Here is a 115,343-nt window from a genome sequence, read left to right on the forward strand (position 1 = left end):
ACCCTGCCAGTGTGGGCGATGTTTATCGGTTGGGTCGCGTTCTTTAGCCGTGGCCTGACCTTACGCGACGGCCTGGTGAACCTCGGCTGTGTGCTGATGGGCATCGCCTTCGGCATGGGTGCGGCGCTGAGCATCGGCGCCCTGACGCCCACGTTGGGCCTGTTTGCCCTGCCGGTCGTGGTGCTTGTCGTGGCAATGGTCGTAGTGTCGCTGCGTGCCACCCGGACGATGAACAACCTCGTCGCTTACTTTCTCGGCCTGATCGCCTACTTCGCCTCGCACCTGGAACCCTCCCTGGAAAGCTTCGTTGAACTGGGCGGCGCCGGCACCCTCGGTTCCTTCGCCGGCTGGTTGTCCCACGTCGCGCAACAACGCCTTCCTCGTCGCGCCTGAAACCACCCTCACTGTGCAGAGATCAACGCCATGAAATCCGTCATTCTGATTACCGGTGCCTCCAGCGGTTTTGGTGCACTGACCGCCCGCTCGCTCGCCGACGCTGGCCACACCGTCTACGCCAGCATGCGTGAAACCCTGGGCCGCAACGCACCACAGGTGACTGAAGTGCAGCGCTACGCCGACCAGCATCAGGTCGACTTGCGCAGCGTCGAACTGGACGTTGCGTCCACCGAATCGGTCGAGGCCGGTGTCGCAAAAATTATCGAGGATTGCGGTCAGCTGGACGTGATCATCCACAACGCCGGACACATGTCGTTCGGGCCCGCCGAGGCCTTTACTCCGGAGCAGTTTGCCCAGCTCTACGACATCAACGTGCTGAGCACCCAGCGGGTCAACCGCGCAGCACTGCCGCACCTGCGCAAGCAAGGCCAAGGCCTGGTGATGTGGGTGTCCTCCAGCAGCGCTCGCGGCGGTACTCCGCCGTATCTGGCGCCGTACTTTGCGGCGAAGGCAGCCATGGATTCACTGGCGGTGTCCTACGCCAGTGAGTTGGCACGCTGGGGCGTGGAAACCTCGATTATCGTGCCGGGTGCCTTCACCAAGGGCACCAACCATTTCGTGCACTCCGGCTCGCCCGCCGATCAGGCCCGTGCCGCCGAATACAACGAAGGCCCGTACGCCGGGGTACCGGATCAGGCACTCAAAGGTCTGGCCGCGCTGGAACCGGCAGACGCAGATGTGGGCGAGGTGGCCGAGGCTATCGTCGAGATCGTCGGCATGCCCTTCGGCACTCGCCCGTTCCGCCACCATATCGACCCGTCGCAGGACGGCGCGGAAATCGTCAACGCCATGGCCGATCGGGTACGCGCCGAGATGTTCCGCCGCATCGATCTGGAAGACCTGCTGAAACCGACACTGCGCTAATGCCTGCTCTGCCACCGATCGTTCCCATGCTCTGCGTGGGAACGATCATTGATGACCCGTGCCTCGGAGCTCCCCATGCGCCAGAACCCGACCTTGCTTATTCTCGCCCTTGCGCCGTTCTATCGCCTCGGTGAACCCATTTCCTACGCCCTGTTACGCGCCACGTACGGTGTGATCATGGTGACCCACGGCTTGCCCAAACTGCTGGGTCAGTCGCACGGTTCGATGGCCGATCCGATGGCCGCGTCGATCAACCTGATCCAGAACGTCCTGCACCTGCCGATGCCGGGCCTGATTGGCCTGCTGGTGGCGCTGCTGGAAGGTGTCGGCGGATTGCTGCTGGCTCTGGGACTGGGCACGCGCCTGCTGGCGGCGATGATGGGTATCCAGATGCTGACGATCGCCAGTATTCTCGGACCTACGTGGCCCTGGATCGACCGTGGCATCGAATACCCGGTGCTGATGGCGTTTCTGTCGCTGTACATCCTGTTTCGCGGAGCAGGACGCTACTCACTCGACCACACTTTAGGTCGAGAACTCTGAAAGTTGCGGTCGCGAGGACGTCGCCATGCACACCACCATCATCATCTTCTTCGGCCTGATTCTGCTGACCCTGATGCTCTACATCGGCGAGCGCATCGGCTTCAGTCGCCAGACGATGGCCTACAGCTTCGCCGCGCTGTGGCTCGCGTTGACGGTGATTAATGGTGCAGTGGGCGTCGTGCATGCCGGCCAGCCGATGGGGGCGGAACTGGTGATCGGCAGTATGGTTTTCGGCGTGCCAGTAGCGGCGATGGTGGTGTACATGGTGCTGAGCGCCGAGTCCTGATCGGACCCGACGCTCAGCCTGCCATCAACGCACCAGATGCAGGAACTGCATGTGTCGTTCGTACTGGTCGAGGATGTCGTTGATGATCTGTTCCTTGGTGTAGCCGACCAGATCGTAGTCCTGACTGCCCTCGCTCAAATGCACTTCGGCACGGTAGTAGCGGCGGTTGTTGAGTTGTTTGGAACCCATGCCGCCCCGCGCGAAGGATGGCGTGAAGTAGCCACGCATCTGCACTTGATAGATGAACGGGTGCTGTTCGCCGTGACCGATTTCCAGGCTGACGTTGTCATGCGCCGGATCCGGCTGAGTGACCACGTTCAGGCCTTTCTCGACGAACACCGCCGTCACTTCTTCAATCGCCGGGCGCACCGTTGATTCCATGAAGCGGTACACCTCGTCGCGCGACGGGAAGTGCACTGCCTGGCTCAGACGCTGACGCCAACCGCCGGTGCCACGCCGCGAACCGGAAACCGGTGCCAGCGAATGCAGCTGCGCGATCTGCTTCTGCGATTCCAGATAGAACGCTTTATGCAGTCCCCACATCATCAACAGCAGAATCAGCGAGAACGGCAGCGAGGTCAGCACCACCGCTGATTTCAGCGCATCGATACTGCCGGAGAACAGCAACGCACTGGTGATCAGCGCAGTCATCGCGCCCCAGAACACCCGCAGCCATTTCGGCCCGTCTTCATCCGGATTGCCGCCCTTGGCCGACAAGGTCGAGAGCACCACGGTGCCGGAGTCGGCGGACGTGACGAAGAACACGAAGCTGATGAACACCGTCACCGCGATGACGGTTTTACTCCACGGGTAGGTTTCCAGCAGCAGATACAGGGTCATCGACGGGTTTTCAATCGCCGACATACCCATCGCCGACATGCCGTGATTGAGCACCTGATCGATGGCGCTGTTGCCGAAAATCGACATCCACGCCAGGGTGAAACCCAGCGGAATCAACAGCACGCCGAAGACGAATTCGCGGATGGTACGGCCACGGGAAATCCGCGCGATGAACAGTCCTACGAACGGCGACCAGGCAATCCACCAGGCCCAGTAGAACACCGTCCAACCACCGAGCCAGTCGCTCGGTTTGTCGTAGGCGTAGAGGTCGAAACTCTTCATCGGCAACGCGCCGAGGTAGTCGCCGACGTTCTGGATCAGGGTGTTGAGCAGGTGCTGAGTCGGGCCTGCAAACAGCACGAACAGCAGCAGCGCGCAGGCCAGCAGCATGTTGATGTCGGACATCACCCGCACGCCTTTATCGACGCCGGCCACAGCCACCAGAATCGCTGCGCCCATCATCAGCGTGATCAGGCCGACCTGAATCCATTGCGTATGGGCGATGCCGAACAGGTAGTCGAGACCGGAGTTGAGGTGCAACACACCAAAGCCCATGTCCGCACCGAGGCCAAACACCGTGGCGATAATGCCGAAGCCATCCACCGCGTAACCGATCGGGCCGTTGATGCGCTTGCCGATCAGTGGATACAACGCCGAACGCAGGGCCAGCGGCAGATTATGCCGGTACGCAAAGTACGCCAGCGCCATGCCGACGAAAGCGAACACGCCCCAGCCATGCAGGCCCCAATGCAGAAACAGAATCTGCATCGCCTGGCGCGCGGCATCCGCAGTGCCCGCCTCGCCTTGAGGAGGCTGGAGCATATGCGTCAGCGGCTCGGAGACGCAGAAGAAGAACAGCGTGATGCTGATCCCGGCGGCGAACAGCATGCCGGCCCAGGACAGGTAACTGAACTCGGGCTCGTCGTGGTCGGCACCGAGTTTTATCTTGCCGTAGCCTGATAACGCGGTGACCACCACGAAGACCAGATACAACGTCATCGCGAGCATGTAGTACCAGCCGACCGTATTGGCCGCCCAGTTTTGCGCTTCCAGCAGCCAGGCACCGGCCTGCTCCGGGATGGCGATGACCACCAGGCCAAACAGCAGAATCACCGTCGCAGCGAAGTAGAAAACCGGCGGATTCATCCGCACCAGACCGCTGGCGGGAGTAGACGATGCACTCATGAACCGTGCACCTCGAGGGGTTGAAACGTGGCTGAAATAATCGGACTCAGCAAAGGCAAGCCTCCTGTTGTGAGCGGGCAGCGAGCTACCGGTTTAACTTGAATGAACGTTCAAGTTAAACATGGATAGTACGCTAAGGACTAATCGCAGGGCTGGGCGGTACTGTTTGTACGCTAGCTCAAGGTTGGGTATGACGCGGGATTGGAGGGAATCGTTCACTGGGAAAATTAAAAGCAGAAGCACCCTCACCCTAACCCTCCCGAAACGTCGGACCGCCCGGAGGGAGAGGGGACTGATTGGGAGATGCTTCAGAGCACCATCGACCTGATAGTGCTTTGCTGAATCCATAATCAACTGGATTTTTCAGGTCGATGTATGACGCCAGACACCTCGGTCGGCCCCCTCTCCCTCCGGGCGGTCCGACGTTTCGGGAGGGCTGGGGTGAGGGTAGCTTTTGGCTGCCTTACTTCTGCGTCCCGTCATCATGCTGCAAATTCGCCTGGGTCAGATTGCACCCGGCCGGCACGCTCCGGGTCAGCCAGACATTGCCGCCAATCGTCGAGCCCTTGCCAATCGTGATGCGCCCCAGAATCGTCGCCCCGGCGTAGATCACCACATCATCCTCGACAATCGGATGCCGCGGATGGCCCTTCTGCAACTGCCCGTCTTCATCCGCTGGAAAGCGCTTGGCGCCTAACGTCACCGCCTGATAAATCCGCACGCGCTCGCCGATGATCGCGGTCTCGCCGATCACCACACCCGTCCCGTGGTCGATGAAAAAACTACCGGCGATCTGTGCCCCCGGATGAATGTCGATGCCGGTCGCCGAATGCGCGATTTCCGAACTGATGCGCGCCAGCAGCGGCAGCCCCGCGCGGTACAAATGATGCGCCAGCCGATGGTGGATCACCGCCAGAATCCCCGGATAGCACAGCAGCACTTCATCCACGCTGCGCGCCGCCGGATCGCCGTGATAGGCCGCCAGCACATCGCTGTCGAGCAGACTGCGCAGTTGCGGTAACGCCAGGGCGAAATCCTGAATGATGCGGATTGCCTGCGCCTCGACTTCGGTATCGACCTGCGCACTGTGCCGGGCAACGTAGCGCAGCTCCAGCCGCGCCTGTGTCAGCAGCGCATTCAACGCCACATCAAGGGTGTGGCCGACGTAGAAATCTTCGCTTTCCTCACGCAAATCCACCGGCCCCAAACGCATTGGAAACAGTGCGCCACACAGCGCTTCAAGAATCTCCGCCATCGCCGCACGGGACGGCAACTCGCGTCCGCCCTGCTCGCCCGAAGCGCGGCCATTCTCTGCGCGCCACTGATCGCGCGCGGTACGCAGTTGGCTGACGATGGTCTGCAATTGCCAATGACTGGAACGCTCGCTCACGGTAAAGACTCCTCACGGGCGGCCGGACTGTCTGGCCGCGTCAACGGCGACTACTTTACGACAGGGCTACAGGCGCGAATTAAGAACCGATAGTGCTGGACTCAGTAGATTTGGCTATAAGCGATTGGCGGTTGATCCGGCAAATCGGCGTGCCTATAGTCCCGACATCTCTCTTTGCCAGTACGGGCTCATGATCAAACAACAGCTGCAACGCTTCACTCGTCTCGACCTGCTCGGCCAACCGACTGCCCTGGAAAAACTCGAACGCCTGTCCACCTGGCTCGGTCGCGACGTGTACCTGAAACGCGATGACCTGACGCCGCTGGCCATGGGCGGCAACAAGCTGCGCAAACTCGAATACCTCGCTGCCGACGCCCTCGCCCAAGGCGCCGACACGCTGATCACCGCTGGCGCGCTGCAATCGAACCACGTGCGCCAGACCGCGGCGATTGCCGCGAAACTCGGTCTGAGCTGTGTGGCGTTGCTGGAAAATCCGCTGGGCACCGACGACAGCAATTACACCGGCAACGGCAACCGCCTGCTGCTGGATCTGTTCGACACCAAGGTCGAGCTGGTGGAAAACCTCGACAACGCCGACGAGCAACTGGCCGCCCTCGCCGCACGCTTGCGCAACAGTGGCAAGAAGCCGTATCTGGTGCCGATTGGCGGTTCGAATGCGCTCGGCGCTCTGGGATATGTGCGTGCTGGTCTGGAACTGGCCGAGCAGATCAAGGACACCGGTCTGCAGTTTTCTGCCGTGGTGCTGGCCTCGGGCAGCGCCGGTACTCACAGTGGTCTGGCACTGGCCTTGAGCGAAGCGCTGCCGCAACTGCCGGTGATTGGCGTGACGGTTTCGCGCAACGAAGAAGATCAGCGTCCGAAAGTCCAGGGGCTCGCCGAACGCACTGCCGAGCTACTGGGCATCGAACTGCCGGAGAGTTTCAAGGTCGAGTTGTGGGACGACTATTTCGGGCCGCGCTACGGGGAGCCGAATGCCGGAACCCTGGCAGCGGTGAAGTTGCTGGCGAGTCAGGAAGGCGTGCTGCTTGATCCGGTGTACACCGGCAAGGCCATGGCCGGATTGCTCGACGGAATTGGTCGCGGACGCTTCGATGAAGGCCCGATCATCTTCCTGCACACCGGCGGCGCCCCGGCGTTGTTCGCGTACAAGGACTACTTGTAAGCACAGCACTCGCATAGCGCTAAAAAGCATAACAAATGGAAAATTCATTATTTTCAATTCTAAACAAACGATCTTATAGTCTCGCCGCAGGCGAATTTCGCGGGAGACGCATAAGCTGCTTTAAGGCAGGATAGCGCTGTCGTTGAACTCCCGGATTTGCCAACTTTCCTTAAGCGTCTTCCATAAGAAAACACAGGGGCTTGTCATGAATTTTTCCGCACTACGTCGAAATCTGCTGGTAGGTTCGCTGGGCCTGGCGCTGGGCGCCGGTCTGCTCGGGCAAGCGGTTGCCGGTGAGCAACTGAAAACCATCCAGGACAAAGGCGTGATCAACGTCGGTCTGGAAGGCACTTATCCACCGTTCAGCTTCGTCGATGCCGACGGCAAACTGTCGGGGTTCGAAGTTGAACTCGCCGAAGCGCTGGCGAAGAAGCTCGGTGTGAAAGCCAAGATTCAGCCAACCAAGTGGGACGGCATCCTCGCTGCTCTGGAATCCAAGCGTCTGGACCTGGTGGTCAATCAGGTGACCATCTCCGAGGAGCGCAAGAAGAAGTATGACTTCTCCGCGCCGTACACCGTTTCCGGGATTCAGGCACTGGTGCTGAAGGACAAGGAAGCTGCGCTGAACATCAAGACCGCCGCTGACCTGGCCGGCAAGAAAGTCGGCGTGGGTCTGGGCACCAACTACGAACAGTGGGTCCGCGCCAACGTGCCGGGTGCTGACGTGCGTACCTATGACGATGATCCGACCAAGTTCGCCGACCTGAACAACGGCCGTACCGACGCGATTCTGATCGACCGTCTGGCCGCACTTGAGTACGCCAAAAAAGCCCCGAAAACCGTAGCCGCCGGCCAAGCGTTTTCGCGTCAGGAATCCGGGATTGCCCTGCGTAAAGGTGAGCCGGAACTGCTGGCGGCCCTGAACAAAGCGCTCGATGAGCTGCGTGCCGACGGTACGCTGAAAAAGCTTTCGGAAAAATACTTCAGCGCTGACGTCACTCAATAATGGAAGAAGCTTTCCAACTCGCACTGGACTCCGCGCCCTTCCTGCTGAAGGGCGCGTATTACACGGTGATCCTCAGTCTCGGCGGCATGTTCTTCGGCTTGCTGCTGGGCTTTGGCCTGGCGTTGATGCGCCTGTCGCGCTTCAAATCGGTCAGTTGGCTGGCACGCATCTACGTGTCGTTCTTTCGCGGCACGCCGTTGCTGGTGCAACTGTTCGTGATCTATTACGGCTTGCCGCAAATGGGTCTGGAACTCGACCCGCTGCCGGCAGCCCTGATCGGTTTCTCGTTGAACATGGCCGCTTACGCTTGTGAAATCCTGCGTTCCGCGATCAGCTCGATCGAGCGCGGTCAGTGGGAAGCCGCTGCGAGTATCGGCATGACCCGCGCGCAGACTTTGCGCCGGGCCATCCTGCCGCAAGCCATGCGCACGGCGTTGCCGCCGCTGGGCAACAGCTTCATTTCACTGGTCAAGGACACTGCGCTGGCCGCCACCATTCAGGTGCCGGAACTGTTCCGCCAGGCACAGCTGATTACCGCACGGACTTTCGAAGTCTTCACCATGTATCTTGCCGCCGCGCTGATCTACTGGGTTCTGGCTACAGTGCTTTCGCACTTCCAGAACAAGTTGGAAGAGCGGGTCAATCGGCACGACCAGGAGTCCTGACCCCATGATTGTCGTGGAAAAACTGACAAAGCAGTTCAAGGGTCAAGTCGTGCTCAACGGCATCGATCTTGAAGTGAAAGAAGGCGAGGTCGTGGCGATCATCGGCCCCAGCGGTTCGGGCAAGACCACGTTCCTGCGCTGCCTGAATTTCCTCGAAGAACCGAGCAGCGGCCGGATCAAGGTCGGCAAGATCGAGATCGATACCAGCCGCCCGTTGAACCAGCAGCAAAGCCTGGTGCGCAACCTGCGCCAGCACGTGGGTTTCGTGTTCCAGAACTTCAACCTGTTCCCCCATCGCACCGCGCTGGAAAACGTCATCGAAGGCCCGATTGTGGTCAAGAAGATGCCCCGCGACACAGCCATTGCCCTGGGCAAGAAGCTGATGGCCAAGGTTGGGCTGGCGGGCAAGGAAGACGCCTATCCCCGACGGCTTTCCGGTGGTCAGCAACAGCGCGTGGCGATTGCCCGGGCGCTGGCGATGGAGCCGGAAGTGATCCTGTTCGATGAACCGACCTCGGCGCTCGATCCGGAACTGGTCGGCGAAGTACTGGCGACCATCCGTGGCCTGGCGGAAGAAAACCGCACCATGGTCATCGTCACTCACGAGATGGCTTTCGCTCGTGATGTGGCCAACCGTGTGGTGTTTTTCGACAAGGGTGTAATCGTCGAGCAAGGTGACGCGAAAGAGTTGTTTGCCAATCCGAAAGAAGAACGCACGCGACAGTTTCTCAGCAAATTCAGAAGTCACGCCTGACAACTTAAGCATCAAACTTCCAAGGATGGAAGTTACATCCGCCCCGCCTTACCTTCCTTTTAAACATCAATCTAAATTAGCGATCCATGCGGTACATATATATGTCCTGCAACAGATCTGTCACGCCTAAAATCTGTCAATACCCTAAGGCAAAGGTGGGCAGAGACATTCGCCGCGACCACCTGAAACCGCCGATATACGTGGCCGTCTTCGCAAAACAGGCTAGGCACAGTGCTTATTCAGCGTAGGAGCTTTCTGATTAACTTGTAATTCAAGGATTAAGTAAGCGTCTCTATTGACACTTCTCAAGGCGAACTTTTATCTAGTCACCCACCGGCACCCCGTATTGCAAACAAGCACTGTCAAAGTTCAACAACTGTTGATTATTTTATTGCCCGGTAATACACGACTTTTGTTCTTTCAGAAACGGACTTCTTTGCAATGCTTCAAGGAGAGAAAGCATGACTCGCACTTCGCACACCGCGCTGCTGGCAGCGCCCAGCCTGACGCTGGCGCAAAAAACCGGCATCAACCTGGCCGCTGCCGCTCATTTGCTGATCGACGTGGCGCCGTACCCTGGAATGGACGCAGGAGATCTGATCGAACTGTTCTGGGACGGCTGCTACGTGGCTTCGCGGGTGTTGGTCGACGAAGAGCTCGGTGCGCCAATCAGCATGCGGGTGCCAGAGAGTTTTATTGCCAGCGGTTTTTCGACCATTCATTACCGGGTCATGCAGGTCGGCCAAGGCCCGGCGTTGTCGGCGACCACCCGGATCGAGGTCAAGCTCGACTGCCCCGGCGGCCAGCCTTCGCCGCTGTGCGGTGACGAAAACCAGCAACTGGCGCCGGTAACTCTGCCCGAGACCATTCGCCGTCAGGGCGTAAATCCGAACCAGATCAAACGCGGCGTGCCGCTGACCATCGAGCCGTATCTGAACATGGCTGAAGACGATGCAATCACGCTGCGCTGGGGCGACGTGCGCATGGACCTGGCGCGGATCACGGCCGACGATATCGGCCGGCCGATCCAGGTCTGGGTGCCGCCGGCAATCATTGTCGAAGGCGGCGAAGATCTGCGGCTGGACGTGACCTATTGCATCCTCGACCGGGTCGGTAACAACTCGCGCTGGGCACCACCGCGCACGCTGAAAATCGGATGTGTGAATCCCTATCTCAAAGTCCCGCTCAAACAAATCCCCAAAGCCGCTGAGTCCCGCCTGGACTAAATCCAATTCCCTGTGCTCCACCACAGGGAATTGCTGCATGTCTGCAAAAGTTGTTAACCAACCAGAACACTCACCCTTCTATACATATTCCTAAAAGTTAGTTTATTTAATATTTATACGCGATTAGGGTATATGCACCGGACCACCGGACATTCTTTCTTTCGTCGCACATCGCGGCGTTTTTCATGAGATGTGAGGTAGGTATGGTCCGGAACACAATCACCCCAGTGCAGATCGCCAGGGCATTGCGTGCAGCCAAGGAGCGGCACTGATGTCCAGTCTGGCAGACGCAAACGTCCAGTCTGATCTGGACATCGCCCCACTGTTGTTGCCCGCGCAAGTGCTGCGCAACGACGCCCAAGCCATCAAGGCCGCCCATGACCTGGCGCAAGTCGCCCGCGTGCAGGCGGCCAAACGCGACCGTCAGCGCAAGTTGCCGTGGTCAGAAATCGAGCAGTTCACCCGCAGCGGTCTGGGCAGCATTGCCATCCCGCGCGAGTACGGCGGCCCGCAGGTTTCGTACGTTACGCTGGCCGAGGTTTTCGCGATCATTTCCGCGGCCGATCCCGCGCTTGGGCAGATTCCGCAAAACCAGTTCGGCATTCTCAATCTGGTACTCGGCTGCGCCACCGAAGCGCAGAAAAAACAGCTGTTCCAGAGTGTTCTGGAAGGCTGGCGCGTCGGTAATGCAGGTCCCGAACGCGGCACCAAAGACACACTGGAATTGAAAGCGCGGATCACTGCCGACGGCGATGATTACGTGATCAACGGCCAGAAGTTCTATTCCACCGGCGCGCTCTTTGCCCACTGGGTTGCGGTCAAGGCGCTGAACGATGACGGCAAGCAAGTGCTGGCCTTCGTCCGTCGCGGTACGCCGGGCCTGCGCATCGTGGATGACTGGTCGGGCTTCGGTCAGCGCACCACCGCCAGCGGGACGATCCTGCTGAACAACGTGCGAGTCGATGCCGGCCTGGTTGTGGATAACTGGAAGATCAACGAAAAACCCAACACCCAAGGCGCCGTTTCGCAGCTGATTCAAGCGGCGATTGACGCCGGGATCGCCCGTGGCGCCATCGACGACGCCATCGAATTCGTCAAAACCCGCGCGCGGCCGTGGATCGACGCCAAGGTCGAGCGCGCCAGCGATGACCTCTACGTGATCGCCGACATCGGCAAACTGAAAATCGAACTGCACGCCGCCGAAGCGCTGTTGCGCAAGGCCGGGCAAGTGCTTGATCAGGTCCAAGCCGTACCACTCACTGCCGATTCTGCCGCCCGCGCCTCGATTGCCGTGGCCGAAGCCAAAGTGCTCACCACCGAAATCTCGCTGCTGGCCAGTGAAAAACTTTTCGAGCTGGCCGGCAGCCGCGCGACCCTCGCCGAATTCAACCTCGACCGGCACTGGCGCAACGCCCGCGTGCACACCCTGCACGACCCGGTGCGCTGGAAGTACCACGCGGTCGGCGCCTATCGCCTCAACGGCAAATTGCCGGCCCGTCACTCCTGGATCTGACGACCAGAACTTTTGACCAGATCTCTGGAGAACCCTATGACCTTTTCCCATCCCGTCGCGATCATCACCAGCGACGTACAAGCCCTGATCGTCGCCAGCGACCTGGCCGAAGATTTCCAGCGCGACAGCAACCTGCGCGACCGCGAGCGCCGCTTGCCGCTGCCGGAACTCGATGTGTTCTCACGCTCCGGCCTGTGGGGCATCAGCGTGCCCAAGGAGTACGGCGGCGCTGGCGTATCCAACGTCACGCTGGCCAAAGTCATCGCCCTGATCGCTCGGGCCGACGGCTCGCTCGGGCAGATTCCGCAGAACCATTTCTACGCCCTCGAAGTGCTGCGGGTGAACGGCAGCCACGAGCAAAAACAACGCCTGTACGCCGAAGTTCTCGCCGGCCAGCGCTTCGGCAATGCACTGGCGGAACTGGGCACCAAAACCGCCCACGACCGCGTCACCAGCCTGACTCGCGACGGCGATGGTTATCGCATCAACGGCCGCAAGTTCTACGCGACCGGCGCGATTTATGCGCAGCGCATTCCGACTTCGGTGGTCGATGAAAATGGCGTGCAGCAATTGGCATTCGTGCCGCGTGACAGCAAAGGCCTGACCGTGATCGACGACTGGAGCGGCTTCGGCCAGCGCACCACCGGCAGCGGCTCGGTGGCGTTCGAAGACGTGTACGTTGCCGCCGAAGACGTGATCCCGTTCCAGAGCGCTTTCGAGCGTCCGACCACCGTCGGCCCGCTGGCGCAGATTCTTCACGCGGCGATCGACACCGGCATCGCCCGCGCCGCCTATGAGGACGCGCTGCACTTCGTGCGCAGCAAGACGCGGCCGTGGATCGATTCGGGTAACGACAAAGCCACCGAAGACCCGTTAACCCTGAAAAGCTTCGGCCACTTGAGCATTCGTTTGCACGCCACCGAAGCCTTGCTCGAACGTGCTGGGGAATTCCTCGATGCGGCGCAGGCAGAGACCAATGCCGAGACTGTCGCAGCAGCTTCCATCGCGGTCGCCGAAGCGCGCGCAATCAGCACCGAAATCTCGCTGGCCGCCGGCAGCACGCTGTTCGAACTCGCCGGCAGCCAGGCAACCCTGATCGAGCACGGCCTCGATCGCCACTGGCGCAACGCACGGGTGCACACCCTGCACGACCCGGTGCGCTGGAAATATCACGCGGTCGGCAATTACTACCTCAACGATGAAAACCCGCCACTGCGGGGGACTATCTGATGAGCAAGGCGAAGAAAAAGATCCTGCTGAATGCGTTCAACATGAACTGCATCGGCCACATCAATCACGGGTTGTGGACGCATCCACGGGATAACTCGACCCAGTACAAAACCATCGAATACTGGACCGAGCTCGCGCAACTGCTGGAGCGCGGGCTGTTCGACGGTTTGTTCATTGCCGACATCGTCGGCGTGTACGACGTCTATCAGAACTCGGTGGATGTGCCGCTGAAAGAGTCGATCCAGTTGCCGGTCAACGACCCGCTGTTGCTGGTCTCGGCGATGGCCGCCGTGACCAAAAATCTCGGCTTCGGCCTGACCGCCAATCTCACTTACGAACCGCCGTATCTGTTCGCCCGGCGCATGTCGACTCTTGATCATCTGAGCCGTGGCCGCGTCGGCTGGAACATCGTCACCGGCTACCTGGACAGCGCCGCCAAAGCCATGGGCCTGCGCGAGCAAGTCGAACATGACCGTCGTTACGACCAGGCCGACGAGTACCTCGAAGTGCTCTACAAACTCTGGGAAGGCAGCTGGGAAAACGGCGCGGTGCTCAACGATCCGCAGCAGCGTATCTACGCCCAACCGGAGAAAGTGCACAAGGTCGAACACCAGGGCGAGTTCTATCAGGTCGAGGGTTATCACCTGTGCGAACCGTCGCCACAACGCACGCCGGTACTGTTTCAGGCCGGCAGTTCCGATCGCGGTTTGCTGTTCGCCGGACGACACGCCGAGTGCGTGTTCATCAGCGGCCAGAACAAGCCATCCACCAAGGTGCAAGTGGACAAGGTGCGCGCCAGCGCCGTCGAGGCCGGGCGCAACCCTGAGGACATCAAGGTGTTCATGGGCCTGAATGTGATCGTCGGCGCGACCGAGGAAGCCGCCTGGGCCAAGCATGCCGAATACCTGAGCTACGCCAGTGCCGAAGCCGGTGTGGCGCATTTCTCGGCGTCTACGGGCATCGATTTCTCCGAATACGCAATCGACGAACCGATCCAGTACGTGAAGAGCAACGCCATTCAGTCGGCGACCAAGAATCTGCAAAACAACGACTGGACCCGGCGCAAGTTACTCGAACAACACGCTCTCGGTGGCCGCTACATCACTGTGGTCGGCTCGCCGCAGCAAGTCGCCGATGAACTGGAATCGTGGATCGCCGAAACCGGCCTCGACGGCTTCAACCTGACCCGCATCGTCACCCCGGAAAGCTACGTGGATTTCATCGAACTGGTGATCCCCGAGCTGCAACGCCGTGGGTCGTACAAGACCGCGTATGACAGCGGCAGCCTGCGCGAGAAGCTGTTTCACGGGGAAGCGCATTTGCCCGAGCAACACGCTGGATCGGCATTCCGCCGCTGAAAGCATCGCTGGCAAGCCAGCTCCCACAGGGATATGTGGCGTTCACAGAACACTGTGGGAGCTGGCTTGCCAGCGATGAGGCCCGACCCGACAACACAAATTTCATGCACTGACTGGAAAATCACTATGACCAAGAAACGCCTGTCCCACCCAGTCAAAGCACTGGCCCTGGCCCTCGGCCTGTTCAGCTCGGCAGTATTCGCCGCTGACGCACCTCTGAAAATCGGTACCACCGCGGCCTTCGCGATTCCGCTGGAAGCCGCGGTCGAAGAGGCCAACAAGCAAGGCCTGAAAGTCGAGCTGGTGGAGTTCACCGACTGGATCGCACCCAACGTCAGCCTTGCCGCCGGCGACATCGACGTCAATTACTTCCAGCACATCCCGTTCCTGGAAAACGCCAAAGCCGCCGCCGGTTTTGATCTGGTGCCATTCGCGCCGGGGATCATCAACAACGTCGGCCTGTACTCGAAGAAATACAAAAGCTTCGACGAGTTACCGCAAGGCGCGAGCGTGGCCATCGCCAACGATCCGATCAACAGCGGCCGCGGTCTGCAACTGTTGGCCAAGGCCGGCCTGATCACGCTGAAACCGGGCGTTGGCTACAAGGCCACCGAAGACGACATCGTCGCCAACCCGAAGAAGATCAAGATCCTGCAAGTCGAAGCCGTGCAACTGGTGCGCGCCTACGATGACGCCGATCTGGTGCAGGGCTACCCGGCCTATATTCGCTTGGCGAAGACTTTCGATGCCGGTTCGGCGCTGCTGTTCGACGGTCTCGATCACAAGGAATACGTGATCCAGTTCGTGATCCAGCCGAAGAGCAAAACCGATCCGCGGCTGATCAAATTCGTCGACATTTACCAACACTCCCCGGCCGTGCGCGCTGCGCTGGATAAAGCTCACGGCAAGCTGTATCAGGCCGGTTGGGAAAGCTAAATGACCGCTGCCATTCAACGGCGACCGGAGATTCCGGAGCCAACTGCACTCGCCGAGCGCACCGAACTGCACCCCGAACTGAACCGCGCCCATGTACGCTTCATCGGTCTGGGGAAAACCTATGAAGGTCGGCAAGGCCCGGTCGCGGCGCTGCACGGCATTGATCTGGCGATCCAGCGCGGTGAAGTGTTCGGCATCATCGGCCGCAGCGGCGCCGGCAAATCGTCGCTGATTCGCACCATCAATCGTCTGGAACAACCGACTTCGGGCCGGGTGTTGATCGATCAAGTGGACATCGGCGAGTTCGACGAGGATCGCCTGGTCGCCCTGCGCCGAAGGATCGGCATGATCTTTCAGCACTTCAACCTGATGTCGGCCAAAACCGTGTGGCAGAACGTCGAATTGCCGCTAAAAGTTGCCGGTGTCCCCAAGGAACAGCGCGAGAAAAAAGTCCGCGAACTGCTGGAACTGGTGGGTCTTGAAGCCAAGCACAAAGCCTATCCGGCGCAGCTCTCCGGCGGACAGAAACAGCGCGTCGGCATCGCCCGCGCGCTGGTGCATGACCCGGACATTCTGCTGTGCGACGAAGCGACTTCTGCGCTCGATCCGGAAACCACCCAGTCGATCCTCGGCCTGTTGCGCGAGATCAACAAACGTCTGGGTCTGACCATCGTTTTGATCACCCACGAAATGGCCGTCATTCGCGAAATCTGCGACCGCGTGGTGGTGTTGGAGCATGGCCGCGTGGTCGAGCAAGGCCCGGTGTGGGAAGTGTTCGGCAACCCGCAACACGCAGTCAGCCAGACCTTGCTCGCACCGTTGCAACACGCGCTGTCGGACGAATTGCAAAGCCGCTTGCACGCGCAAGCGCCGGCGTCAGACGCAGCGGTGGTGCTGCGTTTGCAATTCACCGGCAGCATTGCCGACGAGCCGGATCTTGCAGCGTTGTTTACTGCACTCGGCGGGCGGGTGAAATTGCTTCAGGGCGGCGTCGAACGGATTCAGGGCCATGCGCTCGGGCAGTTGCTGTTGGCGGTGGCCGGCTCAGCGTTGACCGCGGACGAATTGCGCCAGCGCGCCGCGCATTGGGCGCAACGGGTGGAGGTGTTGGGCTATGTGGTTTGATCGCTTGCTGCTAGGTTTCATCGACACGTTTTTGATGGTCGGCGTTTCGTCGCTGATCGCGTTGCTGGTGGGGATACCGATGGCGGTAATTCTGGTCACCAGCGACAAGGGCGGAATATATCAGGCGCCGGTTTTGAACCGTGCACTGGGCGCGTTCGTGAACCTGTTTCGCTCGATTCCGTTCCTGATTCTGATGGTCGCGCTGATTCCGTTCACCCGGTTGATCGTCGGCACCACTTACGGTGTGTGGGCGGCAGTCGTGCCGCTGACCATCGCCGCCACGCCGTTCTTTGCGCGGATTGCCGAAGTCAGTTTGCGCGAGGTCGATCACGGTTTGATCGAAGCCGCACAAGCCATGGGCTGCCGGCGCTGGCACATCGTCTGGCATGTGCTGCTGCCCGAGGCGTTGCCGGGGATTGTCGGCGGTTTCACCATCACGCTGGTAACCATGATCAACTCCTCGGCCATGGCCGGGGCGATCGGTGCCGGCGGGTTGGGCGACATCGCTTATCGCTACGGTTATCAGCGCTTCGACAGCCAGATCATGTTGACCGTGATTGTGTTGCTGGTGGCGCTGGTGGCAGTCATTCAATTGGGTGGAGATCGACTGGCGCGAGGGCTGAACAAGCGCTGAGTCCCGTTGCATGGCGTATATTCGGCAAATCCCATTGCCTGCGCAGCCCCGACCATGAAACAGACCCCCACCGATCTTGAGCAGATCACCTCCACTACCCTCGGCCATTACAACTCGGTGGCCGAGGATTTTCGTGAAGGCACCCGCGATCATGATGTCAGCCAGAATATCGACGCGTTGCTGCGGCATATTCAGGCTGAAGCACCGTTGAGCATTCTGGATTTCGGCTGCGGGCCGGGGCGGGATTTGCAGACGTTTACGCGGATGGGGCATGTAGCGGTCGGTCTGGACGGCTCGGAAAAACTCGCACAAATGGCGCGTGATGACAGCGGCTGCGAAGTCTGGCAGCAGGATTTTCTCAAGCTTGATCTACCCGCTGAGCGCTTTGACGGGATCTTCGCCAATGCCGTGCTGTTTCATGTGCCGTTGCAGGAATTGCCTCGGGTGCTGCAGCAACTGCACGGCACATTGAAGCCGGGTGGTGTGTTGTTCAGTTCCAACCCGCGCGGAGATAACCGCGAAGGGTGGAACGGGCCGCGGTACGGCTCGTATCACGATCTTGAGGCGTGGCGGGTGTTACTGACGGCTGCAGGGTTCACTGAACTCGAACATTACTTCCGGCCAGCCGGGTTACCGCGCGCACAGCAGCCCTGGCTGGCCAGCGTCTGGCGCAAAAGCTGACGTTCAGGGTCTAGCGCCAACCTGGAATTGCTTCACCGTGCCGTCGGGCGAGCGCACCGTTATGCTTTGCCCGGGCAAGGTCTGCCCCTGAACTTCGCGCACCCGCACATCAAAATTTGCCAATAAACGCGTGCCATCTGCAAAAGAGGTCTGCTGCACGAGTCGATCCTCGCTCAGCCATTCGAAACCGCTAAGCGCCTGGGTCGCCAGGCGCTCATGCAGCGGTCGGAAAAAAGCATCCTGACGGGCGATCAGCGGCAATCGCTGTTGCAACGTGTCGGCGCTCAAATGGTAGAGCGGCGGTACGTTGTACAGCAGTTGCGTCAGTTCATTCTCGGCCCGCACGTTGCTCAATTTCAGACTGTCGAACAGCCAGTGATGGGTGGTGATGACCGAGCCATGGAATACCGCCTGATACAGCGGCAAACGACTCGCCGGGTCAAAGTGGACACGTCGGAAGGCTTCTTTGATTGGCACCGATTTGAAGAACACCTCAGGCTGTTCAGGCGGATACCACTTGCCGACATAGTATTTGGACCGGGTGTCCTTGCTCATATCGACGTCGCCCCAACCAATCACCGGCGTCTGCATCCCATGCGCGAACACCACGCCTTGCGCGGTGGTCGCATTGCCGTCCTCCGAACCGCTGGGCAGTTGCAGCACTTGATTGATCCAGCGTGAAGCCTCGACATTACCTTGGGCATTCTGCGCCTGGGTCATCGTCGCCTCGGGACGGTAGCTGTCGAACAACATGCCGGTAGCATAGGCGTCGAGAAACCAGCTGTTGAAACCGGCGGCGTCGCGAATCGCAGGGACGCGTTTCTCCAGCAACGGGCGCACACAACGTGGGTCGGTGTAGTGCCCCGACTGCTGGAAACCGCTTTTCATCTGGCCGTTGCTCAGCACGATTGCGCATTCGAGATGCGCCTTGTCGCCCAGATGCGCGGTGGTCCAGTCAGGATTTTCGCTACGCCCTAGCGCGGTTTCATACGAGTCATATGGCGCGACCAGATACCCCGCCGTCACGCCTGCGCGCACCGCTTGCGGATGCCAGAGTCCACCCTCCCAGCCCTCGCCCAACCCCAGCCACAAGCGTGATAGCCCGGCACTCTGCAATTGCCTGACCGTATCCAGCGACAAAGTATTGCCCCAGCGCTCGGGATCGGGGGTCAGCGCGTCAGACAGATCGGTTTGCACCTGCGTCCGCACCTGGGCATAACCGTTAACCAGCGCCTGCATGTCCGGCACCGCTTGGGCTTGCCAGGTCTTGCGCGCCAGCGTATTCAACGCGCCATTGAGACCGCGCATCAGCACAGTTTTCTGGTAGGCATTCAACGCCATCGTGCTGGCCACAACCTGCAATGCTTCACGATCCATCCCCGCGCGTAGCTGACTGGCCAGCGCGTCTTGGGCGCGCAACTTGCCGAGCAAAATCGGCCAACTGCGCACGTCCTTGCTGCCAAGCAAGTCATTGCCCCACAGATAAACATGACTGGCACCCAAGAGCTTTTTCGCCTCAGGGGTTTTCTCGAATTTGTTGCTCAGGGTTTCGTAGCGGCCCTGATCGATCAGCCATTGCCGGTAGCGTTTTGCACCGGCCAACGGATCGGCTTCCCCGAGAAACAGGCTGAAGATCAGTGGCGTCGAAGGCTGGAGTGAAGCGAATTGATGCCGGGCGCGCAACGCCAGCGTCTGGTCCTCAGCGCTGAACAGAATCTGATTGTTGTAGGGATTGGTCATCAGCCAGTTCAGCGTGAAGCTGCCATGATCGACACCCCACAGCGGCAGGCTCAGATCCTGAGTGGTATTGAATGCGCCCTGCCCCAACAGAAATTCCTGCCACAGCGGATCCCCGCGCGGCACGTAATGCCCCTCGGCCAGCGGCCAGATCAGGCCTTTGCCCATGGCGCTCGCAGGTTGACGCAGAAACTCCAGCTCGGCCGGATCACGCGCAGTGATCGAAAACGCCAGATCACGCTGATCAAGACTGACGCTCAGCGTCCAGGCGCCATCGTCCCATTGCCAATCGGCCCGCGTGGAAGTCGTGGTGAGCTGGCTGACCTTGTGCGCGGCAACGCCAGCAGACGCCTGTAGCGTTTGCGCCTGTGCGGGAGTGACACGAATCGCCAGGGTTGCCGGGTCGAGTTCGACCCGCCATAACGGGTTTTCCAGCACGGTGTTGGCCGAGGCCCAGGGCGATAGCAACAAAGCGAAGCCGAGCACGGCACAGCGCAAGCCGAGATGGAGGAGCTGCATGGGGATGTCCCTTCTGCGTCAAAGCAAGGGAGGGTAAAGCAGGCGGAGCGGGATGTCGGTCAGCAAGATGTTGGAGAATTGTAGAAACTATCGCTGGCAGGCCAGCTCCCACAGCAGGGGTATATTTGCCTGTAGGAATTGGCCTGCCAACGCACCATCACGCCGCGTCTTTTTTCGGCTCGCGAATTTTGTACCAAGCCACGTAAAGCGCCGGCAAAAACAGCAGCGTCAACAGCGTCGCGATAATAATCCCGCCAATCATCGCGTACGCCATCGGCCCCCAGAACACTTCCCGGGCAATCGGGATCATGCCCAGACTCGCTGCCGCCGCCGTCAGCAGGATCGGCCGGCGTCGATGCTCCGTGGCTTTCGCCACCGCATCCCAAGGCTCAAGGCCTTCTTTCTCCAGTTCCTCGATCTGCGTCACCAGAATCACCGAGTTGCGGATGATGATGCCGATCAACGCGAGGATCCCGAGGATCGCCACAAAGCCCATCGGCGTACCGGTCGGGATCAGCGCCAGCACCACGCCGATCAGCCCCAGCGGCGCGACACTGGCGACCAGAAACAGCTTCTGCACGCTGTGCAACTGGATCATCAGGAAGGTCGCCATCAGGAACAGCATCAACGGCACAACCTTGGCAATCGGCCCTTGGGCCTTGCCGCTTTCCTCCACCGTACCGCCAGTAGCGACCTTGTAGCCCACCGGCAAACCGGCGGCGAATTGATCGATGGTCGGTTTCAATTGCTTGACCAGATCGGTCGGCTGAATCTCGTCACGCACTGCGGCTTTGATGGTGATGGTCGGTTTGCGGTCGCGGCGCCACACCAGTGGCTGTTCCAGCTCATAACGCACGGTGGCGAAGGCCAGCAGCGGAATCGAAGTGCCGCTTGGCGTGACGATTTGCAGGTTCTGCAAAGTCTCTGGAGTGCCGCGCTCGGCGTCCTCGGCACGCCCGACCACGTTGATCAGATAGATGTCGTCATCGACCTGAGTCACCGGCGAACCGACAACGATGCTGTTCATCAGATTGGCCACGTCTTCCGACGACAAGCCCAGTTGCCGCGCCTTGTCCTGGGCGATGTCGATGCGCAGGACTTTGCCCGGCTCGTTCCAGTCGTAAATGATCTCGCCAATGTGCGAATTTTTGTCCAGCTCAGTGGCCAGTTCGATCGCATGTTTGCGCACCTGATCGATGTCCTTTCCGCTAACCCGGTACTGGATCGGACGCCCGACTGGCGGGCCCATTTCCAGCGCTTGCACGTAACTGCCGATGCCGACGAAGTCCTTGCGCAGGCGCTCGCGCAGCTTCTGGCTCAGCGCTTCGCGGGATTCGAAATCCTTGCTCACAATCACCAGTTGCGCGTAGTACGGGTTCTGCAGTTGCTGGTCGAGCGGCAGGTAGAAACGGATCGCGCCTTCGCCGATGTAAGTGCTCCAACGGACGATGTCCGGGTCACCCTTGAGGGTGGCCTCGAGCTTGTCCACAGCCTTGCGCGTTTCCGCCATCGAGGCGTTTTGCGGCAGGTTCAGGTCGACGAGAATTTCCGGCCGGTCCGACGAAGGGAAAAACTGGTTCTGCACAAACTGCATGGAAAACACCGACGCCGCAAACAACGCAACGGTGATGCCGATTGCCCACCAACGGTTGCGCATGGCCCAGAGCATGCCGTAGTTGAAGGCACGGCCGACGCGTCCTGGTTCTGCGTTATGCGGCTTCACCTTGGCGCTGAGAATATGCACGCCGATCACCGGCGCGAACAGCACCGCGACAATCCACGACACCAGCATCGCCACCGCGATCACCGCAAACAGCGTGAAGGTGTACTCGCCGGCCGAACTGGCGTTGAGGCCAATCGGCACAAAACCGGCGACCGTCACCAGGGTACCGGTGAGCATCGGGAATGCGGTCGAGGTGTAGGCGAAGGTCGCGGCTTGTTCCTTGGTCTCGCCCATCTCCAGCCGGGTGACCATCATCTCCACGGTGATCATGGCGTCGTCCACCAGCAGGCCGAGGGCGATGATCAGTGCGCCGAGGGAAATCCGCTGCATGGTGATGCCGCTGTATTCCATGAAGACGAAGACCATCGCCAGCACTAGCGGAATCGAGCACGCCACCACCAGACCGGCGCGCACACCGAGGCTGATGAAGCTCACCACCAACACGATGATCACCGCTTCGAACAGCGCGCTGGTGAAGCCGCCGACGGCTTTTTCCACCACGTCGGCCTGATCGGAAACCGTGTGCACGCCCACGCCGACCGGCAGGTCAGCGGTCAGCTGGTCCATGCGCTGGTGCAGCGCCTTGCCGAATTCCTGGATGTTGCCGCCCTTCTTCATCGCGATAGCGAGGCCAATCGCCGGTTTGCCATCGAAACGGAATTCGGGGGTTGCCGGGTCAACGTAACCGCGACTGATGTTGGCGATATCCGCCAGACGATAGAAGCGGTCATTCAGGCGCAGGTTGACGTCGGCCAGGTCTTTCTCCGAAGCGAACTGCCCGGAAGTGCGCACGGAAATGCGCTCCGGCCCGGCTTCAATCACACCGGCCGGCGTCACCGCGTTCTGCGATTGCAGGCTCTGCACCACCTGGCGCTGATCAATGCCGAGTGCCGCGAGTTTGCGCGTGGAGAAGTTCAGGTAGAGGACTTCGTCCTGCTCGCCGACCATCTCGACCTTGCCCAGCCCCGGCACTTCACGGATCTCGGCCCGTACTTGTTCGACGTAATCGCGCAACTGGCGCATCGACAAACCGTCGGCGGTGAAGGCATACACCGAACCGAACACATCACCGAACTCGTCGTTGAACCCCGGCCCTTGCAGGCCTTTGGGGAAATCGCCGCGAATGTCGTTGATCTTCTTGCGCACCTGGTACCAGATGTCCGGAATGTCCTTGGCGCTGGTGGTATCGCGCAGGTACACGAACACCGTGGATTCACCGGGCCTCGTGTAGCTTTTCACGTAGTCGAGGGAATCGAGTTCCTCGAGTTTTTTCTCGATGCGGTCGGTGACCTGCTTGAGGGTTTCTTCCTGCGTTGCACCGGGCCAGCGTGTCTGGATAACCATGGTCTTGATGGTGAACGAGGGGTCTTCCTCACGCCCGAGGTTCATGTAAGAGAACACGCCCATCAGCAGCGCGACGAACATCAGGTACCACACGAACGACTGATGCTTGAGAGCCCACTCGGATAAGTTGAAAGGCCCTTTCATCGTGGACTGTCCTCGTCGATTTTAACTTTCTGCCCCGGTTTGAGGCTGTTCACTCCCGCCGTCACCACGCGCTCACCGGCCTGCACTCCGCCGGCCAGCACCACCGTGCTGTCAGTGCGGCTGATCAGGCTCACATCGCGTGGCGATACGGTTTGTGCCTGCGAATCGATGACCCAGATGCGTGTCTTGCCGTCGACCTCCTGCACCACGCTCGCCGGCAATTCCAGACGCGGCTTGATTGCCGAGCTGAGGGTGACGCTGATCGCGGTGCCGAGGCGAAAGCCCTGCGGCGTGTCGGCCAGTGTCAGACGCGCGCGGCGCGTGCGCGTTGCACTTTGTGCCTGCGGTTCGATTTCGCGGATGGTCGCTGTGGTGTTGATGCTCGGGTCGAGTTGCGCGGCCACCGAGAACACCACATCCGCCGGCAGTTGATCGACCAGCGTGTCCGGCAGATCGATCACCGCTTCCTTGATGTCCGGTTGCGCCAGTGTCACCACTTGCTGGCCGGCGGTGACCACTTGCCCGGCCTCGGCATTCCACGCGGTGACCACGGCTTTGTGGTCAGTGCGCAGTTGCACGTAATCGAGCTGATCCTTGGCCTGACTCAGCGCCGCCTTGGCTTGATCGAGCGAAGCCTGGGTGGTTTTCAGATCGGTCTGCGCGATATCGAGTTGCGCCTGAGCGCCGACGCCACGGTCGAACAATTGCTGCTGGCGACGAGCGTTGGCCTGAGCATTAATGTACTGCGCTTGAATGCGCGCCAGATCGCCTTGGGCGGCGCGTAACTGGTTCTGCTGATCGGTCGGGTCGAGGGTCGCGAGCAAGGCGCCCTTCTCGACCTCGGCGCCGACATCGACATTACGGCTGGCGATGCGACCCGGCACACGGAAACCGACATTGCTTTCGTAACGCGCCTGAATGCTCCCGGCGAATCGTCCGAGGTCTTCTTGATTGAGGGTTTTGACTTCCACCGACAGCACCGGACGCGCCGGCTCCGGTGGCGCTTCCTTTTCCGAGCAAGCGCCGAGCGCCAGTAACGCGGACAACAGCAGCTGGCGCTTCATGGCTGGGCTTCCACTTGCAGATCCTTGTAGGTGTTTTCAGCGATCTCGACTTTCATCCCCGGATGCAGCAGTTGACCGCCGGCAATGATCACTTTGTCGCCAGCCTTCAAGCCGTCGCTGACGATGACTTTGCCGGTGAGGTAACGGCCAACGGTGACCGTGTGCAATTGCGCCTTGCCCTCGCCGTCGATGATCCACACCGCCGGGTCGCTGAGGTTTTTCGTCAGCGCCGACCACGGCAATTCGACGGCGGATTTGCCCGCAGTTTTCGCTGTGGCGCTGACCACCGAACCGAGCTGCATGCCGTCCGGCAAGGCATCGAGGGTGACTTTGACTTGCACGGTGCCGGTCTGCGCCGACACGGCGGGAGTGATTTCGCGCACGGTGCCGGTGGTTTTGATTTTCGGGTTGTCGAGCAGGCTGACCTCGATCGAACGATCCGATGGCGGCCCGGACAATAGTGATTCGTAGATGTTGAACACCGCGTCACGACCGCCGTCGCGCGCCAGGCTGTAGATCGGCACGGTGGCTTGCACGACTTGCCCGACTTCAGCCTGACGCGCGGTGATGATGCCCGGCGCATCGGCGACCAGCGCCGTGTAGCTCAGCTGTTCGCGGGCATTGGCCAGTTGCGCCTGCGCAGCGGTAAGCGCGCTCTGACTGCTGCGCAATGCGGCTTGCGCGGAGTCGTATTCGGATTGGCTGGTGTAGCCCTTGGGCAGAAGTTTTTGCTGACGCACGAACGCCGCCGCAGTCTGTTTGACCCGCGCCTGCTCGGCCAGCACCTGGGCATTGGCGGAATCGACGTTGGTCTGCAAATCTTTCGGATCGAGTTTGGCCAGCACTTGCTTGGCGGTGACGCGGTCGCCGACATCGACCATGCGCTGAATGATCTTGCCACTGACGCGGAACGACAAATCGGTCTGCACCCGCGCCTGCACGTCACCGGTCAGGGTCACCGAAGCGGCGTAATCCGCCGGTTTGACCTCTTGCACGAACACGCGCGGCAGGTCCTTTTCGGCCTGCTTCTTTTCGCCACAGGCGCTCAGCAGCACGAGCAGACTCAGTATCACCACTGTTTTCAAACCGGGACTCGCCATGCAGACTCCTTTGCGTTTGTACGAACGTGCAAGTGACGATACGACTGTGAGCTTAGAACAGGGTTCCGCCTTCGCCTGCGCGATACCTGCATTTACCCGCGCAGGCGTATCCTGACGCAGATTCGGGGTACCAGAGAAGGACTTTCATGCTCAAAACCCTCGCGGTGGCCAATTACCGCTCGATCAACAAATTGGTGATTCCGCTTGGCCGCCTGAACCTGATCACCGGCCCCAACGGCAGCGGCAAATCCAACCTGTACCGCGCGCTGCGCCTACTCGCCGAAACCGCACAGGGTGGTGTCGTGAATGCGCTGGCTCGCGAGGGTGGGCTGGACTCCACATTCTGGGCCGGGCCGGAAAACATTAGCCGACGCATGCGCAATGGTGAAGTGCCGATTGAATCGACCGTGCGCCAAGGCGTGAAGCGCCTGCGACTGGGATTTGCCGGGGAAGATTTCAGCTATGCGATTGCGCTTGGCGTGCCTGAGCCGAGCCGTTCGTTCTTTGCCCTCGACCCGGAAATCAAAAAAGAATGCATCTGGGCCGGGCCACTGTATCGTCCGGCCAGTCTGCTGGTAGAACGCGCCGGGCCAATGATCCGCACGCGCGACGGGCGCAGTTGGGATGTATTGGCGCAGCACACGCCGACCTTCGACAGTCTGTTTGATCAAGTCGGCAGCCTGCGCAGCTCGCCGGAAGTGTTCCAGATGCGCGAGTTCATCCGGCGCTGGCGCTTCTACGATCACTTTCGCAGCGACGCCGACGCTCCGGTGCGCCAGCCGCAACTGGGCACGCGCACGCCGGTGCTGCATCACGATGGCCGCGACCTGGCGGCAGCGTTGCAGACGATCATTGAAATCGGCGATCCCGAGGCGTTGCAAACAGCGATCAGTGACGCTTTTCCCGGAGCACGACTGCATATCGAACCGCAGGCCGGCGGACGTTTTGCCATCGAGTTTTATCAGGAAGGATTGCTGCGGCCATTGTCGGCGGCGGAGTTGTCGGATGGCACGCTGCGTTATCTGCTGCTGATCGCGGCGCTGCTGACGCCACGGCCACCGTCGCTGATGGTGCTGAACGAGCCGGAAACCAGTCTGCACCCGGATCTGCTGCCGGCGTTGGCGCGGCTGATTATTCGGGCGTCAGAGGAGTGTCAGGTTTGGGTGGTGTCGCATGCTCGGCGGTTGATTTCGGCGTTGCAGGAGGATGAGGAATGCAATTGCATCGTGCTGGAGAAGACGCTGGGGCAGACCGGGATTGTCGGGCAGCGGATGCTCGATGAGCCGGCGTGGAATTGGCCTGATTAAGTGTGTCAGCGAGTCAAAAGCCCCTCACCCTAGCCCTCCCGAAACGTCGGACCGCCCAGAGGGAGAGGGGACTGATTGGGGGATGCTCAGGAATTACACCGACCTGAAAGTGCCTCTGTGAATCCATAATCGACTCAGTATTTCAGGTCGATGTACAACGCGAGACACCTCGGTCGGCTCCCTCTCCCTTGGGAGAGGGCTGGGGTGAGGGGCAGGCCTCACCACCGAATCAACAGGCAATCACCTCACCCCTGCCACTTCCCACCCTCGACAATCACGCTCTCAGGTCTGGTGTCATCGCTCAGCTCTTTACGCACGTATTGGTCATACAGCTTGAGCAGGTATTTCTCCTCACCCAACTTGGCCAACTCAGCATTCACCCAGTCACGCAGTTCGATATTGCCCTTCTTCACCGCCGGGGCAATCGGTGCTTCGGCGCCGAGTTTTTCATCCAGCACGCGGTAGCCCGGGTTCTGTTTGGCCCAGCTGAACAGCACCAGATTGTCCTGCGCGTAAGCATCGCCACGACCGTTGGCCAGGGCTTGCAGCGACTCGGAGTTTTTCTCGAATTTCAGCAGTTTCCAGTCAGGGTGATTCTTGGTCAGCCAGATGTCGGCAGTGGTGCCGGTGGTGACGATGGTGGTGCGGCTCGCCAGATCATCGAGCTTCTTCACGTCGCTGCCCTGCGGCACCAGCGCCTGCACCGCGACTTTGAGGTTCGGATTGGTGAATTCCACTGCTTCCTTGCGCTCCGGGGTGACGGTCATGTTGGCCAGGATCAGGTCAACCTTGTCGCTTTGCAGGAACGGAATGCGGCTCGCCGGCTCCACCGCGACGAATTCGACCTTGTTCTCGTCGCCGAGCAGATCCTTGGCGAAACGACGGCCGATGTCGGTATCGAAACCGACATAGCGGCCAGTTTCATTGACGAAGCCGAATGGCGGTTTGTCGGTGAATACGCCGACGATCAATTTGTCGCGCGCTTTGATCTTGTCCAGATAGCTGGCAGGCGCGCTACTTTCGCTGGCGACTTTCGGCTTGGCCGGTTCGTCGGTCTTGTTGCAACCGGCCAGCAGCGCGAGGCTCAGCAGTGGCAGTACGAATAATGCTTTGGCAGTTTTCATGGCAGTTCCAGTTCCTTGGTTCGAGTCGTTTTGGGCAGTGCTGCGACGTAGGAGAATTTCTCCAGGAACTGCTGCGCGCGTGCGGTTTGCGGGTTCGTAAAGAAAAGCTCGGGCGGATTCTGTTCAAGGATGCGCCCGGCATCCATGAACACGATGCGATCGGCCACCGCGCGGGCGAAGGCCATTTCGTGGGTGACGATCAACAGGGTCATGCCTTCGCGGGCCAGACCCTGAATCACTTCAAGCACCTCCTTGACCATCTCCGGATCGAGGGCGGCGGTGACTTCATCAAACAGCATGACCCGAGGGTTCATGCACAACGAACGGACGATGGCGATGCGTTGCTGCTGACCACCGGAAAGCTGGCGTGGAAAAGCATCGCGCTTGTCCGCCAGGCCCATGCGGTCGAGCAGCGCTTCGGCTTGTTGCTGCGCTTCGCGGCGTTGGCGTTTCTGTACTTTCAGCGGGCCGAGCAACAGGTTGTCGAGCACGCTCATGTGCGGGAACAGGTGATAACTCTGGAACACCATGCCGATCTGCTGGCGGATGTCGCGCCAGTCGGTGTCCTTGTCGAGCAGCTCACGGCCGGCAAATTTCAGCGAACCGCTGTGCGCCACTTCGAGACCGTTGAGGCAGCGCAGCAGCGTGCTTTTGCCGCAACCGCTGGGGCCGAGAATGACGATGACTTCGCCGGATTTGACGCGCAGGTCGATGCCGTTGAGCACCTGCTGCTCGCCGAAGAATTTGTTGAACCCGTGAAACTCGATCAATGCGCTCATGCTTGTGTCCAGCCCCGCTCGAGCACGCGCGAGGCAGCCGAAAGCGGGTAGCAGATAAAAAAGAAAAACAGAAACAGCACGCCGTAGATCAGCACCGATTCGTAAGTGCGCTCAATGATCTGCTGGCCGACCTTGATCACATCGACCACGCCAATCAGCACCGCCAGCGAACTGGTCTTGATGATCCGCGTGTAGACGTTGATGGTTGGCGGTGTCATGCGTTTCAGCGCTTGCGGCAGCAGCACGTAGCCGAACAATTGCGGCGCGCTCAGACCAATCGACAGCCCCGCCTCACGCTGCCCGCGCGGCAACGAATGCAACGCACCGCGCCCCACTTCGCCAACCTCGCTCGCGCCCCACAACGACAGCACCAGCACTGCGCACCAGAAACTCGGCAAGCTCACGCCAAAGAAAATCGGCAAACCGAAGAACAACAAGTACAACCAGACCAGCACCGGAATCGCCCGGAACAGCTCCAGATAAATCCGCAGAATCACGTTCAGCCACGTCACGTTCAACGTGCGCAGGACACCGTAGAGCACGCCGCCAACGGTGCTGATGGCGATGCTCAGAAATGAGATCGACAAGGTCTGCCCGGCACCTTTGGCCAGTTGCGGCAACGACACCCACAGCAGCTCAAGACCCGAACTGGCCATGCTGGATCCTCCGTTCCAGTCGGCTGAGCAGCAGCGACAGCGGCAAGAACAACAGCACGCAAATCAGCGTCAGCACGGCGAGCATTTCGTAGGTTTTGTAATACAGCGCGATGTAGCTTTTGGTGGTGTAGAGGATTTCCGGCACTGCCACCGCCGAAACGATGGTGGTTTCCTTGAGCAGGAAAATGAAATTGGCGAACAGCGACGGCAGGCTGAGGATCCCCGCTTGCGGCAGGATCACGTAGCGCAGCAACTGGCCGTGGGACAAACCGATGGAGCGCCCGGATTCGAGCTGCGCCTGCGGCACGGCATCGACCCCGGCGCGCAGCACTTCGGTGAGATAGGCGCCGCCGAGGAAGGTCATGGTGATGATCGCAGCCGCGTAACCGGAGACTTTGATCCCCAGCGCCGGCAAGGCGAAGTACACGAAGAACAGCTGGATCAGCAGCGGCGTGTTACGCGCCAGCTCCACATACAGGCCGACCAGTCTTTGCAGGTACGGCGTGCGGAACACCAGAATCGTCGCGTTGAGCAACGCCACCAGCATTGAGGTGCCGATAGCGATCAAACCGACCTGCAGCGTCACGCCCACGGCTTTGAGAAACGCCGGCAGGGTGCTGAGGATAAATGCGTAATCGAAGGTCATGAAACTTCCTGACGCCGCTGGGTAAGCGGCGGTGGCGCAGTCCATGGACAGCGGATGACTGTCCGGCAGGAAGCGACTTTATAGGTATAAAAACCAGAATTTAAATACCGTTAAAGCATATTGATATCACTCAAAAAACTATCCCGTGGGTTTGCCGGAAAGGAATAAGAAGGCTATTTTCCCTTTCGCTGTAGGAAGGGTCTTTTTTCGGGAAAGCCCTCCAAGGACGAACAGCTTTTGGCCAGACTCCCCGGCCAAACCATCACAAGGAAGAGAACATGGCTGACGTAAAAGTGCCGCAGCGGCTGGATCCGCAGGACATCGTGAAATTGCTGGTGGCTTTGCGCCGGGCGTTGAAGACCACGGCGTAAACCAAAAGCCCCTCACCCCAGCCCTCTCCCGGTGGGAGAGGGGGCCGACCGAGATGTCTCGCGGCATACATCGACCTGAGAAAACGAGTCGATTATGGATTGCACAAGGCAGGACTCTGAACGACTGAGTCGATTATGGATTCGGCAAAGCAGGATCAGGTCGGCGTATATCTGAAGCATCCCCCAATCAGTCTCCTCTCCCCACGGGAGAGGGTTAGGGTGAGGGGCTTTTAAGGCATACAAAAACGCCGATGACTATCACTAGCCATCGGCGTTTTCACACCTGAAGGGGGTGTTTCAAAGCGTCAGATCAGAACGCCGGCAATACCGCGCCGTTGTACTTCTTCTCGATGAACGCTTTCACTTCCGGGCTGGTCAGGGCTTTGGCCAGTTTCTGGATCGCGTCGCTGTTCTTGTTGTCCTCACGGGCCACCAGGAAGTTCACGTACGGCGAATCCGCGCCTTCGATCACCAGCGCATCCTTGGTCGGATTCAGACCCGCTTCCAGCGCGTAGTTGGTGTTGATCATGTCCAGATCAACCTCCTTCAGAACGCGTGGCAGCAGAGCCGATTCAAGCTCCTTGAACTTGAAGTTGTGCGGGTTCTTGGCGATGTCTTTCGGCGTAGCCAAAGCGTTTTTCGGGTCTTTCAGCTCGATCAGGCCAGCCTTCTGCAACAGGATCAGGGCACGGCCGCTGTTGCTGCCTTCGTTCGGGATCGCGATGGTCGCGCCGTCTGGCAGTTCGGCCAGGGTTTTGTACTTGCTCGAGTAGCCACCGAACGGTTCAACGTGAACGCCTTGGACCGTCACCAGGTACTTGGCTTTGTCGTCCTTGTACTTGCCCTGGTTGAAGCTGTTCAGGTACGGCAGGGTCTGGAAGTAGTTGGCGTCCAGACGCTTCTCGCCAACCTGTACGTTAGGCTGCACGTAGTCGGTGAAGACTTTGATTTCCAGATCCACGCCTTCTTTGGCGAGGGTCGGTTTGATCAGCTCAAGAATTTCAGCGTGTGGGACCGGCGTCGCGGCAACCACCAGTTTTTCACCAGCATTGGCCAGCGAAGCAGTCAGAGCAGCCGCCAATGCGGTAAACAACAGAACCTTTTTCATGCAGTGTCCTTATCGAAAATCACGGTCGTCATCGACGACGGCATTAATACGTGTGCCAGCGATGTGCTACTGCTGGCGTGAGTCGGACAATACCGGGATTTTTTATTCCCGGACAATAACGATTATTCACCTTCATATGCATTTTGTTCATATGCAGGCGTTAGACCAGTCCGCTGTTCTTCAATAGTTGTTTAAGCGCGGTCTGGTCGGCATTGGAGCCACTGTCGAGGATCTGTCTGATCTGATTTTCGATCTGCGTCAGCACCGGCGGCAGGTTCAGATGCTCGGGCAGGATCTCGTCGCCAGTGCTCACCAGCAGCGCAAAGTGAATGACGTTTTCCAGCTCGCGGGTATTGCCCGGCCAACTGTGTTGCTCAAGTACATGCTGCGCCGCCTCGCTGATCAGCGGCACCGGCAGATCCAGACGCTGGCTGTAAATGCCGAGAAAATACTCGGCCAGCGACAGAATATCGCCAACCCGCTCGCGCAATGCCGGCAGTTCCAGATGACCTTCGCTGAGATAGTGATAAAGCCGCTCATGGAATTTCCCCGCCGCCACCGCTTGCGCCAGATCGATGCTGGTCGCCGCCACCAGGCGCACGTCCACCGGACTCGGCTGATGCGCGCCGACGCGGGTGACTTCGTGATTCTCCAGCGCGCAAAGCAATTTGATCTGAATCGGCAGCGGCAGGTCGCCGATTTCATCCAGGTACAAGGTGCCGCCATTGGCTGAGCCAAACCATCCGGCGCGACTGCTGGCCGAACCGCTGTAACTGCCGGCGGCATAGCCGAAGAGTTCGGCGTCGGCGTAGGTCGGGCTGATTGCGCCGCAATTCACCGAGACAAACAGACCACTGCGATCGCTGGCGCGGTGGATATGCCGAGCGAGCAATTCTTTACCGGTGCCAGTCTCACCGCGAATCAACACCGAAATCGAACGCGGAGCCAGATTTTCCAGCTCTTCGCGCAATTGCCGAGAACGTGGATCGACGAACACCAGCGCCTTGGCACGGATGCTCAGGGGACTTTTTTCCGCATCGGGAAAGGTCAGCAACGGCTGACCGAAGGTTTCAAGACTCATGGCAGACTCCCGCCCAAAACCGCCGGGAGACGGGGGCGATTGTTAGATAAAAAAGAAAGGCTTCAAGCGCGACGCCGGGCGTGGTGTTCCAGGCGATTTTGCAGGCGATACAGATAGGCAAAACCCTGCTCCCAGCGCTGATGCCCGGACTTCACATTGATGTGCCCGGCACCGGCGAGAATCCCCGCCTCGGCGCCCCAGTTGCGCGCCAGCTCCAGCGCGCGCGGCGCACTGACGGCGGCGTCGTTGTCGGAACTCACGACCTGGCTCGGAAACGGCAAAAGGTCAGTTGGAATCGGTGCGAAATTACGCAATGCCGGCGCGCAGGCCGGACGTTCGACATCTGCCGGCGCGACCAGCAACGCACCGCGTACCTGACGCAGGTAATGCAACGGCGCAGTCGCCGCCCAATGCGCGACGGTGACGCAGCCGAGGCTGTGGGCGATCAGGATCACTGGCGTGCTGTCGGCGGCAATCGCCTCGGCCAGCGCGGCGACCCAGTCTTCGCGACGCGGGGTCAGCCAGTCGGCCTGCTCCACGCGCGCACTGTTGGGCAGGCTGTTCTGCCAATGGGTTTGCCAATGATCTTCTGGCGATCCTTGCCAGCCCGGCACAATCAGATAGCGGATTGATTCGTTGCGCATGGGGGTGCACTCCTGCGTCGTGTCTGTTACTGGAGGAGTATAGGGAGGGGATTTATATTCGTTAAGGAATAAGAAGCTATTTATTAAGACCTGAAAAGCATATTGGATTTGGATATGACTTGAGATCGCTACCCCCTCACCCCAGCCCTCCCGAAACGTCGGACCGCCCCCAAGGGGGCGAGGGGAAAGGGAGCCAATCTCCATGCCTTTCAAACCCTGAGTTCGACTCGATATTTAGCGTCGACGTATAGCGAACAAACACCTCGGTCGGTCCCCTCTCCCTTTGGGAGAGGGCTAGGGTGAGGGGCTCTTCTCAAGCCAAGCACAAAAAAAAGGGCCGCACCCTGCCAAGGAGACGGCCCCGGAAAACTTGAAAAACCCTTACCGCGCAGTAATCACCGACAACTTGGTAATCCCCGCCCGCTCGATCGACGCCATGGCTCGCGCCACTTCGCCGTAATTCACTCCGTCATCCGCCTGCAATTGCACGCGTACTTCCGGGTCTTTGGCCTTGGCCGATTTAAGGTTGAACTCCAGCAGATCCGGCTGGATTTCATCCTTGTTGATAAACAGTTTGCCGGCGCCGTCGATGCTCACCACCAGCGGGTCTTTCTGCTCGACCGGCGCCACCGCTTCGGTCTTCGGCAAGTTGATCGGTATCGCATTGGTCAGCAGTGGCGCGGTGACGATAAACACCACCAGCAGCACCAGCATCACGTCCACCAGCGGTGTTACGTTGATCTCGCTCAGCACCTCATCGCTGTCTTGCGTGGAGAAGGCCATATCAGGACGCCTCCTTCACTTTCGCTGTGTTGCCCTGCGCCGCGACTTTGTTTGCCGTGGGGTGAATCAACACGCGGAACGCGCTCTTCTGCGCCAGGCTGTAGAAGTCGTGGGCAAAATCGTCGAGATCCGCCGCGGTCAATTTCAGTCGCCGCAAAAAGTAGTTGTAAACCAGCACCGCCGGTACCGCGACCGCGATCCCCACACCCGTGGCGACCAGTGCTGCACCAATCGGGCCGGCGACGGTTTCCAGACTTGCCGAGCCTGCTGCGCTGATGCCCTTCAACGCTTCCATGATTCCCCACACCGTGCCGAACAAACCAATGAACGGCGAGGTACTGCCAATACTCGCGACCACCGCCAGACCGGTTTCCAGCGAACGCCGCTCGCGGACGATCTGCTGCCGCAAGGCACGTTCCAGACGATCCTGATGGTTGATCGCATGGCTCAGATCCGCTGCCTGCGGCGCCTCGCCCACCTGAATCGCCGCGTAACCGGCCTGCGCCACCCGGGCCGCAGCGCCGGGCTGGGTTTCACTCAACTCGGCGGCGGAGTCGAGACTCGACGCCGCCCAGAAGCGTTTATGGAACTTGCGATCCTGCGCTTTCAATCGACCGAACTGCACGGCCTTGAGCAGAGCCAGGCCCCAAGTGGCGACGGAAAAAACCACCAGCAGCCAGATCACCGCGCTTTCGATGGATTCCAGTGGAGATGCCAGTAACGTCATGATGTGTTCCCTCGTGTAAACGTTTAGCGCGAATTAGGTTTCGGTTTAATGAATCTTGAAATCGATGGGTACGCTGACCCAGCCGTCCTGGGCGACATCACCCTGCTTGGCCGGGACGAAACTCCAACGCTTCACGGCGTCCTGTGCCGCGTCGTCGAGTTGTTGCCGGCCGCTGCTTTTCTGAATCTGGATCTCACCCGGTTTGCCGTTGGCCAATACGTGCACCCGTAACAACACCGTGCCTTCCCAACCGCGACGCTGGGCCAGCGACGGATATTCCGGCGCCGGGTTTTTCAGGTAAGCGGCATTGGCCGAGGCCGAGGCCGGGGTTACCGGTGCCGGCGCTGGTGGTGCAGCAGGCGCAGGCGCGGCGACGGGTGCTGTCGGTTGTGGCGGTGCCGGGGGTTGTTCAACCGCCTTCGGTGCCGGTTTTGGAAGCGGTTTGGCCACCGGCTTCGGTTTTGGCTTGGGGATCGGTTTCGGTGGCGGCGGCTTCACCGCGAGCTCGTCTTCAACCGGCGGCGGCGGTTCAACCACCGGCGGTGCTGGCGGTGCCGGGCGCGAAAACTCGATGGTCATTGGAGGAATTTCCGGCGGCACAATCGGCAAGGCTGGCGTTGGATGCTGGTTGATCCAGTAGATCACCGCGCCATGCACCACCAGCGCCAGCACGCCGAGCAGAATCGTTTCGCGGCGGCTCAGAATTCCCTTGGGCGCGCGCTGCAAACGCAGCTGCCCCAACGGCACGCGATGGGGCCGGCCGAGATCGACCAACTCACCATTCGGCGCCTGGCGCCACAGCACCTCCTGTGCACTGGCGGCGGTCTGGACATTGCCCATTGATTAACTCCCTGCGGTCTCTTTGCGGTCTCTTTGCAAAAGCTGTCGATTGCGCCGCTATTGAATCCCCCACGGCGCCATCGATGGGTCAAATCATTGGGCTTGACGCTTATCTCCGAAAGTAATCTTTCATGTTATGGATAGAAGTTTATGGAATATGAAAAACGGTCAAACTCGCCAACGCCACGGCCCATAAGGCCTACAGCGATGCGAGTAAAGCGGCATGCTTTTGCGGCATTGAAAATATTCGCGCAAGGCATCGGATAAAAAGCTGACCCGGTATCCGGGGACAACTGATACGAAGTAGATAATTGATTGAATTTTTAATTACGCAAATAAAAAGGCCGATGCGTTGGATGCACCGGCCTTTATTTATTTCAGCGGCATTACTGTTTGACGAATTCTCCTGCGAGACCTACTACATCACCGTCAAAGTTGGTACGCGAGCCGACTGCACGCACTTTCGAGTAATTGTGATCCGGTGAGAACAGGGTCCAGGACTGATAGCCAGTGCCGTCATTCAGAGCCGAAAAAGTGATGATCGTAGGCTGACCGGTACTGTTCTGGAAGTGGTAGTGACCGTACGCGATGTCGTAGTTCACGCCATTCTGGCTGAATTTTCCGCTGAACGTGCCGTTGGAGTCGTTGCCATCGGTAATCGTCAGTTTGGCGCCAGCGTTGGCGTTTACATAAGTGCCATTAATGCTCGACATAATTCGATTTCCTTTATCGTTGGATAAGAGTCTTCCGATGAGAGCAAGTTTCCTCCTGGAAACTCACGAGACTCAGGATGGTTCGACATCGATAGCTTGTCCACGCGATTTATAAACCGAATTGCGATAAGTACCGTTCAACTAACTCATAGCTTATTTCGATTTGCTCGAACACTAATTGCATTTCAACTAACGACTGGCATTGGTCTGTTGCACGCCAACCACAGGCGCAATAACTGCGGTCTCGGAACGAGGCGTCCCCGCCGGCAACCAGTCATAACTCACAGGCAGCGCCCGATAGACCCAGTTGCTGATGGCATCGCTGCCCGGCGCCTTGCCTTGATACGGGCTGACGTATTCCCAAACGTTCTCGCCGCTGGCCGTGACCTGGAAAAAGCGTCCGTTCATGCCTTCATCGATCAGTGTGTTGCCGTTGGGCAAACGCCGCGCACTGCTGATGAACGAGCTGTAGAACGCCCAGCCCGGTTGCTTCGAATTGGCGGCGCTGTACTGCCAGACGATCTCGTTTTTCAGCGGATCGATTTCCAACACTCGCGAGCCTGAAATCAGTCCCAATTTGACGTTCGGATAACCCGCCGAACCCTGGTTATCGAACACCAGCAGATTACCGGCGCCGGGCAGCCCGGCCGGGATGATGTGCGCATCGTGCTGACCGACAAACTGATCCACCGGACGCGGCAATTGCTGCGCGGTTTTCGGGTTGATCAGCGGCAGATTCGGCCCCACGCCAGACCACTTTGCCGCTGCTTTTGTCGATGATCGCGATGAAGTTGGCATTGCGCGAATCGAGCAGCAGATTGTCCGGGTGGAAGCGCTTGTCACCCGCATCGAACCACTTGTTCGGCCCGACCAGACTCAGGTTGTTGATGTGCAGGTAATCCGGATCTTCGCTGGCGCGCACCAGTTTCAACTGCTCGGCAGTGAAGCCGAATTCATTCAAGTGATCCGAGGCCAGCCACTGCCATTTCACCTCGCCCGTCGGGCTGACTTCGTAGATTGCATCGTCGATCACCTCGGGCGCCTTGAAGCCTTTGACCTTATGCACTTTGTTGGCCAAGACCACGGTGTTGCCGTTGCTCAGGCGACGCTGATCGTGATGCTGTTGCGCAGCGCCACCGGGGGCCTTGTCGCCCCACTGCCAGACGACTTTGCCGCTCCAGTCCAGCTCGCCGACGCTCTGGTTGCCGAGGCCGTTGCCGGCCGAGCCAAGCTTGCCCGGATCCTTGTCGCTGAGTTGCAGCAGCACATGCCCGCGCTCGCCGCCGACCAGTTTCGGGTCGATGATCGCCGAGGGAAATCCGGCTTGCGCCCAGGTTTTCACTTCGTTGCCGTTCATGTCGATCAGGTGCGTCTGCTTGTCGGCGCCGCTGAAAATCACGTACTGGTTGAAGGCCTTGGCCGGGTCGTAACGCGTGACGCCAGTCGGGTAAACGCTGGGCGCGGCGAGCGCTCCGCTACTGAGCACGGCGCCAGACACCAGCAGCGGGAAAGCGGTTTTGATGCGCAACATGATGCAGCTCCTTAAGGGTCGGATCAGAAGTCGTAGCGACCGGTAACGCCGAGGGTGCGCGGCGTGCCGAGCAGGCCTTCATAGCCGCCGTTGCCGCCGGTCCACAGGGTCGTGTAGTAGGTTTTGTCGAAGGCGTTTTTCAGCCACAGCGAGACGTCCCACTGGCCCTGATTGAAATCGCCACGCAGACCTGTGGATAAGTTGACCACCGCGTAGCTCGGGATCTGGCCGTAGTCGGAATCCTCCACGGTGCCCACCGCTTTCGAGCGGAACGCATAGCTGCCGGTGACGTACGGCTGCAGGCCATTGGCGAGATTCCATTCGTATTTGCCGTTGGCGTTACCGATCCATTTCGAAGCGCCAACCACTTGATGGCCGCTAAGGTCGCAGGAGGCCGGAGCACCTGGCGCCTGGCTGACTTCCGGCGGGCATGGCGCATCTTTGTAAGAGAGGTAGCTGACGTCATTGAACGAGCCATTGAAGTTCAACGTCAGGCCGCGCACGGGGACAACGGTGGTTTCGAATTCCACACCGCGCGAGCGCACGGAACCGGCGTTGGTCAGGTATTGCACGCGGTTGACGTCGTCATAGGCGTTGGTCTGATAGGCGTTGACCTGCGTCCAGAACAGGTTGGCATTGAGCTGCAAACGCCGATCCCACAACGTGCTTTTGAAGCCGAGCTCGGCGTTGTTGGCGCGCTCGGTGCCGATCAGCAACGAGTCGGCGCCGGCAGTCGGTGCCGAGCCGACCGCGAGGTTGACCCCACCGGATTTCTCGCCGTGAGACAGGGTCGCGTAGCCGAGCAGATTATCGGTGACGCGATAGCTCAGGTTGAGCAAACCGGAAGGGCTGGAGCTGTACTGATTCAGATCGCCAGAGTCATAAGCTCCGACCCGACCACGCCGCGCGGTGGCCGCCGCACCCGTCACCGCTACCCCGCCGAGCGGTGCGTCACGAGTGACATCGGCGTTCTTCTGTTCGTAGGTGCCACGCACTCCGGCGGTGAAGTCCAGACGCTCGCTGAGGTGCCAGGTGCCTTGGGCGAACAGCGCGAAACTGTCGGTCTTGATATGGCCGTTGCCGACGCTGTCGACATTGGCCAGTGCACCGCGCGGCGTGCCGTTCCAGATGTCCGCTTGCGGGCCGTAATTGAGGAAGGATTTGTTGTCCAGGTCCGAGCCGAAGTAGTACGCGCCAAGCACGTAATCGAAGAACTCACCCTTGGGCGAAGCCAGGCGAAATTCCTGAGAATACTGCTTGTCCTCCACCGACACCCCGGCGTTGTAGCTGGCCGGCACGTTGAGGCCGTCGTCGTTACGCGGGGTGAAATTCCAGAAGCGATACGAGCTGACCGAGGTCAGGGTGTAGTCGCTTGGCAGCGTCCAGTTGGCTTCGACCGAAGTGCCGCCCTGATGCACGGTGACGTGTTGATCGTTGTCCAGATTAACCTTGCGGTGCGAGCCGTTGACCAGCGTTGCACCCGCCGTAGCGGCACGTGCCGAATACAGATTGGTGCCGTTGATGGTCGGCCCGGTGCTGTACAGGACGCGAGTGCCGGCGCTGGAGTCCTCTTCGTTGTAGTCGCCGATCCAGCGCAGATTGAAATTCTCATTGGGCTTGAACAGCAACTGCGCACGGAAGCCTTCGCGCGATCCGCCATTCAAATCATGGCCGTTGTATTCATTCTTGATGTCGCCGTCGCTGCGCGTGCGATACGCCGAAAATCGCCCGGCCAGTACATCATTGAGCGGCCCGGAAATCGTGCCCTTGGTCTGGAAATATCCGTCCTCGCCGACCGAGGTTTCGATGCTGCGCTCGGGGGTGAAACTTGGCGCGCGGGTGCTGATGTTGATCACCCCGGCGGTGGTGTTCTTGCCGAACAACGTGCCCTGCGGCCCGCGGAGCACTTCGAGCTGTTCGATGTCCATCAAATCGAACACCGCCATCCCCGGACGGCCCAGATACACGTTGTCGATGTACAGCCCGACGCTGCCTTCCAGACCGTCACTCGCCGGGTTATTGCCCAACCCGCGAATCGACACGCTGGACTGGCGCGCATGCATATAGGCGACGTTGACGCTCGGCACCAGTTGCTGCAAATCCTGAATCCGGTAAACCCGCTGCGTCTCCAGTGTCTGGCCGCTGACCACGCTCATCGGCGTCGGCACGTCTTGCGAACTTTCTTCGCGTCGGCGGGTGGTGACGGTGACGGTTTCCAGTTGCGAACCGGTGGTTGCGGCTGTCCCGGCGGGGGCCGCCGCAGAGGCTTCGGTCTCGGCCGCGTAAGCGTGAGTCCAACTTGCACTTCCTGCCAGCAACAGGGCCAGGGGCAGACGTTTGAGCCGTCGTGGCGGCGGCGGTGAAGCGAGGTTCAACGGACTCATAAGGCGGCTCCTGAGCAAAAAACACACAGACATCTTTCTTGCTGCATATTCTTTTAAGTTATTTATTTATGTTTTTAGAAAGATTTACTGCATAAGAGATTGCCTTTATAAGGAGTCGACCTAATGCATATCCAATGCATTTCCCGGATATTTTTTATGTGAAAAATGCATATCGACTTGCGGCAACTTCGTCACTTCATCGCCTTGGCTGATCAACGCAGCTTCGTCGCCGGCGCATTGGCGGTGAATCTGTCGCAGTCGGCATTCAGCCGTAGCATTCAGGCGCTGGAACACAGCGTCGGCTGTCAATTGGTCGATCGCGGACGCAAGGATCTGCCGCCAACCAAACAGGGTCAGGTGCTGCTCGAGCATGCGCGGCGGCTGGTCAGCGGCGCGCAGCAGATGGCCAACGAGATCAGCCAGTTCAACGGGCTGGAAGCGGGCGAGTTGCGCTTCGGCTGCGGCCCGGCGCCGGCAGCGGGTTTGATCCCGCGCGCGATTGGCAGCTTCATCGGCCGCTACCCGAAAGCGCGGGTGCATTACCAGGTCGATGACTGGCAAAGCCTGAGCAAACGCCTGCTCAGTGAGGAGTTCGAATTCTTCGTCGCCGACACTCGGCAGTTCGAGGCGGATCCGGATTACCAGACCCATCGCCTGCGCCCGCGCAAATGGCATTTCTGCTGCCGCATCGGCCATCCGCTGGCCGGACGCGAGCGAATCAGCGCGGCTGAATTGATGAGTTATCCGCTGGCGGTGAGCATCCGTCCGCCGAACCTGCGCAAGGTCATCGTCGACCTCAGCGGCCGCCCGGATTTCACGCCGAATGTGGAGTGCGAAAACAGCGCGAGTTTGCTTGGCGTGGTGCTGCGTTCGGATGCGATCGGCATCGTTGGCGCGTACTCGGATGCGCTGCATCTGGCCAAGGGTGAGCTGGTGGTGCTGAAGATCGAAGGGCTGGCGGATGATCTTGAGGAGCTGTACACCCGCTACGGGATTGTCAGCCGCGCCGGGTATCGCCTGTCGCCGCTGGCGGAGGCGATGATTGCGCAGATCAAGGCGATTGATGAGGTGGATGAAGAAGTGTGTTCGCTGGATGGGCTGGCTGTCTAAACCAGCGCTATCGCTAGCAGGCCACAGGATTCGCGCCGAGCACAGATAATGCGAACTCACCAGATACTGTGGGAGCTGGCTTGCCAGCGATGGCGGCAGACCAGGCACTGATGCATTCCCTGCATAAAAAGCATTCCCCAAATGCACTTGCCGAACACCCCCGTCGAAAGCGAAAACCCTCGCCTGTCCTTCTGACCGGTGAGCCTCATGTCCAACCCCGAAAAAACCGTGCGCAACGTGCTGTACATCATGTGCGATCAGCTGCGCCGCGATTACCTGTCCTGCTACGGCCACCCGCATCTGCACACGCCGAACATTGATCGGCTGGCGGCGGCCGGCGTGCGTTTCAGCCGTGCCTACACCCAAGGCACGATCTGCGGGCCGTCGCGCATGTCGGCCTACACCGGGCGTTATGTCAGCAGCCATCAGGTGGCGTGGAACGCCGTGCCGTTGCCACTGGAAGAACTGACCATCGGCGATTACCTGCGCCCGCATGGCATCCGCACTGCATTGGTCGGCAAGACCCACGCCACCGCCAATGTCGATGCCTTGCAGCGGATGGCGATCAACCCGGACAGCGCACAGGCCGAAGTGCTGAATGAAGTCGGCTTCGAACCCTACATGCGCCACGACGGCATCTTCCCCGACGACCCGCTGTTCGACGACAAACGCGAGTCTGCGCCTTACACCCATTACCTGCGCGAGCAAGGCTTCGAAGCTCGCAATCCCTGGCACGACTGGGCCAACGCCGCCGAAGGCGAAAACGGTGAAATCCTCAGCGGCTGGAAAATGCGCAACGCCGGTTTGCCCGCGCGCATTCCCGAGCAGCACTCCGAGACGGTTTACACCACTGATCGGGCCATCGACTTTATTGGCGAACAAGGCGAGCAACCCTGGTTTTTACACCTATCCTTCATCAAACCGCACTGGCCTTACATCGCACCCGCTCCGTACCACACCTTGTACAGTACGAAATCGATTCTGCAACCGGTGCGCGCCGCGCCCGAAAAAATCAGCGACCACCCCGTCTATACGGCGTTTCGTCAACACGAGGAAAGCCTCAACTTCTCCCGCGACGCAGTACGATTGACTGTAATCCCCACCTACATGGGCCTGATCAAGCAAATCGATGATCAGCTCGGCCGTCTGTTCGATTTTCTGCAAAGCACCGGTCGTTGGGACGACACCTTGATCGTGTTCACCAGCGACCACGGCGACTTTCTCGGCGATCACTATCTGGGCGAGAAAGAATTTCTGCTCGAACAAGCCGTGGGGGTGCCATTGATCGTGCGCGATCCGCGTGCGGAAGCGGATGTCACGCGCGGAACGGTGGATGAGCGCCTGGCGGAAACCATCGACGCTTTGCCAACGTTTCTCGAAGCACTGGGAGTACCGAGTGCCGAGCATCGGCTCGAAGGGCGCTCATTGACTCCTCTGCTGCACGGCGAAAATCCGGACTGGCGCCGCTATGCGATCAGTGAGTACGACTATGCCTTCCAGGCTCCGGCGCGGGAGCGACTGGGTCAGCCGATTGATCGTTGCCGCATGACCATGGTGCGCAGTGAACGCTGGAAATATCTGGCGTACGACGGCTTTCGGCCACAGTTGTTTGATCTGCTGAATGATCCGCAAGAGCTGGTTGATCTGGGGGCTGATCCGGCTTATGCGACGGTGCGTGAGGAGCATGCGGGGTATTTGTTCGAGTGGGTGCGCGGGCTGAAGCGGCGCACGACGATCAGCAATCAGGAGATTGATTTGCGCGGGCAGCGGTTTCGGTATGGCGAGCCTGAGACCGAGAAACTGGTACAGATCGGCGTTTGGTAATCCCTGTGGCGAGGGGATTTATCCCCGTTCGGCTGCGAAGCAGTCGCAAATCTGTAACCGCGGTCTATCAGCAATAGCCGGCATACAGGTTTCAGGGCTGCTTCGCAGCCCAACGGGGATAAATCCCCTCGCCACAAAGGTTCAGCTGCCTTTGATGGTGTAACTGCGCTGACCAGAAGCCCCAACCGGCACTTCACCTTTGAGCGTCACCCGCCGCACCACCCGATCCTGAGTCCCGTAATCATCAATCGCATAATGCTGCGTCGAACGGTTATCCCAGATCGCCACATCACCGGCCTTCCAGCGCCAGCGCACAGTGTTTTCCTGACGTATCACATGACTCTGCAACAGCCCGAACAGATGCGCCGAATCCGCCTGGGAATAACCCTTGATGCGCTTCACAAAATGCCCCAGCAACAGGCTCTTCTCGCCGCTGATCGGGTGCACACGCACCACCGGGTGTTCGGTCTCGTAGACCGTCGAAGTGAAGATCTTGCGATAGCGCTCGAGCTTCTCCGCCGACACATCGGGCTTGGCGCCGGCGTAGTCGTATTCGTTGCTGTGCACGGCGACCAGTTTGTCCGCCAGTTCACGCAATTCGGTCGGGAGCTCGTTGTATGCGGTGGCGGTGTTGGCCCAGAGAGTGTCGCCGCCAAACGCCGGAGCCACCACCGAGCGCAGGATCGAAGCTTTCGGGTAGGCGTCGACGAAGGTCACGTCGGTGTGCCACGAGTTGGCGCGCTGGCCCTCGGCACCGTCCAGCTCCAGCAGATAACGGGTGCCCTCGCGGGACGGCACGGTAGGATGCGCCACCGGCTCGCCGAGCAAATGGGCGAAGGCTTCCTGACGTTGATCGTCGAGCTGGGTCTGCTCGCGGAAGAACACCACTTTGTACTGGATCAGCGCCTGTTGGATCGCTTCAACGGTGGCGGCATCCAGCTCACCGGACAGGTGCACGCCACGGATTTCGGCGCCGATACGACCGGCCACCGGATGGATTTCCAGCGCGTGGACAGCGGGTTTTACAGCGAGTGCGGCATTGCTCATGGGTAGACCCTCATCGACTGCTTGCGGTTGGACGGCAGCGAAACAACGCTCTATCTATATTCATTTTAGATCTAATAGATATTCACATGCTTCGTTGACGGAATAAGAGCTTGCATTTAAAACCTCAAGCAACCCTCGTCGCAAATGCCTTCGAGCTATTTTTAGGATGCCGGAAAAGCATATGGATCTTCGCCAGTTGCGCTACTTCATCGCCCTCAACGAGCACCGCAGCTTTGTGCGTGCGGCGGACGCCATGGGCATCACTCAACCGGCCTTCAGCCGCAGCATTCAGGGGTTGGAGCAAGAGTTCGGCTGTGTGCTGGTGGATCGCGGCAACAAGGATTTGCGTCCCACACCCGAAGGCCAGGTGGTGCTGCAACACGCGCTGACGCTGGTGCAGGGCGCTGCGTTGCTCAGCGCTGAGGTGACGCAGATGACCAAGCTCGACGCCGGCGAACTGCACTTCGGTTGCGGCCCGGCGCCAGCGGTGAAACTGGTGCCGGATGCGGTGGCGCAATTCATCAATGCGCACCCGAAAGTGCGGACCTGTTTTCAGGTGGATAACTGGGAAAAACTCAGCCGCGCGCTGACTCGCGAAGAGATCGAATTCTTCATCGCCGACATCCGCCATTTCGAGTCCGACCCGAACTTCCAGACCCAGCCACTGACGCCCAAGCGCGGCGTATTCTTCTGCCGGCCGGGGCATCCGTTATTGGCCAAGGAAAGCCTCTCGACTAACGACATGTTCGACTATCCGCTGGCGACCACACTGATCCCGCCGGGCATTCGCAAACTGCTGGCGAACCTCAGCGGGCGCATCGATTTTTCGCCGACCATCGAGACCGAGCATTTTCCGGCGCTGGTGAAGGTAGTGCTGCAATCGAATGCGATTGGCATCGGTACGGAAGAGGCGTTTTACGAGGACATTGCCCAGGGCTCGCTGGCGCTGCTGCACTGGCGCAATCTGCCGCAGAATCTGGAGAGCATGAATGCGCGCTGCGGGATTGTCAGCCGCACCGGGTTTCGCTTGTCACCGGCGGCGCGGGCGATGATTGAGACGTTGGTGGCGGTGGACAAGGGGGTTGGAGAGGCGCGGGTGGCGGGGTGAACTTCGGGTTTTGTGGCCGGCTTGAGATTGCTGCCCTCACCCTAGCCCTCTCCCGGAGGGAGAGGGGACTGACCGAGGTGTTTGGGTCAGTTACATCGACCTGAAATATCAAGTCGAACTCACGTTTTGAAAGTCACAAAAATCGGCTCCCTCTCCTGGGGGAGAGGGCTGGGGTGAGGGGCTGGATTTAAAGTCCTGCCCAACAACTCAGAGCTTCGCAGCTTCCAACTCCGGCGCCACCCATTCACTAACCTTGAACGGCTTGCGAATCAGCTTCTGCTGTGCCGCCAGATCGACCTTGTCCTGCAAGCTGCCAAGGAATACCGGATCCAGCGTCGACGGAAACACTTCAGCCAATCTCTGATCCTTCAGATCCTCGGTCAAAATCACCGGTGGATAACTCGCCAGCCCCGAAACCAGCTGCACGTACGCCTCCTTGTTGCTCTCCTGCGTCAGCCATTCCACCGCTTGCTGCTGCGCCTTGAGCAGTTTGCTCACCGCCTCAGGATGCGCATCGACAAACTTGCCAGTGCCCACCAGCACCGACTGCACACTGCCGGCGCCACCCAGATCCTTGGTGTTCAGCGGTAACTCGGCCAGGCCTTTGATCTGCAACGCGGCCAACCCGGAACTGCCCCATGACGCGTCGATCTGCTTCGCTGCCAACGCTGCAACCGCCGCAGTGAAATCGAGGTTGATGACCTTCAGATCTTTTTCGCTCAAACCCTGACTGGCCAGCGCCGCATCGAACGACAACTGGGTCGCCGTACCGCGAAAGATCGCCACGCGTTTGCCTTTGAGATCCTGCAAAGTCTTGATCCCGGAACCCGGCACCACGCCGAGATATTGCTTCACGCCACGTGCGCTGGCGCTGAGCAGACGCGTGTCCAGTCCGTTGGACTTGCCAATGATCGCAGCCAGATCACCGAGGTACGCCAGATCGACCTGACCATTGGCGAACGCTTCGTTGATCACCGGGCCAGCGCCTTTAAAGAAGCTCCACTGAATCTTGATGCCCTGCTCGGCAAAGGCTTTTTCGAAGATCTGCTGATCGCGCAATACATCGACCACACCGCCCCCGCTGTGCTGCGTGCCGGCGCTCAGATCGGGCACGGCGATGCGGATTTCCTTGAGTTCGTCGGCGTGGGCACTGAGCGCCAGCAGACCCGCCAGTGCCGGGGCGGCAAACAGACTGATGACACGTTTAAAGGGAAAGTTCATGGGTGCGGCTCCTGGTCACGACGGGCGTTGAGGAGCTGAAAGTAGGCGCAATGCACATCTGCACTTAAATACTATAAAAGAACATTTTTATAGCTTTTTGAGCTAAGCCAGCAAATTCGGGACGTGGGGGAAGGTATGCATTGAGAGCATCGAAAATATTCTTCGAATGCATTGGATGCGCAGGGGCCGCAGGCCTTAAATGGCGTGCCTTATCTCTAAACAGATCAATAAATTGTTTTTATATAACTATTTGTTATCTGCTAATTCCGCTAAAGATCCAACCCGACAACGGAGGTCACCCATGGCCCGTGATTCGCTGCTCAGCCTGCCGCTGCCCGCGCCGCCGCTCAAAAGTCAGCGCGTGTGGCCGAGCCTGAGCCATCGGCTGTTGCCATGGATTGTGCCGCTGGCATTGTTTGCCTTGTGGTGGCTGGCGGCGCGCAATCACTGGATGAGCGAGCAGATCCTGCCGGCGCCATCGTTGGTGTGGAGCAGCGCCGTTGAATTGTCTCAAGGCGAGCTATGGAGCCATTTGTGGATCAGCCTGCAACGGCTGTTCTGGGGCTTGCTGGCCGGGATCTCGGCCGGTGCAATTCTCGGCGCGGCGCTGGGTTTCAGTCGGCGCCTCGAACGCCTGATCTTCCCGACCTTCGCCGGGCTTGCACAAGTGCCGACGCTGGCGTGGATTCCGCTGTTCATGGTGTTTTTCGGCATCGGCGAGGTGTTGAAACTGGTGGTGCTGATCAAAGCCATCGTGGTGCCGGTGACCCTGCACACACTGGTCGGCGTGCGGGATGCGCAACCGAAATTACGCGAAGCGGCGGCGGTGTTGCGCCTGCCGCCACACTTGCTGATCCGACGTCTGGTGCTGCCTGCCGCCCTCCCCGCATTCATGGCCGGTGTGCGTCTGGCACTGGCTGCTGGCTGGACCTCGTTGCTGGCAGTGGAGCTGCTGGCCTCCAGTGAAGGCATCGGTTATCTGATGGTCTGGGCGCGGCAGCTGTTCATGCTCGACATCGTGTTCGTGTGCATCGTGGTCATCGGTCTGATTGGTGTGGCGATGGATCGCGGGATCGGTCTGCTGGACAAAAAACTGGTGCACTGGCCGCACCCGGCTACCGCCGAAATCCGCCGTGGTCCGCGCTATGAAGGCTGGCAGCGTTTGCAGCCGTGGCTGCTGCCGCTGGGCTTGCTCGCGCTGTGGCAACTGGCGGTCGATCAGCAGTGGGTCGACGCGGCGATTCTCGCCAGTCCACTGAATGTGCTGGAAGCCACGCTGAACGGTTTACTCGACGGCACCTTGATCAGCGGCATGGCGCTGAGTCTGGGTCGCACCCTTGGCGGTCTGTTGATCGGTGGCAGTCTCGGCCTGGCGCTGGGCTTGCTGCTGGGCCTGTCGCGCAGCAGTGAACGGGTGCTCGGGCCGACCTTCGCCGCAATCCGCCAGATCGCGATTTTCGCCTGGGTGCCGCTGCTCACCGCGTGGTTTGGTCTGGGCGAATTGGCCAAGTGGGTGTTCGTCGCCCTCGCCGCATTCTTCCCGCTGTTCATCGCCACCCAACGCAGCGTCGCCAACCTCTCGCCGCAACTCAACGAAGCCGCACAAGTGCTGCGCCTGAGCCTCGGCCAGCGTCTGCGTCGACTGGTCCTGCCCGGCGCTGCACCGGGGATTTTCGCGGGTCTCAGACTGAGCCTGATCTACGCCTGGCTCGGCACCATCGGCGCCGAATATTTCATGCCTTCCAACGGCGGCATCGGCAGCCAGATGATCGGCGCACAACAACTGCTGCGCATGGACCTGATCATGGCCGGCATGCTCCTCGTCGGCCTCACTGGCGCCCTCCTCAACCTGATTGGCCAACGCCTGGAAATTCGCGCGACCCGCTGGAGACACGCATGAACGCACCGATTGTCAGCTTCAACCACGTAGGCAAATCCTTCGATGTCGACGGTTTCGAACTGGAGGCGATCCGCGAATTCAACCTCGACATCGCCGAGGGCGAATTCGTCGCCATCGTCGGCTCCAGCGGCTGCGGCAAATCGACTTTGCTGCGCTTGCTAGTGGGCCTCGACACGCAGTTTCGCGGGCAGATCACTGTCGATGGCAAAGCCGTCAGCGGCATCGGCGGCGAGCGCGGCATCGTCTTTCAGGAACACCGTTTGTTCCCGTGGCTGACGGTGGCCGACAACATCGGTCTGGGCTTGGTCAACGAGCCGTTGAGCGCTGCCGAAAAGCAGCGCCGCGTCGAAGATTTCATCGACCTGGTCGGCCTGCGCGACTTCACCCGCGCCTATCCGCATCAACTCTCTGGCGGCATGGCGCAGCGGGTGGCCATCGCGCGCGGACTGGTCGCCAGCCCACGAATTCTGCTGCTCGACGAACCCTTCGGCGCACTCGACGCACTGACTCGTCAGCAGATGCAGGATGAGCTATTGGCGATCCGCGCACGGGCAAAAATCACCACGATTCTGGTGACCCATGATGTCGAGGAAGCGATCTTCCTCGCCGACCGTGTGGTGGTGATGGAACCGCGTCCGGGACGCATCAAGCAAGTGGTCAACATCGCGCTGCCCCATCCGCGCCAACGCAGCAGTTTTGACTTCCACCAATTGCGCGAAGAACTGCTGCACGAGCTGACCAGTAATGACCATTACCAACCGAGCGTGCCGGTGCAGATCCGTGATCTGCGGCTGTCATTTATTGCCTGCTGACCTGGAGTGTTTTGATGCCGCAACGTCCCAATTTTCTGGTGATTCTGGCCGATGACCTCGGCTTCTCCGACATCGGCGCGTTCGGCGGCGAAATCGCCACGCCGAACCTCGATGCGCTGGCCAACAATGGCCTGCGCCTGACCGATTTCCACACGGCGCCGACCTGTTCACCGACGCGCTCGATGCTGCTTACCGGCACCGACCACCACATCGCCGGCATTGGCACCATGGCCGAAGCGCTGACGCCGGAACTGATCGGAAAACCGGGTTACGAAGGCTATCTGAACGACCGCGTCGTCGCGCTGCCGGAGCTGCTACGCGAGGCCGGTTACCAGACCTTGATGAGCGGTAAATGGCACCTCGGCCTGACTGCCGAACTGGCGCCGCAGGCACGCGGTTTCGAGCGTTCTTTCTCGCTGCTGCCTGGAGCCGCCAACCACTACGGTTTTGAGCCGACCTACGATGAGCAAACGCCCGGCCTGTTGAAATCCACTCCAGCGCTGTACATCGAAGACTCCACGTTCGTTGATGAATTGCCCAAGGATTTCTACTCCTCGGACGCCTTCGGCGACAAGCTGTTGCAGTACCTCAAGGAACGCGATCAGACGCGGCCGTTCTTCGCTTACTTGCCGTTTTCTGCGCCGCATTGGCCGTTGCAGGCGCCCAAGGACATCGTCGACAAGTACCGTGGCCGCTACGACGCCGGACCGGAAGTCTTGCGCCTGGAACGCCTGGAAAAACTCAAGGCTCTGGGGCTGATCGAGCCGGATGTCGAACCGCATCCGCTGGTCCAACTAACAGCGCAATGGGATGCGCTAAGCGATGAGCAAAAACAGATTTCCGCGCGGGCAATGGAGGTCTACGCGGCGATGGTCGAGCGCATGGACTGGAACATCGGCCGGGTGGTGGATTACCTGCGCCAACAAGGCCAGCTCGACAATACTTTCATCCTTTTCATGTCCGACAACGGCGCCGAAGGCGCGCTGCTTGAAGCTTTCCCCAAATTCGGCGCGGAGCTGGTGACGTATCTGAGTCAGCATTACGACAACAGCCTCGACAACATTGGTCGGGCGAATTCCTACGTCTGGTACGGGCCGAACTGGGCGCAGGTGGCGACCGCGCCGTCGCGGCTGTTCAAGGCGTTCACCACCGAGGGCGGGATTCGCGTGCCGGCGCTGCTGCACTATCCGCAGTTGCCACTGAAGGGGCAGATCAGCCACGGCTTTGGCACGGTGATGGACGTTACGCCAACCATTCTCGATCTGGCTGGCGTGCGTCATCCGGGCAAGCTGTGGCACGGCAAACCGGTGGCGCCGTTGCGCGGTAAATCGTGGCTGGGCTTCTTGTCTGGCGAGACGGCGCAGGTGCATGACGAACACACGGTGACTGGCTGGGAATTGTTCGGGCGCCGGGCGATTCGGCAGGGGCAATGGAAGGCTGTGTGGATTCCCGGGCCGGTGGGGCCGGCGACGTGGCAGCTTTATGATTTGGGGAGTGATCCGGGGGAGATTCATGATCTGGCGGTGAGTCAGCCGCAGAGGCTTGAGGCGTTGATCGAGCATTGGCAGCGCTATGTTGAGGAGACTGGGGTGATTCTCAGTGAGTCGCCGTTTCAGCCGGATTAATGGTGCCTGAGCTACCGCTATCGCTGGCAAGCCAGCTCCCACAGGGTAATGCATTCCAAATGTGGGAGCTGGCTTGCCAGCGATGAGGCCCTCAAACTCACCCATCAAGCCCGGGCTGTACGCACTTCTTCCTGTGCCACGGCTTCTTTGCGAACAAACCGGTTCGCCCGTCCAAACGTCCCGAAGTCATTAAACCGAACCCCCATCTCGCGCATCACCTTATGCGCCACCGGCACGGTCATCTGCCGAATGTAAAACGGTTCCTTCACCACAAAATGATGGATGCCGTGGCTGCTGCCAAAGTTGAAACAGAACGCCTGCAACGGCCACAGCCACCAAGGGTTCAACACCTGACATTGCTGCAGCACATTGCCCGGCTCGACATCGCCGTAGTAATGCATGTTTGAACTGACGAAGTGCAGGCAAAAAGTGCGCAGTACGTTAGGGCCAATGATCACTACAGCCGCGATGTCGATTACTTGCATCACCGACAGCGTGGTCACCGACCATTCGATGGGCGAGCCGCTTAGATACGCGATGCCATTGGCCGCGTGAAACCCGAGAAACACATACCACGCGCCCCAATGCAGCAGGGCCAGTGGCGCGTAGACCTTGAAAACCTTCTTGAGAATGTTCCACTTGTGCGCCCACGTCGGCGTCCGCAGCAGGCGAATGAAGGCCGACATCATGTTGTCGCCGACCATCAACAACCGCGCAAAACCCCACGGCTCGCCGTTGGTGATTGCCCGCTCCTCCATGTCGGCCTCGGTGCCCGAGACCTTGTGGTGATTGAGGTGCAGATGCCGGCGGATCCACGGATTGATCGTGCTCGGCCGTGCCAGCCAGACCAGGCCCAGCATCAGGTTGTGCGGCACGCGCTGTTTGCGAAAGTACATGCTGTGGATCAGGTCGTGTTCCAGCTCATGGGTCAAGGATGCGAAAAAAGCGTTGAGCAGCAGGCACACCCACCACGCCATATGGCCAGTGATATACAGCGCCGCCGAACCGATCATTCCGAGCAATGCGAACGCCAGAATGCCTGCACCGAGCGCGTCCTGATGCTTGAGAATCGGGTAGCGCTCGCGTAGCTCTACACCCTTTGCCAGCACCACTTGGCGAATGTGCGCGGATCGCTGAGCAGCATTGTGTTGCTGGGGACTTGCAGAAGTACCGTCCATGCTTCCATCCTCGGGTTTATGATGTTCGCATCCTGCCCTGCGCAGATGACGAACACGGTAGCCGAAAACGCCAACCTGTTGACCGGAAGCGCCAATCAGCATGACGGAACCGACCTCACTCGCCAGCTGGACCCGTGCCCTGCGCAAGCAACTCGATGCGCTGGGGCTGGACAGCACTGCCCTGTGCCAACAGGCCGGGCTCGATCCATTGCTGATGGACGACCCCAACGCGCGCTATCCATTGTGCGGCACCACGCGTCTGTGGGAGATCGCGGTGCAGGCCAGTGGTGATCCGGCACTCGGTCTGCGCGTGTCGCGGTTCGTCAGCCCGACTACGTTTCACGCACTGGGCTATGCGCTGGTCGCCAGTGGCAGCCTGCGCGAGGTGTTCGAGCGCATCGTGCGTTATCACCAGGTGGTCAGCGATGCGCTGGAGTTGGAACTTGTGCGCACGGAGGATCGCTATCGCTTCAGCCTGAAAATCCCGGTCGGCAATCCGGCTCCCGCCTTCGAAGCCATCGACGCCTTCGCCGCGATCTATGTGCGTACCTGCCGCAATCGTCTCGGTCGTGATTACGCGCCGCTGGCAGTCTATCTACGGCGCCCGGAACCGGCCGATGCGCATCAATGGCATAAAGTCTTCCGCTCGCCGGTGCATTTTGCCGCCGAAGTGGATCGCATCGAGTTCGCGCTGAGCGATTTCGAAAGCCATCTCGACGACGCCAACCCGGAACTGGCCGAGCACAACGAAACCGTGCTCAAACGCACCCTCGCCCAGCTCAAACCCCTGACCTGGGAGCGCAAGGTGCGCGACGCCATCGAAGAACAACTGCCCGAAGGCGAACCCAGCGCCGAACGCATCGCCCAGGCTTTGCACCTGAGCTTACGTAGCCTGCAACGGCATTTGGCAGATGAAGGTTGCCGCTTCGACACGCTGCTTAACGAAAGCCGCGAGAATCTGGCGCTGCTGCATTTGCGCGATCCGCAGTGTTCGCTGAGTGAGGTGAGTTACTTGTTGGGATTCGCGGATACCAGCAGCTTTAGCCGCGCGTTCAAGCGCTGGACCGGGATGACGCCGGGGCAGTTTCGCGATCAGATGCGTTGAGCAGAATTTGTGCTGGATTCAATTACGCCATCGCGGGCAAGCCCGCTCCCACAGGGATCTGCAGGGAATGGGCGTTTTGTGTCCAACACAAAAACCTGTGGGAGCGGGCTTGCCCGCGATGGCGTCAGTCAGATCAACAAAAATCCAAGCTCAAAAACCGTACCCCGCGCATCACTGCTAACCCGCACCTGCCCGCCATGCAATTGCATGATCGACTGCACAATCGACAGCCCCAAACCACCGGAATCACCGGGTTCAGCGCGGGCCGGGTCGACGCGGTAGAAGCGGTCGAACAGTTTGCTCAGGTGTTCATTCGGGATCGCCGGGCCGTGGTTGTGGACTTGCAGCCAGCACACTCCCGGTTCATCGCGCCGACGCAGGCTGATCACGGAATCGATATCGGCATGGCGAACCGCGTTGGCCAACAGATTGCCCAAAGCGCGTTGCAGCAGTTGCTGATCCGCAAACAACTCCCCGCTGAAATTGTTTTCCAGACGAATACCCCGGTCATCCGCCAAGGCTTCGAAGTAATCGCACAGCTCATCGCCAATTTCGCGCAGATCCAGTGTGCGCAGATCGAGCGCTCCCTCGGCCTGCTCCGCGCGCGCAAGAAACATCAAATTCTCGGCCATGCGTTTAAGGCGTTCGAATTCTTCCATGTTCGAGGCCAGCACTTCCTGATATTCCGCGCTGCTGCGCGGGTGATTCAGCGCCTGACCGTTGCTCGCGAGCAAGGTGTGCAACGGCGTGCGGATTTCGTGGGCGAGGTCGGCGGAGAACTGCGAAAGACGCTGGAAGCTATCGTCCAGCCGCGCCAGCATGCCGTTGAGCGCTTGTACCGGTTCGAGTAATTCAGCTGGTGTGTCGTCCGCCGGCAAACGTCGATCGAGGCTGCGCAGGTCGATGCCGCGCACCGCTTCGCTTAACTGGCGCAGAGGAAGCAAGCCCCGGCGCAGCAGCAGCAGCCCCAAAGCAAATGCGAGCACGGCGCCGAGGCCAACTGCCAGATACAGACGCAGGCGATAGCTTCCAAGCATCTGCTCGCGTTCGCTCAGCACTTTGCCGGCGATCACAGTCAGCGCTTCGCCGTTCGGACCTTGGGCCTGGCCGGATAACAAAGCCAGTTCAGCCCCGTCGGGCGCCTGCCAAGTCAACACATCGCCGCGTTGCGGGGATTGGTCGCGGGGGATCGCGTTCAAGTCGGGAAGACTGCGCTGACGCGGGTTGATCGCGATTACGCTGGAGCCGTCTGCGCGGCGCACCAACAGCAGACTGTCGAGGTTGCCGAGCATGTTCTGATATAGCCGTGGCCGCGCCTGCAAGGCGTCGAGGCTGTCGCTGTCAGCAAGCAAGGCGCGCACTTGCTCCAGACGACCGAGCAGGGCCATGTCATCGCGCCAGGCGATTTCCGAGGCCAGCGAGCGATACAGAAACAGGCCGATCGCACTGAGTACCAAGGCGCAGACCGCAGCGAACGCCAGAGCGAGCCGCCAGGCGATGGATCTAGAGCGCATCGTCCGGCGCTTCCAGTTGATAGCCGACCCCACGCACGGTGTGGATCAGTTTCGGCATGTACGGGTCATCGACTTTCGAGCGCAGACGCCGCACCGCGACCTCGACCATGTTGGTGTCGCTGTCGAAATTCAGGTTCCACACCTGCGAGGCGATCAGCGTGCGTGACAACACTTCGCCCTGACGGCTGGCGAGCAATTGCAGCAAAGCGAATTCCTTGTTGGTCAGTGAAATGCGCTGACCTCCACGACTGACCCGACGCCGCAGTACGTCGATTTCCAGATCGGCGATGCTGTACGACTCGGCTTCGCGCATCGGCCCGCGGCGCAATAACGTGCGCACGCGCGCGAGCAACTCGGCGAAGGCGAAAGGTTTGAGCAGGTAGTCATCGGCGCCAAGTTCGAGGCCGCGGACGCGGTCTTCGATGGCATCTTTCGCAGTCAGAAACAGCACCGGCGTGGCACCGCGCTGGCGGATCAGTTGCAACAATTGCCAACCGTTGAGGCCCGGCAGCATCACGTCGAGGATGATCAGGTCGTATTCCTGCTGCTCGATGAAGTAGCGCCCGTCGAGGCCATTGAGCGCCACATCTACCGCAAAACCCGACTCTCCCAGCCCTTTGGCGAGGAAATTCGCGGTTTTGGCTTCATCTTCTACTACCAGCAAACGCATGGCACACCTCGATTATTCAGGCACACAGGCTAGGCGCCTTCGGCGGTTTTGCCCATTACAAACTTGTAATCCGCCTGACGAGGTTTCGACGGTGACCGGCGGCTAAGGTGGCGACCTCAGTTTCTGGAGCTTGCCCATGACCGTCAAATACTTGCTCGCCAGCCTCGCGATCAGCCTCAGCAGCGGCGCGTTTGCCGCGCCTGAACTGCCGCGTCACGCCGACCTCGACCTGAAAAACGCACGACTGCTCGCCGACATGGCGATGGAAAACTGCAGCGGCACGGTGTCGGTGCTCGACCGTGGCGGCAACCTGTTGGTCACCTTGCGCGGCGACGGTATCGGCCCGCACAACACCGCTGCCAGCCAGCGCAAGGCCTATACAGCGCTGTCGACGAAAACCCCGACCCGCCTGTTCGCCGAGCGCGCTCGCAGCAATCCGGAGACGGCCAACCTCAATACCCTCGATGAATTGCTGTTGCTGGGCGGCGGCATTCCGCTGTTTGCCGGCAAGGAATTGGTCGGCGCCATCGGTGTGGCCGGTTCCGGCGGCGGCGAGCAAGACGAAAACTGTGCGATCAAGGCTGCCGAAAAGGTCGGCCTGTCTTTCAACCGTTCTTGAACCCAGGAGAATCACCATGACTGCTTTGCGTATGACTTTCGCGGCACTCAGCCTGAGCGCTTTTTCAAGCCTGGCGCTGGCCGCCGGCAACCCTTTGAGCGTGCACGTGCTCAACCTGGAAAACGGCCTGCCGTCGCCGGGCATCAACGTCACGCTGGAGAAACACGTCGGCCAGGACTGGCAGCCGCTGGCTAAAGGCACCACCAATGAGCAGGGGCGGATTGCCGAACTGTTCCCGGCGAACAAGCCGTTTGAGGCGGGTGAATATCGGGTGGTGTTCAAGACCGGCGAGTACTTCGAGAAGGCGAAGCATGAGACGTTTTTTCCGGAAATTCCGGTGATCTTTCAGGTGAAGCAGACGGATCAGCACTATCACATTCCATTGCTGCTGAGCCCGTATGGCTTCTCGACCTACCGCGGTTCGTAAGGACAACACATGACTCCATGTGGGAGCTAGCCTGCTAGCGATTGGGTCTGTCAGCGCCTCGATGTTGGCTGATCGACCGCAATCGCTAGCAGGCTAGCTCCCAGAAGGGTTTTGAGTGATTTAGGGGCCGACAACTTTAAAATCGAAGATGGGCGTAAATGGCGACCTTTGACGGTTATCCGTTTGGAACGCGACTGCGGAGTAGGAACGTACATCCAAGTTGAAATCATTAGTCCAGTTACCGTTAGCATCAGCCGTAGCCGATGCCAGCTCTGTACCATCAATCGGGACTGAAACAACGACCACCATCCAGCCCGCCAGAGCGGTGCCCGAAAAATTCACGGGATTGTTGACGTCACCATTCGGGCTATTGACCACCGGCGGTTCGATGCTCTTGTTTTCATTCAGTTTGGTGTGATCAACGCCGCTGGTTACTTTACTGTTCATCGGTTCAACTCCTTTTGTTGTCTTGATTGACCTACCTCTTTTACATCGCCCGATGTGTGCCAGCTACTGTCAGATCTGACAGGTGGCGCGCAGTTTCTGCATGTCCAGAATCTCGATTTCCCCATAGCCGAGACCAATAATCCCCTGCTCTTTCAAGTCCTTGAGAATCTGATTGGTGGTCTGCCGTGACAGCGACAGCATCGACGCCAGCTGTTCCTGTGGCAGCTGCAAAACCCGGCGTGGCGGATCGAGTTCGCCATAGCCTTCGGCAATCATCAGCAACCGATGGGCCAGACGCGCCGGGGCCGGCAGCAGGCTCAATTGCTCAAGGTTGATAAAGGTCAGCCGCAGTTTGTGGCTCATCAGCAGCGCCAGATGCCGCCAGTACACCGGTTGCTCATCAAGCAATTGCAGCAGCGCAGCCTGCGGGATATTCAGCAACGTACACGGCCCCACCGCGTAAGCGTCGTGAGTGCGCGGCTGCCCATCGAACAGGCAGATCTCGCCGAACCAATGCGGCGCTTCCACCAGACTCAGCAATGCCTCCTTACCCTGCTCACTGACCGCACCGATGCGCACCGCGCCGTCGAGTACCGCGTACAAGCCGCACGGTGCATCGCCGCGCTGAAACAAGCGTTGCCCCGCCGTCAGCCGCCGCTCCCTGGCCGCTGCCAGCAGACTATCCTGAAAGGACGCAGGCAGATGACTGAACCACTGCCCGGTCAGCAGCCGTGAACGCATTTCCATGAACACTCCTGGATTGTCGTCTGCCTGACAGAGTGAACGCCGATTGCGGCGCATGCTGCGATCACCCTACAGGAGGAACAACAATGAAAAGCCTCGTCGATCATTTGAGTCAATACGCCGCTTACCACCGTGACCCGCGCAACATTGCCAGCCACTTTATCGGGATTCCGCTGATCGTAGTGGCGGTCGCGGTTTTGCTGTCGCGGCCGGAGTGGTCGCTTGGCGGATTGTGGATTTCGCCTGCCGTGCTGGTGGCGCTAGCCTCAGCGTGGTTTTACCTGCGACTGGAATTGAAACTCGGGGTGTTGATGACGGCGTTGTTGGCGCTGTCGGTATGGGCCGGGCATGTGCTGGCGCAGCAGAGCACGCTGGTGTGGCTGAGCAGCGGGCTGGGGATGTTTGTGGTGGGCTGGGCGATCCAGTTTGTCGGGCATCACTACGAAGGGCGCAAACCGGCGTTTGTCGATGATGTAACGGGGCTGATTGTCGGGCCGTTGTTTGTGGTCGCGGAGTTGGCGTTCGTGCTCGGGTTGCGGCATGAATTGAAAGAGCAGATCGAGGCGCGGGCTGGAGCGGTGCGGGTCAATCCGAATCGCGCAGCTGTGTAGATCGCAATCGCGGGCAAGCCCGCTCCCACAGTGATCGAGTCGTTCACAAATTACGTGTTCGCCGAAAAAACTGTGGGAGCGGGCTTGCCCGCGATGCTTTTAGAGATTGGCGACTTTCTGCCAGACCTTGGGTTTGAAGAACAGAGTTTCGCCCTTGGCCAACCCGATCAGGCTGTCGTGATCTTTCACCACTTCCGCTTCGATCAGATCAGTCTGCCCTTCAACCTTCAACGTCACCCGTGTGGTCGCGCCCAGCGGCCGGATATCGCGTACTTCGGCGGCGTGGTGATCCTCCAGCTCATGTTTGGACAACGACACTTCGTGAGGACGGAACAGCACGTGATTGTCGTCGCTCAGCAGCAAGCGGTTGGAATCGCCGAGGAAGTGATACACGAAATCGCTGGCCGGATTTTCGTACACCTCGCCCGGTGAGCCGATCTGCTCGATCACACCCTTGTTCATCACCACAATGCGGTCGGCGACTTCCATGGCTTCTTCCTGGTCGTGGGTCACGAACACCGAAGTCAGGTTGATATCTTCGTGCAGACGCGCGAGCCAGCGGCGCAACTCCTTGCGCACCTTGGCGTCGAGTGCGCCGAACGGCTCATCGAGCAGCAGTACTTTCGGCTCGACCGCCAAGGCACGGGCCAAAGCAATCCGCTGGCGCTGACCACCGGACAGCTGTTCCGGATAACGATCCGCCAACCAGTCCAGTTGCACCATGTTCAGCAGCTCATGCACCTTGGCCGCGATCTGGGTTTCGCTCGGACGCTGGTTTTTCGGCTTCATGCGCAGGCCGAACGCGACGTTGTCGAATACAGTCATGTGGCGGAACAAGGCGTAATGCTGAAACACAAAACCGACGTTGCGATCCCGCACGTCGTGACCGGAGACGTCTTCACCGTGGAATACGATGTTGCCTTTGTCCGGAGTTTCCAGACCGGCAATGATCCGCAGCAGCGTGGTCTTGCCGCAGCCGGACGGGCCGAGCAGCGCGACCAGTTCACCGCTGTGAATGTCCAGGCTGATGTTGTCCAGCGCCTTGAACGCATTGAAATTCTTGCTGACGTTACGCACTTCGATCGACATGAATTATTCCTCCGCGGCGCTGGCGCGCAGGCGGTTGATACGGTTTTCGCTCCACTGCTTGGCCAGCAGGATGAAGAGCGCCAGGATCAGCAACAGGCTCGCCACAGCGAACGCGGCCACGTGGTTGTATTCGTTGTAGAGGATCTCGACGTGCAACGGCAAGGTGTTGGTCACCCCGCGAATGTGCCCGGAAACCACCGACACCGCACCGAACTCGCCCATGGCCCGCGCGGTACACAGCACCACGCCATAGATCAGGCCCCATTTGATGTTGGGCACGGTGACGTGCCAGAACATCTGCCAGCCATTGGCACCGAGCAGGCGTGCGGCCTCTTCTTCCTGCGTGCCTTGCTCCTGCATCAGCGGAATCAACTCACGCGCCACGAATGGCACGGTGACGAAAATCGTCGCCAGCACGATACCCGGCAAAGCGAAGACGATCTGGATGTCGTGCTCCTGCAGCCACGGCCCGAACAGACCCTGAGCGCCGAACATCAACACGTAGACCAGACCGGCGATGACTGGCGATACCGAGAACGGCAGGTCGATCAGCGTCACCAGCATGCTCTTGCCGCGGAACGAGTACTTGCTCACGCACCACGCAGCGCTGACGCCGAACACCAGATTCAGCGGCACCGAAATCAGCACGGCGAACACCGTAAGTTTCAGCGCCGACAAGGCATCCGGTTCGAAGATCGCGGTGAAGAATGCGCCGAGGCCGTTTTTCAAACCCTGCGACACGACGATGAACAGCGGCAGCAATAGAAACAGCGCAAAAATCAACCAGCCGAGGCCGATCAGGATTCTGCGTGCAGTCGCGCTGCCACGCCGGGCAGCGTTGGCCGAGGAAGCGGCCGCAATAGACGATTGGGACATGTTCGCGCCTCCTTATGGGGTTTCGATGCGCCGCTGCAGCAAGTTGATCAGCAGCAAAAGGACGAAGGAAACCACCAGCATCAGCACGCCGATGGAAGTGGCGCCGGTGTAATCGTATTGGTCGAGTTTGACCATGATCAGCAGCGGCAGGATCTCGGTTTTCATCGGCATGTTGCCGGCGATGAAAATCACCGAGCCGTATTCGCCAACGCCACGGGCAAACGCCAAGGCAAAACCGGTCAACCAGGCGGGCAACAGCGCCGGCAGCAAAATATGCCGGAACACCTGGAATGGTTTGGCACCGAGGCACGCGGCGGCTTCTTCCACTTCACGCGGGATATCGGCCAAAACCGGCTGCACTGTACGCACCACGAATGGCAGCGTGACGAAGGTCAGCGCCAAAGTGATGCCGAGCGGGGTGTAGGCGATCTTGAAACCGAGGTCAGCGGCGAACTGCCCGACCAGCCCGTTAGGCGCGTACAGCGCGGTCAGCGCGATGCCGGCTACTGCCGTCGGCAGAGCGAACGGCAGGTCGATCATCGCGTCGATCACCTTGCGCCCGGGGAAGGTGTAGCGCACCAGCACCCAGGCCAGCAGCGTGCCGATGATGCCGTTGATGATCGCAGCGCACAGCGCGGTGCCGAAGCTCAGCTTCAAGGCTGCCAGCACGCGCGGTGCGGAGATGATCGTCCAGAACTGATCCCAGGTGAGCTGCGAGGCGTGGACGAACATCGCCGCCAGCGGGATTAGCACAATCAGGCTGAGGTACACCAAGGTGTAACCCAGCGTCAGCCCGAAGCCGGGTATGACGGGGGAGATACGACGCGACATATAAGTCCTTGGTTAAAAACGCATCAATGTGGGAGCGCGCCCTGTGGCGAGGGGATTTATCCCCGTTGGGCAGCGTAGCTGCCCCAAAACCTTCGCATGCGGTGTGTCTGTTTCCGCAATTGCCGATTTTGGGGCTACTGCGTAGCCCAACGGGGCGGTGCGACGTTTCGCTAAATCCCCTCGCCACAGAAGCTCACTCCCACACGTAGTGAGTCAGATTACTGCGCCTGATAGATCTGGTCGAATACACCGCCGTCGTTGAAGAACTTCGGCTGAGCGGTTTTCCAGCCGCCGAAGTCTTTGTCGATGGTCACCAGATCGAGGGTCGGGAACTGCTTGGCGTACTTGGCAGCCACTTCTTTATCCCGTGGACGATAGAAGTTTTTCGCGGCGATTTCCTGACCGGCCGGGCTGTACAGGTGTTTCAGATAGGCTTCGGCGATCTGCGCGTTGCCCTTCTTCTCGGCGTTCTTGTCGACCACCGCTACCGGTGGCTCGGCAAGGATCGACAACGAAGGCACGACGATCTCGAACTTGTCCGCGCCGCCGTCTTCTTTCAGCGCCAGGAACGCTTCGTTTTCCCAGGCCAGCAACACGTCACCCTGACCGTTGTTGACGAAGGTGATGGTCGAACCGCGAGCGCCGGTATCCAGCACCGGAACGTGCTTGAACAAGGTCTGGACGTATTCTTTGGCTTTAGCTTCGTTGCCGCCATTGGCTTTCAGACCGTAGGCCCACGCGGCGAGGAAGTTCCAGCGTGCGCCGCCGGAGGTTTTTGGATTCGAGGTGATCACCGAGACGTCGTTCTTGACCAGATCGCCCCAGTCCTTGATGCCTTTCGGGTTGCCTTTGCGCACCAGGAACACGATGGTGGAGGTGTATGGGGTGCTGGCGTCCGGCAGGCGTTTCTGCCAATCGGCCGGCAGGGTTTTGCCGAGCTTGGCGATTTCGTCGATGTCGCCGGCCAGGGCCAGGGTCACAACGTCGGCACGCAGGCCATCGATCACTGCACGCCCCTGTTTGCCCGAGCCACCGTGGGATTGCTGGATTTTCACGTTGTCGCCAGCGTGGTCTTTCTTCCAGTAATTGATGAATTCAGCGTTGTAATCCTGATACAGCTCGCGCGTCGGGTCATACGACACGTTGAGCAGTTCGTAATCCTTGGCAACCGCGGAACCGGCAAACACAGCGCTGGCCAGTGCGGCCAAAGCGTAACGGCGAATCGACGACATGGTGAAGGCTCCTGGAATTCTTGGTGGTGGCTTTTTCTTATGAATATCTGGAATCGGGTTTGCCGGTTTAAAGATCGCAGCCTGCGGCAGCTCCACACACAGCCCCCTGTAGGAGCTGCCGCAGGCTGCGATCTTTTGATCTTCACTCAGCCCGGTTGTTTACCTGGTTGCTGCAAACGGAATTTCTCTTTGCGTTCGATCTGAACCACTTGGGCGTTATGCACAGTGATTTCCACCGCGCCGAATCGCAGGTCGCGCAAAGCGGCCTGGATTTCGCGCAAGATGGTGCTTTCGTCCTGACCGTCAACGCTACGCAGGGATGCGCTCATGGTGCTGCTCCTTTGGATGAAATATGCCTGGCAGTGGGCGGCACTGCGTTCGGCGTAGGAGCAATATAAGAGAGCTTTAGATATTCTTAAAAAGACTATTTAAGAATTTTTATATAACTGAAAAACATTATGTGACAGGGCAAGGGTTTGCGCCGCGTTCAGCCGATGGCGGGCGCTCTGGCCCAATCGATTTCCTGCCCCGGTACTGGCCGCCCAAACCAGTAGCCTTGTCCCAGATCGCATTCCTGTCCGAGCAGAAACGCTGCCTGCTCCACCTGTTCGATCCCTTCGGCGTGCACCTGCATGCCCATGCTCCGCGCCAGCGCGACGATCACCCGCACAATCGCCGCGTCGTCCTCGTCCCACGGCAACCCGGCGACGAAACCCTGATCGATCTTGAGCTTTTGCACCGGCAGCCGCTTGAGTCGCAACAACGACGAATAACCGGTGCCGAAATCATCGATGGCCAGACGAATGCCCAGTTCGCGCAGACGATGCATCTGCTCCAGCGCCACTTCCGGGTCGTCCATCACCGCACTTTCGGTGACTTCCAGTTCCAGACAGGCCGGATCCAGCCCAGTCTCGTGCAGCACCTGCGCCACCTGTTGATACAACTCACGCCGGGCGAACAGCCGCGACGACACGTTCACCGCGACAAACGACAGCACGATGCCGGACTGCTGCCATTGGCACATCTGCTCACAAGCCTGCTGCATTACCCAGGCGTCGATTTCGGCAATCAACCCGGTGCGTTCGGCAATCGGGATGAATTCCGCCGGCGACACCAGACCGCGCTGCGGATGCTGCCAGCGCACCAGCGCTTCGACGCCGATCAGGCGACTGCTTTTCAGGTCGTGCACCGGTTGGTAGTAGACGCGTAACTCTTGCTGCTCCAGCGCGCGACGCAGCTCGAAAGCGATTTCCACCCGTTGTTGCGCATGGGCCGTCAGTTCCTCGGTGTACAACGCGTAACCGTTGCGACCGCTGCTCTTGGCTTTGAACAGCGCCGCGTCGGCGTTGCGCAGCAGTTGCTCGGCGCTCAAGGCATCGCTGGGAAACAGGCTGATGCCGACGCTGGCATGGATGAGCAGCGGATTTCCCTCGAGGCAGAACGGCTGCTTGAGGCCGTCGAGAATGCGTTGTGCCAGAGCGGCAGCCTGCGCGGGTTGTGGACAACTTTCCGCGAGCACCGCGAACTCGTCACCACCGAGGCGCGCCAGAGTGATGCCCGCGCCGAACAACTCCTGCAAACGCGCGGCCACGGCCTTGAGCAAGCGGTCACCAATATTATGGCCGAGGCTGTCATTGATCAGTTTGAAGTGATCGAGATCGATCATCAGCAGCGCACAGCCGCGCTTGTGCGTCTGCGCCGAAGCCAGCGCCTGCTCGGCGCGGTCACTGAACAACAGGCGATTGGGCAGGTCGGTCAGTGGATCGTGGTGCGCTAGGCGCTTGAGCTCGTGCTCGGAATCCTTGATCGCACTGATGTCGGAAAACACCGCTACGTAATGACTGAGTCGGCCGTCATCGTCACGAATGACCCGGATCGTCTGCCACTGCGGGTAGATCTCGCCGTTTTTGCGCCGGTTCCAGATCTCGCCGCTCCATTCATCACTGGCTTGCAGCGTGGCGAACATCGCCTGATAGAAACCCGGCGGGTGATGGCCGGATTTGAACAGGCTGGGTTGCTGGCCGAGGACTTCTTCGCGCTGGTAACCGGTGATCTCGATGAACGCGCGGTTGACGTGCACGATCAGCCCTTCGCGGTTGGTCACCAATACACCTTCGCGAGTGCAGTCGAACACCGCTGCGGCCTGACGCAGGCGCTCGCGATCTGCTTCGCGCTCACGCAGACGCGCGCCGATGCCGAGAAACCTGAATAACCGCGCCCGGGCGAGGAAGATCAAACCGGCACTGATCGCCACAAACAGATAACCGTTGATCAGTTGCCAATGCAGCAAATCTTCTGCGCCGTCCACGGAGCTATCGAAGAAACTGTTCAATAAATAACCAGTGCCCTGCAACCAGACAACGGCAAGTCCCAGGTAAAGCAGCGCTGCACGCAATGCATCGCGATAAGTGGCAGACATTCGGCCGTCCATGTCCCTACAAAAAGGCTGGATTATAGGTCAAGAAACATTCAGCCATCTCTTATCTGAAAGGGTGACTGGTTTTATCTGTGTGCTTGGTGATAATGCTACGGCTGTTTTTATCTTTATCGAGGGCCCTATAGCCTATGTGGTACGAAGGTTTTCTTGGCTTGTCGGCCTGGTCACTGGTGGCAGTCACCCTGCTGATGACCCACGTGACGATTGTTGGCGTGACGGTCTACTTGCACCGCTATTCAGCCCATCGCTCGCTTGAGCTGAATGCCGGCCTGAAGCATTTCTTCCGTTTCTGGCTGTGGCTGACCACGGCGCAGAATACCCGTGAGTGGACCGCTATCCACCGCAAACACCACGCCAAGTGCGAAACCGTTGATGACCCGCACAGCCCGGTGATCAAGGGTTTGTCGACGGTGCTGCGTACCGGCGCCGAGCTGTATCGCGCTGAAGCGCAGAACCCCGAGACCCTGCGCATCTACGGCAAGAACTGCCCCGAAGACTGGATCGAACGCAACCTCTACAGCCGTTATCCGCTGCTGGGCGTGGCGATCATGGGCGTGATTGATCTGCTGCTGTTCGGCACCATCGGCATCACCATCTGGGCAATCCAGATGATGTGGATCCCGGTGTGGGCTGCCGGCGTGATCAACGGCCTCGGGCATGCCATCGGCTATCGCAACTTCGAATGCCGTGATGCGGCGACCAATCTGGTGCCGTGGGGCATCCTGATCGGCGGCGAAGAACTGCACAACAACCATCACACCTATCCCAACTCGGCCAAGCTGTCGGTGAAGAAGTGGGAGTTCGACCTCGGTTGGGCATGGATCAAAGTCTTCTGCTTCCTGCGTCTGGCCAAGGTGCAGCGCGTCGCGCCGATTGCCCACCGCGTCGAAGGCAAGGGCAATCTGGACATGGACACCGCCATGGCGATCCTCAACAACCGCTTCCAGATCATGGCCCAGTACCGCAAGCTGGTGATCGGCCCGTTGGTCCAACAGGAACTGGCCAAGGTCGATCATTCGGTGCGTCACCAGTTCCACCGGGCCAAGCGCTTGCTGTCGCGGGAAACCAGCCTGCTGGAAGATCGCCACCACGCGCGCATCCAGAGCATGCTCGAACACAGCCAGGCGCTGAAGGTCATTTACGAAAAACGCCTGGCCTTGCAGCAGATCTGGGTCAAGACCAGCGCGAATGGCCACGACATGCTCGCCGCCATCAAGGAATGGATTCACGAGGCTGAAGCCAGTGGCATTCAATCTTTGCGCGAGTTTGCCGACCAGCTGAAAACCTACTCGCTGCGCCCCGCCGCAGTCTGAAGCCATTGATCGGTGCGCCCGGACCCGGGCGCACCCTTTGGAACTTCCCCTTCAATCCCCTATCTCAATGACACTTCGCCACCCCCGGCGGGTTGAACCGTGGCCGTTGTCGACTTGCGGCACGCCTTTTGAGATTGGTGCCGATGGTCAACAACAACCAAAAAGACTCATCCCTCCCCCAGTGGCCAGAAGCCGCGCAAACCCTCATGGCTTTGATGCACGCCCAAGGCGAAGTCGCTCGACTGAGCGAGCGCGAACAGCTGTTCAGTTCGCTGCTGGTCAGCGTCAACGCGGTGCTTTGGGCGTTTGACTGGGAAACCCGTCAGGTGCTTTACGTCAGCCCGGCCTATGAGCGGATTTTCGGCCGCTCCGCTGCACTGCTGATGGCCGACTACAACCAGTGGCGTGACAGCATCTACCCCGACGATCTGGACTACGCCGAGCGCAGCCTCGCCGACGTGCTGCACAAAGGCGCGGTGGAAGACCGTGAGTACCGGATCATCGCCGCCGACGGCCAGGTGCGCTGGATCAGCGACAAATGCTTTATCAACCGCCAGGACGAACCCGGCCAACCGGTGATCATCGTCGGCATTGCCGAAGACATCACCGAAAAGAAGCAGATGGAAAGCGAGCTGCAACGCCTGGCCACCACCGATGTGCTGACCCAGAGCAGCAACCGCCGACACTTCTTCGAATGCGCCCACCGCGAGTTCGCGCAGGCGCGCCTGCAAGGCGCGCCGCTGGCATTTCTGTTGCTGGATATCGATGATTTCAAGCTGATCAACGACACCTACGGCCATCAGGAGGGCGACAGCGTTTTGCAGAAGATTGCCGAGTGCGGACGCGCGTCATTGCGCCGGGGCGATCTGTTTGGACGGATTGGTGGTGAGGAGTTTGCGGCGGTGTTTCCGGGCTGTGCGCCGGACATGGCGATGCAAGTCGCCGAGCGGTTGCAGAAGGAGATTCAGCGGTTGAGTTTCAGCCATGGTGAACAGACGTTTGGCGTCACCGTCAGTCAGGGATTGACCAGCATGACCGCTGACGATGAAAGCCTCGACAGCCTGTTCGCCCGGGCGGATGCTTCGATGTACGAAGCCAAACGCCAAGGCAAAAACCGCATTATCTCCGGTTAACGCAACTCCCTGTGGGAGCGGCGGCGCTGCATTATTTACGCATGCGCATCAGTTCAGGCAAACCGATCTTGAGCAACCGCGCCGTGCGACTCTTCGCCAGCTCTTCAATGCCCTCATGCTCGGTCAGCCGCGCCATCTGCGCGGCCATGTTCATCACCAGCGCTTCACGCGAATACACCCCGCCACCGAGCTGATACACCGCCGCAATCAACTCGCGCAGTTCCAGCGGCAGCCGCCAGCGGGTGCGCAGCGCCGACCCGTAACCGGCACCGAATTCCGCCAGCGCCTCGCCGACCTCTTCAAGATCATCCAGCTCGCCGCCAGCCTGCTTCCATTCCTGCAAACAACGCAGCAGCGCCAGATCGCCGAGACGATGCAGCATGCCGGCGCAATAACAGCGCTCCTGATCCAGAGCGAGCAGCCGCGCCAGAGTGCGTGCGTACTCAGCGGTGTGCAGTGACAATCCCCAGTAACGCTCGGCGTAGTCCGCCAGACACGGATCGCTGAGTTTCGCGCTGCGCTTGAGCGACAGACCAAGAATCAGGTTCATGCTTTGTCCGGTGCCCAGCCGATGCAGGGCCTGCGCCAGCGTCTGCACCGGCGCACCGTGATGCTGCGCGGCGCTGTTGGCGGCGGCGATCAACACCGCAGTGATCTGAGGATCCTTACGGAATTCATCCTCCAACACCTTCAGATCAAGGCCATTGGGATTGAGACTGCGTTTGACCGCCACTTGCACGTCGGTCATCAACGGCGCGCCGTCGGCCTGCTCGCGGCGTCGTTCGAGGAACACCGACAGCGTCATGCCGGCGGCCAATGCCGGCACTTCGCAAAACACTTCTTCGCCCGCATCGAGCAGCAGATCCTGCAAGCGCTGGGTCAGGCTTTCCATGTTCAGCGGTTTGGTCAGATACGCCAGCGGCGCCAGCGGCAGGGCTTCGCGCACGCTGGCGCTGTCGTTGCGGCTGCTCATCAGAATGAACGGCAGCGGCGGATTGCGTTTGCGCTGACGCACGCTGCGTAACACGCTCAAACCGTCGATGCCGGGCAATTCCCAGTCGACAATGGCCAGGTCATAGGGCACGTCGCGCAGCAGCGACATCGCCTCTTGGCCATCGGCACACAGATCGAGCCGCGCATCGCAACGCACGTTGAGCAACACTTGTTTAAGCAGGTCACGAGACCAGGGGTCGGCCTCGGCAATCAGCACTCTCGGTACGGCGGGTAAATCAACGGCAGTCATGCGCGCGCTCCCTTGCAATGCTTGAACCTTAGCCAATGCTGGCGTTTCGATACAGCCCTCAATCGCCGGTTGTGTTTCAACAGGCGAAAAAAAACCCGCCGCGGCGGGTTTTTTGTCGATCCGATCACACGGTGCTGCGGATTACAGCTCCGAGAAGCATTCTTCGATGATCGCCAGACCTTTGTCCAGTTGCTCGTCCGGCGAGGTCAGCGGTACGAGTACGCGCAGAACGTTGCCGTAAGTGCCGCAGGACAGCAGGATCAGGCCCTTGTCGCGGGCCTTGGCCACAACCGATGCCACGGCAGCAGCATTCGGTTTGTGGCTGTCGCCGTTTTCGAACAGCTCGACCGCGATCATCGCGCCCAGTGCCCGCACTTCGCCGATCACCGGGTACTTGGCTTGAATCGCCTTCAGGCCAGTCACCAGACGCTCGCCAACCGCCTTGCAGCGATCCAGCAGGTTTTCTTCTTCGAACACTTCCATCACGGCCAGAGCAGCGGCGCACGCGATCGGGCTGCCGGCATAAGTGCCGCCCAAGCCACCTGGCGCGATGGCGTCCATGTACTCGGCCTTGCCGCACACACCGGCCAGCGGGAAGCCGCCAGCGATGGATTTGGCGAAGGTGGTCAGGTCGGCGGCAACGCCCATCTGTTCCATGGCGAAGAAGGTACCGGTACGGCCAGCGCCAGTCTGCACTTCATCAGCGATCAACAGGATGCCGTGCTGGTCGCACAGCGCACGCAGGCGCTTCATGAAGTCTTTCGGCGCGACGTAGAAACCACCTTCGCCCTGAACCGGCTCGATGATGATCGCGGCGATGTCTTTCGGCTCGGCGTCGTTCTTGAAGATGCGTTCAATGCTGGCGATCGAATCGTCAGTGCTCACGCCGTGCAGTTCGTTCGGGTACAGCGCGCGGAAGATGCCGCCCGGCATCAGACCCATGCCGGCCGAGTACGGCACGACTTTACCGGTCAGGCCCAGAGTCATCATGGTGCGACCGTGGTAAGCGCCGGTGAAGGCGATCACGCCAGCACGGCCAGTGGCGGCACGGGCGATTTTCACGGCGTTCTCGACGGCTTCGGAACCGGTGGTGACCAGCAAGGTTTTCTTGGCGAAATCGCCCGGCACCTTGGCGTTCACTTTCTCGCACAGTTCCACGTACGGCTCGTAGGCCAGAACCTGGAAGCAGGTGTGAGTCAGCTTGTTCAGTTGCTCGGTCACGGCAGCGATGATTTTCGGGTGCAGGTGACCGGTGTTCAGCACGGCGATACCGCCGGCGAAGTCGATGAACTCGCGACCTTCAACGTCGGTGACGGTAGCGTTCTTCGCGGACTCGGCGAAGATTGGGTGAATCTGGCCTACTCCACGTGGGACAGCTGCGGTACGGCGGGCCATCAGTTCAGCGTTAGTCTTGCTCATTACAGTCCTCATTCGCCGCTCATCGGGCGGCGTGGCTCAAGGATGAAGCAGCGGGGAATCAGCGGCGGCAGCATGCGATGATCGACTGCCACGGCGTTCCCGGCCGCAGAGAAAATTGCGGTTTGCAGCGGCGCAAAGGGACAGCGCTCTCGTGCCCTTCGCGCTTGAAACGTTCTCTGACCGGGCTTAGATACCCAGGCAGAGGTATTTGATTTCCAGGTAATCTTCGATGCCGTACTTGGAGCCTTCGCGACCCAGACCCGAGGCCTTGATGCCGCCGAACGGCGCGACTTCGTTGGAGATCAGCCCGGTGTTGACGCCGACCATGCCGTATTCCAGCGCTTCAGCCACACGGAACACACGACCCAGATCACGCGCATAGAAGTACGACGCCAGCCCGAACTCGGTGTCGTTGGACATCGCGATCACTTCGGCTTCGTCTTTGAAGCGGAACAGCGGCGCCAGTGGGCCGAAGGTTTCTTCCTTGGCCACGGCAGCGTTTTTCGGCACGTTGGTGAGGATGGTCGGCTCGAAGAAGTTGCCCTCGATGACCTTGCCACCGGCCAGCACGGTCGCGCCTTTGCTGATCGCGTCAGCAATGTGCTCTTGCACCTTGGCCACGGCTTTCTCGTCGATGAGCGGACCAGTGGTGGTGCCGTCTTCCAGACCGTTGCCGATCTTCAGCTTGGCGACTGCCACTTTGAGTTTCTCGGCGAACGCGTCGTACACCGAATCCTGAATGTACAGACGGTTGGCGCAGACGCAGGTCTGGCCGTTGTTGCGATATTTGGAAATGATCGCGCCTTCGACGGCCTTATCCAGATCCGCGTCGTCGAACACGATGAACGGCGCGTTGCCGCCCAGTTCCAGCGAGACTTTCTTGATGTCCTTGGCGCATTCGGCCATCAGCTGACGACCGATTTCGGTCGAGCCGGTGAAGGACAATTTACGCACGATCGGGTTGCTGGTCAGCTCGCTGCCGATGTCGCCGGCGCTGCCGGACACCACGCTGAACACACCGGCAGGAATGCCCGCGCGCTGGGCCAGTTCGGCCAGAGCGAATGCAGAGAATGGGGTTTGCGAAGCAGGCTTGAGCACCATGGTGCAACCGGCGGCCAGGGCCGGGCCGGCTTTACGGGTGATCATCGCGGCAGGGAAGTTCCACGGGGTGATTGCAGCGGTCACGCCGATTGGCTGCTTGATCACGATCAGGCGCTTGTCTGGCTGGTGGCCAGGAATCACGTCACCGTAGATGCGCTTGGCTTCTTCGGCGAACCACTCGATAAACGAAGCGGCGTAAACGATTTCGCCCTTGGCTTCGGCCAGCGGCTTGCCTTGCTCGAGGGTCATCAGGCGAGCCAAGTCGTCCTGGTTTTCGATGATCAGCTCGAACCAGCGACGCAGCTTGTTCGCGCGGTCCTTGGCGGTCAGTGCACGCCAGGCCGGCAGCGCCTTGTCAGCGGCTTCAATGGCACGGCGGGTTTCGGCAGCGCCCATCTTCGGCACGGTACCGAGAATTTCACCGGTGGCCGGGTTGTTGACCTTGATCGTCTGACCGTTGTCCGCATCGACCCAAGCGCCATCGATGAAGGCTTGCTGGCGGAACAACTGGGTGTCTTTAAGCTGCATGTCGGCTTTCCTTAACAGCACCGCGACGGGCGCGGAGCAAAATTATGATTGTAGAAAGGCGCCTCGCAAGGCTGCCGTCAGGGAAATCATTCACCGGGCTGAAGCACGTATATAGCGCACGACTGGCAACGCGTGCGGCTCAGCATCCAGACAAGGAGCGTTTGAAATCTCAAACGAATCCTAGGTTCAAAGGGGTTAAAGGACAATAGGACGTTCGAAAAAAAGAACAAAAACGCCGCATTCACGCATTTTTCCCGATCAACGTAGCAAACGCGCGTTACAGCTTAAAAAAACACAGGCGATTCAGCAGCATGGACGCCCGCAATGCATATGCGTATCATGGCGCCCGCTGCACCAGTAGCTCAGCTGGATAGAGTACTGCCCTCCGAAGGCAGGGGTCGTGGGTTCGAATCCCGCCTGGTGCACCATAGATAGAAACGAAAAAGCCTCAGGCCGTAAGGTCTGGGGCTTTTTTGTGCTTGAGCTTTTGGGAGAGCTAGTTCTCTTGGTAGCTGCGCTCAATTAGAACCTTGGCCAATTCCAAATCAGCCTGAGTACGCAGACTCAATTCCAGATCACCAGTACCCCAGTGACCGATGTTGCGCACATCGCGGCTGAACCCCTCAACAAGCTCGACCGAATCGGGATTGAGTTTCAGGTAAAGCTGTAAGCGTTTGGATTGCACCACCAAACTGGCGAAATTTTTCAGACGACGGTAGGCGACGTAGAGCTTCAAGTGCTTTTCTTGTACGTCATCACCGAAAGAATGCACATAGCTGTTGGTCTGCTCGAGGAGCTCAGAGACTTCTTTCGTCGCCTGACTAAGTTGTTCCTGCCAGGTTTTGTCCTTAGCAACAGATGCAAATTTACTCGTATCAGCTTCCACCGCCTTGCTCGTTGCTGAGGCATTACCAGTGCTCACCGCATTGACCAACTCAAGCAGCAACAGATCATCAGCAAACAACTTGTAGCGAATCAGTTCGATATTGCGCTGAATCAGCTGCACGGCGTGCTGATCGTAGCGGGTAAAATCCGCCGCGATACACAGCAACCGCGTTCCACCCCACTCGATCTGTTCGGCAGCGTCTTTTCCTAATTTTTCCATCACCAGCCAACGAAATTCTGCTTGGTGATCTAGTAACCAGTCGAGATAGAACAAGCCCTGATTGATCACATTTTCATTGCTGTGTCGTTTGTATTCGACGATTACGGGACAGCCATTCTCATCGAGACCCAAGGAGTCGATACGTCCCTTGTGAGTCTTGCCAGTCGCATATTCAGATGCGAGAAAACGCACCCCGAGAAAGGTTTCCATATGCGCTTCGAGCAGGGATTGCAGTTGTTTTTCCACCGCGACTGCTCTGCCCGGAAGCTCACATGGACCGTTGGCCAAACCCAAACGAAAGAGCTGAATATCGCTCATCCAAATTCCTTTTCAGCGAGCAGCCGTGACGGTGAAAACCGAAATCTGCAAAAGTCTTCCGAGAAATCGCAACCCCATAGAAGCGCTACTGCAAAAAATAACATTTGACGACAAAGTGTTTCGGAGCGATATTGTCTCGCCACCAATCAAGTAGCAGCGCTACAGACAAAAATTGGGGGTGCGGCAGGGTGCAACCTGCCGCGATTGCAATAACTGACCCGTTAGGAGAGCTAAAGCTATGAAACTTTACCAAATCAACTACGACCTGCGTAAGCAGCGCGACTACCAATCCCTATATGAACGGATCAAAGGTTACGGTTCTTGGTGCCGACCTCTTGAATCCTGCTGGATTATCGCTACCGATCATACCGCAGTGCAGGTTCGCGACAATCTGCAAGCGGCTCTAGATAACGATGACGGGATATTGGTTACCCGACTTCAGGGAGAGTCTGCTTGGAAAGGCCTTTCTGATGAAGTTGCGCAGTGGCTGAAGAACCAAGCACCAAACTGCACGGTTTGAGTGTTTTGCGCCAAGGATGGCGCTTCTACTTTGGGAAACCTATGCCAACCCGATTATGCACATTGAGCGACGTGGCGAACGTCCGATCCGGCTACACGTTCCGAGGAGCGCTGGAAAACAATCCGGACGGCGACCTCAGAGTCCTGCAGATAAAGGACCTGCGCCAGCGGGCCGTGATCGACGCCGACGCACTGATTTCAGTCAGTTGGGAGGGAAGTAAAAAACCTCCACTACTGGAAGACGGAGATATCGCCGTGGTCGCTCGGGGCGATAGCAATACCGCCGCACTATATAAAGAAGGGCAACGGATAGTGGCGACAAGCCAATTTTTCATCGTCAGCCGCAAAACAGCAGAAATCTCACCGGAATATCTTTGCTGGATGATCAACCTCCCACAAAGCCAACGAAGCCTCGAACGAAACGGCAGCAGTATTCAGGCCATCAGCAAAGCATCATTGATGAGCATGCCAATCCCGTTACCGTCGCTGGAAACCCAGGCAAAACTGACCAATTTGCAGCGCCTCTGGGATGAAGAGGATCAATTGATCGCCCAGCTCCATACGAATCGTGAACAAATGCTCCAGGGCATTTATCAGCAACTTATTAAGGAATGACCATGAGCGGCAAAGTAAAACAGGACGACATCAACAAGGCGCTATGGGCGGCTTGCGATATCTTCCGCGGCACGATCAGCGCCGACACCTACAAAGACTTCATCCTGACCATGCTCTTCCTGAAGTACATCAGCGATGTCTGGCAGGATCATTACGACACCTACCAAAAGCAGTATGGCGATGAGCCTGAGCTGATCGAAGAGATGCTCAAGAACGAACGCTTCGTGTTACCGCGTGACGCCAGCTACTACACGCTGTACGACAAGCGCCACGAACCAGGCAACGGCGAGCGAATCGACCAGGCCCTGCACGCTATCGAAGAAGCCAACGGCACCAAGCTCAAGGACGCTGGCAAAAGCGTGTTCCAGGACATCTCCTTCAACACCGATCGTCTGGGTGAAGAGAAGCAGAAGAACACCATTTTGCGTGACCTGCTTCAGGAGTTTGCCAAGGCTGAACTCAACCTAAAGCCGTCTCGCGTCGGTAGCTTGGACGTGATCGGTAACGCTTACGAATACCTGATCAAGAATTTCGCAACCAACGGCGGACAAAAGGCGGGCGAGTTCTATACCCCGCCAGAGGTTTCCGAGTTGATCGCCGAACTGCTTGATCCACAACCGGGCGATACCATTTGCGATCCGGCCTGCGGCTCCGCCTCGCTCCTTATGAAGTGCGGACGCAAAGTGCGTGAGCACCACAACAGCAAGAACTACGCACTCTATGGACAGGAAGCCATCGGCTCTACTTGGTCCATGGCCAAGATGAACATGTTTCTGCATGGTGAGGACAACCACAAAATCGAATGGGGCGACACGCTGCGCAATCCTAAATTGCTCGACCAGAATTGCCAGCTGTTGAAGTTCGATATCGTGACCGCGAACCCACCGTTTTCTCTGGATAAGTGGGGACATGACATCGCCGAGAGCGATCATTTCGGGCGATTCAAGCGTGGCCTCCCACCAAAAACCAAGGGCGACTACGCATTCATTTTGCATATGATCGAAACACTGAAACCCAAAACTGGGCGTATGGCAGTGGTTGTTCCTCATGGTGTGCTTTTCCGAGGCGCCAGTGAGGGCAAGATTCGCCAAGAGCTGATTGACGAGAATCTACTAGATGCCGTAATTGGACTGCCAGAGAAGCTTTTTTACGGCACTGGAATACCGGCCGCAATATTAGTATTCAGCAGAGCCAAAATAGACAATAGCGTGCTGTTTATTGATGCAAGTCGCGAGTACAACTCTGGAAAAAATCAGAATGTACTCGGCGAAGACCACATAAATAATATTCTCCTAACATATCGCCACCGAATCAACTCCGACAAATATAGCCATCGCGCTAGCCTTCAAGAGATACGCGACAACGATTACAATCTGAATATCGCGCGCTTTGTAAACACATTTGAAGAAGAAGTAGAGATAGATCTAATTGCGGTCAGAGCTAAACGCGAGCAACTGAAGGCACAGCTGAAAACCTTGGAAGAGGAAATGGATCGCTTGCTAAAGGATCTCGGCTATGTTTAAAGAGACCATTAAAAAAAATCTTCCACCCTCGTGGCATGAGTCTTTAATTAAGGACATATCCGACGTAGTGCGCGGCAGCTCTCCAAGGCCTGCCGGTAGCCCATTATATTTTGATGGAGATTTTCTACCATGGACAACAGTAGCAGACTTAACTAAAGACGAAGGGATGTACTTAGAAAAGACTAGAAGCATGTTAACCGAGGAAGGGGCTAAACTAACTAGAACTATACATCCTGGCACCCTACTGCTTACTAATAGTGGCGCAACACTAGGTGTACCTAAGATTTCTCGCATAAAAAGCGGAGCTAATGACGGTATAGCAATGCTTTTAAATTTAAAGGGCGTAACCACCGAGTACGCTTATTACTTTTTATCGAGTAAAACACAATTTTTCCGAGAGGTTATTGCCCCGGGAGTTGGCCAACCAAACTTAAATACCGATTTAATAGGCGGAATTACGATCCCAATCCCGCCGATCTTAGAACAGAACCAAATTACGAAAATACTTTCTACGTGGGATCATGCCATAACCATCATCAACCAGCTGATTGCAATCGCAAAAAACGAACAGCAAGCAATCTCGGGAAGTTTACTCTCAGGAAAAAAGAGGTTCCCTAACTTTGGCAACTGGAAGAACAAAGTCATTGGAGATTTAATTAACGAAAACAGAGCCCAAGGAACCACTGGAAATATAGCTAAAAAGCTTACGGTTCGACTTTACGGCCAAGGTGTTATAGCAAAAAACGAGAAAAGGCTAGGCAGCGAATCAACCAAATACTACACAAGATCAGCAGGCCAGTTTATCTATAGTAAGTTGGACTTCCTGAATGGTGCGTTTGGTATTATCCCAGAGCACTTGGACGGCTATGAATCGACTTTAGATCTACCTGCTTTTGATTTTAAAGAGTCAGTAGACACCCTCTGGTTCTTAAAGTACGTTTCTCAGGAATCCTTCTACAAATCTAATATTGACTTGGCGAATGGTGGAAGAAAAGCAAGGCGCGTTAATCCAGCTGATTTTCTTAAAATTAAAATTAGCGTTCCTCCTTATGAGGAGCAGAAAAAAATTTCTTGGGCTATTTCAGTCGCAAACCGTGAAATCGAAGTGTTGCAATTCAAACTCAATTGCTTGAAGCAAGAGAAGAAAGCGCTCATGCAACAACTGCTCACCGGCAAACGTCGTGTCAAGGTCGAGGCCGCATAAATGACCATCAACGACCTGATCCTCTACAGCACCGAAGACGGTTTGGCGCAGTTCACGCTGCGTGAAATGAACGGTCAGGTCTGGCTCACTCAACTCGAGCTGGCCGAGCTGTATCAGTCCAGCAAGCAGAACATCAGCAAGCACATTCAGGCGGTTTTGGCCGATGGCGAGCTGGCCGAACCGGCAGTTGTCAACTCTAAGTTGACAACTGCCGCTGACGGCAAGGAATACCTGACGCAGCTCTACGCGCTGCCGATGATCATCGCTATTGGCTACCGAGTCCGTTCAAGCCGTGGCTCGCAATTTCGCCAATGGGCCACGCGAACCCTGAGCGAGTACATGCTCAAAGGCTTCGTGATGGACGACGCTCGTCTGAAGGAGCCCCGCTGGGATTACTTCGATGAGCTGCTGGAACGCATCCGCGACATACGGTCGTCGGAGAAGCGTTTCTATCAGAAGGTTCGTGATTTGTTCTGCCTGGCCGAGGACTATCGCGCCAATGAGCAAGACACCGCACGGTTGTTCGCCGAAGTGCAGAACAAACTGTTTTTTGCCGTAACTGGGCATACCGCTGCCGAGCTGATCGTACGCCGCGCCGATGCCAGCGTGCCGAACATGAACTTGCTCAGCTTCAAGGGAGACCGCGTACGCAAGGCGGATGTGGTGGTCGCCAAGAATTACCTTAATGGCGAGGAACTGGATCAGCTCAATCGTCTGGTCAGCATGTTTCTGGACTTCGCTGAACTGCGCGCCAAACAACGCCAACACCTGAAGCTGGAAAACTGGCGACAGTACATCGACAGCTTCATGGCGTTCAACGAGCAGCCATTGTTGCGCTCGGCGGGCAGTGTCAGCCACGAACACATGAAGCAAGTCGTTCATGAGCGATACGAAGACTTCGATCAGAAGCGCCGAAAAATAGAGGCCATAGCAGTGGACACTCAGGAACTTCAAGAACTGGAAGACCTGGAAAAACGCGTGCGTAGCAGCAAGAAGCCCCAATGAAGTCCGTGCCACACAAGGAATTTGCTCAATGATTAGCGGCCCGAAATTTCAGGAAGAATACAGCGCGAAATTGCCTGCGCTGACCCTGCTCAGCAACCTGGGCTGGGATTTCCTGTCGCCAGAACAGGCGCTGGCCGCCAGATCCGGCAAAACCGATGAAGTGGTACTGCGTGACCTTCTTCGCGAACAACTGAGTAAACGGCGATTCACGTTTGCAGGTAACGAATACCCGTTGTCAGCGAAGTCCATTGATAACCTCGTCAGTGAGATCTGCAGCCCCGCTCTGAACGAAGGACTGCAAGCGGCCAATGAAAAGCTTTACAACCACTTGCTGTATGGCATTTCGGTGACAGAGTTCATTGATGGTAAACGGGCGAATCCGACCATTGCTTTGATTGACTGGCAGGATCTGTCCAACAACAGCTTTGTGTTCACCGAAGAGTTCCGCGTGCTGCGCAGCGCTGGAGTGGATACTCGGCGGCCGGATATCGTTTGCTTTGTTAACGGTATCCCGTTGGTGGTGATTGAAGCCAAGCGCCCGGATGGTCACGCCAAGAAAGGCCCGACCATTGATGCCGGAATATCACAAAGCCTGCGCAACCAGCGCCACGATGAAATTCCTCGACTGTTTGCCTACAGCCAACTGCTGCTCTCAATCAATGGCAGTGACGGCCGCTATGCAACGTGCGGAACCGATCAGAAGTTTTGGGCAGCTTGGCGCGATGAAGATCTCTGCACGGCCAAACAGCACGCCATCAAGAATCAGCCCCTGAGCGCTGAACAGAAAAACGCACTGTTTTCTCATCGCAATCCAGACGACCTTCGCTGGTATGAAGGTTTGTTGGCGGATGGGGATCTTGCGGTGACCGGGCAGGATCAACTGCTGATTGGCCTGCTCTCCCCTACACGCTTGTTGGAAATGACGCGTTACTTCACGTTGTTTGACCAAAAGGCCGGCAAGATCGTCGCACGCTATCAACAGGTTTTCGGTATCAAGCGATTGATCGATCGTGTCCGCCTCAAGCGCAAGGATGGGGGCCGTGAGGGTGGGGTGATCTGGCACACCACGGGTTCCGGCAAGTCTTTCACCATGGTGTTCCTGAGCAAGGCGTTGATTCTCCACGACGACCTTAAACAATGCCGAATCGTGGTGGTTACCGACCGCATCGACCTGGAAAACCAGTTGAGCAAAACCTTCGCCTCAAGTGGTGAGCTCTCCGGCAAAAGAGACTGGGTCTCTGCCATGGCGACCTCGGGTACTCGCCTCGCCGAACAGATCGGTCGCGGTCATGAGCGCATCATTTTTTCGCTGATCCAGAAATTCAACAGCGCCACCAAACTGCCGGAATGCATCAATACGAGCTCCGACATTATTGTGTTGATCGACGAAGGTCACCGCAGCCAAGGTGGTGAAAACAACATCCGCATGAAACAAGCGCTGCCGAATGCGGCGTTCGTGGCGTTCACCGGCACGCCACTGTTGAAAAAAGACAAAACCACCAACAAGTTCGGCCCCATTGTCCATGCCTACACCATGCAGCGAGCGGTGGAAGACAAAGCAGTCACGCCACTTCTCTATGAGGAGCGTAAACCTGATCTGGATGTAAATGACCGGGCAATAGACAGCTGGTTTGCACGCATTACCGAGGGCCTGACGGAAGAACAGAAGACAGATCTGAAGCGAAAATTTGCCAAAAAGCAGCGGATTTACTCCGCTGAAGATCGTATTCGGCTGATTGCTTTGGACATCGCCAACCATTTTGTAAAAAACGTCGACAACGGTCTCAAAGGGCAGCTCGCTTGTGAAAGCAAAGCTGAGGCCGTCAAGTACAAGATGTATCTGGACGAAGCAGGTTTATTCGAAAGCGCTCTCGTGATGAGCCCGCCGGACAGCCGTGAGGGCAATCTGGAGATCGACGAGTCAAACATTCCGGAAGTGACCCAATGGTGGAACAAAAACGTTGGTAGCACTAATGAACAGACCTATACCAGACAGGTGATCGAGCGCTTCGAAAAGGATGATTCGCTCAAACTTCTGATCGTTGTAGACAAACTGCTGACCGGGTTCGATGAACCAAAGAACAGCGTTTTGTACATCGACAAGCCACTCAAAGAGCACAACCTGATTCAAGCGATTGCCCGGGTCAACCGGTTGCACCCACTGAAGAAGTTCGGCTTGCTGATTGACTATCGCGGCATCCTCACTGAGCTCGACACCACGATTCAGAAGTACCAGGACTTGGCATCACGCACGCAGGGCGGCTATGACATCAATGACATCGCCGGTCTCTACGATCCGATGAGCAGTGAGTACAAACGCCTGCCCTCTCTTTACAAAAATCTGTGGGCGATCTTTGCCAACGTTAAAAACAAGGGTGATATCGAGCAACTGCGTCATGTGCTGGTGCCGAGGATGCAAGAGCTTGATGGTGAGTTCGTGGATATCAACCTCAAGGTTCGCGAGGACTTCTACGATGCACTGACCGAGTTTGCGTCTTGCTTGAAGGTAGCGTTGCAGTCGGCTTCATTTTTCGAAGACACCAGCTTCAGCGAGGCGGATCGAACGCATTACAAGGAAACGCTCCAGCAGCTTTCCAGCTTGAGAATGCTCGCCAAGCAAGACGCGGGTGAAACCATTAGCTACGACGAATACTCCGAACGGGTGCGTAAGCTGCTTGATAAACATGTGGTCGGTGTAGAGGTGCGAGAGCCTAAAGGCACATATGAAGTCGGCAGGATGGGGCAGAAACAGCCTGAGGAGTGGCCTGAGGAAAAAACCCGAAACGAGACTGACATCATCAAGACTCGGGTGAGCAAGATGATTGAGCAGGATCTTAAAGACGATCCCTATGCTCAAGAGGCCTTTTCCAAACTACTGCGCCAGGCTATTGAGGAAGCAGAAAAGCTCTTCGATCACCCACTCAAGCAGTACATGTTGTTTCATGAATTCGAACAACAGGTGCAGTCGCGCAAACTGGATGAGCTACCGGATGCGTTTGTGGGTAACAAACATGCGCAGGCCTACTACGGCGTGTTCAAGAAGACCCTGCCTGATACGTTTGCGGCACTTGATGCACAAGCTCAGGACATGTGGGTCAAGCTAGCCTTCAGCCTCGAGGAAATGGTTACCGCGTCCGTCGCCGAACATTCGATTAATCCACAAAACATTGAAGCGGATATTCGCAAGAAACTGCTGCCACTGATGTTCAAGGAGTGCAAGGCAATCGGTGCCGGGATGGACCAAGCGAAAGTCATCGTCGAAACGGTGGTTCAGATCACTCGCGTGGGACTTGGAGCCGCATGAGCGTTCCCATACTTTTGCCGGAAGCTCATGGACGCGCTGCAAAACACTGGCTTAGCTTTCACTACGCTGATGAGCTCATTGTCGTGGAGCGCGCATCCAAAGCACGACAAGTACCGCGCCTGCTGATCAAGGTCGACCCGGACTGTCGAGTATCGGTGCAGGCACCTTCCAGTGCGAATGATGAGGAAGTGCTGCAAGCGTTAAAAAAACGTGGGCGTTGGATTTACCAGCAACTGCGTCAGTTTCGGGCCAACTCGGCGCACGTGACACCACGCCAGTACATCAGCGGAGAAAGTCATTACTACTTGGGCAAACAACACGTGCTCAAAGTGATAGAGGCTCCTGCCGATGTTCCGCAAGTGCGTTTGCTAAGGGGAAAACTGGAAGTTTCTGTCAGGCAGAAGAAGGCCGAGACGGTGCGTGAGCATCTCAGAGCCTGGTACAGGGTCAGGGCTCGTGACGTGTTCAATCGCCGCTTAACAGCTGTGCTTGAGCAAACGCTTTGGGTCGTGAACGAACCGCCCTTACGCATTCAAACGATGCAGACTCAGTGGGGCAGTTGCTCACCCAATGGTCGGATCACCTTGAACCCCCATCTGGTTAAAACACCGCGCGAATGCATTGACTACGTAATTCTTCACGAGCTCTGCCACATCGCAGAACACAATCACAGCGAACGATTTTACCGGCTGATGAAGCAGGTTATGCCCCATTGGGAAAAGGTCAAAGCTCGGCTGGACGGGATGGCTGCGCTTGTACTCAGCGATTTAGCAAGAGTTGACGAAAAGTAGGCGAACGCACACAAGAGTGGAGGCGGCTATCGCGCCCTTCACTCCGTCGTCCAATCAAACTCATCATAATCATCGTCGTCCTCTTCATCCTCCCCAACCTCCTCCTCAAAGACGTCCTCTTCCTCAAGCACATCTTCTTCCGGCTGGTTCAGCAGAAATTCCTTACGCGTCTCGGTGATCGCGCGGCGCATTTCGTCGCCCTTCGCAGGGCAGTTGAGGAGTTGGGCGATGCGGTCGATTTTTGGTGCCACGGTGGTCTCCAGCGCATCGGCAATGCCTCGATAATGCGCGTTTTTGCGCGGCACTGCCAAATGGCTGGAGGATTGGTTGGTCAGTTTTTGCGGATTTTTTTCAGTCGCAGGTCGAGATCGACGTTCGGGTAGCGTTTGTGCAGGTTGTTGAACAGGGTGTCGGCGGCTTGCGCTTGGCCGGATTCGCGCAGGCGCAGGACTTCTCGCAGTTGCTCGTCGAGACCGTTGACCGGTGCGGCGGCGCGTTTGGCGACTTTGGCTTCGTCCGCGATGTCGGCGCTGATCGATTCGCTTTGCATTGGCGCAGCCATTTCGGCCATCGGTGCGCGCGCGGCGATTGAGCGGGCTTCTTTACGCGCGACTGGTGCGGCAGGTTTGGCGGCCGGGGCGAAATCGTATTCAGGCACAGGTTCCGGCGCGCGCTGTACCAGCGACAGCATCAGCGCCACGCCGACCAGGCTGGCAAACGCCACTTGATAACGCGGTTTGCGGCACGCCTGGAGCCAGCGCTGCCATAAATCGGGCTTCGGTGCCGGGACTTGGCGCAGGGCCGCATTGAGAATGAACGCATCAAGCTGCGCCGACGGTTCGGCGTCGTGCTGTTGGCGAACGTGTTTGAGCAGTTGCTCTTCGGGTGTCTGGCGGGCGTCAGTCATGTCAGTACCTCCTCGGCCAGCAGCCGACGCAGTTTTTGCTGGGCGTAGCGCATGCGGCTTTTCACGGTTTCCAGCGGTGTTTCGGTGAGGCTGGCGATTTGCGCCAGGTCGAGGTCGCCATGGGCGCGCAGCAGGAATACTTCACGCTGGTCGGAGGGCAGGGTTTGCAGGGCGCTCTCCAAACGTTGGCTGTCACGACTGAGCGACAAGAGTTGCTCGGGGTCGCTGGCGTCGTCGCTGATGGCGTGGGTCTGTTCGTCGTAGCTGTCGTGCAGCGGTTGCCGGGCGCCGTGTTTGCGCCAGTGATCGATCAGGCGATTGCGCGCGATCTGGAACAGCCACGTACGAAATGTCGCGCGGCCTTGTGGCTGACTGGTGCTGCGGATCAGGCTTAGCCAGGTTTCCTGAAACACTTCGTCCGCCAGCTCCGGTTTACCGCTAAGGCCCAGCAAGAACCGATACAAGCCCTCACGATGGCGGGCGTACAAGATCTCGAACGCCGCGCCGTCGCCCTCGCGATAACGCGCCAGCAGCGCTTCGTCGCTGCTGGCTTCGGGGCTGTCTGCGGTGGCAAACAGCTGCGTGATGAAGCCTTTCAGTCGGCTCACTATTCAATCCGTTGTTGGCTGTCGGTCGGATTCGACGCGGTAGTTGTGCGCAGACTCTGCGCCAGCTCCACCAGTTGCAGGAACTCGCTACGCAGGCCGAAGCGGTCGTCGCCACGGGCGCCACGCGCTAGCGCTTCGGTGTCTTTCAGGCTGAATTCGCCAGTATAGCGACCGTCCTTGAGCTGCTGGGAGAACGCCGCGACCGCAGCGGCGAAGCGCAGATCCTCACTGGCCGGCGTGACCTGATTGGCAATCGGTCGCTCGATCAGCAGACTTTTCCCACCTTCCGGCTGTTGATAACGCACACGCAGCATGGCCAGTTCTCCGTTATTCCCGGACATTTCGGCGCCGGTTTTTCCGTAGCGCAGCGGTTCCAGCCAACCCCTCTCACCCACCGGAACAATTTCATACAACGCAGTCACGGTATGTCCTGCGCCTATTTCACCGGCATCGACTTTGTCATTGCTGAAATCCTCACGTTTCAAGGCGCGGTTTTCGTAACCGAGCAGGCGATATTCGCTGACCTGCGCCGGGTTGAATTCCACCTGTAACTTGACGTTTTTCGCCACCACGGCGAGGGTCGAGCCGAGCTGATCCACCAGCACTTTGCGCGCCTCGCGCAGATTGTCGATGTAGGCATAATTGCCATCGCCAGCGTCGGCCAGCTGTTCCATCAAGTGTTCATTGTAGTTATCCACACCGAAACCCAGAGTCGTCAGGGAAATCCCGGTCTTGCGTTTATCCACAGCCATTTGTTTGAGGCTGTCGAAGTCGCTGACTCCGACGTTGAAGTCACCGTCGGTGGCCAGCAGGATGCGGTTGATGCCCTTGGGGATAAATGCCTGTTGCGCCATCTGATAGGCCAGTTCGATGCCTGATGCGCCAGCGGTCGAACCGCCCGCAGTCAATTGCTCGATGGCGCTGCGAATTTTGGCTTTTTCGCGTCCGGAAGTTGGCTCCAGCACCACTCTGGATTCGCCGGCATACACCACCAGCGACACGCGATCCTGCTCGCGCAGCTGATCGACCAATAATTTCAGCGTGCTTTTGACCATCGGCAAGCCTTCGCGGCGATCCATCGAACCGGAGACGTCCACCAGAAACACCAGATTGGCCGGGGCCAGTTCCGCCACGGCGCGGTCGGAGGCTTTGATGCCGATGCGCAGCAAACGTGTGCGCGGATTCCATGGCGCGGCGGCCAGTTCGGTGGTCACGCCGAACGGCGAGCCATCGCTGGGCAGCGCGTAGTTGTAGGGGAAATAGTTGACCATTTCTTCCAGCCGCACCGCGCCTTCCGGTGGCAGGCGCCCCTGATTGAGCAGGCGGCGGACGTTGGCATAAGCGCCGGTGTCGACGTCAGCGCTGAAGGTCGAAACCGGGGTTTCGGCAACGCTGTGGATCGGGTTATCCGCCAGCGCCTGATACTGCTCGCGCTGTTCGTCACGATAGCCCTGTGGATAACTTTCACCAGCCGGCATCGGCGCAAAACTGGCCATGGGCGCCGCACGCACGCTGCGTTTGGCCAGCGCGCCGTCAGCCTGCAACGCTTCGTGTTGCACTGCAGATTCAGGCTGAGCCGCAGGCGTCACAACGGCGGAGTCAGGATTGGAAGAAACGCCGCACCCGGCGATCGCCAGCAGCACACCGAGGGCGACAGGTCGCAACGAAGACAAAGGCAGGGAAAGGGACATGGGGGCTGACCTCAGGAGGAAATTGATCCATTCATCCTGTGAGACGGGCAGCCCTTTCCGTTCGGGTTAAACGCCCTGAAAAAATTTTCAGCGGTGATAACGCCGCACCGCACTGCTGTTGCGCAGCACATGACCTTTGATCTTTTCCATCAGCTCGGCGCGGCTCAGACCGGCAGGCAGGGCGTCCGGCGCCAGATCCAATGCGTAGATCTGGATGATGTAATGGTGCGCACTGTCGCCGACCGGCGGGCACGGCCCCATATAGTGCGTGTTGCCTTTACTGTTGGTGCCGCCAACGCCTTCCAGAGCCGACTTGGCGCCGACGCCAGCGGCAATCTGCCGGGTGGTCGATTTGATGCCGTAATGAATCCAGTGATCAACGCCCAGGCCCTTCTGACCGTCCGGATCGTGCATCACGATGGCGTAGCTTTGGGTGCCTGCAGGCCCGGCGTTCCAGCTCAGGGCCGGCGACTGGTTCTTGCCGCCGCAGCCGCTGGCATCGCTGGCCGCCGCCGAGGTGAACAGACGGTTATCCGAAACACCCGGAATGCTCAGGGTGAAGCGCTCCTGGGCCTGCGCCGGAAACTGCACGCAAAGGGCGACAGTAACGGCCGCCAGCCAAGGGTTGAGAGAGGTCAATCGGGTCATTCCGGGAGCACCTTGTGCGGTTGGGCCGTCGTCGGCTTGCAAACTATAGCCGTACCGTTCGTACCTTGGCAGTGGCAAATGGCTGAACCTCGCGATCCAGACCCAACTCGTATGAGAGACAGCCCATGGAGCGCGATCATGTCCCTGCACCTTGTTGCCCGTTTGACCGATGTGCCTGAAGAGCGCGGTCTGCAAGTGCAGATCGGTGACTGCAAAATCGTTCTGCTGCGCACATCCGGGCAATTGCGCGCATTTCAGGGCGAATGCCCGCATGCCGGGGCACCATTGGCCGAAGGGGCGCTGTGCAATGGGCGACTGATCTGCCCGTGGCACAAGGCAGCGTTTCGCGTTGAAGACGGCGCATTGTGCGAACCGCCGGCACTCGACAGCCTCAAACGCTACCCGCTGGAGCTGCGGGGCGATGCGGTGTGGGTCGATGACCAGCCGCTGCCGGACCCGCACACGCCGCCGGAGGACGATCAGCGCACCTTTGTGATCGTCGGCGCGGGCGCAGCAGGCACTGCGTGTGCGGCAGCGTTGCGCGAAAAAGGTTTCGGCGGACGAATCGTAATGATCGACCGTGATGCCGACGCCGGTTACGACCGCACGGTGTTGAGCAAATTTGTCCTCGCCGGGGAGATGCCGCCCGAGGAAATCCCTCCGTTGCGCGATGCAGATTTCTATCGTGAACAGCGCATCAACCGGCTTCAGGGCGAAGTCACCGCGCTCGATGCCGAAGCAAAAACCCTGCACCTGAGGGATGGCCGGGCACTCCATTACGACGCTGCCGTCCTCGCGACAGGCGCAATACCCAATCAGCTCCAGCTGCCGGGTGCAGAGCTGCCGCAGGTATTTGTCCTGCGCTCCAAAGTCCAGGCTGAAAGCATCATCAACAGCGCTAAGCCCGAGCAGCGCGCAGTGATTATCGGCGACAGTTTTATCGCCCTGGAATGTGCTTCGGCGCTGCGCCAATACGGGCTCGAAGTGACGGTGCTGGCGCGCCACGCGATTCCCTTCGCCGCGCAATTAGGCGAAGCGGTCGGCCAAGCGATCCGCGCGCTGCACGAAGCCAACGGCGTGAAATTCATCACCGAGCACGCAGCCACCGAGATTGTCGGCGACGGCAAGGTCGAAGCGGTGCTGCTGGACAATGGCCTGCGCTTGTCGGCGGATCTGGTGGTGGCGGGAATCGGCGTCAAACCGGCGACCGCGGCGTTCGCCTCACTGACGCGCGAGGGCGATCAATCGCTGCGCGTCGATGACGGCATGCGTGTCGCCGATGGTCTGTGGGCCATCGGCGACATCGCCACCTTCCCGCTCAGCGGCCAGCCGCAACGCATAGAACACTGGCGTCTGGCGCAACAGCACGGGCGGATTGCCGCGGCGAACATGCTCGGCGGCGAGGAACATTACCTCGACGTGCCGTATTTCTGGACCTGGCATTTCGGCAAGAACTACGACTATCTCGGGCATGCCGAACATTGGGACGCCGTCGAATTCATCGGCGAACCGCAACAGCCGCCCTTCATCGGACTGTTCGGCGAGAACGGCATCGTCGTGGCCGCCGTGGCCTGTGAAGAACAACGGGCGATGGCGTTACTCGCCGAGCGCATGAAGCAGCCGTTGTCGATGGAGGACGCGTGGCGGCTGATTCGCGAGATCAGGTGATACGGTTCACCGGCTCGCGGTTGTCATCGTCCTCGGCGTGCAAAAAGATCACCCGTGGATGCTCCTGCGGAGCCAGCGGTGCCGGCAGTTCCTGCTGATGCACCGGCCAGAAATGCGGCACCACATGGCTGACGTCGCCTTCCTGGTCGTTGTGAATGGTCATCACGCCTTGACCGCGAAGCTGCTGCAAGCGGTCGCCACAGAGCTTGAAGCTTTTGCTCAGTCCCGCATCGTCAACCACCGGTGAAGGTAAACGGCGCTGAGCGAAGCTACGGCTTTTGCGCTGTTGATAACGCGCCCAACCGATCAGGATCAGCGCGTTGACCAGCGCCACCCACAGGTAAATCTGCAGAGTGCCCAGCGCATCAAATGCCGGGTTGTCCAGCCGTGGGCCGCCCTCACGGGTTTCAATCAATGGCCACAAACCGCTTACCAACAGATAGAGCAGGCCGATCCACGCGAGCACGGTGAAGACCGCATCGATCACAACCAGAAACGGCCGTTGGCGGGTCCGGATGATTTTCATTAAAGAACCTCCTCTTCATCGTTCAGCGGTTTGATGCCACGGTCGGGACTGACCCAACGGGCACGTTTCTGATGTTGGCCAAACAGCACTTTGGGGAAGCTGACCAAGGTGGTGAGCAAACTGACCAGCCAGAACGCAATCGGGTACCAGACCACCCAGAACATGGTCTTGCCCAGGCCCGGTTCGTAGCGGCGGTCGATGATGATGCTGACCGCGAATTGCACCAGGCAGACGAAGGCCAGCAGCAACCCGGTAAATGCCGGCGGCATCAGGTGATCGACGGCGATGGCTTCAGGCATGACCACGAATTTGCCGACGCCCCAGAAGATCACCGACAGCAGGAAGGTGAAGGCCCAACCCGTCGACAGGCAGTATTCGAACAGCAGCGGCCACAGGTAACGATGGCGGTACTGCCAGATCCCGCGAATGTTCTTGAACAGCACCTCGGCGCCGCCCTGAGCCCAGCGCAAGCGCTGCTTCCACAAGCCGCCGAGAGTTTCCGGCATCAGGATCCAGCACAGCGCGCGCGGCTCGTAGAAGATGCTCCAGTGATCGAGTTGCAGCTTCCAGCTGATGTCGATGTCTTCGGTGATCATGTCCGGGCTCCAATAGCCGACCCGGTGCAGGGCCGAGCGACGGAACGCGACGATCACCCCGGACACGGTGAAGATTCGCCCGAACACGCGCTGCGTGCGTTTGATCAGACCGATGATCGAAGAGAACTCGCCGACCTGCACCCGTCCGACCAACGTCGAACGCGTGCGAATCCGCGGATTGCCTGTTACCGCACCAAGTCGCGCGTTGTCGAGCATCGGCGCCACCAGATAAGCCGCAGTGTTTGGCGCCAGTAGCGCATCACCGTCGATGCACACCAGATACTCGCTGCGCGCGGCAATCGCACCCATCCGCAGCGCAACAGCCTTGCCCTGGTTTTCCGCCAGATGCAAAACGCGCAAACGCGGGTCTTCCTTGGCCAGTGCATCGAGCACTTCGGCGGTGTTGTCCTTGGAGCCGTCGTTGATCGCGATGACTTCGATGTTCGGGTAATGCTGGGCCAGCGCCGCGTGGATGGTGTCGGCGGCGTTGTCGCCTTCGTTGTAGCAAGGAATCAGGATCGAGATCAGCGGTTCGCCAGCCAGTGGCGGCGGCAAGGTGTCGTCCTTCCACGGCCAGTGGCGTTCCCAGTGCAGCCAGAAATACAGGCCGCCGGCAATCCACAGTCCGGACATGAACAGCGGGTAGAAGAACACGAAGTCCATCAGGAACTGCCCGGTGACCAGGAAGATCAGTCCCAGTGGCACGCCGAGGACGAGCGCCAGAACAAGCAGGGCTAACAGTCTATCCAGCATGTTATGGATTCCATTTATTGGAGAGTGCAGGCCGCACGGCTTTGAGGTCCGGCAGGTTCTCGAGGAAGTTATCCGGGTAGTAACCGAAACTGGTCGCGCCCTGACGCTTGAGCGTGCTCATCCAGTCGGCCAATAGCTGGCCGTCGATGTCGGCCTGATCCTTTTTCGTCCAGTCGCGCGCCTGCAGTTCAAATACCGTGCGATTCAACGCACCGGGGCGCGCCTTGACCGTGGCCACCAGCGCTTCGAGCCACGGATTGGACTGCGCATGGGTCTGTTTCTCCATGAGCGGCATGGCCATCGGCGCCGTCCAGTCGTAGGTCGCGAGGAAGTCGTCGAGGTTCTGCGCGAACCACGCTTCGCTCTCGGGATTGAGCATTGGTTCGGCAAAAATATTGCGTGCGGTGAGCACTTGCGGGCCACGGATCGCCCGCACCTTGGCGGTAAGTTCCTTGGTGAAGTCGATCAGGTAGCGGCTCTTGAACCGCGTCCAGCGCTGCAGCGTCGCCGGGTCGCCGCGCAAGGCGCTGATCGAACCGGGCAAGCCGTTGGCGGCGTAGACCTTGAGCGCTTGCGGGCTGGCGTCTTCGAAGTCCGACAGCACCGCGTCGTCGTGATAAAGCACGCCATCGACCGATGTCAGGCGCGCGAGGTCTTCGTAGATTTCGCCGATGATCCGCCGGACTTCGGGATCGAATGGCGACAGGCGTTTGTACTGCTGCGGATCGACCGAAGTGCTGCCGGTCTGCGGATCCCAACGGGTGACCCGTGGCAGCTTCGAATCCAGCGCAAAACTCAGCACTGGCATCCACGCATAGACCTTCACATGCGCACGAGTGCGCAGTTGCCAGGCGACACGGTCGAAGATGTCGGCGCGCACCGGCAGGTGACGGTTAGGGAAGTACAACGAGTGCACCAGGCCATCGCCCTGCGGATCACCGAAGGCTTGCAGGAACACCGTGTTGGCGCCCATGTCAGCCATGCGCTGCACCAGTTTGCCGAGGTTGATGTCCTGCTGTCCCGGGTCCGGGTCGTAGACGTTGTCCAGATCGACATGCACCACGCGCATTGGCGCTTCAGACTGCACGCCGACGATGCTGTTGGCGAAATGCTCGCCATCCGGATCCGACGCCACGAGAAAGCGCGGGCTGCTCATGAGGTTGTCGAGGGCGTCGAGACCGTCGTCGAGGGTCAGGGCCATTTCGTAGCCCTGCTCGCCGACCACCGTCAGCGAAGTGCCGTCCGCCGCGCCGTACGGCCAGACCCACACGCGCGGTTTGCTGCCGGTGACCTTGCGGATTTTCTCCGAGATCGCTGCAACATCGGTACTGATCCTCGCCTTGAATTCGGCCTCGGTCTCATAACGCTTGGTGGCCGCGTTGTACTGCCGGGTGGCAGCGGCGGGTTGCAGGTTGCCCTGCGGGTTGGCCAGCACGCCTTTGTGGTTGGCGTCGGTGTGGGCGGCGATTTCCACCAGCCCCGATTTTGAAATTTCGCGGACCTGCTCCCAGGTCAGGAAGTCCGACCGCTGACGCGGGGTGCCGGCGAAATCCACCGGTTGATTCAGCGGGGTGTCGATCCAGCTGCCGACCGGCGCCAGCAGCGCGGGCCAGTTGTAGGCGCGCAGCACCGGCAACACGCGGGTGTAGAAGCTTGAATAACCGTCGTCGAAGCTCAGCAAAATCGCCCGTGGCGGCAACTCAGGCCCGCCCTTGCGCGCGGCCATGATCTGATCGACCGTCACTGGTTGGTAGTTGTTCTCACGCAGCCAGGCGAGCTGCTCGATCATGCGCTCGGTGCGCACTGCCACCACGGCCTGATCGGGATCGCGATCTTCGACGTCATGGTAGGCAATGCCCAGCACATGGTTTTTCGGCCACGGTTTTTCGTTGGCCGCGACCGGACGTTCGGATGGCGGCGCGAAAGCCGGGGCTTGCTGGGCGCAGGCGCTGACCACCAGCGCTCCCAGCAAAAGGATGAAACGCGAGATAAAAGGCATCTTCAAACTCTTCTAGAAGCGGAAAGTGAGGTCGACGAGCAGACGCAGATCGGTTTCCCGATCACCGTCGTAGGGCCGGTTGATAGCGCTCAACATGCCGCCCACCTCGAACACGTCGTTCCAGGCGTAACGCTGGCCGTAGCCGACCAGTGCCATGCCGCCGGTGCCGTGATCGCGCTGACTGTACGAACCTGCGCCGAGCTGGAATTGCTGGCTCCAGGCAGTTTCGTAGCGGTGGTAGAGCACGTGGTTGACGTTGAGCAACGGCATCACGCTGAAGTCCGACTTCGGGTTGAAGTACGGCACGTCGTCTGACTTGGAGTTGTGGCTGGTGGCGACTTCCAGACCGGCGTCGACCTGCACGTTGGGCGCGCTGTAAATACCTTCCCGGCCAGTCAGCAAAGCTTCGACGCGATTGTTGCCGTCGCTGAAGTGCGACGGGCTGACCGACAGTCGCCACTCACGGCTTTCGTTGGCGCGCCAGCGGATGAAACCGCTGCCGCCGTTGGCGGTGATGTCGCTGTTGAGCGCGCGCAGAGGCGTTTGCGCCGACAGGTATTCGAGACTGCCGCCGTATTGCCAGTGGTCGTTGATGTCGCGGGCGATCGCCAGACGCGCACCCTGCTTGTCGCCGAAACCGTAGGAGTGGTTGGATACTTCGGCTTCGAGGGTCATGTCGCGGGTGCGCCGCTCCAGACCAACACGCTGGAAGCGGTGATGGCCGGTGCCTTCGGCAAAGTCACCGGTGGCGTAGCCAGCACCGGCGAAGACGCGCCAGTCTTCATTGATTGGCGGGCTGTACAAGGTGCTTTCGATCCCGAAATCCTTGCTGCCGGTGACCGCGCCGGTATCGCCGCTGTCCCCGCCGTAAGCCTTGCCACCGTACGCCTCGACGCGCAGCTCTGACATGTCATGCACTTCGCGCTCGCGAGCCAGCCGCTGCACTTGGCGGTTGTCCGGGAAACGCGCAACCACGTCGTCAGTCAGCGCATCCATCTGCCGCCATTCCTGCAACTGCATGGCGGTGCGCGCCTGCGCGACTTCGAGTCCCGTGTCGCGCGGCGCCATGCTCTCGGTTTCCTTGAGCTGGTTTTCCGCGCGGCGCGGCCACTCGCGGGCCAGATACAAATCTGCCTGGGCCAGACGCAAACCGATGTTGCCGGGCGCCTGATCGACCAGCGTCTGCAAGCGTTCTTCGCCGTGGGGCAAGTCGGAACCGTAGGTGCCGGCTTGCGCCGCGAGCTGCTGGGCGTCCATCCATTCGTCGTTGGGGTTGCCGACCGGCAAGCCCTTGAGTTCGATGCGTGGACGCTGGGCCTTGGCCAGTTCCTCGGCAACCTTGCGCGCTTCATCGGCGCGGTCGCTTTCCAGCAGCGCGTAGTACAACGCGGTGCTGTCTTCGAGGCGATCGCCGACGTCGGCGTCGGGGGCCGAGAGCACTTGGCGATAGAGGTCGGTGGCGATTTCCGGTTCGCGCTGATCGAGATACGCAGCGGCCACCCAGCGCATGGCGTAGGTCGGAACCTGCACGCTCTCGCCTTGCAGCTTCTGGTATTCGCGGATGACATCGGCAGTGCGCGCGCGGGCCTTGAGCGCGCCCATGCGGTCGATGCGCCAGCGCGTCACGTCTTCGCGAGCAGTAGCGTCCGGCGTCCAGGTCGCGAGCAATTTGTCGTAGTCGGCCAATGCACGGTCGGCGATCACGTAGCGTTCTTTTTCACTGCGCGTGGCGAGTTCGGCGAGGCGTACGCGTTCGGCAGCCAGATCACCTTCGAGACGACGCAGGGTTACCGGATCAAGCAGCCCTGGCCGTTTGTTGGCCAGACGTAGCGCCGGCTCCGGCAAACGCGCCTTTTGCAGCGCGACCACGTATTCACGGGCGACCTCGGGCTTGCTGCCGGCGCGGATAAACGCCTGATCGTATTCAAACAGCGCGTCGTATTGCTTGCCGGCGCGGCTCAAGGCGTAGCCGAGCGCGAGGCGCCGGGACGGATCATCGGGTTTGGCGGCGACCAGCGCTTTGGCGCGCGTTACGGCTTCGTCAGGTTTGCCGGAATCGGCTTGAGTCAGCGCCAGACCGAGTTGCAGATCGGCATTATCCGGCTCCAGCGCCAAGGCCTTGTTGTAGAGCTGCGTCGCCTGATCCCAGCGCTTGATGTTGCGATAGGCGCGTGCGGTGGCAGTCAGTGCCTGCACCGGCAACACCCGATCGCGGCCCTCGGTCTCGTAGACCTTGACCACTTCGGCATCGAGCCCGGCCCAACTGGCGATTTGTAGGTGATCGCTGATCTGCCCGGTGCTCGACTGGCCCGGCGGCACCTGACGCAGCACGCTCAGCGCAGGCGTGTAATGTCCGGCCCGCGCATCGAGCACCATTTGATCGTAAGGCGTGTCGGCGAACGCAAAGGCCGGCCAGAGCAACTGGCTGCACAGCGCGATTCGAAACAACGGGCGTAAACCACGATGTAATACAGGACCATCATTACGCGGCATTCGTCAGCATCCTTACATGGCCAGCCGGGTCGCGATGCGCCCCTTGCCCAAATTCGTAACGGAGGCCGTAGCAGTCGCCCACGGCCAAGCTTATCCAGCCAGTTTTGCACGCAAGAGCAGGTCAACATTCACAACGCAATAATTGTTCAGATTCATGACGGATTGGCTGTCAGCGCTGGCCAGAACCCAAACGCCAGACAGCAAAAAGCCCGGCATCTGCTACGCGCAGAGGCCGGGCTTTTCGAGGTAACCCGTGGGGTTACTGTTGCTGACTAACGCCAGCAAACTTGCTCATCAGGAAGCTGACAAACTGCTCGACGGTCATTTTCTGGCCGTTGAATTCCACCTGATTGGCGGCGTAATGCAGCTTGGTCGACACGTTAGTGCCGTCCAGGGTCGCCAACTGCGTACCGACTGCCATGCCGGCGAACATGTCGGCGGTGGCGGTGGCCTGCTCGACAATGGTTTTAGGGTCGGTCTGACCGTCAACTTGCGCCTGCACGCTGAGCAGATCGACCATCATTGGCTTGGACACCTGCACATTGATGTCGAGCAGCGCGATCAGCTGTCTGGTCAGTTGATCCGGCGGCAGATCCATCGACTGCGGCTTGGTCAGGTCGATGACCATAGTCGCGCGACTTTCGCCGTTGGCGGTTTTCAGCGAGAGGTTTTCCAATGCCAGTTGCGGGCCGGCGGCCAGCAACTTTTGCAGGTCTGCCTTGACCTGGGTTTCTTCGGCCGGAGTCAGTTTCAGCTCTGGAGCCGGCAGACCGGCGGCGGTCGCCTCGGCAGCCGCTTTCTCGTACGGCTGCAGTTTGGTCTGATAAACCTGCATCAGCGACATGGCCGACGGAATGTCGAGGTTCTTCAGGCTCATGGCCAGATTGGCCTCACCGATTTTCTTGTCGTTGAGCGTTACCTCACCGATTTTGTAGTCAGCACGGCCGGAAGCGCTGGTGCCTTTTTCTTCGGTGAGGTTCTTCATCTCGAAGTTCTTCACGCCCAACACCGATTGCTTGGCGCCGAAGGTGGTCTTGCTGCTGGTCAGCTCCAGGGTGTTGGAGCCGGTGTAGTAGCCGTAGCTGCTTTTGGCGAGGTTGCTGGCCAGGGTCAGACCGTTGAGTTCGATCTGCACCGGCGTCTGGTCTTCAGCAACCGAGGTCAGCTTGAAGCTGTCCATGTAGCCTTCAGCTTTGACTTTCTGCGCCTGGGCACTGGCGGAGATGTCCATGTTCAGGCCGGAGAATTTCAGGCTCGACTTGTCATCCAACGCGGTTTCCAGCGGCAGCAGTTCCAGGTTGCCGGTAGTCGACTGGTCGTAACCGATGTTGACCACACCCTTGAGCGGCGCAGCGCCGTTGGCGGCGGCGAACCATTTTTCAGTGGTCGGGGTCTTTTCCAGCTCGTAGTGACTGGTGGCCATGACCGGCAGCCATTTCAGCGACACCAGACGCGAGAACGGCAGCGGGCCGTGTTCGATATGGTCGACGAACAGCAACTCGACCGGCGCCTCGCCGAACATTTCGCCCTCGCCCTTGAGGCGGTAGTGCGCGGTGCTGCTGAAGGTGCCGCGTTCCAGCGATACCAGCTCCATCGCCACCGTGCCGTTGGAGCCGGCCATGGCGCTTTGCAGCTCTTTATTGGCATCGACGACGGCATTGTTCAGTACGCCTTCGATTTTGGTCCCGGTGTACCAGGCCCCGCCTGCGCTGATCGCGCCAATGGCAACAACAATTCCGAGAAGCACGCCTGCTGATTTATTCATGAATGACCTGATCGATTCCGTGGCTGAAAGTGTGGTCGTCTTCCCTGAACCCGTATCCGGGTCGCGGCTCGACTCCGCTGAATTTAGCGGTGGAGATTAGCACTGGGCACGCCGGGTGACCGAATGTTTAAAGGTTAAAGAGTGTCTATGGACCACAGAAAAGCAAAAAGATCGCAGCCTGCTGCAGCTCCTACAGAGGAACGCATTCCAGTGTAGGAGCTGCCGCAGGCTGCGATCTTTTAAAAGGTCAGGAATACTGGACTTCGATCTCATCCAGTTGATGATCAAAGCTTTTGAGCCGCGCAGTCCAGGTGTACACCAGAACTTCAAAATCCCGATCAATCACCACCCCGTTCGGCCCGTCGCTGCGCGGGTCGCAGAAGTCCAGTTGATAGCGCTCGCGGGCCATGGCCGTGGCGACGTCGGAAAGCTCACGCGCATTGTTCAGCCAGTGCCAGCCTTCCTCGTCAATCTGCTTGTCGAGTTCCAGACACTGCTTTTTCAGCGCTTCGAGGCTTTTTTCCAGCGGCGTGCCGGTGAGTTCGCCCATGACTTCGGCAAACGTACGTCCGGGCTGCCAGTAACTACCCCAGAAATATCGGTCGAATACGGTTTCGACCCGGCGCAGCGCGACTTTGGTATCCCAGATCAGCACCAGAGTCTTGCCCTGTTCGAGTTGGCGTTTCTTGGTGCGCTGCACCTGAACCGAGGCCCAGGCGACCACGACGATGGACATGACACCGATCAGCGCCACCGCGCTGTCGAGGAAGATCATGGCCTTGTCGAGCTGATGGGCGAGCATGATGCCGTAGAAATAGGCGGCCGAAAGCAGCACCAGCGCGACGATGGCGCACCAGAAGCCGAGAGCGTAAGGGTTTTTCATTATTGTTTCCCCTGGACCCACGCAAGCAATGGGCGTTGGAACGGCGCTTTGCACGGGGCGCCCCTCCAACACTTCAAAGCATAGACGCGGCGTCAGGGTTTGCTGGCGCTTGAGGCTTGCGTTCGTCCGCTTTCCCATCCGCCGCCGAGGGCGAGGAACAAATCGATCTGGCTCATCGCAACCTGAGTGTTGGCCGCGGCCAGTTGCGCGGTGACGTCGGTATAAGTGCGGGTCGCTTGCAGGTCGGCGAGGAACGACGCGCGACCGGCCTGGAAGAAGCGGTGCGTCTGATCAGCGGCCAGTTGCGCCGACTGCTCGGCATCGGCCAACGCATCGCGGCGCTGGAGCAAGGCGCTGTACTGGGCCAGACCGGTCTGGGTCTCGCGGATGGCGTTGAGCACCACGCCGTCGAAATGCGCCAGCGCACCTTGGGTCGATGCCTCCGCTTCACGAATCCGCGCGCGGGAGCCGTTGGACGGCACAGTCCAGGTCAGCAACGGGCCGAAGCCCCAACGGTTGGCGGACGGCTTGCCAAGATTTTCCAGCAAACCAACGGTGCCGACCGTCGCGCCAATGCTGATGTCCGGGTACAACTCGCCGGTAGCGACGCCGATCCCGGCGGTCGCAGCCGCCAACCGACGTTCGGCCTGACGCACGTCCGGGCGACGTTTGAGCAGCGTGGCGCCGTCGCCGACCGGCAGCAATTGCGCGATCTTCGGCAACTCGGCGCAATCGCGGGTGCCGGCCGGCAGTTGATCGACCGGTTTGGCCAGCAGCATCGACAAGCGGAACAGTCCGGCCTGCCGCGCCGCTTCGTAACGCGGCAGTTCAGCGCGCAGGGATTTGAATTGGGTTTGCGAGCGGGTGACCTGGGTTTCATCACCGCGCCCGGCATCGCGCAAGCGCTGAGTCAGGCTCGTACTCTGCGCTTGCAGATCAAGCGAGTGCTCGGCAATTTCGCGTTCTCCATTGGCAGCGCAGACTTGGGTGTAAGCACGCACCACGTCGGCGACCACCGTAATGCGCGCCGTATCAGCCGCCGCCTGGGTCGCATCGGCATTGGCCTTGGCGCCCTCGATCCCGCGCTGCAGTACGCCGAACAAATCGAATTGATAAGAAGTAGTGATGCCGATATCACCAACGTTGCCCACCGGCACTTTCTCTGGCAACAGGAAGGCTTCGCCCGACTCCTGCAAGCGCTGGGCGCCCAGCTTCACGCCGCCGCTCCAGCCACCCGCCGCTTGCGCCTCATCCACCTGAGCGCGGGCTTTCGACAGGTTCGCCGCCGCCACGCGCAGATCGGTGTTGGACGCCATCGCCTGCTGCACCAGTTGATCCAGACGCGGATGCTGATAGAGCCGCCACCAGTCGCTTGGCACCGGCGCCGACAGCACATTCTTGTCACTCGCCAGATCGCCCTGAAAATCCGCGCGATGCACAGCGGCCTCGTCCGGCAAATGATAGTCCGGCCCTACCACCTGACAGGCCGAGAGCAACACGCCCAAACCGGCGATCATCAGGGCTTTGCTCATTGCGCGGGCTCCTGCGGCTGATCGTCGATGATCGACACGGTGGCGGTACGCCCGGCGATCATGCGGAAATCTGCCGGCACTTCGTCGAAGGCAATCCGCACCGGAATGCGCTGCGCCAGCCGCACCCAACTAAAGGCCGGATTGACGTTCGGCAACAGGTTGCTGCCGCTGCTGCGGTCGCGATCTTCGATACCGGCGACGATGCTTTCGACATGCCCGCGCAACCGCGCACGGTCGCCGATCACGCGGATGTCCACCGACTGGCCGACGTGGATACCGTCGAGTTTGGTTTCTTCGAAATAGCCATCGATATGAAAGGAGTTGCTGTCGACCACTGACAACACCGGACGCCCGGCGGTGACGAATTCCTGCGCGCGCGGCGCGCGGTCGTTGACGTAACCATCCACCGGACTGCGGATTACCGAGCGGTCAAGGTTGAGCTGCGCGCTGTCCACGCTCACCAGTGCTTCGGCCAGTGCCGATTGCGCACGCGCCACCCGCGATTGGCTTTCTTCCAGCTGTTCGGCCGGCACCAGATTGCCCAGGCCACGGTTACGCTTGGCTTCGCGCTGCGCCTGAGCGAGGGTTTCTTCGCGGTCGGCGACCGCGGCTTTGGCTTGGCGCAGGGCCAGTTTGAAGCGGTCCTGGTCGATGCTGAACAACACCTGGCCGCGCTTCACTAGCTGGTTGTCCTTCACTTCGACCTGCTGGATCAGACCGGAAACGTCCGGCGCGATCTGCACGATGTCGGCGCGAATGTGCCCGTCGCGAGTCCAGGGCGCGAACATGTAATACATCACCATGCGCCACACCATGACCACGGCGAACGTCACGATCAGCAGGGTCAGGACCACGCGACCAATAGTCAAAAACGGTTTTTTCATGTCATCAGGTATCGACTGAGTGAGTCCACGACGCCGAGCATGACGGCGTAGAGAGCCACGTTGAACAATGCCCGGTGCCAGACCAGACGGTAGAAGTGCAGGCGCGTGAGCACGGCATGCACCAGCAGAAACAGGACATACGTGATGCCCATCAGGATCAGCAGGGTCGGCAGGAAAATGCCGCTGACATCCAGATCACCGATCATAGGGGGGCTCCATCAATGCCGTGGGGCAGCGGTTCTTCGGCATCGCTGCTGCCGACAAATTCAACGCCGGGCAACAGCGCCAGACGCAAGCCGCTCAAGGCGTGCAGCAGGTGCAGGCGGGTTTCGTCATCGCCGTGGCCATTGAGCGCACGGCGCGTGCGATCCATGGTCATCAACAATGCGCTCGGCGCCGCCAAGCGTTCGCCAGCCTTGAGACAAGCCCTGAAGTACTCGCCGACCTCGGCCACCACTTGCTGCAACAGTGCGCGCGGTACGCCGGTCACTCGCGGGGTGTAGGCGAGCAAGTCGAGCAGGTTGAGTCCGACCCGCACTTCGCGCATGGCGATGCCGGTGTCCTGACCGGTAATCGCCAGCCGTGGCAGGTGCTGCATCAGACGATCGAGCATTTGCACGCCCAAATGCCGGTGCTCGGCGAGGTTGGCCGGCTCGGTCATGCTGACGATATCTTTCCAGCTGAAACGCGTCAGGCGCTTGGCCGCCAGCTCAGCACCGAACGGCCGCGCGATCAGCGTCCAGATAAACGCGAACAGCAGGCCAACCGGACCAGCCAGGTTGGAGTTGGCGAAGGCTAAGAAGTCCGCGTCGTATGCACCTTGAATACTGATGAACGACGAGGTGTTGACCAGCGTCAGCAGCATGCCGAGATAGAAGCGCGGCTGCACCGTCAGCGTACCAACGCAAATGAACGGCACGGCAAACGCCAGCACCAGCATCGGGAAGTCATGCAGGTTTGGCAGCACCAGAAACAGATACAGACTGGCGAACAGTACCGACATCCCGGTCCAGAAAAAGAACCGGTAAATCTGCGGCGCCGGGTCATCCATAGAAGCGAAGAAACTGCACGCCACCGCCGCCAGAATCACCGCGCTGCCGCCGTCGGTCCAGCCGAGCAGAATCCACAGTACCGAGGCGACGATGATCGCCAGAATGGTCGAGGCCACCGAGTACAGCATCAATCCACGGTCAAGAAACGGTGACAGTCGCCCGAGTCGCCAGTGGCGGTATACCGCGCGCCAGTTGTCCTGGCGGTCACACAGAATCGCGTCTTGCAAACTGCGGCAGTCTTGCCACAGATCGATAAATTCACCGAGGCGATACAGCGCGTTGGAAAACAGCAATTGTTTGCGATCTTCCAGTGCCGCAGCGCTCGGTTGCTCGGCTTCGAGCTGATCTTTGAGGGCTTGCCAACGCTCGAGGTCAGCGTCTTTGTGGGCAAGCCATTCATTGGTCGCGGCAAGCAACGGCGCGAATTTGTCGACCAGCTCCGGCGTGCGCCGCTCCAGTGCGTACAGCGCATCTTCGAGGGCGTCGATCACTGGCAGCAGATGGATCATCCGCCCGCGCAATTCCTTGGTATTGCGCACGGTTTGCGGACGCGCGCCTTCGTGCGGCAACTGGCCGATCATCAATTCGAGGCTGTTGAAACTGCCGACCATGGCCATGCGCAGCGCGGTGATTTCTTCCGGCTGCACGTTGCGGCTGAGGAAGCGCTGGCTGTAGGTCGACGCGTCGGCGAACCACTTGCTCACCGCATCGTTGAACACCGGCGCCAAGCGGCGTGGCCAGAACATCGCGCCGACCACTGCGGCAACGGCGATGCCGAGAAAAATCTCTTCGGTGCGCGCCTCGGCCACGTCCCACACCGCCAGCGGGTTATCCACAACCGGCAGGGCGATCAGCGGCAAGGTGTACCCGGCGAGCATCAGCGCATAGCTGTTGGCGGTGCGCAAATGCAGGGACAGGAACAACAGAATTCCGGTCCACAACGCGATCACCACCACCAGCACATACGGGCTCTGCACAAACATCGGAACGAAGAAAACTGCTGCGGCGGCGCCGAGAAAAGTCCCCACCGCGCGGTACAACGCCTTGGAACTGGTCGGCCCGACAAACGGGCTGGAGACGATGTACACCGTGGCCATCGCCCAATACGGACGCGGCATCTGCATCAGCATGGCGATGTACAACGCGATCATCGAGGCAGCGAAGGTACGCACGCCGTAGAACCAGTCGCGCGCCGGGGGCATGCCGGTAAAAAATCCTTTCACGGATTGCCCACCGAGGGCGGGTTGGCCGCCTCAAAGGCTTTGAGCACCCGGAGCGTAGCTTCCAGATCGCGCTGATCGATGCCTTCGAGGACTTCGTGGCGCAGACGCACCAATTCAATCTCCACCGCTTGCACCAGCTCACGGCCGGTGTCGGTCAGGCTCAGGCACTTGGCGCGGCGGTCCTGCGTGTCTTCGGTGCGGCAGACAAACCCCGCATGACACAACTGATCGAGCAGACGCACCAGCGAAGGACTCTCCATCCCCGCCGCCTGCGCCACTTGAACCTGACGCACGCCTTCGCCCAAACGCCCGATCATCAACAACGGCACGGCGCAGGCTTCGGAGATTCCGTAATTGACCAGCGTGGTCTGGCAGATTTTCCGCCAATGCCTAGCGGCCACCACCATGGCACTGCTGATGTTCATCTGGAGAGCGTCGAGGGAATTCGGCACGAGGGAAAACACACACTGTTAGCTTGCTAACTATCAATATGGCATTGGAGGGGATTTTCAGTCAAGTTTTGAAACAAATTGGATCCGCAAGCTCCATCTTTTCTCCACCAAAGAGCACGTTAGGCCGCTAGCTTTCTAGTCGCGAGTTTCTTTCATTCCAGGCCTCGATTCGTAGGAGACCATCACCAGAAACAACTGTCTGCACAGAATCTGCATAGTTGAGCCCTTGCAAAAAATATGAGAAAACAAGAAATTAGAAACATTTGGCCAAGGATGTCAGGAATGGAAAATTATCAGGATTCACCTTTATGGAAACAAGCATTCTCACCAAAAGGAGATGGACTGGATCCACAACGACAAGTATTAGTTACTGCGTTCTCAGAATTCAGATCTCGAGTTTCGTTGCTTGTTTAACAAATACATAAAGACATGCCATCCCTAACTGTTCATGACATTACTCATATCGATGCCCTTTGGTGGACTGCATCAGAAGTTGCAGGCTCTGATTACCCTCTCAATCCTGCAGAAGCTTTTGTACTTGGCGGCGCTTTTTTATTACATGACTCTGCACATTGCATTGCCGCATATCCTGGGGGCATAGAGGAAATTCGAAAGCTGCCCGAGTGGCAAGTAAATTGCTCGAAGTACAAAGTTTTGAATGAAAAACTAGAAAAGGGAACTGAAGTTTTTCAACTGATTTTATTTGAAGTACTGAGGAACATGCACCCAAGGCAAGCAAGGGTATTAGCAAAGGTATCTTGGAGTATCCCTGGAGACAATGCTCCGCTCTTTCTACTACCTAATGATGACCTACGCCGCGCATATGCAGACGTCATTGGGCAGATTGCGGAGAGCCACTGGTTTTCTCCCCACCAATTAGAATCATTTAACCACTCCAAAGTAACCACGCCGGCTTGCTTGCATCCTTCTCCCTGGACTATCGATATACTGAAGTTAGCGGTCCTTCTGAGGACTGCTGACGCTTCCCATGTAGACGCGCAACGGGCGCCGCGCTTCCTTCAAGCGTTAGTACAACCAGAAGGAGTTTCCCTAACCCACTGGAACTTTCAAGCCCGGATAAACCAAATTAAAATCGATCCCGACCCCGCGCGAAAAGAACTGATTATTTCTGGTTCGGAATTCCCAATTGATGAGCAAGAGGCGTGGTGGATGGCGTATGACACTGCGCGAATGATTGACAATGAATTGAAGTCAGCAAATAGGATACTTCTTGACCTACATCGGCCACAACTTGCAGCTAGATCAGTGGCTTTATCTTATAGCCCCGAAGCATTTTCTAGGAACGTTGCCACAAGTGGCTGGCATCCGGTAGATACTAGTATAAAAATCACAGATATAAAAACGATGGTCGATCGATTTGGTGGAGAAAAATTATATGGACGCGATCCGGTGTACGCACTTAGAGAGCTGATTCAAAACTCTGTTGACGCTATTCACGCGTGTCGAAGCTTGGGAGGCCTTGGCGAGGACGAGGGGGAAATCGATGTAAAGTGCGAACCATTCGGTGAAAACTATTGGCTTCAAGTCACTGATACCGGGATAGGAATGAGTCGATATGTCCTGACAGACATACTGCTCGATTTTGGTCGTTCTCTATGGCGTAGCGGGGATGTAAGGGGGGAATGGAAAAATCTCGCCTCTACCAGTTTTGAAGCGATAGGACAGTTCGGTATTGGATTTTTTTCTGTGTTTATGTTGGGACAGAGAGTCCGAATAGTAACTCGACGTTACGAACAAAAAGATACCGAAAGCTCTCATTGGCTTTTAGATTTCGCAGCAGGAACAGAGCGACGCCCGACACTTCGACTACCCGAGGAGGGAGAAAAACTGAGGCGCCACGGAACACAAGTATCTGTTTTAATAAATAAAAAAATATTTGATTTACTCACGAAGAGCGGAACGAGATACTTCTCCGATAAAGAGGGGCTTAGTCTTGAAGAAGTTTGTGGGAGAATAGCACCGGCGCTCGATATAAACCTGTACGTTAGTTCAATTAACACCTCCAGACAGAGGATAGTTAAGGCTAACGACTGGAAAACCATCGAGCAACATAAGCTATTGGAAAGGTTAAATCCTAGCAATAATCCTAGTAGTTTTAGCTCCCAAGCTCTAGTTCTCACCGACATCAAAAACATCGCAGGCGAGATCACCGGTCGCCTCGCAGTTGACCCTACTGGGTATTATCATGAAGAGAGGGGCGTGGGAGTAGTAAATGGTTTACGCGCAGGAGGCTTGAGAGGTGTCGCGGGGGTCGTTATGGCAAAGCCCCAAACTGACTTGGCACGTAAACATGCAGTCCCTAGCCTTCCTATTAGCTCTATTGAAAAATGGGCAAACGAACAACTTAGCCTACATATTGAACGCGGCGCAATATCCGCTGAAATTAGTTCATTACTTGCAAGTTTCGGAGCAGAAAAACATTTTTTGAGTCTAGGTTACCTTAGCGGAAATTTGACTTCATTTAAAGAATTGGAAATCTTTGCTCTAGAGGCAAATTCCCTCACAATCCATATCGGCATGATTACGCATGAAGATGAGGACGACGTTTTGTACAGAGACTTCGACAGCACTTTCATTCGTGCAGAGGACCTACTAGAAACATCTGACACTTCTGGTGCTCAATGGGTAAAGCACATAGACCCGCCTGAAACAGAAACCGCGAAATGGTCAATATTTTATATCATCAAGGAGCTGCTCGAAGACATATGGGGTTCTATCGAAGTCCAGGAAGATGTTACCGCAGACGTTGGAACTATTGACGGAAGAACCATCAAGCGTGAATGCATGATAATTAACAAAGTATATCAAACAAATAATGACGTATAGCCCTTGCAGGGACATCCCTTAATCCTTAGCAGATATAAGTCTTGGTTTCATTCAAAAAATCGAACTACCTCAATTTCGATGAACTCAAAAACTTCCTCCGCCACACTGTACTGAAACTGTTTGCGCCGGTTCTTGGAGACCTTGCCGTCATTATCCAGGCACATCATCACCAGTTTCGACAGGTCACTCCCCCGGACGTCAAAGCGCTCGTTCACCGCTTTGACCACATGGTCGTAGCGCTCCAGAAACCTGGTTTCTTCGAGTAGTTCTACTTCGAGCGCGCGACGGGCCATGCGCAGTGTGAATTCGGCGCATTCAGTTGCATCCCAGTAGCGGTACATCGACGGGTGCCCGACAAATTCGAACGCCATCTGGTCCGCATCCAGCCAGGTGACGTTCCAGAAATCGCGTGCAGGTGTTGAAAAACCTTTCAACGCTTGCAGATAGCTTGGTTCCTCATGCTTCATCGCTACCGAGACGGGTAGCAGCAAACCATTTTGCAGTGCCCCGGAATGACACAGCGTCTGGTGAATCAGGAAGCGTGAAAGTCGGCCATTACCGTCCATAAACGGATGAAGAAAGACGAAACCGAAAGCCACAACAGCAGCCGCAACCAGCGGATCGACCTGCTGCGCCTTGCGATTGGCGAAGCCCATCAGCTCCTCCATCAATTCACGACACAAGTCCGGCGCAGGCGGGACATAGCTCACCCCCGCCGCTCCTCTCAAACCGTTATGCAGATGGTTTTGCTCGTGACGGAACAACACCGCTTTATCGAAAGGATTTGAAACGGTGCTGTTCTGCAGTTCGACCAGATAGTCTTCGCTCAACTCTGTCCGCTCATGAGCCTGGCGCAGCAACCGAACGAACCGGCGTGATTTCTCTTCGCTAGGCTCTTCTTTTTCTATGGCAAACGAGTCACGGGTTTCGTGCAAATAGGCCCAATTGATTGCGCGGTCCATCATTTCTGGCGGCAGCGTTGCCATGAACGCCTGCGCTCGATCAATGATGTCGAGATCGAGCAGGGCTTGCAGTTCTTCGGTTCGCTCGACGGTGGCGCAATACTGCAATGAACCCAAGCCATTGAAAGCGACTCGCCAGCGGCTGTTACGTATCGCAGGTCCAGTGACGTAGCGTTGAGGATCGAATAGGGCAACCACACTTCCCCGAACCGGCACGGAGTATTCCAATTGCCTGCCGGTAAAGCTTTCCCATAGAAAGCACGCTTTTCGTATAAACACTCCATTTGGCGATTTCGCCAGCTCAGCGATCAGCGCCTCAGCCTCCAGGGTCTCAAGCGCCTGAGCAAGAATGCTCAAATTGATGCCTTCATGTTTGAGGGCAAACAGGATGTGTTCCAGTGTAGAGCCTTGGGCAGGTGCCACCGCCTGCGGGACCGCCAGGCAATCGCCGATCAAAGTGATGCGCGTAACGGGCTTAATCATTGCAGTGCGCTTGGGCGCAAATGCTTTGAGACTAAGAGCGTCTTTCAGGTACGCATATCCAACCGTCGGCATGGCTATATCCATAGTAAAAATTCACTGCAGCGATTAAAGCCCAGTTTTTTTTACCCGGCCTATGTTTTTTTTACATTTCAGACTTTTCCGACAGTTTTTTTTACACATTCCTACCCTTCCTCAACATCACATCCAACTGATCCACCACCTCCGCCCAATCCGCATCCTCGAGAATCTCATCACGCAAAAAAGCCGCCTGGCTCTGGGTCCAGAAGAATGCGTCCGACAAGTGCAGTTCGGGTTTCAGCGGCGAATGGGTGGCGATGAATTGGTCGATGCTGATCGGGTCGTTGGGCAGGCCGAGTTGTTTGAATAGAGATGGGAGGCTGTGGGTTGGGTCTTCCATTTGCGGTCTCCTGTGGAAGGTGTGGTGACTGAGAGATTTTTCGCGGGCAAGCCACGCTCCCACAGGGGATTGAGGTGACTGTGGCTGAAAGTCTAGACCCGCAGGCCAGCCGCGCAGGCAATTCCGCCCACTGGCGGCGCTCAACAACTGATCAAAATTCATACAGCGGCGCGCTCAACTAGACTGGAGGAACAACTCCATGAATCTCGCGGAGGGTCACGTGAACACCCGTTGCTGTGCGTTGCTGTTTTTCATCCTGCTGAGCGGATCGGCCCTCGCTGCGGATACCCCGTTGCCAGCGGTCAGCCCGGTCGGTTTGTGGCTGATCACGCTGGGCATCGCGTTTTTGATCGCCGAAGCCGCGCTACCGAACTACGGAGTGATCGGTCTCGGCGGCATCATCATGTTCGTGATTGGCGCGTTGATTCTGGGTAACGCCGAGTTGCCGGTGCCGATGATGATCGGCCTCGGTTTGATCAGCGCATTGCTGTTGATCGCGCTGCTGATTCGCGCGCTGAAAACCCGACCGCGCGAAGCGGTCAGTGGCGATGCCGGGCTGCTCGGCAGCGTCACGCCGATCACCACCGTGCAGGCCGATGATGCTTGCAACGGCTGGGTACAATTGCAAGGAGAACGCTGGCAGGTGTTGAGCGCCACGCCGCTGCACACCGGGCAACCGGTGCGCGTGGTCAGTCGCAAGGGCTTGTTGCTGCAAGTGGCCGCGACTGACGCGGCACCGCTCGGAGAGTGATCATGGGTCTGCAAATCGGTTTTGTCGCACTGCTGCTGTTGCTGATCGCCCTCGCCGGCGCGACGTTCCGCATCCTGCGCGAATACGAGCGTGGCGTGGTGTTCCAGCTCGGACGCTTCTGGCAGGTGAAGGGGCCGGGGTTGATCTTGCTGATTCCGGTGGTGCAGCAAATGGTTCGGGTCGACTTGCGCACCATCGTCCTCGATGTACCGCCGCAGGACGTGATCACTCGCGACAACGTCTCGGTCAAGGTCAACGCGGTGCTGTACTTCCGCGTGCTCGACCCGCAGAAAGCAATTATTCAGGTAGAAGACTTTCTCATGGCCACCAGCCAATTGGCTCAGACCACCCTGCGCGCGGTGCTCGGCAAACACGAACTGGACGAATTGCTCGCCGAACGCGAACGCCTGAACATCGATATCCAGCAGGTGCTCGACGCACAGACTGATGTCTGGGGCATCAAGGTCGCCAACGTCGAAATCAAGCACGTGGATCTCAACGAATCGATGGTGCGTGCCATCGCAAAACAGGCCGAAGCCGAACGCGAACGACGGGCCAAAGTTATTCACGCCGAAGGCGAATTACAGGCCTCGGAAAAACTCATGCAAGCCGCCGAAATGCTCGGCCGCCAGCCCGGCGCCATGCAGTTGCGCTACATGCAGACGCTGAGCTCGATTGCCGGCGACAAGAGTTCGACGATTGTCTTTCCGCTGCCGATCGAGTTGCTCAAAGGGATGGCGGATTTGTCGGCGAAATCTTGAGCTGGAGGAATACCAGCCGAGTGAAGCGACGATCAAACGAAGGTTGACCTGCGAGACGCACTCAATCTAGGATTGCCTTACTCAACCCCGTACGTAGCGATTCAGTTCGCTGGCAGTTGGGGTGAAGAAACCGGCTTAGGCCGGTTTTTTCGTTTCTGAGGAATAATTTTTGTGCGCACCGCTTTTTTTTGATGGCTACAACATGTTCTATGGGCTGCTCGCAGGGACGCCCTATAAATGGCTCAACCTGCGGGCGTTCCAACTCACAAGAAACCAGCAATCAAACCGGATTATTGGTGGCAGCCGCATCCACCGGATACACCGACTCCCATCCCCCACCCAACGCTCGATACAACCCGACCATTGCCAGCGATACGCCAGTGGAGCTTTCCACCCACTGTTCCTGGGTGGCGAGTAGTGCGCTCTGTACGGTGAGAACGTTGACGAAATCGACCACGCCTTCGACGTATTGCTGTTGCGCGGTGCGCAGGGCGATCTGGTTTTGGCGTACGGCCTCGGCGAGGCTGTCGCGGCGGCGCTGGCTGGCGTTGTAGGCGGTCAGTTGATCGTCGATTTCGTGCCAGGCGCGCAGCACGGTTTGCTGATAGGCAATGGCTGCATCCTGCTGCTGAGCTTCACGCAATTGCAGCACGCCGCGCAGGCGCCCGCCGTCGAACAGCGGCAGGCTGAATTGCGGGCCGATACCGAAGGCGCGTGAGCCCCATGAGCCGAAATCGCTGAGCTGCATGGCTTGCGAACTCAGGTTGCCGGACAGGGTAATGCGCGGATAGAAATCACCCTTGGCCACGCCGATGTTGGCCGTGGCGGCGTGCAGCGCGGCTTCGGCCTGGCGGATATCCGGACGACGTTCGGCCAGTTGCGACGGCAACCCGATGGCGACCTGGGGTGGCGACTGCGGTACCGGGGCGTCTGTGGATAACTGTTTGGCCAAGGCTTGCGGCGGCTCGCCCATCAACAGGCTGATGGCGTTGATCAGTTGTGACTGGCGTTGCTCCAGCGCCGGCAGGCGCGATTCGATGGCGGCGACTTGCGCGGCGGCTTCGGCGACGTCGAGATCGGTCGCGACGCCATCGTTCAGGCGCAGTTGCGAGAGTTTCAGACTGTGCCGGGCGACGTCGAGATTCTGCTCGGTCACCGCGCGGGTGTTCTGTACACCACGCAACTGAATGTAGTTCTGCGCGGTATCCGCAAGCACTGCCAGCAACACGCCGCGACGGTCGTTTTCCGCGACTTCGAGGTTAGCGTCGGCGGCTTCGGTTTCGCGGCGTACGCGGCCCCAGAAATCCAGCTCCCACGAAGCGGAAAAACCGGCGTCCCACAGATTGAAGGCAGAATCGCCGTCGTGCCCGGACGGATCGTTCAAGCCTTCGCCGCTGTTGCGTTTGCGGCCATAACTGCCGGTAGCCGCGGTATTGGGATAACGCTCGGCGGTGATCACCTGACGCGCAGCGCGGCTTTGTTGCAGGCGGCTGCTGGCGCGCTTGAGGTCGAGGTTGCTGCTCAAAGCGCGCTGGGTCAGGGCTGACAATTGTGGGTCCTTGAACACCTCCCACCAACGTTCGTTCATCGGCTCGCTGACTGCGTGGCTCGAAGCGCTTTTGGTTGGTTTTGCCCATTCGCTGATTTGCGCGGCTGCGGGCTTCTCGAAGTCCGGGCCGACGGTGCAGGCAGTGAGGCCCACAGTCAGCAAGGCGCTCAGGGTGAGTTGCTGCCACTGGCCCAATCGCTGGCAAGCCAGCTCCCACAGGGGACCCTGTTTGCAATCGAGATCTTGGATAGCCTGCACAACGCCTGTGGGAGCTGGCTTGCCAGCGATGGCGTCAGTCGATTCAGCAAAAATCATCGCTGCGTCACCTCGCGCACCGAGGTCGCCGAGCTCTTGATATCAATGCTCGCCTCCACCGACATCCCCACGCGCAGGCGTTCAGCCAATGGCTGACCGGGCTCGAGCAAAATCTTCACCGGAAGCCGCTGCACGACTTTGGTGAAGTTGCCGGTAGCGTTATCCGGTTTCACCGCTGCGAAGGTCACACCGGTAGCCGGGGCGATACTTTCGACACGGCCGGTAAGCACTTCACCGCCAAGGCTGTCGACGCGAATCTGCACGTCCTGCCCCGGCTGCACATCCGTCAGTTGGGTTTCCTGAAAGTTTGCGACCACATAAGCCTGCTTCAGCGGCACCACCGCCAGCAGTTTGCTGCCCGGCGTCACATAAGCGCCGACGCGCACGGCGCGCTCGCCGACCATGCCGTCCTGCGGTGCGGTGATGCGCGTGTAGGACAGCTCGAAACTGGCCATCTCCAGCGCCGCTTGCGCATGCTTCAAGCCACCTTCGGCTGCATCGCGCTGGGCGCTGAGAATGTCGACCTGCTTGCGTTCCGCCGCAAGTTTCGCGGTGGCGGTGTCGAGCTTGGCGCTGGCCTGATCGATCCGCGTACGCGCCTGTTGCGCGTTCTGCACCGTACCGGCACCAACGCCCGCGAGGTGGTTGTAGCGATTGAGTTCTTGCTGAGCAAAAGCCATTTCAGCCTTGGCCGAAACTACCGCAGCCTGCTCCTGGGCAATCACCGAGCTCTGGCGCTCCAGCGTCGCTTTGGCGTTTTGCAGTTGAGCGCGAGCGACCAGGGTTTGCGCATCGGCCGCCTCGGCGGCGGCGCGCAGATCGCGATCATCGATCAGTGCGAGTAACTGTCCCGCCTTCACTTGCTCGTTGTCCTCCACCAGCACTTCTTTGATGAAGCCCGATACACGCGGCACCACCAACGTGAAGTCAGCGGAAACATAGGCGTCGTTGGTGTTCTGCTGCGTGCGTTTGCCGAACAGACCCGGCACCGCCAGGTACAGCAACACGCCGACAGCCAGTGCAGCCGCCACGGCGACGGCGATTTTTTGCTTTGCTTGAGTCGTCATAAAAACCTTCTGTTTCGTGAAGCAATCAAGTCGGCGCGCGAGGCGGGAACATCCGCGTCGGCAGCCAGAAAATCAGCAGAATCAGCGCCACCGCGACGCCGCTCATGCACAAGTAGAGATCCGAAGAAGTCAGCACCACGGCTTGTTCGTGCAAGCGATGGGCGAGACCGGCGTCTTGCGCGGCCAGCGGCGAGTTGCCGAGACGATCGACCAGCATCGTCGAATGGAAATGCAGCCGCGCTGTGGTCAGCGTTTCGATTACCCCGGTGGCGATCACGGCCGCCATGCCCCTGATAGTGTTGAACCACGCCGAGGCGAACGGCCCTTCCATCGGCGAGATGCTGCCAGTGGCGAGCATCAGTAGCGGCAGCACCGACATCGGCTGACCGAAAATCTGCAGCCATTGCAGGACATAGAAATTGTCGCGAATCCATACCGAAGTGATCTGCGAACCGCCGAGGCACGACAACGCGAGCATGCTCAAACCGATCCCGAGCACCCAGCGGCAATCGATCCAGCGCAAGTTGCACAATGCCGCCACCAGCGGCAGCGCAATCAGCTGCGGCAATGCCGCCAGCAGCATGATCGGCGCGGTCTGCACCGGGCGATAACCCTGCACTTGCGCAAGATAACTCGACGGGATCACCACCACCGCCGACAGCACCACCAACACTCCCGCTAGCGTCATCAGCGAGAACGACAGATTACGAATGCCGAGCATCTGCAACTTGAAGAATGGAATCGGCTGCGACCATTCATTGATCAGAAACGCCACCAGCAACAACGAGCCAGCGCCGAGCAAGCCGCAGATCAGATCCGATTGAAACCAGTCCAGCCGATTGCCCTGCAAGATGCCGATCACCAGCATGCAGATTGCCGGGAAGCCCAGCAGCAAGCCCTTCCAGTTGAATGCCGTGAAGCGCTCCAGGCGCAGTGGATCCTGCGGGAGGCCGTAGGCGACCATCGCCGCGCCGATCAGGCACGGCGCGATGATTTGCCAGAACGTCCACTGCCAGCCGACGTATTCGGTCCACATCCCGGCCAGCGGCGTGCCGAGGCCGGGGCCGAAAGTTGCGGTCAGGGCGTAGCCGGCCAGTCCGTAAAGTTTGACGTTGGCCGGTAGAAAACGCAGGGCCACGGTCATCAGCATCGGCGGCAACGCGCCGCCGGCCAAGCCTTGCAGGGTGCGCATCAGCAACAGGCTTTCGTAGTTCGGCGCGAACGGGCAGAGCACGCCGAGCACGGTGAATGCGGCGATGGCGCACAGGGTGAAACGCCGTAGCGAGAAGGTCACTGAGCACCAAGGTGCAAAAGCCATCGCCGCCACCGAAGTCGCGGTGTAGCTGGCGACCAGCCAGGTGCCGTCGTCGTAGCCGATGCTCAGCGCGCCGCGAATGTCGGCCAGGGCAATCTTGGTCACAGCCTCGTTGAGGCCCGAGACCAACACCACCAACAGCACGCCGAGCAGACCGATGATGATCCGCGCGCCGAATATCGGCGGCGCGGTCGTTTTCGCCGGAGCGGCTGCGACAAACGGCGCCGTGACCGTCAGGGATGTCATGGGGGAGCAAACTCCGGAATGAAAAATACCGGAGCATTTTAGTAAGGCTTATTGCTGACGAAAATTGACTTATTGGAAGTTTATAAGTGCGTCAGACGCAATTGTTGAGATCAGGGCTGTGCTTCCAGCCAGGTTTCATCACAGCAACTCTTGAGGGTTTCGCGCAGCCAGCGGTGTGCCGGGTCTTTGTCGAAGCGTGGATGCCAGGCTTGGGTAAGCATCAAGGTCGGCAGAGGAATCGGCAAGTCGAACGAACGCAGCTTCAGTCCGAGTCGACGCACACTCAGCAACGCCTCCTTTGGCACCGGCAGGATCAGGTCGGAATCTGGAAGGGCGAACATCGCCGCATGAAAACTCGGCGCGATGACGGCCACTCGGCGCTCCAGACCCAAAGCGTTCAGCGCCGTGTCGATCGGGCCACGCGCGATGCCTCGGCGCGACATGCTGATGTGGGAAAACCCGGCGTAACGTTCGGCGGTGATTTCGCCATTGAGCAATGGGTGATCCTCGCGCACCAAACCGACGAAGTGCGTGGCGAACAGGTTTTGCACCTTCACCTCCGGCATCACCGGTCGAGTATTGCTGACGTTCAGGTCGATTCGCCCTTCGCGCAATGCCTCGTCGTCACCATCGCCTTCCGGGACGAAGCGCAATTCGCAGTGCGGGGCTTGTCGCTCAAGGGTGGCGAACAGTTTGCCGCCGTAAACGCCAACGAAGAAATCGTTGGCTCGAATGCTGAACCGCCGACGCAAAGTGCCCAACTCCACGGCATCGGCCGAGCGGAACAACAGCGCGGCTTGCTCAACCAGATCGCGCACTTGCTCACGCAACTCCAGCGCTTTGGGGGTTGGCACCAAGCCGCGGCCGGCGCGCACCAGAATCGGATCGCCGATGGCTTCGCGGATTCGCGTCAGCGTGCGACTCATGGCCGCCGGACTGAGATTCATGCGCCGCGCTGCGCCGATCACGCTGCCCTCGTCGAGCAAGGCGTCGAGGGCGACCAACAGGTTCATGTCCGGGAGTTGCATGTTGAGCACTCATCGCCGATCAGGATTAATCTGCACGCAATGCTAGCAGATCAAACCATCAGCGCTGCATGCCCCAACGTTTCACGGTGACTCGCTCAAGGGTGTCGAACACCAGATTTTCCACTAGTAAACCAATCAGGATCACGACGGCCAACCCGGCAAACACTTTGTCGGTGTACAGTTCATTGCGATTCTGGAAGATGTACCAGCCCAGCCCGCCCTTGCCGCTGGTCGCGCCGAACACCAACTCGGCGGCGATCAGGGTGCGCCAGGCAAACGCCCAGCCAATCTTCAACCCGGCCAGAATCGATGGCAGCGCCGCCGGGATCAGGATGAACAGCACAAAACGCATGCCCTTCAAGCCGTAATTACGTCCCGCCATGCGCAAGGTTTCCGAGACGCCGAGAAAACCCGCGTAGGTATTCAACGCCAGCGCCCACAGCACCGAATGCACCAGCACGAAAATCAGGCTGTTCTGCCCCAGCCCGAACCACAGCAACGCCAACGGTAGCAGGGCAATCGCCGGCAGCGGGTTGAACATCGACGTCAGCGTGCTGAGCAGATCGCGGCCAAACTGGGTCGAAACCGCCAGCGTAGTCAGGGCAAACGCCAGCACGATGCCGATCAAGTAACCCTTGAGCAGCACCACCAGCGAAATCCACACCTTGCCCAGCAATTCGCCACTGAGCAAACCGTCGTACAACGCATGACTGGTCTGGATAAAACTCGGCAGCAGCAAATCGTTGTTCTGCACCCGGGCAATCACTTCCCAGAGCACGGCGAGCAATATCAGGATCAGGCTTTTGCGCAACCAGCCCTGTTGCCAAAGCCGTTGGCCGAGGGGCAACTCGCGCTCAACCGGCACGCTGGTCAGCGGTTGCAGATCAATTTCAAATTCTTCACGAACGGATGATGAATGGCTCATCGGGCAATCCTCCAGGCTCAATAAGCAATTCGAATGTCGCTGAAATCCAGCTCGCGCTCAGCTTCCCGCGCCTGACCTTCGTCGAACAACAAGCGATGAATACGCCGCGCCGATTCCTAAAAAGCCAGACCGCCAAGGCTTTGCAAATCGTATTGATGGCTGTGCACTTCGGCCTTCACCCGGCCCGGATGCGGCGACAGCAGCAAGATGCGATTGCCGACCACTAGCGCTTCTTCAATCGAATGCGTGACGAATAACAGCGTGAAGCGCACCTCTTCCCAGAGCAGCAGCAACTCTTCCTGCATCTTGCGGCGGGTCAGTGCATCGAGGGCAGCGAACGGCTCGTCCATCAGCAGGATTTTTGGCTGCATGGCCAACGCTCGCGCGATGGCCACCCGCGCTTTCATGCCGCCGGACAAAGTGTGCGGGTAGGCATCGGCGAACGCTGCCAGGCCGACTTTTTCCAGGTAATGCAGCGCACGCTCTTCAGCTTCCTTTTTCTTCAATGTGCGCGAGGCGAGTAACGGAAACATCACGTTCTGTTTGACGGTTTTCCACGGCGGCAGCTGATCGAATTCCTGAAACACCACGATCCGGTCCGGCCCCGGCGCGTCGACGCGCTGGCCTTGTAGACGGATCTCGCCTTCGCACGGCGCGATGAATCCGGCGACGGCTTTGAGCAACGTGGATTTACCGCAACCTGACGGGCCAAGCAGCACGAAGCGATCTTGCTGATCGACTTCGAAACTGACCTGGTGCGTGGCGCGAACGACGCGTTGCGGCGTGCGGTATTCCAGGCTGACGTGATCAACCGCCAACAGCGCCTGCGCCGTGGCGATCGGGTTGCTGGCCGCGTGGCCTGGCAAAGGGGCATTCATCGCGATCAGCTCCCTTGCAGCGGTTTGACGTCCTGGAAGAAGTAGTCCTTCCACGATTCAGGTTTGTTTTTGATCGCGCCGACGCGGTAGAGAAATTCGGCCAGTGGATAAGTGTTTTTCGGCGTGACGCTGAATTCGAACTGCGGGTTGTCGATGATTTTCAGCAACGCGGCGCGGTCGATCTTGGCTTTGGTCACGCGGATGTAAGTATCCGCTGCGGCGCCTTTATCGTTCTGCGCAAATTGCGCAGCTTCGGTCAGCGCTTCAACGAAGGCTTTGTAGGTTTTCGGGTTCTCGTCGCGGAATTTCTCGGTAGCGAACAGCACCGTCGGCGAGTTCGGCCCGAGCAGGTCATAGGTATTCAGCACCA

The 115,343-nt window shown here is 58.9% G+C and carries 99 protein-coding genes, 1 tRNA gene and 3 pseudogenes (2 of these 103 only partly in view); 42 read left to right on the plus strand and 61 right to left on the minus strand.

Translation table 11 applies throughout. From position 1 onward, the window contains the following. The 4 genes from ACOI8A_RS17445 to ACOI8A_RS17460 form a co-directional block, all read left to right on the plus strand. Nucleotides 1–393 carry the 3' portion of a DUF1097 domain-containing protein gene (locus ACOI8A_RS17445; RefSeq protein ID WP_420646751.1) on the plus strand. Its footprint begins 114 nt before the window's first position, so the window shows 393 of its 507 coding nt (coding positions 115–507); its start codon lies beyond the left edge, outside the window; it ends in the stop codon at nt 391–393. A 30-nt stretch (nt 394–423) separates the two neighbouring features. Next, nucleotides 424–1,320: an SDR family oxidoreductase gene (locus ACOI8A_RS17450; RefSeq protein WP_420646750.1), complete on the plus strand. Its 897-nt coding sequence runs from the start codon at nt 424–426 to the stop codon at nt 1,318–1,320. A gap of 75 nt (nt 1,321–1,395) precedes the next feature. Continuing rightward, nucleotides 1,396–1,863 (plus strand): DoxX family protein, encoded by a 468-nt coding sequence (locus ACOI8A_RS17455; RefSeq protein ID WP_228731944.1) that lies wholly within the window; start codon nt 1,396–1,398, stop codon nt 1,861–1,863. 25 nt (nt 1,864–1,888) lie between these two features. Then, nucleotides 1,889–2,149: a hypothetical protein gene (locus ACOI8A_RS17460; protein ID WP_420646749.1), complete on the plus strand. Its 261-nt coding sequence runs from the start codon at nt 1,889–1,891 to the stop codon at nt 2,147–2,149. Nucleotides 2,150–2,173: 24 nt separating this feature from the next. Here the strand turns inward: ACOI8A_RS17460 and betT are convergent, their stop codons facing one another. Further along, nucleotides 2,174–4,135 carry a choline transporter BetT gene (betT, locus tag ACOI8A_RS17465; protein ID WP_420647160.1) on the minus strand — a complete coding sequence of 654 codons (1,962 nt, stop codon included), beginning with the start codon at nt 4,133–4,135 and terminating at the stop codon, nt 2,174–2,176. Nucleotides 4,136–4,637: 502 nt separating this feature from the next. Then, complete coding sequence (gene epsC / locus ACOI8A_RS17470; RefSeq protein ID WP_420646748.1) at nt 4,638–5,564, minus strand: serine O-acetyltransferase EpsC; 927 nt, start codon at nt 5,562–5,564, stop codon at nt 4,638–4,640. Between the two features lie 190 nt (nt 5,565–5,754). Here epsC and ACOI8A_RS17475 point away from each other — a divergent pair, with 190 nt between their 5' ends. The 12 genes from ACOI8A_RS17475 (at nt 5,755) to ACOI8A_RS17530 (ending at nt 17,875) form a co-directional block, all read left to right on the plus strand. Continuing rightward, a complete protein-coding gene (locus ACOI8A_RS17475) occupies nt 5,755–6,747 on the plus strand; it encodes a D-cysteine desulfhydrase (RefSeq protein ID WP_420646747.1) in 993 nt (330 codons plus the stop codon). A gap of 205 nt (nt 6,748–6,952) precedes the next feature. Continuing rightward, nucleotides 6,953–7,753 carry a cystine ABC transporter substrate-binding protein gene (gene tcyJ / locus ACOI8A_RS17480; protein ID WP_420646746.1) on the plus strand — a complete coding sequence of 267 codons (801 nt, stop codon included), beginning with the start codon at nt 6,953–6,955 and terminating at the stop codon, nt 7,751–7,753. Next, complete coding sequence (gene tcyL / locus ACOI8A_RS17485; protein WP_420646745.1) at nt 7,753–8,418, plus strand: cystine ABC transporter permease; 666 nt, start codon at nt 7,753–7,755, stop codon at nt 8,416–8,418. The genes tcyJ and tcyL overlap by 1 nt, the downstream gene beginning before the upstream one ends. A 4-nt stretch (nt 8,419–8,422) precedes the next feature. Next, nucleotides 8,423–9,172 (plus strand): L-cystine ABC transporter ATP-binding protein TcyN, encoded by a 750-nt coding sequence (gene tcyN / locus ACOI8A_RS17490; protein WP_420646744.1) that lies wholly within the window; start codon nt 8,423–8,425, stop codon nt 9,170–9,172. A 461-nt stretch (nt 9,173–9,633) separates the two neighbouring features. Continuing rightward, nucleotides 9,634–10,398 carry a hypothetical protein gene (locus ACOI8A_RS17495; protein WP_420646743.1) on the plus strand — a complete coding sequence of 255 codons (765 nt, stop codon included), beginning with the start codon at nt 9,634–9,636 and terminating at the stop codon, nt 10,396–10,398. A gap of 271 nt (nt 10,399–10,669) precedes the next feature. After that, entirely contained in the window at nt 10,670–11,911 is a 1,242-nt protein-coding gene (locus ACOI8A_RS17500) for an SfnB family sulfur acquisition oxidoreductase (protein WP_420646742.1), read from the plus strand. A gap of 36 nt (nt 11,912–11,947) precedes the next feature. Continuing rightward, the gene (locus ACOI8A_RS17505; protein WP_420646741.1) at nt 11,948–13,141 is read left to right on the plus strand and encodes an SfnB family sulfur acquisition oxidoreductase; all 1,194 of its coding nucleotides are present in this window, start codon (nt 11,948–11,950) and stop codon (nt 13,139–13,141) included. Next, nucleotides 13,141–14,499 (plus strand): LLM class flavin-dependent oxidoreductase, encoded by a 1,359-nt coding sequence (locus tag ACOI8A_RS17510; RefSeq protein ID WP_420646740.1) that lies wholly within the window; start codon nt 13,141–13,143, stop codon nt 14,497–14,499. Before ACOI8A_RS17505 ends, ACOI8A_RS17510 begins: the two co-directional genes overlap by 1 nt. Nucleotides 14,500–14,625: 126 nt before the next feature. Beyond that, entirely contained in the window at nt 14,626–15,435 is an 810-nt protein-coding gene (locus ACOI8A_RS17515; RefSeq protein WP_420646739.1) for a MetQ/NlpA family ABC transporter substrate-binding protein, read from the plus strand. Then, nucleotides 15,436–16,560: a methionine ABC transporter ATP-binding protein gene (locus tag ACOI8A_RS17520; protein WP_420646738.1), complete on the plus strand. Its 1,125-nt coding sequence runs from the start codon at nt 15,436–15,438 to the stop codon at nt 16,558–16,560. It begins immediately after the preceding gene. Beyond that, nucleotides 16,550–17,194 (plus strand): methionine ABC transporter permease, encoded by a 645-nt coding sequence (locus ACOI8A_RS17525; RefSeq protein WP_420646737.1) that lies wholly within the window; start codon nt 16,550–16,552, stop codon nt 17,192–17,194. The genes ACOI8A_RS17520 and ACOI8A_RS17525 overlap by 11 nt, the downstream gene beginning before the upstream one ends. A 54-nt stretch (nt 17,195–17,248) precedes the next feature. Continuing rightward, nucleotides 17,249–17,875 carry a class I SAM-dependent methyltransferase gene (locus ACOI8A_RS17530; protein ID WP_420646736.1) on the plus strand — a complete coding sequence of 209 codons (627 nt, stop codon included), beginning with the start codon at nt 17,249–17,251 and terminating at the stop codon, nt 17,873–17,875. A gap of 3 nt (nt 17,876–17,878) precedes the next feature. Here the strand turns inward: ACOI8A_RS17530 and ACOI8A_RS17535 are convergent, their stop codons facing one another. The 4 genes from ACOI8A_RS17535 to ACOI8A_RS17550 all read right to left on the minus strand — a co-directional run bounded on the left by ACOI8A_RS17535 (nt 17,879) and on the right by ACOI8A_RS17550 (nt 25,506). After that, a complete protein-coding gene (locus ACOI8A_RS17535; RefSeq protein ID WP_420646735.1) occupies nt 17,879–20,131 on the minus strand; it encodes a glycoside hydrolase in 2,253 nt (750 codons plus the stop codon). A gap of 157 nt (nt 20,132–20,288) precedes the next feature. Then, nucleotides 20,289–23,342, minus strand: a complete 3,054-nt coding sequence (locus ACOI8A_RS17540) for an efflux RND transporter permease subunit (protein ID WP_420646734.1) — start codon at nt 23,340–23,342, stop codon at nt 20,289–20,291. Continuing rightward, complete coding sequence (locus tag ACOI8A_RS17545; protein WP_420646733.1) at nt 23,339–24,406, minus strand: efflux RND transporter periplasmic adaptor subunit; 1,068 nt, start codon at nt 24,404–24,406, stop codon at nt 23,339–23,341. Before ACOI8A_RS17545 ends, ACOI8A_RS17540 begins: the two co-directional genes overlap by 4 nt. After that, nucleotides 24,403–25,506 carry an efflux RND transporter periplasmic adaptor subunit gene (locus ACOI8A_RS17550; protein ID WP_420646732.1) on the minus strand — a complete coding sequence of 368 codons (1,104 nt, stop codon included), beginning with the start codon at nt 25,504–25,506 and terminating at the stop codon, nt 24,403–24,405. The genes ACOI8A_RS17545 and ACOI8A_RS17550 overlap by 4 nt, the downstream gene beginning before the upstream one ends. 146 nt (nt 25,507–25,652) lie before the next feature. Here ACOI8A_RS17550 and ACOI8A_RS17555 point away from each other — a divergent pair, with 146 nt between their 5' ends. Beyond that, a complete protein-coding gene (locus ACOI8A_RS17555; RefSeq protein ID WP_420646731.1) occupies nt 25,653–26,813 on the plus strand; it encodes an AAA family ATPase in 1,161 nt (386 codons plus the stop codon). 245 nt (nt 26,814–27,058) lie between these two features. Here ACOI8A_RS17555 and ACOI8A_RS17560 read toward each other — a convergent pair whose 3' ends face one another. From ACOI8A_RS17560 to ACOI8A_RS17620, 13 genes and pseudogenes are all read right to left on the minus strand, one after another. Then, nucleotides 27,059–27,937: a transporter substrate-binding domain-containing protein gene (locus ACOI8A_RS17560; protein WP_420646730.1), complete on the minus strand. Its 879-nt coding sequence runs from the start codon at nt 27,935–27,937 to the stop codon at nt 27,059–27,061. Continuing rightward, nucleotides 27,934–28,716, minus strand: a complete 783-nt coding sequence (locus ACOI8A_RS17565; protein WP_420651269.1) for an amino acid ABC transporter ATP-binding protein — start codon at nt 28,714–28,716, stop codon at nt 27,934–27,936. Before ACOI8A_RS17565 ends, ACOI8A_RS17560 begins: the two co-directional genes overlap by 4 nt. Then, complete coding sequence (locus ACOI8A_RS17570) at nt 28,713–29,372, minus strand: amino acid ABC transporter permease (RefSeq protein ID WP_420646728.1); 660 nt, start codon at nt 29,370–29,372, stop codon at nt 28,713–28,715. The genes ACOI8A_RS17565 and ACOI8A_RS17570 overlap by 4 nt, the downstream gene beginning before the upstream one ends. Further along, nucleotides 29,353–30,018, minus strand: a complete 666-nt coding sequence (locus ACOI8A_RS17575) for an amino acid ABC transporter permease (protein ID WP_420646727.1) — start codon at nt 30,016–30,018, stop codon at nt 29,353–29,355. The genes ACOI8A_RS17570 and ACOI8A_RS17575 overlap by 20 nt, the downstream gene beginning before the upstream one ends. Nucleotides 30,019–30,699: 681 nt before the next feature. Next, nucleotides 30,700–31,497, minus strand: a complete 798-nt coding sequence (locus ACOI8A_RS17580) for a MetQ/NlpA family ABC transporter substrate-binding protein (protein WP_420646726.1) — start codon at nt 31,495–31,497, stop codon at nt 30,700–30,702. Nucleotides 31,498–31,657: 160 nt separating this feature from the next. Next, nucleotides 31,658–32,578 (minus strand): sigma 54-interacting transcriptional regulator, encoded by a 921-nt coding sequence (locus ACOI8A_RS17585; RefSeq protein ID WP_420646725.1) that lies wholly within the window; start codon nt 32,576–32,578, stop codon nt 31,658–31,660. Between the two features lie 62 nt (nt 32,579–32,640). Further along, entirely contained in the window at nt 32,641–33,222 is a 582-nt protein-coding gene (locus ACOI8A_RS17590; RefSeq protein WP_420646724.1) for an alpha/beta hydrolase, read from the minus strand. A 381-nt stretch (nt 33,223–33,603) separates the two neighbouring features. After that, nucleotides 33,604–34,005: an ExbD/TolR family protein gene (locus tag ACOI8A_RS17595; protein WP_003220570.1), complete on the minus strand. Its 402-nt coding sequence runs from the start codon at nt 34,003–34,005 to the stop codon at nt 33,604–33,606. A gap of 1 nt (nt 34,006) precedes the next feature. After that, nucleotides 34,007–34,732, minus strand: coding sequence for a MotA/TolQ/ExbB proton channel family protein (locus ACOI8A_RS17600; protein WP_420646723.1), 726 nt, complete (start codon nt 34,730–34,732; stop codon nt 34,007–34,009). A 45-nt stretch (nt 34,733–34,777) separates the two neighbouring features. Next, the gene (locus ACOI8A_RS17605; RefSeq protein ID WP_420646722.1) at nt 34,778–35,572 is read right to left on the minus strand and encodes an energy transducer TonB; all 795 of its coding nucleotides are present in this window, start codon (nt 35,570–35,572) and stop codon (nt 34,778–34,780) included. 386 nt (nt 35,573–35,958) lie between these two features. Beyond that, nucleotides 35,959–36,285, minus strand: a complete 327-nt coding sequence (locus ACOI8A_RS17610; RefSeq protein WP_420646721.1) for a hypothetical protein — start codon at nt 36,283–36,285, stop codon at nt 35,959–35,961. 189 nt (nt 36,286–36,474) lie between these two features. Continuing rightward, a pseudogene (locus tag ACOI8A_RS17615) lies at nt 36,475–37,816 on the minus strand (aryl-sulfate sulfotransferase). A 23-nt stretch (nt 37,817–37,839) separates the two neighbouring features. Continuing rightward, complete coding sequence (locus tag ACOI8A_RS17620) at nt 37,840–40,200, minus strand: TonB-dependent receptor (protein ID WP_420646720.1); 2,361 nt, start codon at nt 40,198–40,200, stop codon at nt 37,840–37,842. A 165-nt stretch (nt 40,201–40,365) separates the two neighbouring features. Between ACOI8A_RS17620 and ACOI8A_RS17625 the strand changes: the two genes are divergently transcribed. Together ACOI8A_RS17625 and ACOI8A_RS17630 are read left to right on the plus strand one after the other, a co-directional pair. Next, entirely contained in the window at nt 40,366–41,310 is a 945-nt protein-coding gene (locus ACOI8A_RS17625; protein WP_420646719.1) for a LysR family transcriptional regulator, read from the plus strand. A gap of 207 nt (nt 41,311–41,517) precedes the next feature. Next, the gene (locus ACOI8A_RS17630; RefSeq protein WP_420646718.1) at nt 41,518–43,134 is read left to right on the plus strand and encodes an alkaline phosphatase family protein; all 1,617 of its coding nucleotides are present in this window, start codon (nt 41,518–41,520) and stop codon (nt 43,132–43,134) included. 141 nt (nt 43,135–43,275) lie between these two features. Here ACOI8A_RS17630 and ACOI8A_RS17635 read toward each other — a convergent pair whose 3' ends face one another. After that, the gene (locus tag ACOI8A_RS17635) at nt 43,276–44,181 is read right to left on the minus strand and encodes a TauD/TfdA dioxygenase family protein (protein ID WP_420646717.1); all 906 of its coding nucleotides are present in this window, start codon (nt 44,179–44,181) and stop codon (nt 43,276–43,278) included. Nucleotides 44,182–44,362: 181 nt separating this feature from the next. Between ACOI8A_RS17635 and ACOI8A_RS17640 the strand changes: the two genes are divergently transcribed. Next, nucleotides 44,363–45,289 carry a LysR family transcriptional regulator gene (locus ACOI8A_RS17640; protein ID WP_420651268.1) on the plus strand — a complete coding sequence of 309 codons (927 nt, stop codon included), beginning with the start codon at nt 44,363–44,365 and terminating at the stop codon, nt 45,287–45,289. Nucleotides 45,290–45,496: 207 nt separating this feature from the next. Here the strand turns inward: ACOI8A_RS17640 and ACOI8A_RS17645 are convergent, their stop codons facing one another. Continuing rightward, nucleotides 45,497–46,510 carry an ABC transporter substrate-binding protein gene (locus ACOI8A_RS17645; RefSeq protein WP_420646715.1) on the minus strand — a complete coding sequence of 338 codons (1,014 nt, stop codon included), beginning with the start codon at nt 46,508–46,510 and terminating at the stop codon, nt 45,497–45,499. 301 nt (nt 46,511–46,811) lie between these two features. Between ACOI8A_RS17645 and ACOI8A_RS17650 the strand changes: the two genes are divergently transcribed. The 3 genes from ACOI8A_RS17650 to ACOI8A_RS17660 are packed head-to-tail and all read left to right on the plus strand — an operon-like array spanning nt 46,812 to nt 50,847. Beyond that, the gene (locus tag ACOI8A_RS17650; RefSeq protein ID WP_420646714.1) at nt 46,812–48,410 is read left to right on the plus strand and encodes an ABC transporter permease; all 1,599 of its coding nucleotides are present in this window, start codon (nt 46,812–46,814) and stop codon (nt 48,408–48,410) included. Further along, nucleotides 48,407–49,222: an ABC transporter ATP-binding protein gene (locus tag ACOI8A_RS17655; protein ID WP_420646713.1), complete on the plus strand. Its 816-nt coding sequence runs from the start codon at nt 48,407–48,409 to the stop codon at nt 49,220–49,222. The genes ACOI8A_RS17650 and ACOI8A_RS17655 overlap by 4 nt, the downstream gene beginning before the upstream one ends. A 14-nt stretch (nt 49,223–49,236) precedes the next feature. Next, a complete protein-coding gene (locus tag ACOI8A_RS17660) occupies nt 49,237–50,847 on the plus strand; it encodes an arylsulfatase (protein ID WP_420646712.1) in 1,611 nt (536 codons plus the stop codon). Nucleotides 50,848–50,951: 104 nt separating this feature from the next. On the opposite strand, the gene ACOI8A_RS17665 is transcribed toward ACOI8A_RS17660, so the two are convergent. Continuing rightward, nucleotides 50,952–52,025 carry a fatty acid desaturase gene (locus ACOI8A_RS17665; RefSeq protein WP_420646711.1) on the minus strand — a complete coding sequence of 358 codons (1,074 nt, stop codon included), beginning with the start codon at nt 52,023–52,025 and terminating at the stop codon, nt 50,952–50,954. Nucleotides 52,026–52,125: 100 nt separating this feature from the next. Between ACOI8A_RS17665 and ACOI8A_RS17670 the strand changes: the two genes are divergently transcribed. After that, nucleotides 52,126–53,130, plus strand: coding sequence for an AraC family transcriptional regulator (locus tag ACOI8A_RS17670; RefSeq protein ID WP_420646710.1), 1,005 nt, complete (start codon nt 52,126–52,128; stop codon nt 53,128–53,130). 128 nt (nt 53,131–53,258) lie between these two features. Here ACOI8A_RS17670 and ACOI8A_RS17675 read toward each other — a convergent pair whose 3' ends face one another. Beyond that, a complete protein-coding gene (locus tag ACOI8A_RS17675) occupies nt 53,259–54,644 on the minus strand; it encodes a heavy metal sensor histidine kinase (RefSeq protein ID WP_420646709.1) in 1,386 nt (461 codons plus the stop codon). Then, nucleotides 54,634–55,314 carry a heavy metal response regulator transcription factor gene (locus ACOI8A_RS17680; protein ID WP_420646708.1) on the minus strand — a complete coding sequence of 227 codons (681 nt, stop codon included), beginning with the start codon at nt 55,312–55,314 and terminating at the stop codon, nt 54,634–54,636. Before ACOI8A_RS17680 ends, ACOI8A_RS17675 begins: the two co-directional genes overlap by 11 nt. A 136-nt stretch (nt 55,315–55,450) precedes the next feature. Here ACOI8A_RS17680 and ACOI8A_RS17685 point away from each other — a divergent pair, with 136 nt between their 5' ends. Both ACOI8A_RS17685 and uraH read left to right on the plus strand, forming a co-directional pair. Beyond that, complete coding sequence (locus ACOI8A_RS17685) at nt 55,451–55,933, plus strand: GlcG/HbpS family heme-binding protein (RefSeq protein ID WP_420646707.1); 483 nt, start codon at nt 55,451–55,453, stop codon at nt 55,931–55,933. A gap of 16 nt (nt 55,934–55,949) precedes the next feature. Beyond that, on the plus strand, nt 55,950–56,360 hold the full coding sequence (uraH, locus tag ACOI8A_RS17690) for a hydroxyisourate hydrolase (RefSeq protein WP_420646706.1): 411 nt from the start codon (nt 55,950–55,952) through the stop codon (nt 56,358–56,360). A 120-nt stretch (nt 56,361–56,480) separates the two neighbouring features. Here uraH and ACOI8A_RS17695 read toward each other — a convergent pair whose 3' ends face one another. After that, entirely contained in the window at nt 56,481–56,807 is a 327-nt protein-coding gene (locus ACOI8A_RS17695) for a hypothetical protein (RefSeq protein WP_420646705.1), read from the minus strand. Nucleotides 56,808–56,876: 69 nt separating this feature from the next. Continuing rightward, nucleotides 56,877–57,554, minus strand: a complete 678-nt coding sequence (locus ACOI8A_RS17700) for a Crp/Fnr family transcriptional regulator (protein ID WP_420646704.1) — start codon at nt 57,552–57,554, stop codon at nt 56,877–56,879. Nucleotides 57,555–57,637: 83 nt separating this feature from the next. On the opposite strand from ACOI8A_RS17700, the gene ACOI8A_RS17705 reads away from it, so the two are divergent. Beyond that, the gene (locus ACOI8A_RS17705; RefSeq protein ID WP_420646703.1) at nt 57,638–58,162 is read left to right on the plus strand and encodes a DUF962 domain-containing protein; all 525 of its coding nucleotides are present in this window, start codon (nt 57,638–57,640) and stop codon (nt 58,160–58,162) included. Between the two features lie 99 nt (nt 58,163–58,261). On the opposite strand, the gene ACOI8A_RS17710 is transcribed toward ACOI8A_RS17705, so the two are convergent. The 6 genes from ACOI8A_RS17710 to dibA form a co-directional block, all read right to left on the minus strand. Continuing rightward, nucleotides 58,262–59,251 carry a sulfate/molybdate ABC transporter ATP-binding protein gene (locus tag ACOI8A_RS17710; protein ID WP_420646702.1) on the minus strand — a complete coding sequence of 330 codons (990 nt, stop codon included), beginning with the start codon at nt 59,249–59,251 and terminating at the stop codon, nt 58,262–58,264. Between the two features lie 3 nt (nt 59,252–59,254). Further along, a complete protein-coding gene (cysW, locus tag ACOI8A_RS17715) occupies nt 59,255–60,127 on the minus strand; it encodes a sulfate ABC transporter permease subunit CysW (RefSeq protein WP_420646701.1) in 873 nt (290 codons plus the stop codon). Between the two features lie 12 nt (nt 60,128–60,139). Beyond that, on the minus strand, nt 60,140–60,958 hold the full coding sequence (gene cysT / locus ACOI8A_RS17720; RefSeq protein WP_420646700.1) for a sulfate ABC transporter permease subunit CysT: 819 nt from the start codon (nt 60,956–60,958) through the stop codon (nt 60,140–60,142). Between the two features lie 218 nt (nt 60,959–61,176). After that, nucleotides 61,177–62,190, minus strand: coding sequence for a sulfate ABC transporter substrate-binding protein (locus tag ACOI8A_RS17725; RefSeq protein ID WP_420646699.1), 1,014 nt, complete (start codon nt 62,188–62,190; stop codon nt 61,177–61,179). 146 nt (nt 62,191–62,336) lie between these two features. Beyond that, on the minus strand, nt 62,337–62,519 hold the full coding sequence (gene oscA / locus ACOI8A_RS17730) for a sulfur starvation response protein OscA (RefSeq protein ID WP_420646698.1): 183 nt from the start codon (nt 62,517–62,519) through the stop codon (nt 62,337–62,339). Between the two features lie 158 nt (nt 62,520–62,677). After that, the gene (dibA, locus tag ACOI8A_RS17735; protein WP_420646697.1) at nt 62,678–64,609 is read right to left on the minus strand and encodes a phosphodiesterase DibA; all 1,932 of its coding nucleotides are present in this window, start codon (nt 64,607–64,609) and stop codon (nt 62,678–62,680) included. Nucleotides 64,610–64,755: 146 nt separating this feature from the next. Here dibA and desA point away from each other — a divergent pair, with 146 nt between their 5' ends. Together desA and ACOI8A_RS17745 are read left to right on the plus strand one after the other, a co-directional pair. After that, a complete protein-coding gene (gene desA / locus ACOI8A_RS17740; RefSeq protein WP_420646696.1) occupies nt 64,756–65,940 on the plus strand; it encodes a delta-9 fatty acid desaturase DesA in 1,185 nt (394 codons plus the stop codon). Between the two features lie 143 nt (nt 65,941–66,083). After that, the gene (locus ACOI8A_RS17745) at nt 66,084–67,073 is read left to right on the plus strand and encodes a GGDEF domain-containing protein (RefSeq protein WP_420646695.1); all 990 of its coding nucleotides are present in this window, start codon (nt 66,084–66,086) and stop codon (nt 67,071–67,073) included. Between the two features lie 31 nt (nt 67,074–67,104). Here the strand turns inward: ACOI8A_RS17745 and ACOI8A_RS17750 are convergent, their stop codons facing one another. From ACOI8A_RS17750 to gabD, 3 genes are all read right to left on the minus strand, one after another. Then, nucleotides 67,105–68,316 carry an HDOD domain-containing protein gene (locus tag ACOI8A_RS17750; protein WP_420646694.1) on the minus strand — a complete coding sequence of 404 codons (1,212 nt, stop codon included), beginning with the start codon at nt 68,314–68,316 and terminating at the stop codon, nt 67,105–67,107. 141 nt (nt 68,317–68,457) lie between these two features. After that, nucleotides 68,458–69,735, minus strand: a complete 1,278-nt coding sequence (gene gabT / locus ACOI8A_RS17755; protein WP_420646693.1) for a 4-aminobutyrate--2-oxoglutarate transaminase — start codon at nt 69,733–69,735, stop codon at nt 68,458–68,460. Nucleotides 69,736–69,921: 186 nt separating this feature from the next. Then, the gene (gabD, locus tag ACOI8A_RS17760; protein WP_420646692.1) at nt 69,922–71,364 is read right to left on the minus strand and encodes an NADP-dependent succinate-semialdehyde dehydrogenase; all 1,443 of its coding nucleotides are present in this window, start codon (nt 71,362–71,364) and stop codon (nt 69,922–69,924) included. Between the two features lie 351 nt (nt 71,365–71,715). Between gabD and ACOI8A_RS17765 the strand changes: the two genes are divergently transcribed. Then, nucleotides 71,716–71,792: transfer RNA gene (locus ACOI8A_RS17765), tRNA-Arg, on the plus strand. 68 nt (nt 71,793–71,860) lie between these two features. Here ACOI8A_RS17765 and ACOI8A_RS17770 read toward each other — a convergent pair. After that, a complete protein-coding gene (locus ACOI8A_RS17770) occupies nt 71,861–72,787 on the minus strand; it encodes a DUF5655 domain-containing protein (protein ID WP_420651044.1) in 927 nt (308 codons plus the stop codon). A 238-nt stretch (nt 72,788–73,025) separates the two neighbouring features. Between ACOI8A_RS17770 and ACOI8A_RS17775 the strand changes: the two genes are divergently transcribed. Genes ACOI8A_RS17775 through ACOI8A_RS17805 form a run of 7 tightly spaced genes read left to right on the plus strand, consistent with a single transcriptional unit; the run spans nt 73,026 to nt 81,748 of the window. Next, nucleotides 73,026–73,307 carry a hypothetical protein gene (locus ACOI8A_RS17775; protein ID WP_420651043.1) on the plus strand — a complete coding sequence of 94 codons (282 nt, stop codon included), beginning with the start codon at nt 73,026–73,028 and terminating at the stop codon, nt 73,305–73,307. Further along, the gene (locus ACOI8A_RS17780) at nt 73,271–73,921 is read left to right on the plus strand and encodes a restriction endonuclease subunit S (RefSeq protein ID WP_420651042.1); all 651 of its coding nucleotides are present in this window, start codon (nt 73,271–73,273) and stop codon (nt 73,919–73,921) included. Before ACOI8A_RS17775 ends, ACOI8A_RS17780 begins: the two co-directional genes overlap by 37 nt. A gap of 2 nt (nt 73,922–73,923) precedes the next feature. Continuing rightward, nucleotides 73,924–75,444, plus strand: a complete 1,521-nt coding sequence (locus ACOI8A_RS17785) for a type I restriction-modification system subunit M (RefSeq protein ID WP_420651041.1) — start codon at nt 73,924–73,926, stop codon at nt 75,442–75,444. Then, complete coding sequence (locus ACOI8A_RS17790) at nt 75,437–76,648, plus strand: restriction endonuclease subunit S (RefSeq protein ID WP_420651040.1); 1,212 nt, start codon at nt 75,437–75,439, stop codon at nt 76,646–76,648. Before ACOI8A_RS17785 ends, ACOI8A_RS17790 begins: the two co-directional genes overlap by 8 nt. Next, entirely contained in the window at nt 76,649–77,653 is a 1,005-nt protein-coding gene (locus ACOI8A_RS17795) for a virulence RhuM family protein (RefSeq protein ID WP_420651039.1), read from the plus strand. Nucleotides 77,654–77,681: 28 nt separating this feature from the next. Then, the gene (locus ACOI8A_RS17800; protein WP_420651038.1) at nt 77,682–80,957 is read left to right on the plus strand and encodes a type I restriction endonuclease subunit R; all 3,276 of its coding nucleotides are present in this window, start codon (nt 77,682–77,684) and stop codon (nt 80,955–80,957) included. Next, entirely contained in the window at nt 80,954–81,748 is a 795-nt protein-coding gene (locus ACOI8A_RS17805; RefSeq protein ID WP_420651037.1) for a M48 family metallopeptidase, read from the plus strand. Before ACOI8A_RS17800 ends, ACOI8A_RS17805 begins: the two co-directional genes overlap by 4 nt. A gap of 38 nt (nt 81,749–81,786) precedes the next feature. Here the strand turns inward: ACOI8A_RS17805 and ACOI8A_RS17810 are convergent, their stop codons facing one another. The 5 genes from ACOI8A_RS17810 to ACOI8A_RS17830 form a co-directional block, all read right to left on the minus strand. Beyond that, nucleotides 81,787–82,059 (minus strand): hypothetical protein, encoded by a 273-nt coding sequence (locus ACOI8A_RS17810; RefSeq protein WP_420651036.1) that lies wholly within the window; start codon nt 82,057–82,059, stop codon nt 81,787–81,789. 20 nt (nt 82,060–82,079) lie between these two features. Continuing rightward, nucleotides 82,080–82,655 carry a hypothetical protein gene (locus ACOI8A_RS17815; RefSeq protein ID WP_420651035.1) on the minus strand — a complete coding sequence of 192 codons (576 nt, stop codon included), beginning with the start codon at nt 82,653–82,655 and terminating at the stop codon, nt 82,080–82,082. Then, a complete protein-coding gene (locus ACOI8A_RS17820) occupies nt 82,652–83,233 on the minus strand; it encodes an RNA polymerase sigma factor (RefSeq protein WP_420651057.1) in 582 nt (193 codons plus the stop codon). The genes ACOI8A_RS17815 and ACOI8A_RS17820 overlap by 4 nt, the downstream gene beginning before the upstream one ends. A gap of 29 nt (nt 83,234–83,262) precedes the next feature. Continuing rightward, nucleotides 83,263–84,954 carry a vWA domain-containing protein gene (locus ACOI8A_RS17825; protein WP_420651034.1) on the minus strand — a complete coding sequence of 564 codons (1,692 nt, stop codon included), beginning with the start codon at nt 84,952–84,954 and terminating at the stop codon, nt 83,263–83,265. A gap of 87 nt (nt 84,955–85,041) precedes the next feature. Then, nucleotides 85,042–85,602, minus strand: coding sequence for a YbhB/YbcL family Raf kinase inhibitor-like protein (locus ACOI8A_RS17830; protein WP_420651033.1), 561 nt, complete (start codon nt 85,600–85,602; stop codon nt 85,042–85,044). Nucleotides 85,603–85,740: 138 nt separating this feature from the next. Here ACOI8A_RS17830 and ACOI8A_RS17835 point away from each other — a divergent pair, with 138 nt between their 5' ends. Beyond that, the gene (locus tag ACOI8A_RS17835) at nt 85,741–87,270 is read left to right on the plus strand and encodes an FAD-dependent oxidoreductase (protein ID WP_420651032.1); all 1,530 of its coding nucleotides are present in this window, start codon (nt 85,741–85,743) and stop codon (nt 87,268–87,270) included. Here the strand turns inward: ACOI8A_RS17835 and pgaD are convergent. The 11 genes from pgaD to ACOI8A_RS17890 form a co-directional block, all read right to left on the minus strand. Then, nucleotides 87,263–87,796 (minus strand): poly-beta-1,6-N-acetyl-D-glucosamine biosynthesis protein PgaD, encoded by a 534-nt coding sequence (gene pgaD, locus ACOI8A_RS17840; RefSeq protein ID WP_420651031.1) that lies wholly within the window; start codon nt 87,794–87,796, stop codon nt 87,263–87,265. The two genes, ACOI8A_RS17835 and pgaD, sit on opposite strands and share 8 nt — an antisense overlap. Next, on the minus strand, nt 87,796–89,145 hold the full coding sequence (gene pgaC / locus ACOI8A_RS17845; protein WP_420651030.1) for a poly-beta-1,6-N-acetyl-D-glucosamine synthase: 1,350 nt from the start codon (nt 89,143–89,145) through the stop codon (nt 87,796–87,798). Before pgaC ends, pgaD begins: the two co-directional genes overlap by 1 nt. Before the next feature lies 1 nt (nt 89,146). After that, on the minus strand, nt 89,147–91,144 hold the full coding sequence (gene pgaB, locus ACOI8A_RS17850) for a poly-beta-1,6-N-acetyl-D-glucosamine N-deacetylase PgaB (RefSeq protein ID WP_420651029.1): 1,998 nt from the start codon (nt 91,142–91,144) through the stop codon (nt 89,147–89,149). A gap of 12 nt (nt 91,145–91,156) precedes the next feature. Next, nucleotides 91,157–93,637 carry a poly-beta-1,6 N-acetyl-D-glucosamine export porin PgaA gene (gene pgaA, locus ACOI8A_RS17855; RefSeq protein WP_420651028.1) on the minus strand — a complete coding sequence of 827 codons (2,481 nt, stop codon included), beginning with the start codon at nt 93,635–93,637 and terminating at the stop codon, nt 91,157–91,159. Between the two features lie 259 nt (nt 93,638–93,896). Then, a complete protein-coding gene (locus ACOI8A_RS17860; protein WP_420651027.1) occupies nt 93,897–95,402 on the minus strand; it encodes a YdgA family protein in 1,506 nt (501 codons plus the stop codon). A 247-nt stretch (nt 95,403–95,649) separates the two neighbouring features. Then, the gene (locus ACOI8A_RS17865; protein WP_420651026.1) at nt 95,650–96,285 is read right to left on the minus strand and encodes an NADH:ubiquinone oxidoreductase subunit N; all 636 of its coding nucleotides are present in this window, start codon (nt 96,283–96,285) and stop codon (nt 95,650–95,652) included. Nucleotides 96,286–96,377: 92 nt separating this feature from the next. After that, the gene (locus tag ACOI8A_RS17870) at nt 96,378–97,817 is read right to left on the minus strand and encodes an efflux transporter outer membrane subunit (RefSeq protein WP_420651025.1); all 1,440 of its coding nucleotides are present in this window, start codon (nt 97,815–97,817) and stop codon (nt 96,378–96,380) included. Next, entirely contained in the window at nt 97,814–98,701 is an 888-nt protein-coding gene (locus ACOI8A_RS17875) for an efflux RND transporter periplasmic adaptor subunit (protein ID WP_420651024.1), read from the minus strand. The genes ACOI8A_RS17870 and ACOI8A_RS17875 overlap by 4 nt, the downstream gene beginning before the upstream one ends. Further along, a complete protein-coding gene (locus tag ACOI8A_RS17880) occupies nt 98,698–98,907 on the minus strand; it encodes a DUF1656 domain-containing protein (protein ID WP_420651023.1) in 210 nt (69 codons plus the stop codon). Before ACOI8A_RS17880 ends, ACOI8A_RS17875 begins: the two co-directional genes overlap by 4 nt. Next, nucleotides 98,904–100,976 (minus strand): FUSC family protein, encoded by a 2,073-nt coding sequence (locus ACOI8A_RS17885; RefSeq protein WP_420651022.1) that lies wholly within the window; start codon nt 100,974–100,976, stop codon nt 98,904–98,906. Before ACOI8A_RS17885 ends, ACOI8A_RS17880 begins: the two co-directional genes overlap by 4 nt. Further along, entirely contained in the window at nt 100,973–101,401 is a 429-nt protein-coding gene (locus tag ACOI8A_RS17890; RefSeq protein ID WP_420651021.1) for a MarR family winged helix-turn-helix transcriptional regulator, read from the minus strand. The genes ACOI8A_RS17885 and ACOI8A_RS17890 overlap by 4 nt, the downstream gene beginning before the upstream one ends. Nucleotides 101,402–101,857: 456 nt before the next feature. On the opposite strand from ACOI8A_RS17890, the gene ACOI8A_RS17895 reads away from it, so the two are divergent. After that, nucleotides 101,858–104,275, plus strand: a complete 2,418-nt coding sequence (locus ACOI8A_RS17895; RefSeq protein WP_420651540.1) for an HD domain-containing protein — start codon at nt 101,858–101,860, stop codon at nt 104,273–104,275. Between the two features lie 47 nt (nt 104,276–104,322). Here ACOI8A_RS17895 and ACOI8A_RS17900 read toward each other — a convergent pair whose 3' ends face one another. Further along, nucleotides 104,323–105,792, minus strand: coding sequence for a Fic family protein (locus ACOI8A_RS17900; RefSeq protein ID WP_420651539.1), 1,470 nt, complete (start codon nt 105,790–105,792; stop codon nt 104,323–104,325). Nucleotides 105,793–105,892: 100 nt separating this feature from the next. Continuing rightward, nucleotides 105,893–106,138 carry a DUF2789 domain-containing protein gene (locus ACOI8A_RS17905; RefSeq protein ID WP_420650997.1) on the minus strand — a complete coding sequence of 82 codons (246 nt, stop codon included), beginning with the start codon at nt 106,136–106,138 and terminating at the stop codon, nt 105,893–105,895. 199 nt (nt 106,139–106,337) lie between these two features. Between ACOI8A_RS17905 and ACOI8A_RS17910 the strand changes: the two genes are divergently transcribed. The 3 genes and pseudogenes from ACOI8A_RS17910 to ACOI8A_RS17920 all read left to right on the plus strand — a co-directional run. Further along, nucleotides 106,338–106,889, plus strand: coding sequence for an NfeD family protein (locus ACOI8A_RS17910; RefSeq protein ID WP_420650998.1), 552 nt, complete (start codon nt 106,338–106,340; stop codon nt 106,887–106,889). Next, entirely contained in the window at nt 106,889–107,650 is a 762-nt protein-coding gene (locus ACOI8A_RS17915; RefSeq protein ID WP_420651019.1) for a slipin family protein, read from the plus strand. Before ACOI8A_RS17910 ends, ACOI8A_RS17915 begins: the two co-directional genes overlap by 1 nt. A 171-nt stretch (nt 107,651–107,821) precedes the next feature. Then, nucleotides 107,822–107,903, plus strand: a pseudogene (locus ACOI8A_RS17920) (NYN domain-containing protein); the annotation flags it as partial. A 27-nt stretch (nt 107,904–107,930) separates the two neighbouring features. Here the strand turns inward: ACOI8A_RS17920 and ACOI8A_RS17925 are convergent. The 7 genes and pseudogenes from ACOI8A_RS17925 to ACOI8A_RS17955 form a co-directional block, all read right to left on the minus strand. Further along, complete coding sequence (locus tag ACOI8A_RS17925; protein ID WP_420650999.1) at nt 107,931–109,514, minus strand: efflux transporter outer membrane subunit; 1,584 nt, start codon at nt 109,512–109,514, stop codon at nt 107,931–107,933. Then, nucleotides 109,511–110,581 (minus strand): HlyD family secretion protein, encoded by a 1,071-nt coding sequence (locus ACOI8A_RS17930; RefSeq protein ID WP_420651000.1) that lies wholly within the window; start codon nt 110,579–110,581, stop codon nt 109,511–109,513. The genes ACOI8A_RS17925 and ACOI8A_RS17930 overlap by 4 nt, the downstream gene beginning before the upstream one ends. Nucleotides 110,582–110,606: 25 nt before the next feature. Continuing rightward, a complete protein-coding gene (locus tag ACOI8A_RS17935) occupies nt 110,607–112,142 on the minus strand; it encodes an MFS transporter (protein WP_420651001.1) in 1,536 nt (511 codons plus the stop codon). Nucleotides 112,143–112,252: 110 nt separating this feature from the next. Further along, nucleotides 112,253–113,170 (minus strand): LysR family transcriptional regulator, encoded by a 918-nt coding sequence (locus ACOI8A_RS17940; RefSeq protein ID WP_420651002.1) that lies wholly within the window; start codon nt 113,168–113,170, stop codon nt 112,253–112,255. A gap of 58 nt (nt 113,171–113,228) precedes the next feature. Further along, complete coding sequence (locus tag ACOI8A_RS17945) at nt 113,229–114,095, minus strand: ABC transporter permease (protein ID WP_420651003.1); 867 nt, start codon at nt 114,093–114,095, stop codon at nt 113,229–113,231. Between the two features lie 17 nt (nt 114,096–114,112). Next, a pseudogene (locus ACOI8A_RS17950) lies at nt 114,113–114,973 on the minus strand (ABC transporter ATP-binding protein). A 5-nt stretch (nt 114,974–114,978) separates the two neighbouring features. Beyond that, on the minus strand, nt 114,979–115,343 hold the 3' end of the coding sequence (locus ACOI8A_RS17955; RefSeq protein WP_420651004.1) for an ABC transporter substrate-binding protein. 661 nt of this gene lie beyond the right edge of the window; only the last 365 of its 1,026 coding nucleotides appear in the window; its start codon lies off the right edge, out of view; the stop codon is at nt 114,979–114,981.

Source organism: Pseudomonas sp. P4795 (assembly GCF_048822895.1).
Taxonomy (GTDB): Bacteria; Pseudomonadota; Gammaproteobacteria; order Pseudomonadales; family Pseudomonadaceae; genus Aquipseudomonas.

Coding starts and splice junctions, on each gene's coding strand:
- ACOI8A_RS17670 (WP_420646710.1), top strand. CDS start 52,126: ATGACGGAACCGACCTCACTCGCCAGCTGGACCCGTGCCCTGCGCAAG.
- ACOI8A_RS17800 (WP_420651038.1), top strand. CDS start 77,682: ATGATTAGCGGCCCGAAATTTCAGGAAGAATACAGCGCGAAATTGCCT.
- ACOI8A_RS17890 (WP_420651021.1), bottom strand. CDS start 101,401: ATGAACATCAGCAGTGCCATGGTGGTGGCCGCTAGGCATTGGCGGAAA.
- ACOI8A_RS17495 (WP_420646743.1), top strand. CDS start 9,634: ATGACTCGCACTTCGCACACCGCGCTGCTGGCAGCGCCCAGCCTGACG.
- cysW (WP_420646701.1), bottom strand. CDS start 60,127: ATGTCCCAATCGTCTATTGCGGCCGCTTCCTCGGCCAACGCTGCCCGG.
- ACOI8A_RS17520 (WP_420646738.1), top strand. CDS start 15,436: ATGACCGCTGCCATTCAACGGCGACCGGAGATTCCGGAGCCAACTGCA.
- ACOI8A_RS17645 (WP_420646715.1), bottom strand. CDS start 46,510: ATGAACTTTCCCTTTAAACGTGTCATCAGTCTGTTTGCCGCCCCGGCA.
- ACOI8A_RS17550 (WP_420646732.1), bottom strand. CDS start 25,506: ATGGCGAGTCCCGGTTTGAAAACAGTGGTGATACTGAGTCTGCTCGTG.
- uraH (WP_420646706.1), top strand. CDS start 55,950: ATGACTGCTTTGCGTATGACTTTCGCGGCACTCAGCCTGAGCGCTTTT.
- ACOI8A_RS17655 (WP_420646713.1), top strand. CDS start 48,407: ATGAACGCACCGATTGTCAGCTTCAACCACGTAGGCAAATCCTTCGAT.
- ACOI8A_RS17600 (WP_420646723.1), bottom strand. CDS start 34,732: ATGACGTTACTGGCATCTCCACTGGAATCCATCGAAAGCGCGGTGATC.
- ACOI8A_RS17640 (WP_420651268.1), top strand. CDS start 44,363: ATGGATCTTCGCCAGTTGCGCTACTTCATCGCCCTCAACGAGCACCGC.
- ACOI8A_RS17865 (WP_420651026.1), bottom strand. CDS start 96,285: ATGAAAAACCCTTACGCTCTCGGCTTCTGGTGCGCCATCGTCGCGCTG.
- ACOI8A_RS17650 (WP_420646714.1), top strand. CDS start 46,812: ATGGCCCGTGATTCGCTGCTCAGCCTGCCGCTGCCCGCGCCGCCGCTC.
- ACOI8A_RS17625 (WP_420646719.1), top strand. CDS start 40,366: ATGCATATCGACTTGCGGCAACTTCGTCACTTCATCGCCTTGGCTGAT.
- betT (WP_420647160.1), bottom strand. CDS start 4,135: ATGAATCCGCCGGTTTTCTACTTCGCTGCGACGGTGATTCTGCTGTTT.
- ACOI8A_RS17710 (WP_420646702.1), bottom strand. CDS start 59,251: ATGTCGATCGAAGTGCGTAACGTCAGCAAGAATTTCAATGCGTTCAAG.
- ACOI8A_RS17790 (WP_420651040.1), top strand. CDS start 75,437: ATGTTTAAAGAGACCATTAAAAAAAATCTTCCACCCTCGTGGCATGAG.
- ACOI8A_RS17795 (WP_420651039.1), top strand. CDS start 76,649: ATGACCATCAACGACCTGATCCTCTACAGCACCGAAGACGGTTTGGCG.
- ACOI8A_RS17875 (WP_420651024.1), bottom strand. CDS start 98,701: ATGAAAAAACCGTTTTTGACTATTGGTCGCGTGGTCCTGACCCTGCTG.
- ACOI8A_RS17680 (WP_420646708.1), bottom strand. CDS start 55,314: ATGCGTTTGCTGGTAGTAGAAGATGAAGCCAAAACCGCGAATTTCCTC.
- dibA (WP_420646697.1), bottom strand. CDS start 64,609: ATGTCTGCCACTTATCGCGATGCATTGCGTGCAGCGCTGCTTTACCTG.
- ACOI8A_RS17700 (WP_420646704.1), bottom strand. CDS start 57,554: ATGGAAATGCGTTCACGGCTGCTGACCGGGCAGTGGTTCAGTCATCTG.
- ACOI8A_RS17745 (WP_420646695.1), top strand. CDS start 66,084: ATGGTCAACAACAACCAAAAAGACTCATCCCTCCCCCAGTGGCCAGAA.
- tcyN (WP_420646744.1), top strand. CDS start 8,423: ATGATTGTCGTGGAAAAACTGACAAAGCAGTTCAAGGGTCAAGTCGTG.
- ACOI8A_RS17450 (WP_420646750.1), top strand. CDS start 424: ATGAAATCCGTCATTCTGATTACCGGTGCCTCCAGCGGTTTTGGTGCA.
- ACOI8A_RS17750 (WP_420646694.1), bottom strand. CDS start 68,316: ATGACTGCCGTTGATTTACCCGCCGTACCGAGAGTGCTGATTGCCGAG.
- ACOI8A_RS17505 (WP_420646741.1), top strand. CDS start 11,948: ATGACCTTTTCCCATCCCGTCGCGATCATCACCAGCGACGTACAAGCC.
- ACOI8A_RS17595 (WP_003220570.1), bottom strand. CDS start 34,005: ATGGCCTTCTCCACGCAAGACAGCGATGAGGTGCTGAGCGAGATCAAC.
- ACOI8A_RS17515 (WP_420646739.1), top strand. CDS start 14,626: ATGACCAAGAAACGCCTGTCCCACCCAGTCAAAGCACTGGCCCTGGCC.
- ACOI8A_RS17895 (WP_420651540.1), top strand. CDS start 101,858: ATGCCATCCCTAACTGTTCATGACATTACTCATATCGATGCCCTTTGG.
- ACOI8A_RS17940 (WP_420651002.1), bottom strand. CDS start 113,170: ATGCAACTCCCGGACATGAACCTGTTGGTCGCCCTCGACGCCTTGCTC.
- ACOI8A_RS17910 (WP_420650998.1), top strand. CDS start 106,338: ATGAATCTCGCGGAGGGTCACGTGAACACCCGTTGCTGTGCGTTGCTG.
- ACOI8A_RS17460 (WP_420646749.1), top strand. CDS start 1,889: ATGCACACCACCATCATCATCTTCTTCGGCCTGATTCTGCTGACCCTG.
- ACOI8A_RS17770 (WP_420651044.1), bottom strand. CDS start 72,787: ATGAGCGATATTCAGCTCTTTCGTTTGGGTTTGGCCAACGGTCCATGT.
- ACOI8A_RS17585 (WP_420646725.1), bottom strand. CDS start 32,578: ATGAGTCTTGAAACCTTCGGTCAGCCGTTGCTGACCTTTCCCGATGCG.
- pgaD (WP_420651031.1), bottom strand. CDS start 87,796: ATGAAAATCATCCGGACCCGCCAACGGCCGTTTCTGGTTGTGATCGAT.
- ACOI8A_RS17815 (WP_420651035.1), bottom strand. CDS start 82,655: ATGACTGACGCCCGCCAGACACCCGAAGAGCAACTGCTCAAACACGTT.
- ACOI8A_RS17530 (WP_420646736.1), top strand. CDS start 17,249: ATGAAACAGACCCCCACCGATCTTGAGCAGATCACCTCCACTACCCTC.
- ACOI8A_RS17630 (WP_420646718.1), top strand. CDS start 41,518: ATGTCCAACCCCGAAAAAACCGTGCGCAACGTGCTGTACATCATGTGC.
- ACOI8A_RS17830 (WP_420651033.1), bottom strand. CDS start 85,602: ATGACCCGATTGACCTCTCTCAACCCTTGGCTGGCGGCCGTTACTGTC.
- ACOI8A_RS17605 (WP_420646722.1), bottom strand. CDS start 35,572: ATGGGCAATGTCCAGACCGCCGCCAGTGCACAGGAGGTGCTGTGGCGC.
- ACOI8A_RS17900 (WP_420651539.1), bottom strand. CDS start 105,792: ATGCCGACGGTTGGATATGCGTACCTGAAAGACGCTCTTAGTCTCAAA.
- ACOI8A_RS17870 (WP_420651025.1), bottom strand. CDS start 97,817: ATGAGCAAAGCCCTGATGATCGCCGGTTTGGGCGTGTTGCTCTCGGCC.
- ACOI8A_RS17685 (WP_420646707.1), top strand. CDS start 55,451: ATGACCGTCAAATACTTGCTCGCCAGCCTCGCGATCAGCCTCAGCAGC.
- gabT (WP_420646693.1), bottom strand. CDS start 69,735: ATGAGCAAGACTAACGCTGAACTGATGGCCCGCCGTACCGCAGCTGTC.
- ACOI8A_RS17705 (WP_420646703.1), top strand. CDS start 57,638: ATGAAAAGCCTCGTCGATCATTTGAGTCAATACGCCGCTTACCACCGT.
- ACOI8A_RS17675 (WP_420646709.1), bottom strand. CDS start 54,644: ATGCGCTCTAGATCCATCGCCTGGCGGCTCGCTCTGGCGTTCGCTGCG.
- ACOI8A_RS17725 (WP_420646699.1), bottom strand. CDS start 62,190: ATGTCGTCGATTCGCCGTTACGCTTTGGCCGCACTGGCCAGCGCTGTG.
- ACOI8A_RS17510 (WP_420646740.1), top strand. CDS start 13,141: ATGAGCAAGGCGAAGAAAAAGATCCTGCTGAATGCGTTCAACATGAAC.
- ACOI8A_RS17575 (WP_420646727.1), bottom strand. CDS start 30,018: ATGACCTTCGATTACGCATTTATCCTCAGCACCCTGCCGGCGTTTCTC.
- cysT (WP_420646700.1), bottom strand. CDS start 60,958: ATGTCGCGTCGTATCTCCCCCGTCATACCCGGCTTCGGGCTGACGCTG.
- pgaC (WP_420651030.1), bottom strand. CDS start 89,145: ATGCTGGATAGACTGTTAGCCCTGCTTGTTCTGGCGCTCGTCCTCGGC.
- ACOI8A_RS17545 (WP_420646733.1), bottom strand. CDS start 24,406: ATGAAGCGCCAGCTGCTGTTGTCCGCGTTACTGGCGCTCGGCGCTTGC.
- ACOI8A_RS17880 (WP_420651023.1), bottom strand. CDS start 98,907: ATGATCGGTGATCTGGATGTCAGCGGCATTTTCCTGCCGACCCTGCTG.
- ACOI8A_RS17580 (WP_420646726.1), bottom strand. CDS start 31,497: ATGAAAAAGGTTCTGTTGTTTACCGCATTGGCGGCTGCTCTGACTGCT.
- ACOI8A_RS17540 (WP_420646734.1), bottom strand. CDS start 23,342: ATGAAAGGGCCTTTCAACTTATCCGAGTGGGCTCTCAAGCATCAGTCG.
- desA (WP_420646696.1), top strand. CDS start 64,756: ATGTGGTACGAAGGTTTTCTTGGCTTGTCGGCCTGGTCACTGGTGGCA.
- ACOI8A_RS17935 (WP_420651001.1), bottom strand. CDS start 112,142: ATGACATCCCTGACGGTCACGGCGCCGTTTGTCGCAGCCGCTCCGGCG.
- ACOI8A_RS17665 (WP_420646711.1), bottom strand. CDS start 52,025: ATGGACGGTACTTCTGCAAGTCCCCAGCAACACAATGCTGCTCAGCGA.
- ACOI8A_RS17825 (WP_420651034.1), bottom strand. CDS start 84,954: ATGTCCCTTTCCCTGCCTTTGTCTTCGTTGCGACCTGTCGCCCTCGGT.
- gabD (WP_420646692.1), bottom strand. CDS start 71,364: ATGCAGCTTAAAGACACCCAGTTGTTCCGCCAGCAAGCCTTCATCGAT.
- ACOI8A_RS17475 (WP_420646747.1), top strand. CDS start 5,755: ATGATCAAACAACAGCTGCAACGCTTCACTCGTCTCGACCTGCTCGGC.
- ACOI8A_RS17620 (WP_420646720.1), bottom strand. CDS start 40,200: ATGAGTCCGTTGAACCTCGCTTCACCGCCGCCGCCACGACGGCTCAAA.
- ACOI8A_RS17565 (WP_420651269.1), bottom strand. CDS start 28,716: ATGAGCGCATTGATCGAGTTTCACGGGTTCAACAAATTCTTCGGCGAG.
- ACOI8A_RS17610 (WP_420646721.1), bottom strand. CDS start 36,285: ATGTCGAGCATTAATGGCACTTATGTAAACGCCAACGCTGGCGCCAAA.
- ACOI8A_RS17695 (WP_420646705.1), bottom strand. CDS start 56,807: ATGAACAGTAAAGTAACCAGCGGCGTTGATCACACCAAACTGAATGAA.
- pgaA (WP_420651028.1), bottom strand. CDS start 93,637: ATGCCGCGTAATGATGGTCCTGTATTACATCGTGGTTTACGCCCGTTG.
- pgaB (WP_420651029.1), bottom strand. CDS start 91,144: ATGCCTTTTATCTCGCGTTTCATCCTTTTGCTGGGAGCGCTGGTGGTC.
- ACOI8A_RS17660 (WP_420646712.1), top strand. CDS start 49,237: ATGCCGCAACGTCCCAATTTTCTGGTGATTCTGGCCGATGACCTCGGC.
- ACOI8A_RS17805 (WP_420651037.1), top strand. CDS start 80,954: ATGAGCGTTCCCATACTTTTGCCGGAAGCTCATGGACGCGCTGCAAAA.
- ACOI8A_RS17525 (WP_420646737.1), top strand. CDS start 16,550: ATGTGGTTTGATCGCTTGCTGCTAGGTTTCATCGACACGTTTTTGATG.
- ACOI8A_RS17785 (WP_420651041.1), top strand. CDS start 73,924: ATGAGCGGCAAAGTAAAACAGGACGACATCAACAAGGCGCTATGGGCG.
- oscA (WP_420646698.1), bottom strand. CDS start 62,519: ATGAGCGCATCCCTGCGTAGCGTTGACGGTCAGGACGAAAGCACCATC.
- tcyJ (WP_420646746.1), top strand. CDS start 6,953: ATGAATTTTTCCGCACTACGTCGAAATCTGCTGGTAGGTTCGCTGGGC.
- ACOI8A_RS17455 (WP_228731944.1), top strand. CDS start 1,396: ATGCGCCAGAACCCGACCTTGCTTATTCTCGCCCTTGCGCCGTTCTAT.
- ACOI8A_RS17860 (WP_420651027.1), bottom strand. CDS start 95,402: ATGAATAAATCAGCAGGCGTGCTTCTCGGAATTGTTGTTGCCATTGGC.
- ACOI8A_RS17570 (WP_420646728.1), bottom strand. CDS start 29,372: ATGGCCAGTTCGGGTCTTGAGCTGCTGTGGGTGTCGTTGCCGCAACTG.
- ACOI8A_RS17635 (WP_420646717.1), bottom strand. CDS start 44,181: ATGAGCAATGCCGCACTCGCTGTAAAACCCGCTGTCCACGCGCTGGAA.
- ACOI8A_RS17925 (WP_420650999.1), bottom strand. CDS start 109,514: ATGATTTTTGCTGAATCGACTGACGCCATCGCTGGCAAGCCAGCTCCC.
- ACOI8A_RS17775 (WP_420651043.1), top strand. CDS start 73,026: ATGAAACTTTACCAAATCAACTACGACCTGCGTAAGCAGCGCGACTAC.
- ACOI8A_RS17835 (WP_420651032.1), top strand. CDS start 85,741: ATGTCCCTGCACCTTGTTGCCCGTTTGACCGATGTGCCTGAAGAGCGC.
- ACOI8A_RS17590 (WP_420646724.1), bottom strand. CDS start 33,222: ATGCGCAACGAATCAATCCGCTATCTGATTGTGCCGGGCTGGCAAGGA.
- ACOI8A_RS17535 (WP_420646735.1), bottom strand. CDS start 20,131: ATGCAGCTCCTCCATCTCGGCTTGCGCTGTGCCGTGCTCGGCTTCGCT.
- ACOI8A_RS17905 (WP_420650997.1), bottom strand. CDS start 106,138: ATGGAAGACCCAACCCACAGCCTCCCATCTCTATTCAAACAACTCGGC.
- ACOI8A_RS17560 (WP_420646730.1), bottom strand. CDS start 27,937: ATGAAAACTGCCAAAGCATTATTCGTACTGCCACTGCTGAGCCTCGCG.
- ACOI8A_RS17930 (WP_420651000.1), bottom strand. CDS start 110,581: ATGACGACTCAAGCAAAGCAAAAAATCGCCGTCGCCGTGGCGGCTGCA.
- ACOI8A_RS17945 (WP_420651003.1), bottom strand. CDS start 114,095: ATGAGCCATTCATCATCCGTTCGTGAAGAATTTGAAATTGATCTGCAA.
- ACOI8A_RS17500 (WP_420646742.1), top strand. CDS start 10,670: ATGTCCAGTCTGGCAGACGCAAACGTCCAGTCTGATCTGGACATCGCC.
- ACOI8A_RS17555 (WP_420646731.1), top strand. CDS start 25,653: ATGCTCAAAACCCTCGCGGTGGCCAATTACCGCTCGATCAACAAATTG.
- tcyL (WP_420646745.1), top strand. CDS start 7,753: ATGGAAGAAGCTTTCCAACTCGCACTGGACTCCGCGCCCTTCCTGCTG.